The organism is Lentibacillus halophilus (assembly GCF_055395055.1).
Map to the genome: position 1 here is coordinate 288,358 of NZ_AP043750.1, position 115,343 is coordinate 403,700.

Here is a 115,343-nt window from a genome sequence, read left to right on the forward strand (position 1 = left end):
AGAAAATGACTGTCACCCGGAAACCCTGTAAGTGCCTGGCACCGGTACAATTCTGAATTGTTTGGGTGCCTGGCGCTATGTTTGATGTCTTAGACACTGAGGAATAGTATTTATGGATCAATACACAGAAAGGGTGTGGTAAGGATGATCAACGTAACCAGTCAAAAAGGCAGCCCGATTATCGAAATGGTCATGAAGGACAAAATAAGCAAAACCGATATTGAAACATTCGAGGAAACACTCAAACAAAAAATCACTGAACAAGAACCGGTTCATTTGCTGATTACGTTTGAAAACTTGGAAGGTGTTACACTGAAAGGACTTGTGGAAGATCTGAAAATGATCAAGTATTTAAGAAGCATTAAAAATGTTGCAGTGATTACAGACCAAACCTGGATCAAGGCGGACGCTAAGCTGGAAAATCTCATCCCAGGCATTAAAGTAGACTTTTTCACCCCAGACAACACCGAAGCAGCCCGCGAATGGCTGATTGAATAAGTGCCGGGCACCTATACAATTCTGAATTGTGTGGGTGCCTGGCACTTTGTTTTTTCTGAATTTTGTGGGTGCCTGGCACTTTGTTGAGTTGTTGACAATATTTGATTCAATGTTATGATAACGATGATATGAGTTGAAAGTTTAATAGAGTTATATTATCGGCGTCACCGACTCATATCACCGCATGGTCGTCAACATGTGCCCCAAGCCACGTTCAGTATCTCGTTTAAACGAGCCGGCGAACACCTGAAAAGAGAATTTTACGGTCAGCATCTATGAACAACCTACTTGTTAGATTAAAACATTCGCTATAAGGAGTTGAGAAACAATGTATCGAAAAAGAAACATGTCTATCGTATCCTTGGCATTTGTTATATTGTTCAGCCTCGTATTATCTGCCTGTGGTACAAATAGCAACGATAGCAATGCCGAGAACGGTGATGCCGATAGCGGTGAAAACAGTGGAAGCAGTGCAAATCTCGGTGACAAAGACATTACTATCCCTTATGTTGCCTGGGCTGGTTGTGTGGCCGGTACGAATGTGATGAAAGCAACTTTAGAAGATGTAGGCTATAACGTTACGATTAAACAAGTCGGTAAAGGCGCGATGTTTTCGTCAATTGCTGAAAAAGACGCCGATGCGATGATGTGTACATGGCTTCCGAACAACGCTGTCCATCTTTGGGATGAACACAAAGACGATCTGGTAAAACTGAATAAAAACATTGACACAGCCCCAATTGGTCTATATGTTCCTACATATATGGACATAGATTCCATTGGCGATCTCAAAGGCAACGAAGAAGTCGGTAAAGGGACGGATTGGACAATCACAGGTAATGACCCCGGCTCCGGCAATGTTGAACTCACCAAACGAGCGGTGAAAAAATACGGCTTAGACAAATGGGAAGTACAGACAAGTTCGGATTCAGCTATGGTCGCCACTCTGGGCAATAAGGTAGACCAAAAGAAACCCGTGATCACGACCTTATGGAAACCGCATTACGCTTTTGGCAAGTATGATTTGAAAATGTTAAAAGATCCAAAGAATATATACGGGGATCCAGACAGCATCTGGACAACATCACGAAAAGGCTTAAAAGAGGACTCACCGGCGGCCTACAAAATTTTAAAGCAATTTGACTGGACATATGACGAGATGAACGAAGTCATGGTCAATATTAGAAAGGGCACCGACCCGGAAAAAGCAGGAAAAGAATTTGTGAAAGAACATCAGGACCTTGTGAATGAATGGAAAAAAGGCATAAAGTAAACAAAGGTCAAGTAGGAGTGAACCTCTCAGCCTAACGGCTGATTGTGTATCACTCCCCTCTCAGAACCATGCGAGCGGTTTTCCCGCACACGGCTCCACCTATCATCTTCACAGAATGTAACTAATATGATCTCTAAGTTGGTATATATTCACTTTCACAGTTGGTCTTGGAAGTGGAAATTTCTTTAGAAATAAAACGAATTTCTCCCATGTAAAAGACTTCTTCTGGCTTCTTCGATTGAGCCATTTAAAGAGTAACGTTCTTATATTGTCACGAAACAAATCAACCGTTGGCGAATTGTCTGTAATACAATAATAATTATAGTATCCTATAAGTGACTTTCGAATTCTATCCATGATAAATTCGGCACCTTCGGTTCTGTTTTCTTTTAGCCATTTCTTAGTTTGACGCAACTTCGCTCTCATCTTCTTGTTGTCAGTTTTCCGTTTAACTCTGAACTTGCCTTTCTGACTTTGGCTGCAGTAATGCGTGAAACCCAGAAAATTAAACGTCGGGGGTTTCCTATTTCCATTCCGCCTACTGTTCTTTTCCGCAAATCTGCCAAAGGGAATAATGTTCGTCTTGTCCTCTGCAACTTCAAGGTTAAATTTCGCCAATCTCTGTTTGAGGCCTTCAAAGAACTTATACGCGTCCTGCTGATATTGAAAACAGCACACAAAATCGTCCGCATAGCGGACGAGGTACGCTTGTCCTTTACATTCTTTACGTACTTTACGCTCAAACCATAAGTCCAGGACATAATGGAGATAAACATTTGCCAGAATAGGCGAGACAACACCACCCTGTGGTGTGCCAAACTCCTCCTTATATCGCTTGGTTTCCTCCATGTATCCGGCCTTTAAGAATCTGGCTACGAGCCTCAGTATACTGGGATCTTTAATTCGATGTTCCAGAAATGCCAGCATCCAATCATGATCCACATTGTCAAAGAATCCTTTAATATCTACATCTACAATGTAGTTCGTGTACCTCTGTTCAATGTAGACATTAAGAATCTTCAAGGCATCATGACAATTTCTTTTGGGTCTAAAGCCAAAGGAGCAGTCGAGGAAATCATTTTCATAGATTGTGTTAAGAATTTTAGCCAACCCCCGCTGCACGATTTTATCCTCGTGCTCCGGTATCCCCAATGGGCGTTTCTTCCTTGAACCAGCTTTATCAATATAGGTTCGTCTGACCGGTTGGGGGCGATAGCTTTTCTTCTTCATTCTATGAACGAGGTTCTCGACATTATCATTCAATTCTTCACCGTAGTCTTCCTTTGTAACCCCCATAATACCTGCAGCTTTATTGCCGGGTAATTCATAGTGGCATTGCTTTAAAGACTCCTCATCCAACAAATGCGCCAGTGATGTGAATTGCATCCTGGGGTGAGATCTAGCTAATTCCGCTATTCTCGATAGTTTTGTTTCCATTATAATTCCACCTCTGTGTGTAGATAATGTGTCCCTAATAAGAAATGATAGGGGGCTTACCTTTCCTCCACCGGAATTACCCGGCTTCAACGGTACTATGTAGCCCTCCGACTTCCTATCAGACATTTGGTTTCCTCACTTTGTATCGCTTGTACGCCATACTCCCTGCTTCCGCAGGAAGACCCGATAGGACCTCCCGGGTTGCCGTAACATATCCATGTCTAGCGTGCCGTGGTCACCGACCCCGGAAAGGTCTTAATAAGCTCGCCTATTTCACTTATCAAGATGTTGCATTCTGGACTGGCAAAACCATCTGCCCTTTCATTGAGTATTTCGGGGCTCAATCCCTTCAACCGTCGTTTACGGCCCACTAGCTAACAGTTTACGCTTAATGATGGAAGTTACCTTCCATCATCCAAAACTTGCTACGAGCGAGTGGCTAACTCTTACTCGGCGGGCATCCCACCCACTATATGTTACGACCTAAGCCCGGTCGCTCTGCCAGGCACGCACACAATTCTGAATTGTGCATGTGCCTGGCACTTTAATGGATATCTCGTCAATCCAGCCGTTCAAATCATCATTCGTTTAACAATTAGTTTTAAACGGTTCCGGCATCTGTTGGATGAACGCCATGACGGTAATAGTCTTTATACAAAGGCTTCATCGGTCTTTGGCCACGGATAATGTCGGCTGCTTTTTCAGCAAGCATCAATACCGGAGCATGAATGTTTCCATTGGTTGTATAAGGCATTGCCGAAGCATCAACCACACGCACATTTCTAAGCCCATGAACTTTCATCGTTTTCGGGTCAACGACGGCCATCGGATCAGAGGCATCCCCCATTTTAGCTGTGCAGGATGGATGAAGGGCTGTTTCAGCGTCGTTGGCTACCCATTCTAAAATGTCTTCATCGGTTTGAACAGATGGTCCAGGTGATATTTCGCCTGAACTATAGGCTTGTAATGATGGCTGATTCAGAATCTCTCTTGAGACACGTACAGCCTCAACCCATTCACGTCGATCCTTTTCAGTAGATAGATAGTTACAGATAATGCTTGGATGCTCGAAAGGGTTGGTTGAACGGATCTTAACACTTCCCCGTGAATTCGAGTACATCGGGCCGACATGGACTTGAAAGCCATGGTCGGTTTCGGCTTTTTGCCCGTCATACCGAACCGCAAGCGGTAGAAAGTGGAACATGAGATTCGGATAATCCACCTCATCGTTTGAGCGGACAAATCCACCGCCTTCAAAATGATTGGATGACGCAGGACCCGTTCTTCCCAACAGCCATTGCAGACCGATCCAAGGCATCTTGGCTTTATTAAGACTGGGCTGCTCAGAAACAGGCTCCGGGGTCGCATGCTGAATATAGACTTCAAGATGATCCTCAAGATTCTCACCAACCCCCGGCAAATCCACAATCGGATCAATGCCAAGAGACCGTAAATGATCGGCTTCCCCGACGCCCGACAATTGCAGTAATTGTGGCGTGTTAAACGCACCGCCGGCAAGAATCACTTCTCCAGCCTGTACGTTATACGTTTTATTATTTTTTTGATAGGTCACACCTTCTGCCTGTGTTCCGTTAAAATCAATACCGGTTACAAATGCACGTGTTTCAATCTTTAAATTTCTACGATGCTTGATCGGATGCAAATAGGCACGTGACGCGGACATCCGCCGGCCATTATGGACATGACTGTCAAAAGGGCCAAAACCTTCCTGACGAAATCCGTTGACATCAGGTGTTCTCGAATAGCCGGCCTCAACAGCTGCATCAAAAAAGGCTTGAAATAACGGATTCGTCGCCGGACCCCGTTTTAATTTCATTGGGCCATGATGACCACGATATTCATCAGAAGAATCGGCTCCAGTTGTTGTTTCCAGTCGTTTGAAATACGGCAGGCAATGGGCATAATCCCAATCTTCCATCCCTTTATCAGAAGCCCATCGTTCAAAATCCAGAGGGTTGCCACGCTGATAAATCATACCATTAATCGAGCTGGATCCCCCAAGTACTTTTCCGCGGGCATGGTCGACGTGACGTCCATTCATGTACGGCTCGGGATCTGTCTTATATATCCAGTCATAAAACGGATTGCCTGACGGAAACATTAACGCTGCTGGCATTTGAATAAGTAAATCCCACGCATAGTCACTGCGGCCCGCTTCAAGAACAAGCACACGTTTATCTTTATCCATCGTAAGACGGTTAGCAAGGACAGAGCCAGCACTGCCACCGCCAACAATGACATAGTCGTATGTTTCATGATTCATGTAAAAAACCTCCCCCGAAAATGCTTATGGCATTAAAAAACATATCCGATCGTTTTAATAACTTAGTTTAAATTATTAAATATATATTTAATAAGTGAAACAATTTTAATATAACATGGTTCTATTATCCTTGTAAACCGTCAAAAACATTATCTGAAATAGCAACAGTCCGATTTATTTAAGCTTTCACGAGATTGACATTTAAAAGAATCACGCCTGCAATAATGCACACGATACCTAAGATATTGGCTACCGACATCGTTTCATGCCAAACAATTACGCCAATGATCACTGTAAATGCCGTTCCTACCCCGGACCACACGGCATACCCAATACCTAATGGAATGGTTTTTAAAGACAAGCCTAAAAAATAAAACGAAAGGCCATAGCCCAGAACGACCATGAGCGATGGCCACAATTGGCTGAATCCATGGCTTGCTTTCAGGGCAGCTGTCCCTACCACTTCTGTCACAATTCCTAACATAAGATACACAAAACCACCCATTGATTATCACCTCTTTGTAAGCTGCATTAACCGTCCGGACAGCCTTTTATATAAAAATGTAACCGGCGATCGTTTCGTTTACATCACCGGCTTTTTTACAACGTTATTTAAACCAATAAAATGGTTCAGGCTTTTTATTACGGTAAATATGCTTCACTTCCGTATATTCTTCCATACCTTCTCGGCCTAACTCGCGGCCAATCCCGGATTGCTTATAACCGCCCCACGGAGCTTGGGCAAAATACGGATGAAAGTCATTGATCCAAACGGTGCCCAGACGCAGACGTTCGGCGACAAATTCAGCTTTTGCCACATCCTGGGTCCAAACAGCACCGGCTAAGCCATAAATCGTATCATTCGCTAATTTAATAGCGTCTTCTTGTGATTGAAACGTTTCAACCGTTAATACCGGACCAAATACTTCTTCTTGGACAATGCGCATATCGCTTGTACAGTTGGTGAAAATGGTAGGCAGATAGAAAAAGCCATCTTGTAATTCAGGGTCATCCGGACGCTTGCCGCCAGTAACGAGTGTCGCCCCTTCTTGTTTCCCGATGTCAACATATTTTTCCACCTTATCACGGTGTTCGCTTGAAATCAGTGGACCGCTTTGTGTATCGTCATCAAATCCATTGCCTAGTTTGATCCGCTTCGTCCGTTCGGTGAGTGCATTAACGAATTCATCATGAATCGACTCCTCGACTAATAATCGAGCACCCGCTGAACAAACTTGGCCGGCGTGGAAAAACACCGCATTCAATGCCTGATCGACCGCGGTTGTAAAATCCGCATCCGCAAATACGATATTCGGATTCTTCCCACCGAGCTCGAGAGCAATTTTTTTCACATTATGACTCGCTGCTTGCATAATGGTTTTCCCGGTCTCGATGCCTCCGGTGAAAGAAATTAAATCAATATCACGATTCTCAGATAGTTCGGCACCCGCTGTCGCTCCGGCTCCCAGCACCAAATTAGCCACGCCTTCAGGAATACCGGCCTCTTCGATGAGTTCAAACACTTTTACTGTTGTTAATGGGGTGATCTCACTAGGTTTCATAATGATGGTATTGCCCGCAGCTAATGCCGGTGCAATTTTCCAGGACGCTTGTAATAATGGATAATTCCATGGTGTGATTTGTCCACACACACCGACAGGCTCTCGTACCACTTTACTTTCTGAATCAGGCATCGGTGATGGAATCTTATCACCGCCATCTTTATCCGCTAAGCCACCAAAATAGAGAAAAACATTAGCGATATCGTCCATATCTTCCTTGCTTTCCTGAAGTGTTTTGCCAGTGTCCCACGTTTCTAATTCAGCCAATTCTTGTAAATCGCGGCGGATCAATAAACCAATTTGATACACATATTCCCCTCGTTCATTGGCAGGCAATGCAGACCAGATACCGTCGTCAAACGCCTCTCGTGCTGCTTGAATAGCGGCACGCGTATCCTGTTCATTCCCTTCAACCGCCGTTGCAATAACCTCTTGATTATAAGGATTAATAATATCTCGTGTCTCTTCAGATTGAGCATGGACCCACTCGCCATTAATTAGCATCTTTTGTAAATTCAAGCCACCACTCCCTTTAGGCAGATCGTTTTATTTAATTTATTAAATAATTATTTAACTGTATTAATAACTTTACTTTAGCAGCAAAACACAATGAATGTCAAAATTGGTGTCCGAGATAAAAAATTAAGGTTCAAAATTTAGATTTGACAAAAAATATAGTTTATTATTATATTAAGTACAATATCTATTTAAAAAAAATTAAATACATTAATCGTATTTAATAAAATAAAAGGGAGGGATCCATATATGCAAATGAATGATAATACATTATGAAAAGGTCTTGATCGTCTTCAATACAACGTTTATTAAATCTTATAAAGAAAGGTGACGATACACTCATGAGTTTTTTAAAACGAAGTCTATTGATCATAACTACAATGGTACTCCTAGTCCTCGCAGCTTGTAGTGAAAGTGATTCAAGTGGTGAAACGAATGGTTCCAATGAAGCGTCTGCTGAAGATAAAGACACCATTGTTATTGGACAAATTAATTGGCCGGAAAATATTGCAGTTACCAACATGTGGAAAGCCATTTTGGAAGATAAAGGCTATGACGTTAATTTAAAACTGATGGAAATGGGACCGCAAATGGCTTCCATATCGGATGGCGATTTGGATATAGCCCCTGAAGTATGGCTGCCCGTCCAGGATAAGAGTTACTATGAGGAGTATAAAGACGAGGCCAATTTTGAGGATGAACCGTGGTATCGCAAAGGCATCGTAGGATTAGCTGTTCCTGAATATATGGAAGATATTAATAGCATTGAAGATTTAAATGCCAACAAAGGTAAGTTTGATAGTGAAATAACAGGATTTGAGCCTGGAGCAGGCACAATGAAGAAAACGAAAGATGTCATTAACGACTACGATCTTGATTATAATTTAATCGAAAGCAGCGAGGCCGCTATGATTGCCACCATTCAAGAAAAGGTCGAAAATGAAGAGCCTGTCGTGGCGCCATTATGGAAACCTCATGACATTTTTTCCAAAGTTGATTTGAAGTTTCTGGATGATCCTCAAAAAACATACGGCGAAACGGAAAAAATTTATATGGCCAGCCGTGACGGTTTTCAATCCGACTATGAAGACGTCTATCAATGGATGAGCAATTGGGAATTAACCGATGATGAACTTGGCGATTTAATGGTATCCGTCCAAGAACACGAAGATAACCCTGTTAAAGGGGCGAAAAAATGGATCGACAACAACCAGGATGTCGTTGACGAATGGATGGAATAAAAAACAAACATAGTAATGGCCGTCATATGTTTTCATAGACTTATCGCTAGCTGTTTACCCTTGGGTTTGTATCGCTTTTACGACTCAGGGATCCAGCTAGCTTTTTTATGAGAATGTAAAGACCGTCCCACTCTCATCGTTTTTAAGATGGAGGCCTCCATTGACATGTCTGTTACATTTATTATAATGTAAAAGGACATGTTAAACTCATTATAAACGAATTTAATAAATGATATGCCTTTATTTTCCTCGAAAAGAGGTGCCGTGATGGACAGCAATCAAGATCAGTTTAATAATACAGATGGTTTGGAAAAAGTCGACCAGGTTGAAAACATGATGATCAATACCATATCCGAAACCATGGATCTTTATGGCGTCACCCCATCGGTTGGCCGTTTATATGGCATCCTTTATTTTAAACAACGACCAATGACGCTGGATGAAATGAAAGATGAACTGGGGATGAGTAAACCCAGCATGAGTACATCCATTCGAAAACTTCAGGATATCAATATCGTTAAAAAAGTCTGGCAAAAGGGCACAAAAAAAGATTTATTTGTCGCTGAGAAAAATTTCTTTAATTACTTCTCTCGCTTCTTTGGTATGAAATGGGAGCGGGAATCAATTATGTATTTGGAAAGCATCCAAATCGCTCAAAAACAACTGAATGAGGTTATCGACAATAATGACGACGACGAAGCATTGCAAGCAAGAGCCAGACAGGACTACGAACAGCTTGAAAATGCCAAACGCTACTACAAATGGATGGATAAACTCACACGACTGACGAAATCCGGCGAGATATTTAACTATATCCCTATCGATGACATTGACGAAGACGACTCTTAACAGCCCTTCAAGCGGGCGGCTCACATTTTCAGGTTCAAAATAATCACCCTAAATGCCCGCTAGGCTCACAGGGTGGTTATTTTTTTGTGTTTGACCGTATCGACACGACTAATGACGCAAATGTGATCATCAGTAAACGTATTTGAAATACTGTCATAAGGCAACACTCCTTGAAAAGGGAGTGAGCCACCACCCATGAAAGCCTTATGACAACTTCTCTTTCTAGGTGTTTTATTTTTATACGTTGGGGTTTACTCCGGTTGGTTATTTCCCTGTTCTTTTATAGCGTCCACCAGAAATTTCTCTGCTTCTTGAGAACGTCCTGTTTGAAAAGCAATACTGTTCGTATCAAAAAATACAAAATAAGGTTCTGAGTGGATATCCAATTCTTCTCGATTTTCTTCGATTTCATTCAATCCTCTGTAATAACTATGATTTATGACCTGTCCCATATCTTGGTTGTGTTCTTGCAAGAACTCTGGATTCTCGAAACCGCCGCTTGTATTTAATACGATTAAAAGATTATATTTTCCTTCTTCATTAGAAACCAAATCAGCATATCCATTCGGAGTATTTGGGGTATCTTGCCCATTAGAACATGCAACAAGTGCCGAAACCATCAAAATCAATGAACCAATCCTCAATAAATATGTCATGGAACCCCCTCACAAACAATGTTCTCGCTTATTCTATTACCTGACCTCTTATTCGACTATCGGAACGTTTCGAATGGTATAAAAAATAAACGCTGCCGCAAGTGACATTATATAGTGTAATACCCTTAAATTTAAATCCTTCTTGGCTTCAGTGACTGGCACGAACACAATCCTGAATTATTATAAACAAGACTAATCACCAACGGTAAATGTGTCCCCGATCGTAATATCATCGTCCCCGAGCGGAGCAGAAGATAGTTGTTTAATCACTCGATAATGGCCATCAGGCATTGTTAATTCCACCTTTTGGGTATACTTTTTTCCAGATTTTAATGTAATGTCTATATCATTAAAACCTTTTTCGTATGTGAATTCAGTCTGGTACCACTTATCGTTTTTTTGCTTTTCCACATAATAAGGTGTGCCAAAATGCAATGATTGTGAACCGTTATTGTCTAATACGATTGTCATTTTGTCATCATTATAAAGTGCTTTCATTGTCACATTCACACCATTATCCTTTTCCACAACATGATGGTCGATTTGGTTGTTCTGGCTCAATTTATCTGTTCTCTTTATATCATCGCAACTTGTCAGCAACAGCACCATTCCCATCGAGAAAATGACTATCAAAATGAATAACAAATTTTTCATCATTCTCACCCGCCTTTTCCACTTTGAAATGAACCGGAACCACACCCCATTAATTAACAGGACCATCCTTTTCATTGATCGTACCTCCTACACGATCGTAGCCTCTTACAAGGTTAGACGAATTGAAATGACGACAGGTTACGAATACCCCTTGCGATAACGTCTACCTGTATAATTTAAGAGATGCACCAGGCACACGCGTATGTGCTGGGAACTCACTCAATTCGGCTGGTTTACGGAATATTTCAGTCGCACGACGCATGGATTCAGTCGGATTTCGCCCGTATTCGGTCAAACGGCATGGGAATTCAGTTATTCCACAAAAAAACCCCTGCAGAAGTTTCCTCTCCACAAGACCATCTTCGCATCATGAACAATGGTTATTTTTGATTATATGCATCATAATCATTATAATGGATATCATCAAACCCAAGTGCCTGGCACCTGATAGGGCACCACCTTCAAAAGAATGGAGATTCACTATGGATGCTAATACAGCAAGCAATGATACAACCAAACGGTTATATCGTTTTCTACTATATGCAGCTATTATTATTACAGCGTTTAATTTACGTCCAGCCATTACATCGGTCGGTCCGGTCATTGGCCTTATACGTGATGATTTGGACCTTTCCAATAGCGGTGCTGGCATTATTACAAGTTTGCCCCTTCTCGCATTCGCGGCACTTTCGCCTATGGCACCAAAGATCGGAAGTCGTTATTCGAATGAACGGGCTTTGTTAATTGGATTGATCTTATTAGCTTTTGGTATCGGTATGCGCTCCATTTCCTCTATTCCATTATTATATATAGGAACATTTCTTGTCGGCATCGGGATCGCGTTTGGTAATGTCCTTCTTCCTGCTACGATTAAAGACTATTTCCCGGAAAAGTCGGGGTTGATGACCGGTTTCTATTCAATGGCAATGAACGCAATGGCTGCCATTGCTTCCGGTTTAAGCATACCTATAGCTGAAGGAATCGGATTGGGATGGGAAGTGGCATTATTGGTTTGGACCGTACCAGCGTTCATCGGGATTTTTATGTGGATTTATCTCAGCAGTAAAAGCCAACAAACGGACCAACACCATTCAAGCGGGAAAACATCGCCCAATAATCAAATTTGGAAATCGCCCTTAGCCTGGCAGCTATCATTATTTATGGGCTTTCAATCGTTTTTATTTTATATAACCATTTCCTGGCTGCCGGAAATACTGCATGATTATGGCGTCTCAATGGCAACAGGCGGATGGATGCTGTCGTTTATGCAGGTCATCGGCTTACCGTTCAGTTTTCTCATGCCCGTGCTTGCGGGAAAATTTCGATCACAATGGGGATTGGTCTGGGTACTGGTCTTCTGCGATGTCATCGGATACAGTGGGTTGTTATTCGGTCATTCATACGTTGTTATGGTTGCCAGTGTTGTATTGATTGGCGCAGGTCTGGGTGGTATGTTCCCGTTAGCCTTAACATTCTTAGGGATACGCGCACGTAATGGAAAAGACGCTTCTGTGTTATCTGGAATGGCCCAATCGTTCGGGTATTTATTGGCCGCAATCGGACCGGTGTTCATTGGTTATTTATATGATGTTTCAGGCTCCTGGACCATCCCACTTACGACAGTGATTACAGCGGCGATATTAGTCATTATCTTCGGCTCACTCGCCGGACGCGATCGCTATGTTTTTGACTAGAAGGTGCCTGGCACGCACACAATTCTGAATTGTGTATGGTCAAGTAGGAGTGAACCTCTCAGCCTAACGGCTGATTGTGTATCACTCCCCTCTCAGAACCATGCGAGCGGTTTTCCCGCACACGGCTCCACCTATCATCTTCACAGAATGTAACTAATATGATCTCTAAGTTGGTATATATTCACTTTCACAGTTGGTCTTGGAAGTGGAAATTTCTTTAGAAATAAAACGAATTTCTCCCATGTAAAAGACTTCTTCTGGCTTCTTCGATTGAGCCATTTAAAGAGTAACGTTCTTATATTGTCACGAAACAAATCAACCGTTGGCGAATTGTCTGTAATACAATAATAATTATAGTATCCTATAAGTGACTTTCGAATTCTATCCATGATAAATTCGGCACCTTCGGTTCTGTTTTCTTTTAGCCATTTCTTAGTTTGACGCAACTTCGCTCTCATCTTCTTGTTGTCAGTTTTCCGTTTAACTCTGAACTTGCCTTTCTGACTTTGGCTGCAGTAATGCGTGAAACCCAGAAAATTAAACGTCGGGGGTTTCCTATTTCCATTCCGCCTACTGTTCTTTTCCGCAAATCTGCCAAAGGGAATAATGTTCGTCTTGTCCTCTGCAACTTCAAGGTTAAATTTCGCCAATCTCTGTTTGAGGCCTTCAAAGAACTTATACGCGTCCTGCTGATATTGAAAACAGCACACAAAATCGTCCGCATAGCGGACGAGGTACGCTTGTCCTTTACATTCTTTACGTACTTTACGCTCAAACCATAAGTCCAGGACATAATGGAGATAAACATTTGCCAGAATAGGCGAGACAACACCACCCTGTGGTGTGCCAAACTCCTCCTTATATCGCTTGGTTTCCTCCATGTATCCGGCCTTTAAGAATCTGGCTACGAGCCTCAGTATACTGGGATCTTTAATTCGATGTTCCAGAAATGCCAGCATCCAATCATGATCCACATTGTCAAAGAATCCTTTAATATCTACATCTACAATGTAGTTCGTGTACCTCTGTTCAATGTAGACATTAAGAATCTTCAAGGCATCATGACAATTTCTTTTGGGTCTAAAGCCAAAGGAGCAGTCGAGGAAATCATTTTCATAGATTGTGTTAAGAATTTTAGCCAACCCCCGCTGCACGATTTTATCCTCGTGCTCCGGTATCCCCAATGGGCGTTTCTTCCTTGAACCAGCTTTATCAATATAGGTTCGTCTGACCGGTTGGGGGCGATAGCTTTTCTTCTTCATTCTATGAACGAGGTTCTCGACATTATCATTCAATTCTTCACCGTAGTCTTCCTTTGTAACCCCCATAATACCTGCAGCTTTATTGCCGGGTAATTCATAGTGGCATTGCTTTAAAGACTCCTCATCCAACAAATGCGCCAGTGATGTGAATTGCATCCTGGGGTGAGATCTAGCTAATTCCGCTATTCTCGATAGTTTTGTTTCCATTATAATTCCACCTCTGTGTGTAGATAATGTGTCCCTAATAAGAAATGATAGGGGGCTTACCTTTCCTCCACCGGAATTACCCGGCTTCAACGGTACTATGTAGCCCTCCGACTTCCTATCAGACATTTGGTTTCCTCACTTTGTATCGCTTGTACAACCATACTCCCTGCTTCCGCAGGAAGACCCGATAGGACCTCCCGGGTTGCCGTAGCATATCCATGTCTAGCGTGCCGTGGTCACCGACCCCGGAAAGGTCTTAATAAGCTCGCCTATACCGCTTATCAAGATGTTGCATTCTGGACTGACAAAACCATCTGCCCTTTCATTGGGTATTTCGGGGCTCAATCCCTTCAACTGTCGTTTACGGCCCACTAGCTAACTGTTTACGCTTAATGATGAAAGTTGCCTTTCACCACCCAAAACTTGCTACGAGCGAGTGGCTAACTCTTACTCGGCGGGCATCCCACCCGCTATATGCTACGACCTAAGCCCGGTCGCTCTGCCAGGCACCTGATAAATTCTGAATTGTTCAGGTGCCTGGCACTTATCCGCGCGCTACACATATCGCCCTCTTATGCTGGGTGGGTATACATAGGTCGTTTGGGGCGAGGCAACATGAGCCAGCGGGTCGCTTATTTCGGGCGTAACCTCGAGCACGTTGTTCTGTTTGATGTTATACCGGGCTTCAGAAAGACGCCACGGCATGTGGGAAATCGTTGCTTTGACAATATACGTTCCTTTGACCATGTAGACATGGTAGCGTTCCGTAAGCCAGTTCTCCAATGAGTGATTCTCTGGAGAAAACCAGCCGGATAACGGATAAACATCGGCTGAAAATCGTCGGGATGGCTCGCCAACAGTTGATTCCATTCTGAATGATGTCCGTCTCCCGCTCGTGGAAGTATCAAAAGAGGCTTGCTGATAAGGCAAAGACAGCAAACATCGGGCACCCAACACCGACAGCCTGCTGTTTGTGTACACATTAAGAAAATAAACAGCCGGTTCCTCATAAAAACGGATATACGTCCGCACATTCACCTGCCAGAACGGACCAAGAGAGAACAAGCTTGACCCCCATCGCAAACGACTTCGGGGCGAACGAAAGAGTACCACGCTTATCCATGCCTGGCCATGAAACGTATCCAGCTGAAAAGGACCCGGCACGAGCGGTCGTAGCCCATCATACGGTACCGGCCAATGAATGAATATAGGATGTTCCCAATATTGAACCCCCACCCATGGCCTGTTCATAGCGCAGCCCCTCCTTTCTGGTGCCTGGCACGCACACAATTCTGAATATTTCCGGAATTGATCCTAGTTCCTATAATATACCCGATTTTTTAATTGAAAAGAACTGTTCGTGCACTAGAGCGATCTTCCGTTACATTTCTTTGAGCCAATTCTTAGTTTTCCCCATGTCGCCGTTGTAATGAATTTATCTATAACCACCACTCACATGTTTCATTTCATGTATAGAGTGGAATGCTGTATATAAAGATGACCCTTGAACATGAAAGGATGATTGGACAAATGATAGAGATCAAAGGTGAGGAAAAGGGGCAGATTTTGGAAGTGACGACTGAGGGCACAGCAACACAGGATGACTTGGAAACATTTGAAGAAGCGTTAAAGGCTAAGAAACTTCAAGAGGAACCTCTCAACATTTTGTTCATTTTCAAAAACATTGAGGGCAACACTACAAAAGCACTGCCGAAAGCTTGGAAAATCCTTACCCAACTAAGAAGCATCAAAAAAAGCGCCATTGTAGCAGATGAAACATTTAGCCTTAACGAAAAAGTTGAAAAGCTCATACCAGGTGTGGAAGTCACCCAGTACCCACTGCAAGAACTGGATGCAGCACGAGAATGGCTTCGCGGATAGGATGGTGCCTGTCACTTCCCGATTTTTGTCGAAATCATTGGGTGAGGACCCCCCCCTCCCTCCTTCCAAATGCATTCTATTATTTCAGCTTTATTTTATAATCGAACCCGAAATGGAAAAAGTGTCATGCAAAACACTGCACATGACACTTTTTCTTGTAGGGATACGATTATAGACGTGACGTACTTCCTGTTAACCGGACACTGTAATACTTGGTAATGTTAGAATAGCTTTCCATTTGTGTCGGTGCTTGGCGCAAGTTCTCATTTTCATAAAAACTTTAAATAATTTAAATAAAATCATATCTTTTTTATTTAAACTGAATTATAATGATGTCATATTAAAAATAATAGGGGGATGGATATGAGGCAATATGAATTTAACACGAATGAAAGTGAGATTATCGTAAACGCTATCGTTGAAGGTTACCGGGATTATATCGAGCATCGTAAAGACCGCCGTCAGAAAATGAAAATCAGTTCTGCCTTTGCGTGGACAAAAGGAAACTTTATAGAAAATAAAATAGCTGAAATCAGCAGTAACATTAATTTATCGTATAAAATGTCAAAAGCTGGTTTAACCTGGGATTATCTACAATTTATTCACAATGACACAAAAAAGCTTTTCCTTATAAAAAATGCTGCCTATTTTAACCAAAATAATTTCTCACACGCTGTACTGCCTAATAAAAATAAAGGGCAACGCCGCACTTATCTCCATGAACTCTCAAAAATTAATAAGTCACTTAACTTTCCGAACACAACTTCATGGTATGAAAATCCTTTTGAAAGAAATGAACAATTATCCTTATTTATACCTAAAAACCAAATAGAGGATGAACTTGACCAGATTAAATCATCTTATAATGAATTTCACATTCTTACATACAAAATTGATGACGCTTATCAAATATCTGAGATTATGCATTACTTACCCAATCCTGAGGACAATACAGCTTATCCCATAGAAAATCTTTCAAAACACATTACTGGTTCAGAGTTAACAGATGAAGAACGATATATCGTTGCTCCTGAACAGGATAGTGATATAATAGATCCCGCAGCATTTGATATAGGTATCTTTGACGACGAAGAAAGTAATTAAGTATTAATCATTTAGGGGGAGCATAATGTTTATTGGAGAAAACTTGACTAATCTTCGTATCATGCATGGATATTCCCGAAAACAGCTCTCTGAAATGTTAAATGTAACAGAACAAGCCGTTTGGCAATACGAAAATTATTACACATCACCTAAAATACAGAATGTAAATGATTTAAAGTCCATTTTTTATGTGAAAAGTAAATATTTTTATAAAAAGGATATTCTAAGCCGGTACTTTGAACCAGAAAATATACCAGTCATGAATATTGCCTATCGTTCTAACGTGATGAACGTTATTTCCAAAACACAATCCGAGGCAAAGCACGTTGAATTTTTGGATAGCTTTGTTAACTATTTAACAACTTATATTAAATTGCCTACACAGAAAATCATTCAATTAAGGGACGACGTAATCAGCTATTTAAATACAACGAATGATGACAGACATACACAAATAAACAAAGTCGCCAAGACCGCACGTCAAAGATTAGGCTTCCGCAATGACTCAAATGACAATTTATTGTTTCTGATTGAAAAAAGTGGCGTATTTGTTTTTGAAAAAGCTATTGGGGAAGAAATTGATGCTTACAGTTTATGGACAAATCGGGAGCGTCCTTTCATTATATTGGGCAATTTAAAACGTTCAGCTGTACGCAGAAATTTTGACATCGCTCATGAACTTGGCCATTTGCTGCTTCACTATAAACTGGAATTCACCCATTTAGATCGCAAAGGCCATAAAGCTATTGAAAAAGAAGCTAATCAGTTTGCCGGTGCATTTCTTTTGCCTGAGGAGGCATTTTTAGAGGATATGCAGACAGTTGCACGTACAACAAACCCCGATGCATATACCGATTTAAAAACAAAATACAAAACGTCCATGCAAGTTCTGGGATACCGTGCAGCCAGTTTAGACATTCTAGATGCCAAAACACATCGAAATTTTTATGCAGCACTTCATCGAAAAGGTTATTTAAAAAGAGAGCCAATTGATGAGGCACTTCAAATACAGAAACCGCAAAAAGTTAAATCGATCATTGATTTCGTTGCTAAAAATGGGTTGATTGATATACGCAAAATGATTGAAAACGACTGGATGGTGGAAACTCCTTTTTTCCATCATATAACAGGGATCGATTCAAAGTTTTTTAATCACTATATGGTGGATGATAGTCAATTTGACTTAGGATATGTTACTAATATTTCAGAAAGTTAATGTGAGCACTCCCCAGGTCAAGCATCATATAAAAAAGAGCCTAGGGTGGAATAAGTGCCAGGCACGTACACAATTCAGAATTGTTTATGTACTTGGCACTCGGATATTAAAATTGCTTATGTTCCTACTACTCGAATGTTATATACTGGAAAAACAACTGAAGTAGACCGAGGATGGACAGGGCGGTTCGGGAGTGGCAAAATGCCTTCCATTTCCATCCACTTTCCCAGGGAATAGTAGGCGCTCTCGTTCAATACCTACGCTCCACAGCATTTCTTATATTTTTCCCGCTGCTTGGAATAGTGGTCTTGATGGTGGTGCCTGTCACTTCCCAATTATTCTACCCGTTCCCTCCCCACAAACTCTTGATATTTCCGGCGCTTCTCCCAGGCATCCCCTGAAAAGTAATCCAAAATAATAGCCATGGTCAAAAGATGATGTCTGGACGTATGCATGTAATATCGGTAACTGCTCCATGGATAGCTTTGTGGATGCATCACCATGTTGGCGTCTACCGGATTCAAATGGATATAACGGCTCACTTCCAGCATCCCTTGTTTCGATGCAATCAGCTTATCATAATACCGTTTTTCAAAGACATGGCCGGTGATTCGGTTCTTTGTATTGTAATAGTCAGCATACCGCTTGTTGATGAATGACATAACTTTGGAGACAGGCTGATCTTTGGACCGTATTTGCAGGTGAAAATGGTTGGTCATCAAACAGTAGGAAGCGAGTTCAAACGGGGCCTTCTTATTGGTCTGTTGGAGTATACGAAGGAAAATTTTGAAATTACTATCATCCTTAAAAAGCGCATCCCTGCGATTGCCGCGACAGACGACGTGATAGAATGAATCGGGATCCCACATCCGCTTTTTCCGACCCATCGTTAGTGTATCATTCCTTTCTGCACTTTGTTCGCACGGATCACCGTATTGTCACGGCTTCCAAAAACTTTCATTGCTTATACCTTTATCGCCAGTTAAGTTATTGATTACATATAAGATATCCTATAATCTATGAAAAGTCAAGAACATTTGTTCGAAAATATAATCATTAAATCTGTTTTATTGAGACCTTAAAACGCTAAAAATCCAATTTCACCCAAATACTGCTGAAATAAAATACAAAAACAACAAAAAGCAACCTTAGAAAATTCTCTTTATAATGGACCCAAGATTTTAGACACGAAAAAGGGAGATGTTAAGGTACTTTTATGAAACGTAAAAGCTATACACCTGAATTTAAATCACAAATCGTGTTGGAAATCTTGAAGGAAGAAAAATCCATGAGCCAGATCGCATCAGAGAACGAGGTTCACGTGAATCAGCTGCATAAATGGAAAACACATTTTCTGCAGGAGATGCCACAGGTTTTTGAGAAACAAAATAAGGACAAGGAAAAGATGAAAGCCGATTATGAAAAACAATTGGACAATCTGTATTCCGAAGTCGGGAAATTAACCACGCAGCTGTCGTGGCTCAAAAAAAAATCTGGCATCTACGACGACTAGGCAAGAACGTATGGAAATGGTCGATTGGGCTGATTCAGAACTCTCAATTTCCGATCAGGCCAAGTTGCTGGGCATCAATCGCTCCAGTCTTTACTACAAGCCCGTTCAGCCATCACAGGAGGAGGTGAACTTAAAAAACCGGATTGATAAAATCTACACGAAATATCCCTATTTTGGCTCACGCAAGATCACGCAAATGCTGAAGAGCGAAGGGACAAATATTAACCGCAAAAGGGTTCAGCGCCACATGCACGAAATGGGCATTCAGGCAGTCCATCCGGGCCCCAACCTGAGCAAGCGCAATCTGCAGCACCGGATTTATCCCTACTTGTTGAGAGGTCGTTCAATTACCTACCACAATCAGGTTTGGAGCATTGACATTACTTATATCCGCCTGCAGAGCAGCTGGATGTACTTAACGGCCATCATCGACTGGTTCTCCCGGTGTATTATCAGCTGGGAGTTGGATCAGACACTGGAAATGGACTTTGTCCTGGAAGCTGTTCAGCGTGCATTCGCAATCGGAACACCAGATATATTTAATAGCGATCAGGGCAGTCATTTCACCAGTTCCAGCTATATCAATCTACTAAAGGAGCACCCATCTATACAAATCAGTATGGATTCTAAGGGGCGTGCCCTGGACAATATCCGTATCGAACGATTTTGGCGCAACCTCAAATATGAAGAGGTCTATCTGAAAGACTATGCCACACCGAGGGATGCAAGAAACAATATACGAGAGTATATGAAAACCTATAACCATGAGCGCCCTCATCAGTCATTAAACTATAAAACGCCTGAATCCGTCTATTGTCACTAAGAGTTGATCCTTTCCATCTTTGGGCCATTATCTTTCCTATGTCAGGTTCCGTCAAGGGTAAAAGCGCCCCTTGACGGAACCTGACATAGGAAAGACCCCGTTTTCTAAGATGGAAAAGGACGACAAGCATGAACCAACTTTCACCTTATTTTTATAAAATATGTGTCTTGACACTGGGGTCCACCTAACTTTTGGCTTAACGATGAATATTTCTCATCCACAAAAAACCACATCGCACATTAAAAAAGCTACTGGTCTTGCCTAACCAGCAGCTATTTTCGACAAAATTCGGGAAGTGACAGGCACCTTACGAAACTCAAAGTAGAGCAGAGTTTCTGAAAAAATTACTCTTCTAAAACACCTTGTTCTTTATAATACTTTTTTGCACCAGGGTGTAAAGGAATATCTGCTACTCCAGAGGTAGCACCTTCTATTTTCATATTTTTCGCTGCATCAATAGTATCACGCAATACTTTCAGATTTTCCCACATTGTCTTAGTTAATTCATATATTAAATCTTCTGACATATCCTTTGACACAAATAGGACACTTGGTTGAGCTACCGTACTAATATCTCTATCCAGTTGATCATATGTGTCCGATGGAATTGTCTGTTCAATTAACCATGAATTTTCTTCAGTTGCTTTATTAATAGCCTCATCGCTAAGACTAAGAATTTTACTATCAGTTGAAGATAATATTTCAATAGTTGCAGATGTCGGAAGAGCAGACATCACATGTGCGCCATCAATTTTCCCATTTCTTAATAAGTCAGATGCTTGTGAAAAGCCTACAAACTCGGCTTTCATGTCTTCAAATGTCATATCATACGAATTAAAGATTATCTCTGCAAGATCTTTTGTTCCACTTTGGGGTGCACCAGGAACAAAAGATTTACCATCTATCTCTTCCACCGAATCTATACCACTATCTTTTGTCACAATTACTTGTGCGGCATCTGTGAACAGAGTGGACACAGCTCTTATATCTTCAGATTTTCTCCCATCGAATTGTCCCTTTCCATGGTAGGCATTGTATAAAACGCCAAGAGTAGATAACCCCATATTAATATTTCCTTTTTTCATCAGGTTAATATTTTGTACACTTCCATCTGATGATTGAGAAGCAACCCTAACCCCAGAGACATTGTCATTCCATACGTTAGCTAATGCAGATCCAAAAGGATAAAAATTTCCAGTAGTTGTAGCAGTGCTTAATTCAATATCTTGTGTAGATGATGATGAACTTTCCTCATTACAACCAAATAAAAACACTGACATTACAATTAAAATTAACGCTAAAAGTGACATTTTTTTATTCATTTTCACCATCTCCTTGAACTTAGTTTTTAAACAGAAATAGAGGTTTCCTTTTCGTTATTCATTTGACTTCTTTTATTTTTTATTTGCCAAAATATAATAAAAAGCATAACTGCTAAAGACATGAAACTCATTATATAACTTGGTAAAATTAAACCAATGCCAGAAACAGCTAATAGTAATTGCTGAATTAAATTTGGTTTAGTTAAAAACCAATTTGACATGGCACCAGCCAAGGCAATTACACCAATTATTCCAGTAATCATGGCTATAATACTCTTCGAAAAACTTCCTTCTATAAAGAGTAACTCTGGATTGTATAAAAAGAAGAAAGGAATAACAAATCCTATAATCCCAAGGCGTACAGCCGTTAAGCTAACTTTGGCAAATTTAGCTCCCGCAATGCCCGACGTAACTAATGCGGCTAAGGCAACTGGAGGTGTGATTTCAGAAAGAGCAGCAAAGAAAAAGACAAACATATGACTAACTAATAATGGAACCCCCATCTCAGCCAATATTGGAGCCGAAATTGTAGTGGCAATAATATATGAAGCTGTCACGGGGACCCCTGTTCCTAATAAAATTGTTAGTAGCATAGTTAATATTGCCGCTATAAAAACAGAACCTCCAGCCAAACTAAGAATATTGTTACCTACGACAAGTCCTACACTCGTTAATGATATGGTGCCCACTACTACTCCAACAACCATACAAGCAGCACTAACTACTAAAACATTTTTAGCTCCTTCCTCTAATGCATTTAAAATATCTTTTAAGTGCATTCGGGTCTCTTTACGTAGCCAACTTGCAATAACGGTTGTAACTATGGCCCATAATGCTGCAAATATAGGTGTAACACCTGTTACAAGCATATATACAAGAATAGCAACCGGAAGAAGTAAGTGGCTATTTTTGATTACATCCTTAAATTTAGGAATATCTTCCTTAGACAAACCTTCCAAACCTTGTTTTTTGGCTTCAAAATGGACTGACATAAAGCACATTGTAAAATAAAGAACAGCAGGAATTACAGCAGCTAATATTATCAATCTGTAATCCATACCTAGAAAAGTCGCCATTATAAAGCTAGCAGCACCCATAACTGGAGGTGCTAACACACCTCCTGTACCTGATACAGCTTCAACAGCGCCTGCAAAATAGGGCTTATATCCTGTTCTTATCATCATCGGAATGGTGAAAGTACCTACCGTAGAAGCATTAGCAATACCACTACCATTAATTGTACCCATCATACCACTGCCAATTACAGCAACTTTCGCAGGTCCTCCTGCTGATCTTCCGGAAATTGCGAGCGCAAAATCATTAACAAACTTAATAAAACCACTTCTTTTTAGAAATGACCCAAATAAAATAAACATAAAGATATAAGTGGCAGCTACACCGGCAACAACACCAAAAATTCCTTCTGTGCCCCACCACATTACATCAATAATACGTGTATAATCGAACCCTACATGGCCTAAAGTCCCCGGAATATACTGTCCAAAAAAATTATAAAGCAAAAAGATGACAGCTAATAAAGTCATTGGAAGTCCAGCAGCTCTTCTTGAAGCTTCAAAAACCATTAGAATTCCAACGGCTCCAAACCAATAGTCAGCTGAAATATGCAAGCCGCCACGATCCATTACGTAAGCATCATACATCATTAAAAAATATCCAACAGAAGAAATCACAGCAATAATGCAAATAATATCCCATAGAGTGGGCAGTCTTCTTTGTTTTTTATCTTTTTTCTTTGCTGGAAATAGGAGAAAAACCAGTATAGACATGAACCCAAAATACCATGCACGTAGTTTAATAGCTTCAACAACACCAAATCCAGTTATAAAAAGTTGAAACAATGACCAAAAAATAGCAATAACAGTAACTATTTTGGCCATAGGACCTAGATATTGACGAAATTTTTCTATACCGGAATCGTTGTCATCTGTTTTTTCGTTATTTTCCTTATTATTATTTTTCACCCTTTACCCCCCTATTAGAATTATATTAGTGTTGTTTCTACGTTTTTATAATAGAGCGCAGGCGGAAATCGCTTACAAATTAATTAGGTTTAACCTGATTTTTTATAGGTAAGCATTTACTACTTATTGATGTCTTCTAAATTTATAGTAAACGCTTACCTTCACACTAAATATACCAATAAAATATATTCTACTTGTTAACTATCCTTTTCTTCGCGTTCAGCAACTATATGGGATTTACCTGGTGCTTCAGGAGATTCACGGAACCATGTTCCCATTTTAGAGACAACTGGAACATCTTGAATTGTGAAAAAAAGAGCCTGTTCAGTCTCTGATGTATTACAATGCTCATGCTCAGTCCAAGGCGGTGCGATAAAAGCATCTCCAGCTTCCCATTCTATTTTTTCTCCATCAATAATGGAATAACCCTCTCCTTTTACAATAATAGACAAGGCTGTATTGGTATGCCGATGTGGCTTATTGTGTTCACCCGGTTCAAATACCTGAGCAACCATGTTCATAGTGGGTGATACTCCATAAGAATCTCCTGTATCTTGATTCACTAAAGCAATGGTTCCACGACCACCACCTCCACCGCCACTTAAAAAGTTTTCAGACAACGCTTCCTGTAACTCTGACTCAACGTCTCTCCATTTCCAAATCTGAGGACGTACAAAAGGTTGTTTTACTTTTTCCAAAAATTCCTTATAGCTCATCATGTCGCTTCTACTACTCATTATTATTTCCTCCTTTGTTTAATCATCATTAACCGTTAAGTACACTATTATTATACCTAAGTATAATTAAAGTGTATTAATTAGATTATAACTACGCTGATTTTATTTTTCAAGTGTCTATTTAAATTTTCTTAATGCTTTTTATTGTATGGAAAAAGCTATTTACAAAGTTCAATACAAAAATAAGCTAATCAATGTATTTTATTTTAAACACGTTGTTTTTAACAGGATAAATGTAAGCGTAAAAAATCCCCATCTATAAACAAGATGGGGATTCAATGTATGCAGCCAGGCTTTGCTTCCAATCGCATAAGATTTGTGATTGTTCAGCACGGTTATTATTAACCTCCAAACGTAAGCGTCAAAATAAACATCAAAGTAAGCATCAAATAAATTCCATATGCTAATGCAGGTGTAACTTATTTGATACTTACTTTATTTCTATATCTTAACTATATTGTAAATCTTGTGATAGCCCTGATGTAAGTTCCTTTAATTTTTGAACATCTTTTGAATGTGCCTCAGTATTTATACTTTCTGAAAAACCTATAATAGATATTGCGGCTATAATATGCTCTGAATTATCAAAAACAGGACATGTAATAGCTGCACCGCCAGGTATTCCTTCATGAATCGTATCTCTAAAAGAGTAACCATTTTCCCTTATGTCTTCAAGTTCTTTTTTTATCTCTTTCCTATCTAGGTCATAATGTTGTGCTTCACTATCTATTAAATCCTCCACCTCTGAGGAGTCAAGAAAAGCTGCGAAACATTTGCCTGTGGAGCTTTTATATAAAGGAGGTCGATATCCAACCTGAATACCAACGCTTATTGGTCTATCGCTTGGTTCAGATTTAACAACTACTGGACCTGTCTGTGTCCATACATTTAAAGCTGAGGATTGATTTAATTCTCTTTTTATTTCTTTTAAATATGGTTCTGACAGTTCTATTATATCGTATCTTTGTAACGAATGTAATCCGAATTCTATTAGTTTAGGACCAAAACTATATGTATGATCTTTTTCATTTTGAACTAATGCGCCCAATCTTAAAAAACTAATGACATATTTTTGCACTCTGCTTTTAGACATATTTGTCGCATGTGAAATTTCGGACAGCGTTAAAGGTTGAGAGCTCTCTTTAATTGTATCAAGGATAAAAAAAGCATGCTCCACAGACTGAATACCTTGTATGGTACTCTTCGATTCGTCATTTAAGTTCATTTTTTCACTCCTTTGGTGATTTTCGATAATATTTGTTTCGTTTTTTTAAACAATAATTAAAAATCTCAAATGTTTTATTTCTGATGAAAGGTCGCAATTTTCCAATTGATGATAATGTCTAAAAGAATGATGAAATGTTTAAAAGGCGTTTTTGGGTAATGTTTAAATTTGATTGACTACTTGTCGCTTATCATTATTAAGTGATAAAGATTTGTTCCGCGCTCTTTTTATACTCAGAATTCGTACGGATTACTAGATCAATCTTATCAGATTATGCCTAGTTCTGTTGACTGATTTATTTAAATGACAACCTCTAAAAGTCCGGTGAAAAAGTCAAATTGTACTAGGAATTTCATTGCTTTATGTCGAATATAGTCTATAGAACACTTATAAAAGGGTGATTCATTTATGCATTCGCCAAAGCAAAATCACATTCAACCTAACATGTTTCAATATATTGATATGGAGGATCTCGTTCCCGGACACCATATCCTGAGAAGGGTGAAAGATGCTATTGACTTTTCAGCTGTCCACGATCGGGTGAAACCTCTCTACTCCGAAAAGACAGGCCGGCCATCTACGAATGCTGAATTGGTCGTGCGGCTGGTTGTACTTGAGTATCTATTTAATCATTCGGAACGGGAACTGTTTGAAACGCTCCCCATGCATGCAGGCTACCTGTGGTTTTGCGGCCTTGATTTTGAGTCTTCACTTCCTGATCGAACAACACTTGTTAAAACAAGAGCACTTTGGCGTCGCCACGGTATTTTTGATGATATCATGATGCATGTCGTTAATCAGTGCATTGCTTCCGGCCTTGTTCGTCCTAACGTTCATGCCGGTGTGGATGGCACACAAGTGCGTGCAAACGCGTCCATTCATAGTCTGGAAGACATAGAGCTGGCCCCGGTTCAAACCATTGAAGATTATCTGGAAGATAAAAAGCAACGTGATGAAGCATCTTTGAGCCAACCAGGCAATCCGGACAGCAATGATGATCAAACGCCTCAGTCGCCGAAACCAAAGAAACATCACCAATCGGATCACCTTCAGGAAAGTGCCAGCCATGAGGACTTTCATGGTAAAACATTTTCCAATCAAACCCACCGTAGTACAACAGACCCTGATGCCCGTCTGTACAAAAAGAGCAAAGGACAGGAGGCCTGTCCGCGTTACCTTGTGCACAACCTGGCAGATGTTGAGTCAGGCGTTATTTTAAAGACCAATGCAAGCATTGCTTCCGGTAAAGCGGAAAGAGAAATAAGCCAACAACAGCTGGCAGCTGTTCGTTTTCAGCACCCGCAGATCCATATTCGGACGTTATCGGGTGACAAGGCCTATGGCACACCAGCATATTTGGCCTATCTATTTTCTCAAGGCATCATTCCTTTGATTTCTTTGCGAGACCATGAATTGGAAGAGACCCCGACTTGGCAGAGGAAAACCCATAACCCTGAGCACCAAAGAAAACGGCAGGAAAAGGTCAATAACGTCAAGGCCAAAAATCAAGCAAAGCAAATCCAGATTGACGGCAAATACCAGAACATCCAAAACAAGCGTGTCCAGTGTGAACATGGCTTCGCTGAAGCCAAGACAGTGCATGGGCTGGATCGTGCCAGAAGCAGAGAACTCGACTGCATGCAGGAGCAGGCACTCTGTACCGCCATCGTTCAGAATCTAAAGAAGTTAAGCCGGTTCAAAGGAAAAAGACCCGGGACCGGTGTTTCAGCATGCGCTGAAACGAAAAAACGGAATGAAAAAAACCACAACAATCACTTTATTTCCCTTATATTTAAGGGAATCCGAGAAAAATTCGTGTCTTTGATTACATCTTCGATGGATAGAAAATATAGTTTTTCACCGGTCTTCTAAGTCCTGTCAGAACACCCGTTTTCCCTTCAACCATTCATCTTTTTTATGTTTATCATAAAAAAACTGATAAATAGTTATTCGGTTTTATGATAATTTTTGCTGTCAATAAGATGAACCATTTCAAAATCATGAAGCATAAGTGTACTAAAGTCATTGCTCATACGCTGCTCCGAATCTTTAGTCTGCTCTATATTAAGGAATCTGCTGGATTCACGTACAAAATATGCATACCCTCCATTTAGCACTCTCTTGAATCAGTACATCATTGGTCGTGTCGATAGTGTCAAACACAAAAAAATAACCACCCTGTAAGCCTGGTAAGCAACTAGGTGGTTATTCTCCTTGTTGTGAGCCGCCCCCTTGAAGGGCTATTACGCTCGACCGTTTGGAGTTGACGCACCAATCGGTCCTTTTAGTATATGATTTTCCACTGATATTATAACCTATTTTAGGATTATTTTAAACACACATGATGATAAACCAAATCGGCTTTATTCGACAAATTTCGGGAAGTGACAGGCACCCCAAAAAGAATAAAATAAGCAGATGGACGCAAAATATACATAGTCTTCGTTTTGAAGTAACCTTAAAAACTAAAATCAGGAGCATGCAGAAAAAATATTTAGTAACATTACTATTGACGCTTCTTTTCGTTATGGCCGTTCCCCCCAAGGTCATGGCGGCACAACCAGCGGAAGGGTTTCATCCCGCTGACAAAATGTACATAAAAGCGGATACTGAGCACTACTGGAAAGGCCGTTATTCCAACGGGCGGATCTTCTCTGAGTACATTGCGAATAAATTAGCTGGTGATTATGATAATTTGACCAATTATGCTGTTGGCGGAGCCTTTACTGGTGTTATGACAGGCACTAAGGGTGAAGCGGATGAACGTTCCAACTGGTCGTCTTGGTTGAAAGGCTGGGGTGGCGTACAACAAACCAAAAGATTTCTTGAGGATGTGGATGGGCAAGCAGATCCCGAAGCTCTCTATATTATCAGCGTCGGTGGAAATGATACTTATGCCGTCGAGGAACTAGGAGCTGAACGTGCGGCAAAGCTTTCTAGCGACTATGCTCGTGATATGGTTCAGAACCTTGTAGAAGGTGGCGCCAAATATATCTTGCTGCCGAACCGTTTTATGGACGAGCGTACTAATTTGACAAGTTTTGAGGACATGAGAAACAAACAGGTCGTTCAAAAGATTGAAGACTATCTCGCTTCAGAAACCATTCCTGACGATGTAGAGGTTATCTACGGGCATAATCAGCGACTGCGTGCCAATATTGAGAAACAGGGTCATGAAAAATTCGGGTATAAAAGCATGGGCTTCTATATGGTTTCTGACTGGGTTCCAGCCTATGGATACGGCTTAGCCTCTGAAGATAACAGCGACATCTTCCCTACCAACGATGCGGAAGACATCTATGGCGGTTATGACAATTACTCAACCGACAGCAAATATTATAAGCCTGAAACATCTGGTTGGGAACCGAATGATTTCTACACTTATGACGAATACCATCTATCCGGCAGAAGCCAAAAACACATGGCGACGTACCTCTTAAATTCCGACATTGACACAGATGATGGGGTATTCAAAAAGGTCTATAACGGTAAAGTTAGCAATTTTGCTCAAGCGATTGATGATAACACCATTCCGTCTGAATATACCACGGTCTACACTTTCGGCGAGAGTAGTATAGACTCCGGCCGAGCTTTAAAAGTGACTACTGAGCTTGTGGAAAACCGGGGTGAACCAAAACAATCGTCATACAACGTGAAACCAGGTGACAACCTCTGGACCATCGTAAAAAATAATTACGACGGCAACCTAACCAATGCACGGATTATGCAGGGAGTTCAGGCTATTTACCAATCTAACCGAGATAAAATTCAGAACCCAGACCTCATATATCCAAAACAAACATTTACACTGCCAACGATGAGCGATCCTACGAACAAATGAATGAGACGGTGCCTAGTAACTGGTGCCTGGCACGAACACAATTCTGAATTGTTAGTAACTGGTGCCTGGCACGCACACAATTCAGAATTGTTTATGTGCCTGGCACAAAGCTATGGGGACAATCCCCGATATTCCTAAAATTTCGGTTTCACGGACAAATATGTTTTCGGGGAACTGGTTTAGATACTTTAAAGTACGGATAAATTTATGTACAAGAAGAGCGGCTGACCAACAAGTTAAGTAATACTTTAGAAAAAAAGTAACCTATCCTAACCTTTGGTCGAGGTAGAGGACGGTTACTTTTTTCTGTTCATGACAAATATTAAGACTCCTATCAAAACCAAATTTGATGTGAGTGCAATCTAAAAGAAACGGTCATTTGACAAAATTCGGAAAGTTACAGTAGTCCGTACCTCTTATACTAGGACATAGAAAAAAGCAGAAAAAATCGCAAAAGCATCCGGCAAACCAACACTATTTTATGTCATCAATTTTAATAGCCATTATCTGGAATTCATTGTTCCTCTTTACTTTCCTGAAATTGTATTTTTGAAAGAAGCCAATGGAATCTTCAAATGCTTCTAAAACGACAAAACTGGCTCCTATATAATTTGATATGTATACACATGTATCTAAAGCAAGCATTAGCAAAAGTTCACCCAGTCTCTGACTTCTATATTTCTCATCTATACCAAAATAATGCAGTCTAATAGCCGGGAAAGCTTGACTATCCATGGCGGTAGCAACGTCCTTCCAACCTTCTTTATCTCGCTTAGAACTGACAAGGTTAACGTAATCTGTGAATAAACTATAGAATCCAATTAAATCATTATCATAAAAATATAAATGTGTTCTACATGCATTAGATTCTTCTAACCGCAGAGCATCTTCTCTTAAGAACGTTTCCACATTAGGTTGATCAGAACAATAAAAAAGGTCAACATTCTCTATAAATTGATTAGAGAGGCTTGCTGACCTAATCTTATCAGTATTAATATTTAACGTGTTTCCGGCCAATGTTTGTTCATCCTACTTTTAATTTCTCTTGCTTCTTTTATTTTTTTTCTCATTTCAACCATGCTAGGCTGATCAACTGTACTTTTATCATGTGCCCAGTTAATAAATTGCTCTCGCTCTTTTTCATCATCAAATTTAATATCCATGGGAGTAACTTCTGCTACTTTTGGCATTTTTATTCGTCCCCCTTCGCAACATAAACTCACCTCCATTAGAGTCTATGCCGGATTCTAATTTCATTATACCTTTATTCACTCTTTTTTTCAATCATTCATGTTGCATAATCACGGGTCGGTGCCTGACTTTGATATTACTTAGCACCCGGGGCATAGAGCCGTGATATTCCTACTTATTTAACACCTCTTTTAGAGTCTCACCATTAGTAAGCTTCCAAGCAATTAAACCATTTGAACTTCTTTCTATTAATAATGAAGAAGCGGTTGATGGACTTGAAAATGTGATGTTTTCTTGTGAGATATAGTAATTTCCTTGCATTTTTAATATCTCTTTATCAATGGGACATTTGGTGCCTGGCACGCACACAATTCAGAATTGTTTATGTGCCAGGCACCAAGCTAATTCAGGAACGAACTTCCCATCTTAATTCGACAAAATTCGGGAAGTGACAGGCACTAGAAGTATGGACAAGAGTCGTAAACATCTGTTATAACTAGATTTATTGACTATACGATGAGTGAAAGAAGGATGGAAATGAAGGGAGATTTAGGTTTTCGGTGGCTTTTCTTTTTTACAGGTCTCTTGGTCATGGGACTTGGCGTTGCGCTGACTATCAAAGGAAAGTGGTTCGGTGTCGGATCCTGGGACGTGCTGCACGTAGGCTTGTTTAAACAGCTTGGGTTATCGATTGGGCTCTGGTCCATTATTATGGGCATCCTTATTGTTACGAGTGCCTCTATTGGTTTGCGTAAGTGGCCTCAAATCGGCACCTTTGCCAATTTAGCTTTTGTCGGTTTATTTATCGATTTGTTTAATTGGATCATACCAGATCCTCATATGTTGTTACTGAAATTTATCGCCTTTATTCTTGGCGTTATACTTTTGGCAATCGGCTGTGGTATCTATATTTCGGCGGATTTAGGGGCAGGCCCGCGCGATACGTTAATGCTTCTGTTATCGGAAAAGCTGAATTGGAGCATCACATTCTCGCGAACCTTTATGGAGGTTGTTGTGGCTATCATAGGTGTCTTATTAGGCGGGCCAATTGGCATCGGAACCGTAATCATTGCCTTTGCACTTGGGCCAATCATCCAAATTTCTCTCCGATACAGCCAAAAAATCCTTCATAACATAATCAGTAAAAAAGAACCCGCCAAGTACTATGCACACGAACAATTCTGAATTGTTTATGTGCCTGGCACGCACACAATTCAGAATTGTCTAGGTGCCTGGCACTCGCACAATTCTGAATTTTGACACTTGATATCCCTCTCTCCTCAACTGAGCTCTGAGATTGTGAGATGGATTAAATGAATGCTAGAATACTACCGTAATGTATTTTCCATGATAATAGATTGATATGGAACGGCATGTTACCGGAAAGGGGATCCTATTTATGCGAGATAATTTGAAGCAATATATTAATGGTGAATGGATTGAATCGACTGACTCTCAAACGATGGAGGTCATTAACCCTGCGACAGAGGAAGTTATGGGCCATATCAGCGCTGGTACAAAAGAAGACTTGGATAAGGCCGTTAAAGCAGCGCGGAAGGCTTTCCCTTCATTTGCCCAGACATCCCGTCAGTATCGAATTGATTTATTAGAGACGATTGCTGATGAGTATGCCAAACGCAAAGATGAGTTGATCGAAGTCATGACCGAAGAGCTCGGTGCGCCGCTTAAAGTCTCGGAAAATGTCCACTATATGATGGGCTATTCCCATTTTAAACAGGCAGCCGAGGAACTGCGGAATTTCTCCTTCAGTGAAAAACGCGAGAAATCAACCATCATGAAAGAGCCTATTGGCGTCAGCGGACTTATTACACCATGGAATTTCCCAACGAACCAGACGTCAACTAAAATCGCAAGTGCATTTGCAGCTGGCAGCACCGTTGTCTTAAAACCGGCGGAAGTCACGCCTTATGCCGCGATGATTCTTGCTGAGATCTTTGAAGCAGCCGGCCTGCCAAAAGGCGTCTTCAATCTGGTTAATGGCACAGGTGAAGACGTTGGCAATGCCATCAGTTCACATCCGGATATCGATTTTGTCTCGTATACAGGCTCAGGCATCGCCGGTAGCAAAGTGATGGAAAATGCCGCGAAAGATATCAAGAAAGTCGCGCTCGAATTAGGCGGCAAATCACCGCTGATTGTGCTGGATGACGCTGATGTTAAACAAGCAGCCGAGATCGCGGTATCCAATATCACGTTGAATACCGGGCAAGTCTGCACAGCCGCCACCCGCGTGTTTGTTCCGAAAAACATGAAAGCATCATTCGAAGCGGAAATGAAAGAACAGGTTGCCCAATTGGCCGTTGGTGATCCGCAACAGGACAATCAAATGGGTCCGCTTGTCGCGAAAAAACAACAGGATCGCGTCCAAAGCTATATCCAGAAAGGCATCGATGAAGACGCAACGCTTCTAATAGGCGGCGTCGGCAAACCTGAAGGCGTGAACAAGGGCTACTTCGCCAAACCTACCGTCTTCACAGATGTGCGCAATGACATGGCCATTGCTCAGGATGAAATCTTTGGCCCGGTTACAACCATCATCACCTATGATTCGCTTGATGAAGCCATCGAAATGGCAAACGACACCGTTTATGGCCTAGCTGGTTATGTTGTCGGCAAAGATCCGGACGCTTTGAGAAAAGCAGCCACCAGCATCCGCGCCGGACTCATCAAAGTCAATGCCGCACCATCTGACTACTCGGCACCATTCGGCGGCTTCAAGCAATCCGGCATCGGCCGCGAATGGGGCGACTTTGGCATCGAAGAATACCTGGAACCTAAAGCGATCATGGGCATGCCGGATTAAAGAACGTAGAAACCGCAGATGCGGCCGCATCTGCGGTTTTTTAGGTGCCTGGCACGCACACAATTCTGAATTGTTTATGTGCCAGGCACCTAATACAAGAGGGGGGAATAAATCATGGGGACATCGATTCAAGACAATTATGTTTACTGCGTATGGCCAGATTTTGTGCTTCCACTCGGTAAAAGCGGGAAGGACCTGGTCAATTATTTTAAAGGAAACTATGATATAAATATTAACTATCTTGAAGCCGCCAAAACATTGCCTGGAACAGCCTCGAAAAAGGGAAGGATCGATCAGATTTTCAGTGTGCAAAAAGACAGCATCGATACATTCGATCAAATTAAATCCGGGATAGGAGCGCTGTATGCAAAAGAGATCGTACGTAACAAAGCGCACTATATCTATAACGAGCGCGTATTTTTAAGTTACTTTAAACGATTAGAGGATGAGTTGATTAAAGCGGGAGAACTATCGAAAGACGATGCCTATCAAACACTTTTCTAACCCAATTCTGGAAGTGCCTCGGCGGTGTAGGGTGTAAGGTCAAGTAGGAGTGAACCTCTCTGCCTAACGGCTGATTGTGTATCACTCCCCTCTCAGAACCATGCGAGCGGTTTTCCCGCACACGGCTCCACCTATCATTCTTCACAGAATGTAACTAATATGATCTCGAAGTTGGTATATATTAACTTTCACTGTTGGTCTTGGAAGTGGAAATTTCTTTAGAAATAAAACGAATTTCTCCCATGTAAAAGACTTCTTCTGGCTTCTTCGATTGAGCCATTTAAAGAGTAACGTTCTTATATTGTCACGAAACAAATCAACTGTTGGTGAATTGTCTGTAATACAATAATAATTATAGTATCCTATAAGTGACTTTCGAATTCTATCCATGATAAATTCGGCACCTTCGGTTCTGTTTTCTTTTAGCCATTTCTTAGTTTGACGCAACTTCGCTCTCATCTTCTTGTTGTCAGTTTTCCGTTTAACTCTGAACTTGCCTTTCTGACTTTGGCTGCAGTAATGCGTAAAGCCCAGAAAATTAAATGTCGGGGGTTTCCTATTTCCATTCCGCCTACTGTTCTTTTCCGCAAATCTGCCAAAGGGAATAATGTTCGTCTTGTCCTCTGCAACTTCAAGGTTAAACGTCGCCAATCTCTGTTTGAGGCCTTCATAGAACTTATACGCGTCCTGCTGATATTGAAAACAGCACACAAAATCGTCCGCATAGCGGACGAGGTACGCTTGTCCTTTACATTCTTTACGTACTTTACGCTCAAACCATAAGTCCAGGACATAATGGAGATAAACATTTGCCAGAATAGGCGAGACAACACCACCCTGTGGTGTGCCAAACTCCTCCTTATATCGCTTGGTTTCCTCCATGTATCCGGCTTTTAAGAATCTGGCTACGAGCCTCAGTATACTGGGATCTTTAATTCGATGTTCCAGAAATGCCAGCATCCAATCATGATCCACATTGTCAAAGAATCCTTTAATATCTACATCTACAATGTAGTTCGTGTACCTCTGTTCAATGTAGACATTAAGAATCTTCAAGGCATCATGACAATTTCTTTTGGGTCTAAAGCCAAAGGAGCAGTCGAGGAAATCATTTTCATAGATTGTGTTAAGAATTTTAGCCAACCCCCGCTGCACGATTTTATCCTCGTGCTCCGGTATTCCCAATGGGCGTTTCTTCCTTGAACCAGCTTTATCAATATAGGTTCGTCTGACCGGTTGGGGACGATAGCTTTTCTTCTTCATTCTACGAACGAGGTTCTCGACATTGTGATTTAATTCTTCACCGTAGCCTTCCTTTGTAACCCCCATAATACCTGAAGCTTTATTGCCGGGTAATTCATGGTGGCATTGCTTTAAAGACTCATCATCCAACAGATGCGCCAGTGATGTGAATTGCATCCTGGGATGAGATCTAGCTAATTCCGCTATTCTCGATAGTTTTGTTTCCATTATAATTCCCTACCTCCGCGTGTAGATAATGTTTCCCTAGCAAGAAAATGATAGGGGGCTTACCTTTCCTCCACCGGAATTACCCGGCTTCAACGGTACTATGCAGCCCTCCGACTTCCTATCAGGCATTTGGTTTCCTCACTTTGTATCGCTTGTACACCATACTCCCTGCTTCCGCAGGAAGACCCAATAGGACCTCCCGGGTTGCCGTAGCATATCCATGTCTAGCGTGCCGTGGTCACCGACCCCGGAAAGGTCTTAATAAGCTCGCCTATACCGCTTATCAAGATGTTGCATTCTGGACAGGCAAGACCATCTGCCCTTTCATTGGGTATTTCGGGGCTCAATCCCTTCAACTGTCGTTTACGGCCCACCAGCTAACTGTTTACGCTTAATGATGAAAGTTACCTTTCACCATCCAAAACTTGTTACGAGCGAGTGGCTAACTCTTACTCGGCGGGCATCCCACCCGCTATATGCTACGACCTAAGCCCGGTCGCTCTGCCTGGCACCAACACAATTCTGAATTGTTTATGTGCCAGGCACCTAACACAGGACTTTAAAGTGACAACTGAGCTTGTAGAAAACCGGGGTTAAACCGAAACAATCGTCATACAACGTGAAGCCAGGTGACAACCTCTGGACCATCGTAAAAAATAATTACAATGGGGCCTAACCAATGCAAGGAAAATGAAAGTAGTAATTTTCGATACATTGCATACATATGTATTAAGTGATTTGACATACTATTAAAAGTCACGATTGGAGAGATATCAATTGAGTCAATTAAAAACGAAGGAAGCTCTGATTCGACACTACCACGAGCTTAAAAATGCTGAATTACCAAAAATAACGCCCCCTTATATACGCTCGCCTAAAAGGTCGATAAAGAGGAGAAATAAAATACAGATTTTAATCTTTCGAGGATAACTTGAGATTGGATTGTCACGCCAAAAACTAAATTTTTGTCTTACGAGAGCGATACAAACGTGTTCTTCGCGACATCTTAGGAGCCTTAACATGAATCTTTTGTTTACCCTTCTGTTTATAATGATTTCTTAAACGCTGCTGAATATCTGTTGTTGTTTGCTTTGAATTTCTAGTTTCTTGCCTAGCCAGTTCAGACATAGTAAACCCCTCCTTGCCCGCTATTATAGCATGGAATCATTTCCACTCAAAATGGAGCAGCCATCCTCTCTATTTATTCCCTTATAAAATATAAATGCTGTACTATTATATCGCCATATTTCATTAACATTTTAATAGCCTCAGCATCATACTCATCAAATTCATAATCCTTGTCCGACCTAAATATTAGAACTAATTCTTTATCGTTAGTCACCATCTTCTTCGTTATACCAATTAAAAGCGTTCTGTCTCCAACTAAGCGGTTTTGAAAACTAACATCTTGATCATGCCGATTCATATACTTTAAAAGCTGTCGTTCTGAATGGGAGAAACGAATCTCTTTCAGTGAAAATATCTTATATGACAAGTCTCGGTTAAAGCTTTCAGTAAAATATTCCCGATAATGATCACAAAGAACTTCCAATACTTCCATATAGGAGATATTAACTTGCTCAATAAATTGTCCGATAAGTATATCATGACTTCCCAGAATTTCGGATAAGTAGTGAACTTGTCCAACCTTTATTTCTTTATGTTCACGCGCTTCAAACTCGACCTCAAGATTAAATGCCTTCATTCTCCGTGTATGTGTTAATGAAATAGTTGTCACGATTAATAATCCTAAAAAGAATACCAATAAAAAATGGACAATCCCCAAGAAAAAAGGACTAATAACAACATCCATAATCCCATATATATTGTTATCGTGCTGCGATTCATACATTCTATATGACCAAACACCTACCACACCGGCAAAGAAAAGTGTCAATAGCATTCCTGAAAAATAAATCGATTCTTTGTAATGTTCAATCCAATTCATCAGCCGCTGTATCCAAATTAACCTTTCCATCGATTATCACCTCCAATCTCATTTGCACATACGTACTCCAGTTATGTTTACTGGCCCATTGCTGAATCATTTTCTGCTGTTCTTCCATCAATTGACGCTGCTCGGATACGGTTGCTTCCGCTTTTATATGTTCCTCACCATGAGCGAAACAACCGATGCGGAATAGCGCGGATCACGAAATTGCTGAATTTAATAATTTTCATTCATCAGTTATTAATTAATATAATCTACATTTCATTAAAAGTCAAGAACATTTGTTCGTAATTGAAATTACTAACACTGCCTTTTAAGAGCCTAAAACAGTAAAAATTCTATTTTGCCGAAATGCGACTAAGATAAATACAAAAATAACAAATAGGAACTGGGAAAATGTCAATTTGACTAAACGTAACGTTACATTTTTCTTATCCTCAAAAAAAGCCGTACATCATAAAATACCGCCAGTAAAAAAAGTGTCATGCTGAACTTCTACATGACACTTTTTCTTTTCCCTATTCGATTGTTGTCGTGAAGGAACACTTAGATATTGGCGGTGCTTTATTTAAAGCGGATAAACTTCGACAAAACCCGCTCAGGGACAGTGGAGTAACTAGTGCCAGTAACTAGTGCCTGGCAGAGCGACCGGGCTTAGGTCGTAACATATAGTGGGTGGGATGCCCGCCGAGTAAGAGTTAGCCACTCGCTCGTAGCAAGTTTTGGATGATGGAAGGTAACTTCCATCATTAAGCGTAAACTGTTAGCTAGTGGGCCGTAAACGACGGTTGAAGGGATTGAGCCCCGAAATACTCAATGAAAGGGCAGATGGTTTTGCCAGTCCAGAATGCAACATCTTGATAAGTGAAATAGGCGAGCTTATTAAGACCTTTCCGGGGTCGGTGACCACGGCACGCTAGACATGGATATGTTACGGCAACCCGGGAGGTCCTATCGGGTCTTCCTGCGGAAGCAGGGAGTATGGCGTACAAGCGATACAAAGTGAGGAAACCAAATGTCTGATAGGAAGTCGGAGGGCTACATAGTACCGTTGAAGCCGGGTAATTCCGGTGGAGGAAAGGTAAGCCCCCTATCATTTCTTATTAGGGACACATTATCTACACACAGAGGTGGAATTATAATGGAAACAAAACTATCGAGAATAGCGGAATTAGCTAGATCTCACCCCAGGATGCAATTCACATCACTGGCGCATTTGTTGGATGAGGAGTCTTTAAAGCAATGCCACTATGAATTACCCGGCAATAAAGCTGCAGGTATTATGGGGGTTACAAAGGAAGACTACGGTGAAGAATTGAATGATAATGTCGAGAACCTCGTTCATAGAATGAAGAAGAAAAGCTATCGCCCCCAACCGGTCAGACGAACCTATATTGATAAAGCTGGTTCAAGGAAGAAACGCCCATTGGGGATACCGGAGCACGAGGATAAAATCGTGCAGCGGGGGTTGGCTAAAATTCTTAACACAATCTATGAAAATGATTTCCTCGACTGCTCCTTTGGCTTTAGACCCAAAAGAAATTGTCATGATGCCTTGAAGATTCTTAATGTCTACATTGAACAGAGGTACACGAACTACATTGTAGATGTAGATATTAAAGGATTCTTTGACAATGTGGATCATGATTGGATGCTGGCATTTCTGGAACATCGAATTAAAGATCCCAGTATACTGAGGCTCGTAGCCAGATTCTTAAAGGCCGGATACATGGAGGAAACCAAGCGATATAAGGAGGAGTTTGGCACACCACAGGGTGGTGTTGTCTCGCCTATTCTGGCAAATGTTTATCTCCATTATGTCCTGGACTTATGGTTTGAGCGTAAAGTACGTAAAGAATGTAAAGGACAAGCGTACCTCGTCCGCTATGCGGACGATTTTGTGTGCTGTTTTCAATATCAGCAGGACGCGTATAAGTTCTTTGAAGGCCTCAAACAGAGATTGGCGAAATTTAACCTTGAAGTTGCAGAGGACAAGACGAACATTATTCCCTTTGGCAGATTTGCGGAAAAGAACAGTAGGCGGAATGGAAATAGGAAACCCCCGACGTTTAATTTTCTGGGTTTCACGCATTACTGCAGCCAAAGTCAGAAAGGCAAGTTCAGAGTTAAACGGAAAACTGACAACAAGAAGATGAGAGCGAAGTTGCGTCAAACTAAGAAATGGCTAAAAGAAAACAGAACCGAAGGTGCCGAATTTATCATGGATAGAATTCGAAAGTCACTTATAGGATACTATAATTATTATTGTATTACAGACAATTCGCCAACGGTTGATTTGTTTCGTGACAATATAAGAACGTTACTCTTTAAATGGCTCAATCGAAGAAGCCAGAAGAAGTCTTTTACATGGGAGAAATTCGTTTTATTTCTAAAGAAATTTCCACTTCCAAGACCAACTGTGAAAGTGAATATATACCAACTTAGAGATCATATTAGTTACATTCTGTGAAGATGATAGGTGGAGCCGTGTGCGGGAAAACCGCTCGCATGGTTCTGAGAGGGGAGTGATACACAATCAGCCGTTAGGCTGAGAGGTTCACTCCTACTTGACCCAACACAATTCTGAATTGTTTATGTGCCTGGCACCCGATATTCCCGATATCCCCGCACCCTACTAAAGACCCGCTGGCTGATTGGCATCTAAAATGGTAATTGCAAAAACAAGGATTATGGCGAGCAATATAGCTAAAGATAGGTATAGAAAGAGGGATTTAACTTTTGTCCCTACCGACGTTTGGTAGTATGTTTTCATTCGTTCAATCTCTTCCCTGATCTCCAAACGTCTGTTTTCATTTTTGTGGTAAATGGTTTCTGCTACTGACGCAAAATGACCATCAGAATCTGTTTCCAGTGTATCCTCTCTCATGTTCATTTCATTTAAAATACCTCGCAAAATGTCTTTCTCCGCCTTGTTCTTTTCAATTTCTGTACGCTTCTTTTCCTGTATAATCGGAAAAGTGAAACCTGTATTGTTTTGAAGATAACGATTAATTTGGTCTTTTCGCTCTTTTATTTTGACAAATAAGGACGTGAACTGGTTTGCAATGATCGTTTGTTCGGAATGATCTATATCGTTTGATTTGTCCGTATTGTTTTCCATAAAGAATTGAAAGTCTTCATTTATTTGCGTTATAACATTTTCTTCATGCTTCATGACTTCCATGTCTCTACGCTTTTTGAATTGTTTCCACCAGGTGACCGTACCAAAAATAACGATTAAAATGAGTATCGGGTCTGGTGAGATAAATAGAATGGGAAGCAGAACTAGCAGCCCAACTAACCAAATGTTCGGTGATAAAACACTAACAATCCGTCCACCATCGAGCGGGGATACGGGAAATAGGTTAAATAAATTAATAAGAGCACCGAGCTGAATCACAAGAGCCCAATAAGGATTACCTGTTGTCATATAAAGGGCGACTGCTGGAAGTATGGATAGTAATCCAGCTAAAGGACCACCATAAGCCACAAAAAATTCTGTTTTGGCACTCTCGATTTTTTTCGGGTCTATCCCAATGGCAGCTCCAAGAAATGGGATGAAAACCGCGGGACTTGTTGGAATATTTTTCATTTTGGCCGCTACAAGGTGTCCCATCTCGTGAATAAATATTAAGTAAACAAGTGCGGCTGCAAATTTCCATCCATAAAACATAGCATATGCCCAAAGTGATACAAACATCGAAGCTAGCGTAGCAAATTTCCCTACTTTCAATAAGGCTAGTAGCCATTTAGCTTTGGTTAACAAAAAAGCTCCAATGACGCCCAGCCATCCCCAATAACTTTTACTTGTATCTTGTTTAGCAGTTGCCATTATAATCCCCCACTCATTGTTGCTTTCATCTATATTAACCAGTTTAACATATAGCATCGGTATTGGTGCCTGGCACGCGCACAATTCTGAATTGTTTTGGTGCCAAGCACTTGATCTTCTTGATATTGGCACTTGATATTCTACCGGCGTCCATCTTTTAATAAATCCTCATTCGACATAATTTGGCAAAATTCGGGAAGTGACAGGCACGTGAACTACTAGAAGATTTTGAAAAGACTTCAATCGGTTTTGGTTTACAATTGTCAAGAGTATGGTATTATAAAATTAAAGTATGCATAAGATAAGCATAACGGATCGCACCCCATCAAGAGGGTGGCTCCATTAGAAGTGACAGACCTCCCGGGGAGCTGCTAACTCAGGGGAGGTCTATTTATTGTTACGACTGGACAACAGGTAAACAAGTACCCGAAAGAAATCATCAGGGATAACACTTGGTAAACGTCACCACAGGCATCACCCCCTTTCACAGGGGATAGCCACCCTCCCTTGAGTAGTCGATCCGCTATGCTCGTTTATATATAACACAAATAAATGATGCGAACTATTGTTCTTCAAACATTCCTTGCTCAAAAATCACCGGAAGCATAATTCCTGATTTTTTAATTCGAGGTTATCCTTTACTTCTGCCAAATATTTTGCGGTTTGCTGATAAGTGTCAAAAGATCCCTATATGTAACCAGATGAGGTTTTTGACGTTATATTCGCAAGTGCTTGTCAGTTCATTTTTTTGAACGTGATCAGTCTCTCTGGGCTATTTTTGCCGATGCATAATCACTATATCATTCCGACAATGCAATTTTTATATGAGCCAGGTGGTGCTCTTCATGCCAGGCCAGTTTTGCCACTTTTTTTGCCACTGTTATCTCGGTGTTATTCTCCAGGGTAAACCCGATCTACAGGAATTTAGGACACTTTTATTAAAATAACGTTTAACTCGCTATATGTATATCATAAATTTTCTGTTGTTCAAATGTAGTAAGCGTTAAATAATTCTCCCCGCAATTGTCAAAGCTCCAACATGCATAAGACGGCAGGCTCCAGAACTGATATATTATTCATATTTTATGGAAAAATAAAAAACTACCCAGATCATCCAACCCGGGTAGTTTTCATGATAACTTATTTGATTGGTAATTCTTCTATGCTATCAATATCCATGTATTCCGGAACAACAAATCCTTGCTTTGCTCCCTCTAAGTTAGGACCTAAATCTACAATTTCATCTTTATATTCCTCGAAATACTCAGCTGAACCTGAAGGGAGCCAGGCCATTAACATGCCATCAATTTCACCGTCAGCAAGCGACTGCCATGCAACACCCATGTCTACCACCTTTAACTCAACATCATAACCTAATTCTTCCATAGCTATCCTGACTACATTTATTGAAGCGGCTGCGGACGACCAATTAACATAGGCAAGCTCCACACTCTCATCTTCTACTGGTTCGATATCCTCTTTCCAACCGTCTACTTTACCCCGATTATTTTCAACCCACTCCTTAGCCACATCTTTCGCTTCAACGTCATCATTTTTCGTTTCTGATAAAATTTCATTCATATCTTCTGGATTCCATTTAAAGTTGTCCAGGAATTCATAAGCAGAAGCCTTTTCGTCCTCAAGACCCTCTCTCACCAATGTATGGATTTTTTCGGCTTCACCTAAATGGCCTTCAGGGTCATCTAAAAACTTCAAATCATATTCTTCAAATGCCCAGTGTGGCTGCCAGAGTGTTACAACAATCGGTTCTTCATTTTCAATAGCTTCATCTAAAGTCGCCAACATGGGGCCTTCAGAACTGGGTGTTAAATCAAGGTCTAAGTCATAACCTTCAACAGCATTTTCAGCTATATCCATGGTTCCCGAACCTGGATCAATTCCTACAATTTCCTCAAGGTTAGCTGCATCATTTTTTGCATCGTTTGTATCATTACTTTCTGCTTCACCAGACTCCTCTTGACAACCAGCCAGTATAACGATAGCACTGATACTGATAAGAACAAACCATTTTTTTGAAAGTAATTTCATTTTCTTTATTACCATCCTTTCTATAAATTGTATTGTGGTCTATTTACCATTGATTTTTCACACAAGGTTCCGCTTTAATATTCTAAAAATTTGAAGTCTGGCATATACTGATCTAACTAGTGTGTGTTTTCAGGCTAAGGAACGCTGAATTTTTTTCAAAGATAGATTGTCATCTGCTAAATTGTTTGGGTCTACGAGGGTTTGGTTTTTAATCATTCTTCTAACAGGCAAAGCATTTTTGGCCTGATTAGAAATGAAAACTGCCTGAATCATATTTTGATCATCTAAATAAAAATAAGTGAACGTGTTTGATTCCATCGATCCGCGCTGAACAATCTTAGACCATGTCTTGGCATGTCCAAAGTATTGAAAATGACTTCCATATTGATCTGACCAAAAGTATGGTGTATACGTATAAGGCGACGACTGCGAATAAATGATGTTCTTTGTCACTGTCTTAGCATGATTGACGGCATCATCCTAATGTTCGGCATGGATTGGCCCTGAATGGTATCAATCCCCCGCCGAATAAATGTCAGCGATCGATGTTTCACCATATTCGTTAACAGTATAACCATCTTCCATTTCTAATTGCGGGTGAGTCAGCTCCAATAAAACCCGCTCCTATAGTAATGGCTTCTTTCACATGTTGCATATGTCGCTTAATGGCTATGGCATCTGCCATCCTGCATAAATAAAAAATGCCTTTAAGGTGATCACCTTCTATGGATAATGTCCTTAACTTTAATCCTGTCGCGATCATAAGCTTATCCCACTCATAATAAGAGTCATCTTTTTTCGTGATGGTTTTGAACCGGATTTATGTCTGTTACCTCTTCACCGAGCTTTAAGTCTATGTTCATATCTTCATAGAACTCGTGATTGCGTAATAAAACATCCGAATCATCCGTCTCCCCAGTCATTCATTGCTTTGACAAAGGAGGGACGATCATAAGGCAGCTGATTGTCGCGGTCCATCAAGACAATCCGGCCTTCATGGTTTCATTTTATTTGTTACTTATCCTTATCTGCCAAAGACCGATAGTCTATGTTTTTAAAAAATTAAAACCAATCGATAGGAGCAGGACGCAAGTTACGATAAACATGCTTGGTTTCCTGGTATTCCTCAAGTCCTTTTTTGCCAAGCTCACGGCCAATTCCTGACTGTTTATAACCACCCCATGGCGCTTGCGGGAAGTAAAGGTTCACATCATTTATCCAAACAGTCCCCATTCGCATCTTGGCAGCACAGCGTTCAGCTTTGGCAATATCGTTCGTGAAAACACCACCGGCAAGACCGTAAATTGAATCGTTAGCAAGGCGGACCGATTCTTCCTCAGTTGAGAATTTCTCCACCGTAATAACTGGGCCAAATCCTTCGTCCTGCACAACGCTCATATCCGTCGTGCAATCAGTCAGTACTGTCGGTAAATAGAAGAATCCATCTTGCAGCTGCGAGTCATCAGGTTTTTGTCCGCCGACTGCAACCGTGGCGCCTTCCTTCTTGCCGTTTTCGACATAATTGGCTACTTTAGCTAAATGTTCCTTAGAAATAAGCGGACCCATTTGGGTTGATTCCTCAAAACCGCTGCCAAGCTTAATATCCTTAACCCGGTCAATGAGCGCATTAACAAAATCATCATGAATGCTCTCTTCTACGATTAGACGGGTTCCTGCTGAACAGATTTGTCCAGCATGGAAGAATACCGCATTCATCGCTTGATCAACCGCCGTGTCAAAATCAGCATCTGCAAAAATAATATTTGGGTTTTTACCCCCCAGTTCCAATGCCACATTTTTCACATTGGAACTCGCGGCCTGCATAATCCGTTTACCTGTTTCAATACCGCCCGTGAACGAAATAAGATCCACTTTATCATTAACGGAAAGCTCATCACCTACAGAGTCTCCAGGGCCAAGAACCAGATTGACAACGCCCATTGGGATACCGGATTCTTCCATAAGTTCAAATACTTTAATAGAAGTCAGTGGTGTCATTTCGCTTGGCTTCATGACAAGTGTGTTGCCAGCTGCCAGTGCTGGCGCCAATTTCCATGAAGCCTGAAGCAATGGGTAGTTCCATGGCGTTATTTGTCCGCAAACACCAACAGGTTCGTGAACCGCCCTGCTTGTTGAGTCAGGAATAGGTGAATCGATAATGTCGCCGCCATCCTTGTCGGCTATATCAGCAAAGTAACGGAAAACACCAGCGATATCATCCATATCCTCGCGGCTTTCTATTATTGTTTTACCCGTGTCTAATGATTCAAGTTCTGCTAGTTCTTCATGATCACGTTCAATCAATTCCGCAATTTCATGGACTTTCTTGCCACGGTCATGAGCCGGCCAATGGGGCCATTCACCATGGTCAAAGGCCCCTCGAGCAGCATCAATTGCGAATTTTGCCTCTTCCCTGCTGCCTTCCGCTGCTGTTGCAATGGATTCTTGATTGTAAGGATTAATAATGTCCCGCGTCTCACCAGAGTTCGCCTCAATCCACTTACCATTAATGAATATCTTTTTCATATGTCACCTCATAAATCATCAAAAGCTTTATTTATAGACAACGACATTGTCTTCTTCAATTGTTACTTCAAAGCTGCGTAATTTTTGTTCAGGATCAGCAAGCATGCATCCATCATTTTTGACATCATATTCAAGCCCATGCCACGGGCAGCGAAGAACTTCACCATCTTTGATATATTCATATTTACCATGGACACTGGTGCGCTTATTATCACCGGATAAAGCACCCTCCGATAGCGGAGCGCCTTGGTGCAGACAACGATTGGCGAATGCATAAAATTCATCGTCTTTTGTGCGACACACAACGATCGGAATGATACCTAATGAATCACTTTTCATCTCGCCGGGGTGAATAGCTTCTTTTTCACAAACAACTTTCCTCATGTCGTAACACTCCCTTGCATTTGCGGCAATTTAGGGTAAGAGGCTCTCGCATTTTCAGAGAAAATCTTCTCTTCCAATGTCTTATCCAGCTTCGGAAGTGCCTGAAGTGGTGAATCATAATCCCAATGTGGATAATCCGTTGAAAAACAGATCATATTTTCAGACCCCATTTGATCCACATACTGCATAAATTCTTTTTCGCTCATCTCTTCAACAGGTTGTGTTGTAAAACGGATGTGATCCCGCACGATATCACTTGGCATCCGGTTCACCCAAGGCACCTCATGACGAAGTTCCTTGTACTGCTGGTCCATCTTTTTCATCAGATGCGGAACATGCGTGAATCCACCCTCAATCATGATGAGATGTAAATTAGGGAACTTTTCGAATACACCGTTGAACACCATGTTTGAAACCTCAATCATATGCGACGTTGGCACCATCGTATGCCACTCGATAAAGTAACGCGGCCAATCTCCGAAATGCGTTGGCGGTTCATTATGATGCATCCCAATTGATAGATTATGGCGCTCGGCGGCTTCATAAATCGGATGATAGTACGGGTTTCCCCATGATGTTTTATCGATTGGCAGCAATATCTGAACCATTTTTGGATGTGAACCGACTCGTTCAATTTCACGAACGGCTTGTTGTGGGTCTTGAGCCGCTATATGTACAGAGCCATATAGACGATCATCCTTTTCGAGCCAGTTTTCAATTTGCCAATCATTATAAGCACTTGCTAAAGCTGTCGCCATTTCATACCAACCATGCATTGACGATGGCGATGGATCTAAAGCTCCGGTTAAAATACCATATTCGTGCCCATTTTCATCGAGCAGTTGCTGCTGCATAAAACCCAAATCACTTCCCGCAGCCCCTCCATCAGGCGTTACAGCATCTGCACGATCAACGCCGGCCACAGTTGGCTGCGTGTAAGGCATATGTTTTTCCTGCATCCAATGATTATCCTCTATATAGCGCCTCCACGGATTATCCAAATAAGGCAGTAGTTCCGAATAGGTAGCTCGTTCATGGATATCTGTGTCAATAAGACGACGCTGTTTAGATTTTTGCGACATACAAACAACTCCTTTAACTAGTAATTTTCATGTGTATGAACAGTTCATACTTTTTTAACTGTTTGTAGTTTATAATAGAGTATAAACTTCTGGCAACCCCGAAATTATGAATTGAGTGAATTCAGTGCGCTTCAGTGAAGTTCAGTGCGCTTCAGTGAGCTGTTTTCTCCAAAAATCTTAAAATAATAAGAAAAAATATTATGATTATTCAGATTAAAGGACAGAGGTATTGGTGCCTGGCACGCGCACAATTCTGAATTGTTTTGGGTCAAGTAGGAGTGAACCTCTCAGCCTAACGGCTGATTGTGTATCACTCCCCTCTCAGAACCATGCGAGCGGTTTTCCCGCACACGGCTCCACCTATCATCTTCACAGAATGTAATTAATATGATCTCGAAGTTGGTATATATTCACTTTCACAGTTGGTCTTGGAAGTGGAAATTTCTTTAGAAATAAAACAAATTTCTCCCATGTAAAAGACTTCTTCTGGCTTCTTCGATTGAGCCATAAAGAGTAGCGTTCTTATATTGTCACGAAACAAATCAACTGTTGGTGAATTGTCTGTGATACAATAATAATTATAGTATCCTATAAGCGACCTTCGTATTCTATCCATGATAAATTCGGCACTTTCGGTTCTGTTTTCTTTTAGCCATTTCTTAGTTTGACGCAACTTCGCTCTCATCTTCTTGTTGTCAGTTTTCCGTTTAACTCTGAACTTGCCTTTCTGACTTTGGCTGCAGTAATGCGTGAAACCCAGAAAATTAAACGTCAGGGGTTTCCTATTTCCATTCCGCCTACTGTTCTTTTCCGCAAATCTGCCAAAGGGAATAATGTTCGTCTTGTCCTCTGCAACTTCAAGGTTAAATTTCGGCAAACTCTGTTTGAGGCCTTCAAAGAACTTATACGCGTCCTGCTGATATTGAAAACGGCACACAAAATCGTCCGCATAGCGGACGAGGTACGCTTGTCCTTTATATTCTTTACGTACTTTACGCTCAAACCATAAGTCCAGGACATAATGGAGATAAACATTTGCCAGAATAGGCGAGACAAGGAAGCGCGGGGACGGTTCCCGCGCTTCCAAGAGGGCTTTGCAAAGTCAGCTGAGAAATTTGAGCTCAGCCCCCAAGTTCACATAAACAGGCAAATTGTGTTTTGGTAAAAGGGAAGCATGAGAACCGTCCCCATGCTTCACAGAAGTGACAGACCTCCCGGGGAGCTGCTAACTCAGGGGAGATCTATTCATCGTTACGACTGGACAACAGGTAAACAAGTACCCCCTGATCTTTGATAAATTGATAATAAGCAATTCGCTAAATATTATAATATTCAAATATTTACGTTCATAAATATCTCCTAACACATCCGGCATATGCTATGTAAGAAGGCGTGCTCTGGGCGGACAAAAAGGAATCGTCCCTGTCGATTGCCGAATCAAATTAAGACCGGACCTTCCACTTATCAAGCCGGAAACCTATACAAAATACGGGCTATACATATACCCCATGAAAACACGCTGCAGACGTTCGTTAATCTGCTCCATGCTCAGATCTCTTTCTTTTTGTGAATCGGACCACGTCGTCATATGTGTGTGATCTGGGTCGTTTTCATCTGCCATAATTCGAAGGTATGCTTCAAAACCACCTTCTCCGCCGACATCTTCCGGAGGTCTGAAGCCGGCACCTTCCAGATAATAGGGCCGCAATGCCTGTGATGTCACCGTTTTTTCCAATGTAATCACATGTCCCCAACTGTCACCAAGATCATATTCATAATGGATTTGCCCCGTCATCGGAAAAACATCTTCCAATAACGTAAACCGGTCCCGCCCCATTTCATAGCTTTCAAAATCAAATAAATCCAGCGTATCCGCTACGTCCTCCATCACAATTTGCAGAGGTTTGCCGTCGGGACGATCCACAGTGAATACATGCAGATGAGAATTATGCCAATCAAAAACGGCTTGGATCACATTATGAAGCTGCCGGGACGTTTAAAAAGAAGACAGGATTTGATACGATGACATCAAGCACATCAAAAAGAATCAATGAGCGCGTACCGGCACTGACTATACATTTTTTACAATGAAGGAGGATGTTTTTTATGGAACTGCTATCGAATGAAGCCATTCAGGATGCATTAAACCGTTTTCCGGAATGGGAATTAGTGGATGAAAAATGGCTGCAGCGGAAATACAGTTTCCGAAAATATCTACACGGCGTTGCCTTTGTCCACCAGATGGCTGTACATGCACAGGAAAGAAAGCATCACCCGCACATTGTCATCGATCACACAGCTATTACTGTGAGTATTTCAACACTGGATATGGGCGGACTGACAAACGTGGATGTAGAAATGGTGGAACATTTCGATAATCTATTTGAACAAGCAGAAAAATAATCGGATGAAAAGATGGACGATTTACAGGGTCGTCCATCTTTTTTATGCGACAAATGTACTTATTTGACAACGATAAATCATCTTAATCAAACGCGTCCTTTACAAACGCAGAACTGCACAAGCTAAACTCGTTCTTTCAACTTTGATATTTCTCTGTCGTGTTCACCAATCTTTTTGTCAAAATAAGTCAGATCATCTTTGGTCGCAACACGTTCTAAAGCTGCCATTGTCTGTTCGTGATATTCGGTTAATTTCCCAGTTTGTTCATAAACAATCTGAAGTTTGGATTCAATATTACTGAAACGTTCATTAGCAGACTGTTCAAATTCCGTCATTCGGTTCTCTGATGCGGTGAAACGTTCATTTGTATTTTGTTCAAATTCTGTCAGGCGATTATCAAGTGAGGTGAAACGTTCATTTGTGTTTTGTTCGAATGCCGTCAGTCGATCATTTGTGTTTTCTTGTGTTTGTTTGATCTCTTTTAGTTCAGAGAAAATCTGCTCCATTAACTGCTGATCCAACTGCTATCCCTCCCCCTCTTGGCATGACATTTGTTACCAGCGAATTAACCTCCAAGTGTCTAAAACTTCCTGTATGACTTGTGCCTTGATTGTCTATAATATACGTATTTCCCACAAGAATGTCAAGAACGATTGCCATCGGAGACTGAGACCAAAATTGATATCTAACGGCGAGAAAAATAAATGCTATTGTAAAGCGCGGGGACGGTTCCCATGCTTCCAAGAGGGCTTTGCAAAGTCAGCTGAGAAATTTGAGCTCAACCCCCAAGTTCACATAAACAGGCAAATTGTGTTTTGGTAAAAGGGAAACATGAGAACCGTCCCCATACTTTTCTCATCACAGGTAATAAAACCGGAAGACATGACCACTGCCCATGCGTAAGCTGGAAAAATATAAGACGTGTTGTATGGAGAAAGTGCAGGAATTTTGGTTAGCGATCAGAGCAATCGGTTCAGGCCGGAACATATAACAACAGGTGGGGAGCCCGCCGATTAATATTGAGATGGGCGGAATAGAACGGATGCCTCATATATTTTTATAAAGTTTGTACGTTGGGGGGATACGTAAAAGATTGCTGTATTCTTATAAATTAATCAGCGCTTAGGAATTGGTAGGTCTCAGTGGCACCTTAAACGAATGCCATATTCTTATTTCTGCTTGTTGAGGGCATTTAACCTTCAAGCTACTATTGTGCGTTTTTCAGTACTTTTACTTCCGCTTGTGTCTTCAATAAGCTATCAGATAGGACGGAAAGCTTGGAATCCACCATATCAACTTTTTCGGTTAATCGTTGATCCGCATCGGTTACTTTCTCTCCCATTTGAGTGATCTGGTCAGATAACTTCTTATCGGTTTGGTTGATTTGGTCGGTTAGTTTCTTATCGGTTTGATCGATTTGGTCAGATAATCTTTTATCCACTTCATTGATTTGCTCAGTTAACTTCTGATTAGTTTGGTTGATTTGATCGGTTAGTTTCTTATCGGTTTGATCGATTTGGTCAGATAATCTTTTATCCACTTCATTGATTTGCTCAGTTAGTTTCTGATTAGTTTGGTTGATTTGATCGGTTAGTTTCTGATCAACTTGATTGATATGTTCCGATAATTCCTTAACTGCTTGTAAAATTTCGTTATTAGTAATGTCTTTACTCATTTTCATCATCCTTTTTGAGTTTTAGTGATTTTTCGTCCATTCTTTCTGAACAGCAACCAAAACAGTCGGCTTAAACGTTTTAGATCTTACCATTTTCGAATATACGTTTATTCTATCGTCTATTAGTTTATCATAAGTTGCCGTTCTATTATAGTTTTTAGGGCAGTGTATAAGAGTCTGGCTATGGGGACAGTCCCCCGATATTGAGGGGGTACCCCAAATCTCCCATCAATCCCGACTAAACAAATCCCGTGTATACACCTTATCCTCAACGTCCCGCAAATCTTCCGTCATCCGGTTCGCCACAACAACATCCGATATCGCCTTGAACTCGTCAAAGTCATTCACGACGCGGGAGTTGTAGAATCTCTCGTCCGTCAGTGCCGGCTCGTACACAATAACCTCAATGCCCTTAGCTTTAATGCGCTTCATCACGCCCTGAATGGCGGATTGCCTAAAGTTATCGGAGTCTGTCTTCATGGTCAGGCGGTAAATGCCGACAACATCCGGGTTGCGCTCAATGATCATATTCGCAATGTGATCCTTCCTTGTCCGGTTGGCATCCACAATGGCCTGCATAATGTTATTCGGTACATCCTCGTAGTTGGCGAGGAGCTGCTTGGTGTCTTTCGGCAGGCAGTAGCCGCCATAACCAAAGGATGGGTTATTATAATGGCTGCCGATACGCGGATCCAGGGCGACACCGTCGATAATCTGCTTCGTGTTGAGGGCGCGCACTTCTGCGTAGGAATCAAGCTCATTGAAGAACGAGACACGCATGGCTAGATAGGTATTTGCAAATAGCTTAATCGCCTCGGCTTCGGTTGAATTGGTGAACAGGACGTCAATGTCTTCCTTCACCGCTCCCTGCACGAGCATATCAGCAAATGTCTGCGCCCGTTCGGACTGCTCGCCGACGATTACGCGCGACGGATACAGGTTATCGTATAATGCCTGCCCTTCCCTTAAAAACTCGGGGGAAAAGATAACGTTGTCGGTAGCGAATGTGACACTGGTCTCCTTCGTATAGCCAACGGGGACGGTGGATTTAATCACCATGACGGCTTCCGGGTTGATGTCCAGGACATTGCCGATAACCGTCTCCACGGTCGATGTATCAAAATAGTTCTGATCCGGGTCATAATTCGTCGGTGTGGAAATGACGACATAATCAGCGTCCGCAAACGCTTCCTCGCTGTCTGTTGTGGCGGTTAGATTCAAATCCTTATTAGCAAGGAAGTCTTCTATTTCGTTATCTGCAATCGGTGACTGCTTCTGATTGATCATGTCCACTTTTCCTTGAATGATGTCAAGTGCAACGACATGATGGTACTGGGCAAGCAGGACGGCATTGGATAAGCCGACATAGCCTGTCCCTGCAACTGCGATTTTCATACGATTCTCCTCCTGTGTATCCTGGGTGGGGCGGCTGCAGCCGATTCTGACGCGTTTGAACAAAGCGCGGGGACGGTTCCCGTGCTTCCAAGAGGGCTTTGCAAAGTCAGCTGAGAAATTTGAGTTCAACCCCCAAGTTCACATGAACAGGCAAATTGTGTTTTGGTAAAAGGGAAACATGAGAACCGTCCCCATGCTTTATTCAATATTCGACAAAGTTCAGGAAGTGACTGGCACGTAATTCACGCAATTGTTTCCAGTTGAAACAATTCATCTTTACCAATCAATAAAAACTCGGTTGAATCCTCGCCACTGAATAATCCTAACCTATTAAGACGATGCCATATTAAACCTTTGTCATTAAGTGTTATCAGAAATACGCAGTAGCATATATTACTATCATCAAGTTTTTTTGCCAATAATCTTAGGTATCTGATATCTTTAGTATGAAATGCATTTGGTTGTAATTTCACCTCGGCAAACTCCCCTTCCTGCCCATCCCAAGAACCAGCGTCAACAGTTTGACGCCGCTGGTCACTATCCTCTTTTGTTTCGAAGGGGGTTGAAGGCTTGTATATGACAGTTTTATTATTAACCAAGACTTTAGCACCATAGCCGATATTACAATCTTTACCTTCATTCCTCTTTTCAAAAATGATTTCAAACAACTTTTCAGGTACAAGTCCACGCATTTTCCTTATTTCATCATCAGTACTACATATATCAAAAAAATAATAGCATAATTCTTTCAACCGCTTTATGTCAGGTGGTGCCTTTTTTCCGCCTTTTATCAATGGGGCAAACCACTTCTGTATAAAACCTTTATAATTATCAAAGGTTATACCGGAACTAGTTCGCATGAAATCAACAAACCTATCCAATATGTACGGTGAGGCATGATATAAAAAGGATGCAATTTCATTGGCAAGCGACTCTAATTGTGGACTTTCATAATCTGATTTTTCAAAAGTTACTTTATCCAAACTCATCTATACATCCCCGTTATCTACGTGTTGATTATTATAAAGCGATTGGATAACATCCATCGTTGGTAACTGTATCGGTGGTATAGACATAAGCGAGGTTAAATGTGTAATGATACTTCTGGCGTAAGATAAAAGCTGTGGTACTATTTGAGCTTCTACATATTCTTCCATCTCGGCTTGTCCCAATCCCGTTGACTCAAAAACGCCACTATAAACAACTTCAATCTTCATAACAACTTCATTGGTATTATTGTCACGGCATAGAATCGTAGTTTTCAAAAACCCCTTATATTGGTCATCTATTTTATCGTATCTTTTTCCAAAACTAACTTCATTAACACCGCCACCAACTGGTATATCCTGATATTTTTCAACAGTCACATCTTCAAGAAAAGCGTTGGTCATCTTAAAATTCTTTTTCGCCATTTTATAATATTCGAATATTTTTTCTTGATCCATATCTGTTCCTCCTTCTATTACTATACTACAATAAAAGTCCTACTGTTTCCAGCAGGACTTTCGCTTTTATTTACGACCCATTGTTGTTCATTTTGGTGAATATCTACTGGTATAGGATACTGTATCGGTTCCTCATTAAATGGAGATCTGTATCTTTGTTCTTCTATAGTAGCAGTTTCTTCTGATATTGTTTCAATCAATCCATGAATTTCAGTAACGGTATCAGCAATAGAGGTGAACAAGCTATCTGGAATCTGACTTTCTGCATCCAATTTCAAAATCATATCCCGATAATCCAAGAAACCATGCAGCTCTTCAGAATCAGCTAAGTTGTACTGTAATATTTGTTTTATTTTAAACAAGCCATCTTCATTCAGCCAATCCCAAAAGTAAGCTGTCTCGTTATCCTGTCTTCTTTTTTCCTCTATAAGCTGATGAATATCGCGGTAATTCTCCAGCTTAATTACTAATAATAAGTCTAGTGATTTGAATATTTCATTCATTATTAAATCAACTTTTTTATCAGCATCCGTCCTAGTTTTTCGTTGAACTCCTATGAAATGCCATAAGTTATTGTTCATAGAAAGCCCCCTTAGAAAATTAAATCCCTTCATTATGTATACCTGAAATCTAATAATACCAAACATGTCACTAATTCACAATTATTTATTTCAATTTAATTTCAATAGAGATAATCACCCGTCTATACAATTATTAAGTATGCCTCTAAAAATAATTTATCTCAACTTTCGCATCTAAAAAACGCTAATAATTCCTTGATATGACTGAGCTAATCCGGAAAACAATATTAAAAAATCACACAAAAATACATCCCAATTTGGTAAAATATAGTCACCACAACTAAAACCAGAAAGGGATGTATTTATGGCTACTATTTTACCAAATTCTGAACCAAAAAACGAGGCTAATTCTTATATTTCACGCTTTTTCAAGGAAAATAAACTGGGGTCACTGCTTAATCAGGCGAACATTCGAAAAGAAGATGGATTTTCTCCCGTGTTCCTTCTCCAGTTTATTTTTTCGCTTGTCCTGCACGGCAAGAACCTTTTTCGAATTCTTGATTCGGACCGTGTTTCAGATGCTCCAAGAAAAGATGCAGTCCACCGTTTTCTCAACAATCCCAGATACAACTGGCGAAAGTTTCTTGTGTTGTTGAGCAGGAATGTGATTGTAACCAGCCTGTTGTCTCTGGTCTCAAGTGACCGTGAACGCGTCCTTATTTTCGATGATTCTTTATACAGCCGTGCTCGCAGTAAGACCGTCGAACTGCTTGCTCGTGTGCATGACCATACCACAGGGCAGTTTGTCAAAGGGTTTCGAATGCTTACACTTGGCTGGTCAGATGGGAATACGTTCATTCCATTGGCTTTCTCGTTATTAAGCTCCAAACAGCGCAAGAACCGGTTTCAGGAGATAAACTCCAAAATTGACAAGCGCACGGTTGGCTACAAGCGACGTCAGGAAGCCCTGCAAAAATCAACTGAAGCGATGTTTGATCTCTTGGATGACGTTAATCCGTTACAGCTTTGTGCCAGAACCTTGTTGTTTGACAGTTGGTTTGCCTTTCCTAAAGTGATTAAGCGCGTTGTTTCTGACTATCCTCTTCATGTCATCTGTATGCTCAAAAGCATGCATCGGGTTTACTACACCTACGAAGGCGAGAAATATACCTTGAACCAACTCTATAAAAAAGTGCGAAAAAAACGGGGACGTGCTAAGATTCTTGCTTCTGTTGTTGTCAGCCTGGGATTAGATGACAATGGTAAGGATATACAAGCCCGTATTGTTTTTGTACGGGATCGAAACCGCTCTAAACAATGGTTGGCGCTTCTTTCTACAAATCTGGATTTGCCGGAAGAAGAAGTTGTTCGCCTTTATGGGAAGCGTTGGGATATCGAGTGCTTTTTCAAGGTCGCCAAATCCCATCTACGTTTAGCGAAAGAATGCCAGTCACGTCATTATGATGCGCTCGTAGCCCATACGACAATCGTCTTCACACGCTATATCATGCTTGCGATAAGCTCCCGTGAAGAGAAAGATCCAAAAACGATTGGACAGCTCTTCTATTTGTGCTGCGATGAAATGGAAGACATTCGGTTTGCCCAAGCGTTCATGATGATCATAGATGCGTTAAAGTCAACACTTTCAAATGAACCAGTGCTTTCAGAAGAAAAAGTCAAATCCATCATCGATGAGCTATTTGATAACCTCCCGCAATTTTTAAAGAAAACATTTCTTGGCAATGAGGAATTTAACGCACAAGCAGCATAGTCAGTTTGGTTTAGATCAAGGCATATCAAGGGTTACAGGCTCATTCTGCGGTGCGAAAGTTGAGTAATTTATTCATTATTATAACACTTCGTGAACCTGTGCAGCTATGGGAACAGTCCCCGATTTTGATTAAGCTATGAGGACAACCCCCGATTTTCAACATGTTAAGAAAAGCAATTCAATGCGGAATGTATGCTGCTAATCCGTTGGACTTATTTCTAAGAGCGTACAGGGTTCCACAGATATTCGCTAAATACATCTCTTAAAACGAAACCTTTGTATTGCTGTATTGGAAGTCAAAAAATGTTTTCATGCTTTTTAAAGGTTATAATCAATTTCTAATAATTCGTATTCAATTTGTTCTTCATCGTTGAAATCACTTATTTTTGTCGTTACCCGTAATTTCACTTTTGCCCTTTTTGGGAGAAGAAATTCTTCTATATTTACAGCTTTGTCTATTTCTCCGCTAATAGTATCATCATCGTCCGTAATAAATTTAAAATTGTTTCTGGTGATGTCAATTGCAACGATTTTTCCGTAAAACGAGTATTCCTTTGAAGTCTCATTTATTTCTGACTCCAAAACTTTAATACTTTGTGCTATATCCTCAGACGTTAATTTAACGTTATTTAACTTATTACTTGGAAATGCCAAATTTGTATTAATTGCTACATCTTCTTTTTGAAATAAATTCAAAAAGTTTTTATAGTGACTAAGTACTTTTGGGTTCAACTCCTTTGTAATCTCCGAGATTTCTTCTGCATTTGATTTAGCTTTTAAGAGGCTCATAAGAACTGAAAGGTTTCTCTGCAGTTCTGACTCATTAAAAATATCTGCAAGTTTATTCGATTTCAATCTTATACCAAAAGATGCAGCATAATTCCCAGTATAAATTAATTTATTATCATCTTTTATTTTTTTAGGAATGCTGGCATTCATTCCTTGGCGATGAGAGATTACATTAACTATATCTTGTGTTCCTTTCAATACGTTCCCTAAAAAGGCTGCTCCAATCTCGTGTGTATGAGATTGTTCTAATTCAAGTGATATATCTATAATCTCTCTACGTTCTTTAATTGATTGTTCTAAAATTTTCTCCTGCTTGCTACGTTTGATTGAAAAAGTGTCTTCACCATAAACATCAAATAAAATATCTTTATCAGGAAGGTCCACATCTGCTAACTTATCAAAAGATATTTTTTCAGCTTTTCCCTCTTTATTATAATTAGCATGTATTGTTATTTTCCATATAAATCCCATCTCAGACTGTTCGAAAGCCTTGTAAGCTGTTATAGAACCTCTAAGAATTTGGATTAGACGCGCTTCACTAACAGGCAAAAACAACCACTGCTCCATATCATCCAATTCAATACAGATGGCTAAAAATAAGTTTCCTATATCATTTTTACAAGAGAAAGATAGCAATTTATCATAATAAATTATTTCATCAATAACGTAAATGTTACCGATTAAATCAATCGTCATATGACTATTAGGACCTTCCATTGGATCTCACCTCACAATATAAAAAAATCACTTTCTGGCTCTGCATCTTTGCATAACCACCACGTATAGTGATTTTCCTGTTTTGCTGATGGAGTTGATTTCACAACACCTTTGTCTTTATATGTAATTCCATAAGCGATATTTTTAAATTTTTTCCTTAACGCAGGAACGGCACGCCGATAGTTTCTTAATTCCTCATGCTTCAAATTTACCGATAAGCCGTACTCTGTAAAAGAAAATTTAGGATTGCTTCCGTTACGACCTTCTTCAATGAATGACTTGAAATCTTCTTTAGTAATAGTATTGCCTTGCACTAATCTGTATACTCGTATTTCCATTGGTTTTGCGTCACTGGGCGGACATCCAACCGGGAAAAAATCTGGATACTGTCTTTCACACAACTATATTCCCCTCCAAGAAGTTAAATGTAAATAATAATTCATCTATTTTAATACATTCCACGGAGACACAAAGGACGGTTACTGGTATATTGTAAAAGCAACTGTAGATGTGCACCCTTAAAATGCAAGAAGTATAAAACTAGTCTCTATATATACTAGATACTCAAATCAGTTATTAGCTTTCCCAATCAACTTGATTTAGTTCTTTGATAAAGGTTTCACCAACCGATTTTTCGACCATTTTTATAAAGTAGGCGATGCCGTAAAGATATTCACTATAATTTGTCTTTTCTAGTTCCTGTTTACGTAAGCTATTACTAACACCAAACTTTTTTGCAAAATAAATTTGTTGTCTCAAATATTTTTTAGTTTCTCTTGGTACACTTAAAATTTCATTTACGATAAGACCTGTTACCATTTGTCGATGATATTCATGCTGAACACGAATCTTTTTCTTATTTATTTCAAATCCCTCATCTTGAATAATGTTTTTAATTAGCTTTATATATTTGGCAACACTCTTATGTCCGGAAAAAGTAATATCATCTGCATACCTAGTATAGTCAGCGTTAATGTGTAAAGCCAAGTTAGCAAGTCTTTCATCCAATCTATTACACACTATATTCGATAAAATCGGGCTAGTGGGGCCACCTTGCGGTAATACACCACGATAAGTTAAAAAGCCACTAAAAAACATTGAAACGTATTTACTATACCCCATGTTTTGAAATACAGAATATACTTGGCGAAATGTTATGCTAGGAAAAAAATCTTTAATATCAAGATTAACAACACATTCTTTCCCAACGTGTCTCACTGCGTTAGTGACAATTGATCGGGAAGAAACAAAACCCGTAGCATGAGGGTTAATATCTACTTTATGAAGAATATTATTCAAAATCCATCTTTGGATATATTTGAGATTTTCACTTGGTGCAATTATTTTTCTGTACCCACCAGACCGTTTTGGGATTTTAAATTCCTTATAAAGATTTTCTTTCATTGAATAAAAAGCATATAACTCTTTAATACTAATACCCGTTAAAAGTGACAAGTGTTTAATATCAAAAATCACATTGTACCCATTACTTTGAATTGCTTTAGCATATGTGATGACCTCGGCTATATAATCATTATTATATTGTTTTTCTATCATTTCGTTCTCTAATTTAAGTAAATCCACTTAAAATAACCTCACATTAACTACCAGATTATTGAACTTAACTTCACGTTCACACATGGTACCCCTACATCTTTGCTAGTGAACGTGCCAACCAAAGAGCGGTTTTCTCTTTGGTTGAGCAACATGATTTTGCATTTCAAATCATGTTGCTTAGCCATAAAGTAACTTTGTTTCACGAATAACGACTCGTTATTCAATTCTAGAAAAATGCAGATTATTTTTTGAAATTTTGTGGTATATATATATCTTCAAATCCAATTGTATTATTACTAATATTTAAAGTTACCGTACTTTCATACAAATCATCTATAGATATTTCATTCAAATTGTTTTCTTGTAAATATTCCCTACCTTTATCTAATATCTTAAGTGAGAATTTATTATTTTCATATTGGATAAAACCTTTTTCTTCAATACTTTGTAATGCTTCAAACATTTGACTTGTTGTATAATTACATAACTTTTTAATCTCATGTAATTCATACTGGTCCTCATAGTCATTTAAATAAATTAGTATTAATTTAAGGTGAATTTCTTTCATTTTTAGTTTGTTTCCTTCTTACTTAAATTATAAGCAGCAGAGCTGCTCTTATCAGTTCTTTTCTTCATAAAATCTGGACGTCTATTATTACGTGGAAACAATCCTTTCCAATTATCAGAAAGCCACCAAAATGCAGAAAGAGTATTGTTAGGGGTGTTTCGGTAAAAAGCAACAAGAGCTTGAGAGTTTTCATATCCTAAAATGTTATGCATTTTCTTAAATCTTTTATAATCTTTAAATCGTTGTTGCTTAGTATTTGCCTCTCCACCGAATATATAATTTTCTTTAAAAGCTTTAGGCTGAATTGTGTAATACTTAATTTCCGCGTTAATATTTTCCCTTTCAAGAAAACAATTAACCTGTTCTAAAGCACTTTCTAATATCACAAGACAAAACACATATATTTTCACTCCTGTTGTTACTATCTTTTCAGCATGTGAAGTTAAAAATTTTATTAGTGTATTCCCGCTTCCGATAATGTCATCAAAGATAACAATATTATCTATTCGATTTAATGCAGATTTAGTTAATGCAGAAAGACTATGAGTAAAATCGCCTGAAATTTCATTACATATTTTAAACTCTTCTAACATAGTATTTGAACTATCCATTTTAGATTTAGAAGCACCTACACCTTCTATTTTCGAAAAAACTGTCTTATCTACCTTCAACTGAAGTTCGTTATTTATTTGATCGTTAAAATGAATAAGTAACTCATTTACATTTGCTTTTGAAAAATAGCTAAATTCCTCAGTAAGTGTTAATAAAATTTCTCTTATATCATTATCTGCATCATCAATTTGTAATATGAAACTCTTTAATCGATTATGCAAATTTTCCGTTTTATTATCACTACCCCATTTATCACTCATCATATCTGATAATTCTAATATCCTTGTCTCCATCGATTTCTCTGTCTGAGTACTAATTACTCTCCCCCCCTTTGCTACATGATTATCTGTTGCAAACTAGATCATTCGATCACTAATTTATAGAGTGACTTGTGTATATTACTTCGGCAAGCATCATCAAAATCCTGCAAAAGCTGCAATAATTTTATACTAGCGTCCCTATGGGACGCACATACAGTTATTAATCCTGCATCATTACTCCACCCCATAATACTTCACATACCACTCCGCAAACTTCTGCAGCCCGGAAAGCGCGGGGACGGTTCCCGTGCTTCCAAGAGGGTTTGCAAAATCAGCTGAGAAATTTGAGCTCAACCCCCAAGTTCACATAAACAGGCAAATTGTGTTTTGGTAAAAGGAAAACATGAGAACCGTCCCCATACTTCTCTTCCCCGATATTATTTTATGATGGATTATCGGTATGTTTCAGCAAATGCTTATTTCAGCTTGTCAAAAATCGAATTATTCAACGGTTCAAATGCTGAGAAATGCATAGTTACAAAGGAAAGACGGTTTTATGTTGAAACGTATAATGGGGAATTGTCGTCTAATTAAATGAGGAGGTGTTGGTTTTGAAAAAAAGCGTTCTATTTATCCTTTCTTCTTTTCTCTTATTAGGGTTATTCGCTTGCTCTAATCAAAACGGACAAGCAAATAATAATAATAATAATGACCAAAACACGGTTAATACCCAAGAACAAAGCAGTAATCAAAAGGATGTAAGAGAAGTTGTTTGGAGTCAATTATCTGAACAACAAAAGGAAAGCATCAACGGTACTTGGAAAGATGGCAAGGTATCAAAAGTAACTTTAGAAGAGAATATGATGAGTGAAGTTAAGGACAAATCATACGAAGGAAAAGAAGTTTATAGGATTATGTTTCCGAAAGATGGAAAATCCGAACCGAACTTTGTAGTTGTTTTTGCCGACATGAATACTTTTAACTATATTGGTTATCCGCTTGTACTCTGAACGAGTTGGTAAAAAAAGGATTTTAAAAAAATCCTTTTTTTATATATAAAAGCAACAAAGTTTACGAAAACAGCCTTCAACAACAAATGGACATGATTATTCATCAAACACCATGCGTAGACTTTTATGGCCGTTCGGGCTTTATATTTTTTGATGATTTCAAGATATTTCTCACAGTCCTCATCGTCATGGAAGATTTCCTGTCTGTTCACGCCACGAAGCATAACATGGTAGATGCCACTCTTACTTTTCACCCGGGCTTTGCGGGCCATTTTTTCTGCCTCCCTCGAGCTTGATCATGGTTTTTCATGTTTCATCCTAGTGATCTGCTGTCGCTCTTTTCTGCCCTAAGCTCGAGTTGGGGCGGCGCATTGTAACGGCTTCCCAAATCGCTTCATTGGAAATGTCCTCATGACCGCTTAAGTCAGATATTGTTCTCGCTAAGCGGAGGATTTTCATTTGTACCCGCGTACTCCAATTGTATTGACTCGCCCATTGCTGCAGCATTTTCTGCTGATCATCATTCAACCCGCAACAATGAGATAACTGCTCATTGGAAACAACCGCATTCGTAATGTCACTGTCAAAACGTGCAAATTGTATGTCTCGTGCTGCTTGAACACGGGGTCGTATATCTGATGATGACTCATTACTATGTATGGACTCACTCTCCAATGCCACTGTGTTAAGCGTTAACAAAATATCCATCCGATCCTCTATTGGGCCGGAGACTCGATTGGTGTAGGCAAGAATTTTTTTGGGGGAACAGGTACAGTACCGGTGTCGTGACCCTAAATAGCCGCATGGACAAGGGTTCATGGCCCCTATTAATATAAATTGAGCCGGATATGTCACGGTCGATGTTGCCCGGCTAATCGTTACCTCCCCCGTTTCCAGAGGTTGTCTGAGCATATCCAACGTTCGCTTGGGGAATTCCGCCATTTCATCAAGGAAAAGCACACCATTGTGCGCGAGGGTCACTTCACCAGGCTTCGGGTTTGCGCCGCCGCCTATCAGTGAAACAGCTGATGCGGAATGATGTGGGGCTCTATAAGGCGGCAGTTGATACCCTTCGTTGATCATCCCTGCCAATTGATAAATGCTCATGACGTCAAAGCTGCCCTCTTGTTTTAGCGGTGGTAAAATGGATTAAATGTCTCCGCAAGCAAGCTTTTGCCACACCCCGGTGGTCCAACCATCAAAACATTATGTCCGCCTGCCGCAGCAATTCCAGCGTCCTTTTGGGCTGTTTATGTCCAAGAACATGTTTGAAGTCTTTCTCATAGGCGGGGGTATTGCTTTCTGAGAGGTCTGTCATGTGTGAAGTCTTGCCTCGCGCGGAAACGTTCAATTGCAATTGACCAGAAAAAGATTCGACAACATCCTGAAGTGTTTCAGCAAATCGAAGTTCAAGCCCATCAATATGAGATAATGGAAACTCATGCATCGGCGGTATATACAAAACCTTATAACCTGATTTTTTAGCTGCTATAATAGCCGGCAGCATCCCTTCAACCGGTTTAATGGATCCATCCAATGATACAACGCCCAGAAAAGCTGCTGCGTCAGGAATGGGATCTTTTATCTCACCCGTTTCCTTCATAATTCCAATCGCCATCGCCAAATCAAAAATCGGACTGTTTTTCTTTTGTTCAGCAGGGGATAAATTAATAATGATACGTTTATCAGCTATCTCGCAGTCATACGCATACAGAGCCGCCAACACCCTATCCTTTGACTCCTTCACCGAAGCATCCGGTAGACCCACAATACAAATCCCTTCAATTTCCGTCAGCAGCTGCACCTCCACCTGAACACGGTAACCTTCCATGCCTTTGAGACCAATGCTCGAAACAACAGTCGCCATCTCATCACACCTTTCCTGTTGGTTATCAATATCATAAAGTATTCTAATAGGAAATTCAAGAACATTTGTTCTCATTCAAAAAGTGGGAAATCGTATTTTAAGGTAGGGTAAGCGGGAAATTTGAGAGTCTGACGAGGTGTGATAGATAAAAAGTGGATTTCTTGTGTGTGAAATATAGCAAAGGGTGAAATTAATAAAAACGTTCGCTTTTACACTTAACGAAATAAAAGAAAGCATGAGAACCGTCCCCATGCTTTTGCGAACCATACCTACTATAATATCGTTACAATGATTAAGACTCCTTTTGATAATTACGCCGGGTCATGTTCGTATTTCGTTTTGTTTTCTTTTCTTCTTTTATTTAAACGACGTCCCATTGCGCGATAAGAATCAGGATAGTATTCATCTTCTTTAAAACTGGAAATCCACCCCTTAAATCTCAGGATTTTAAGTAGTTGCTCATTATGGTTCGTCTTAACAATCTTTGGATTCTTACCTTCAAATACCAAGGAGAACTCAGACATATCTAAAATGGTAAAAATCTCTTTTGCTTGATCTTTATAAAGATCAGGAAGCTGTAAAATCAACAATTGCCTCTTAGTGTCATCATCGATCTTCTCTGATTTAAAGAGTTTAACTAAAAGTTCATACGAGATGTCATACTCTTTATCTATAATCTCATTTATATTCTTTATACATAAATTATAGATCGATTCTTTTACTCTGGAACTTTTTTGCTCGTATTCATTTATTAAGAAAAGAATATCTTCAGTGTCAAAATTACGTTCGAGAATATGACATATAATATCTTCGGAATACGACTTATCTTCCACAGATATAGATCTTGATGTATTTTCTAATAGTTTAAGTTTAAATGAATCCCCGATATCGCTGTCCAGCAAATTATCAAATTCATTGAATGAAAAGTTTTCGCTATCGATAACCTCAAAAGCATATTGAGAAGCGTTAGCATATATAAAAGACATTAAATGATCAGAGTAAGTCTCTCTCATGATTTGTAGATTATACTCATTCATACAAATGACATTAAGCGTGATTAATATTTGAATTTTATCATCAGGGATGTTTTCAAAAGAGAATTCCCCAATACAGTTATTGTAGCCTTCCATGATCATACTATACTTCGTGTCAAATAATTCATGGCATGAAATGATATCAGAATAGAAGTTTACAGTAGCATTGTCTCCGAAACATTCTTTCACTTCAACAGAATCAAAATCCAAAGACATGTCATTATTATTAATGAAGTCTACAAGCAAAGAATCCAATCCATTTAACAAATAATACTCTAGGATATTGAAAACTGAGTACTCAACAAGGTTATGCTGCAAAAATAACGACCAAAAATCATTATTATCTATATCATTTAGACTCGTTATTTTGGTCTGAAGATAACTTATATAAATCGACTTATGTTCAGAACTAATATCGGTATCATTGACAATATGGAGCGCTTGATTTACATCGTCTGTAATCCATGAATCGCAGTTTTCAAGAACAATGTCAATGTAGTGATCCATGTTCTCTTCAATATAATAAGCCAATTGTTCTTCAGGTTGAGAAACAATTAAAGTATAGTTTCTATGCTTGAACTCCTCATTACGTGATAAATCATAAACTTTTTCCAACATAAGTGAAATGTTTGTCATACTTATTTGATATAAATTGGATTCATAGACCGACATAAAAAGTTCATGATCTGAACGTTCATAATTGATCTGTTTAAATTCCACCTCTAATAAATTAAGTTTGCTAATAATTTTTTCTGAATCTGGGTCACTAATATTTAAAAATTCATCATCATTGGAAATGAATTCAGTTAGACAATTATCCACATTTAGATTCAATATATCCTCGTCTGTAGAGTAGTAAAACGAATCAACAATATACATTCGTTTTTGGATATTGGAAAAATGATTATCAACTAGCATGTCTTTGAAAATATCAGTCCAATAATGATTTATGATTTTAATAAACCTTTCTTTTTCTCTTTCTATACTCCAGAACTGTAAAATGAAATCAAACCTTTTATCATTTTTTATTTGGTTAATGAACAAAGGCAATTTTTCACCATTCGATTTTAATAAATATTCCAAGAGATCGAAATTAAGGATTTCTTCCTGATTAAAATTACCATCCTGTAATTGGGAAATAACGTCCTCGGGTTTCTTCAATTCATAAGAAAATGCTTTAGCAACTTCATCAGTTACGCTACGCAAAAAGATTTTATCTATTCTACTAAGACTATTCTCATAAAAATAAGTCATATAATCTGGATAGGTCTTCTCATCAATATAACCATTTCTTATTAAATATTTAATTAAAGAAAAGTACGAGCTTAGTTTAACACTTTTGAAAGGAATTTCTTTTTCAGTTTCATTTTCAAAGTCTACACCAAAAATCCTTTCAATGTTATCTCTTGTAATAATCTTATTAAATTTCCGTGTTTCAATATGTGTCTTTTTTTGTTGCATTTCATCTATCTGCTTATCTATTTGTTCAATGCTCTTGTTAGACTTATCCTCAATTGCTTGTTTTCGAGCCTGGTAATCATCATCTTCGGTCATTTCTCTGTTCTTATCTTCAAAATCAAAAGAAATATTTGAACGATCATAACGAATCTTGTCTATTTTGTCTGGATTATCCTTCATAGCCTTGATCAAATCTACTATAGAAGAGAATTTATTCTCATGATCCCCATCCACTTTTAATGGATGTTCCCAAGGAAAATAAAGGGCATCTAACTCATCTATACTATTGCATAATTCATTTTTGGCAGCAGAAATTTGATCCTGTTTCTTCTTAATTTCAATGTCTAACTTCGCTTTTTCCTCTTCAATAAATTTATCTTTATTAGAAAAAACCGTATACACAAATCCTCTACCTAGCTGTAACTCACTAAAATCTCTTGGAAAGATATTTTTATACGAAATAATAGCTAATAATTTATTGCAGTCTAATTCAGTGGTCTGGATTTGATCATTATAGATTACGTATTCGTTATAAATGTTCTTAAGTATACGCATATCATCTATATACAGCGATAGACCTCGCAAAAAACCTTTATCAAAATGCTCTGAAATATCCCCCTCTTCAAAAAATCTAATAAACATATCATAAGAATTAGAACCGTCTACAATAGGAACAATTGGAATCATATAATCAAAGAATTTTGTCCTATCTTTAGAAACAAATATGTCGTCTCGAAGAAGGTAGAAGAAGCGAATAGTCCTGGAAGATTTTTTATTAATAAGAGAGTTTATTTCCCTTAACTTTTCAAATATCTTTATATTATTAAACCGGTCCATGTCTTCAAAAACTATCACATCTGTTTTAGCATTTTCAAATAGATATAAGACTTCATTCAAGTATTTATCGAAATAGGATTCCTTGTCATCTGATAAAACTTCTATTTCACTGCCCTTTAATTTGAACTTGCTAAGTATTATTTTATTATACCTGAACATCTTCATTAACCCATAAAGGGCATAAGCTAATAAGGCAACAGATATTAAACCTGCTATTACAACAGAAATATCCTTAGTCGAAAAATCAAAAATCCATGCTAGCCATGAATCAGAACTTTGGACGAATTTACTCCAAGCATTGAAACCAAATATGTAAAATACTAGAATAATGAACAAGGATATTAAGGTAGCGTCTAACCAAATTGATCGTGCTCGCACATTCCTTTTAAGCTTAAAATGTGTTTGTGGGATATTTTTACTGTCAATTTGATGAATCAGCTGATTAAGAATTTTACCTTCTAGAGTTGTATCACTATACTCTTTATTACTGGATTTATCTTCAAGATCTGATCCAAAATGAGCAAGTGAGATATTCAGAAAGCTTGTTTGAGGTCGCTTATCTTTGTATGTTTTTAAGACACTACTCTTCCCTGCACCATATGATCCTGTTATTGCAACGTTTTTTAGATCTTTTTCCTGAAATACAAAATCCAAAGAAGACTCATAAATATTTAAATCTTCATATTCAGTGGGAGTAAGCTTTTGAAAATTATATTTATTAGTCACCATAAACACCAATCCTCATTCTAATGAATAAAACTTTGTTGCGATTAATTCTAAATATAGCCCACCCTCTATCTAAGCCTCTGGCTTAAATCCGATCTCCTGATAAAATCTGTCTATCACGATATAGGTAGCGAACATATCACCTACTAGGCTCATAACCTTTATGAAATTCAGCCTCACATCAAACCATCCAAACGCTTAGTCACTCAAGTTTACAATCCCTGTTTAGTCATTTAGTATTACAGCATCCAAATCTACCCCAAAGCCGATCTAACCTAGCATTTCCATTGATGCGATACGATCTTCGATCTCCACATCTATCATATCATAAATAAAAACGACCATACGGACGTTTTCTCACTCCTTCCCATAATATTGATAGTTTTTCTATCATAGATAAGGCAATGATAGGACTTGTGTTTGTAATGATCGTACTCATTTATTCTGTCCATCCTTATATTTTTGGATAGCTGTTTCGTCATCTTTAATATGTTCTGGGGTATATTCCATCCATGGAATATTTTTATTACGAAGGATATCTATAAAATTTGCCAAAGGCATTCCTTAAAGTTCAGCTGCACGTTCCAGAGTAACCGTTCCATCAACAAACATTCCAATAGCTAGTGATAATCGTACTTTTTCATCAATGTTTTTTCCGTTGACACTCTTTTCAAGTATTCCAATGATTTCATTAGGCAACTGAACATTTGTATCATTCTTATCTAACATATTGCTTCTCCTTTCCTTATTTCTATTTGTTCTTATTATTTTACCATAATTAAAAGCATTACCTGTCATTCTTCTTAGTTGATAATTCAACTTCCACATAGAGCAGTACACGGAAGATGACAAGCACTACCCACCAACTACAAACCTGTTGGCTGACTGGCGTCTAAAATATTAATGGCAAAAACAAGGATTATAGCAAGCAGTATAGAAAAAGAGATTTAACTTTTGTCCCTACTGACGCAAACTGACCATCAGACTCTGTTTCCAGTGTATCCTCTCTCATGTTCATTTCATTTAAAATACCTCGCAAAATGTCTTTCTCTACCTTGGTCTTTTCAATTTCTGTACGCTTCTTTTCCTGTGAAATCGGAAAAGTAAAACCTGTATTGCTTTGAAGATAACGATTAACCTGGTCTTTTCGTTCTTTTGACAAATAAGGACGTGAACTGGTTTGCCATGATCGTTTGTTCGGAAATAAGGATTACCTGTTGTCATATAAAGGGCGACTGCTGGAAGTATGGATAGTAATCCAGCTAAAGGACCACCGTAAGCCACAAAAAATTCTGTTTTAGCACTCTCGATTTTTTTCGGGTCTATCCCAATGGCAGCTCCAAGAAATGGGATGGTAAGGCGTGAAAGGCAGAACTTGTCGAGCGGCGCCCGTTTGTTGAACGAATTATATTTATCTATCTTCACCGCTTTTTAATTGCTTAAATTCAGGAGTTTGTATTATCTTGCTAAAGAAATCATTTTTCGCTTCCCTATAAACATCCATATCTAGGATTTTTTATACCCTGAAACTTACATTTTGATAATTGGGAATATTATTGATTTTTCCTTATTATTTATGCAATGCCAGTGACAGAAATTCTTAGATAATTTATCAACCCTTGAACATCAAGGGTTCCAGCTATACTAATGATGCATCAAATAAATGAAAAAATCTGTTTCTGTTAAGTTTTTTCCGTTTTTTTACACATCCGCACGCGAAATAAATTTGGGCGTTAACAATTCTTGAACTTCTGGCGCAGAACCATGAAACGGTTCGATTTCGACCAAGCAACTATGGGCGGTTGGCCCTTGCGCTAGTAAAGAAGTACCTTTATCCGCTGTCAGGACATTCGGGTTGCCGTGGTACTCCAGGCTATTAGGTCCCTCGGTATCGTCTGGACAATACCATGCGCCTGTAGGCAAACTAACGACACCTTGCATAATGTCGTCTGAAAGTCGCGCTCCTGCCAAGCAAGCACCTCGATCATTAAAAATCCGTACAAGCATTCCGTCCGCTATCCCACGCTTACATGCATCAGCAGGATTTATAGTAACCGTCTCCCTCCCCGCTGTCTTATCCTTATGGCTGAAAGCTCCGAAATCGAATTGACTATGAAGTTTATTACGTGGTTGATGGGAGATCATGTGTAATGGAAAACTACTTGCCCGAGGCGCTCCTAACCATTCATTCTTATCGAACCATTTCGGATGCCCGGTACAGTCAGCATATTTAAAGGATGCGATTCTACTCGAGAAGATCTCGATCTTCCCGGAAGGTGTCGACAGCGGCTGGGCCTTAGGATCGTTGAGAAAGCGTGACATAAAGTTATTTCGTCTCGGCTTCATCTTAGGCTCTGCATATAAAGGCTCGCCCGTCTCCCAAAACTCATCAAAGGGAATCAATTCGGCACCTGCCTGTTTGGCGTTATTCCTACTAACTTTATAAATGTTTTTCAGCCACGCCGTCTCATCGCGACCTTCTGAAAAAGCTTCAAGCACACCCAGTCTTTCAGCCAACCCGCAGAAAATTTCATAATCAGTTCGAGATTGCCCGTAATTCTCCAGCACCTTTTTCGACGGAGTAATATGATAATCATCTTTGCTGCAAATAACATCATTACGCTCAAGAAAGGTGTTTGCTGGGAATACGATATCCGCGTGACGTGCCGTAGCTGTCCAAGTCGAATCATGAACAATCACGGTTTTCGGCTTCCTCCAAGCACGACGGAGTTTGTTCAAATCTTGGTGATGATGAAATGGATTACCGCCAGCCCAATAGATTAGTTGGATATCAGGATAGGTTCTTATTTCTCCATTGTATGAGTAAGGGCTACTTGGATTTAGTAGCATATCAGCAATTCGGGCAACAGGGATCGTCTGCTTGATTGGGTTCCGGCCTTGTGGAAGTCTACCCCATGAAAAAGGGGGTTTATGATAGTAACCTGAACCATTACTACTCCCCCATCTAAGTCCAAAACCGCCACCTTTCTTTCCTATCGATCCCAGCATAGCGGCAAGCACGATGGCGAGCCAGAAGGGTTGTTCGCCATGTTCTGATCTTTGCAGTGACAGGCTAACCGTTATTAACGGACAACGTGCATTGGCAAGTTTATCTGCGAGACGTATAATATCTTGTGAAGGAATATTAGCGATGGAGGATGCCCATTCTGGATCCTTCATAACACCGTCAGACTGCCCCAGCAGATATGCCTTGAACTTGTCATATCCGACTGTGTAACGATCAATGAACGTAACGTCGACCTTGCTGTTCACTTCAAGGTAATGGGCAATTCCAAGCATAATAGCAACGTCTGAGCAAGGTCTTGCAGCAATCCACTCACTCGCAACATCCCTTGGTATATCGGATTGAATGGGGCTGATCGAGATAACTTCGGTGCCCGATGCTGCAAGCTCTTCGATCACATTTCTTTCGTTGTGGTCAGTGACCCCACCAGGTATTACTTGGTTATTATACTGATTCAAACCTCCGAAGGCAATGAGCAAGTCGCAAGCCTCGATGATCTCACCATATTCTACTACATCGTCTGCAGTTCCATAATCCACACCAATTACATGGGGAACAATAACTTGGCACGCGCCCGCAGAGTAATTGTTCACCGATGCGACGTACCCCCCGATAGTGTTCAAAAATCGGTGGATCTGACTTTGGGCATGATGGAATCTCCCGGCACTGCCCCATCCATACGATCCACCATAGATTCCGGCATTTCCTACCTTTTCCTTTATGTCCTTTAATGCAGATGCTGCCAGTTCAAGTGCTTCGTCCCAACTTACCGGTACAAAAGGTTCTTTTCCACGAGATTGACGATGATTTTGATCACCTCGTAAATATCCAGCTCTAACCATAGGTTGAGAAATACGGAAACGGTTATCCATCGCATCATACAATAGTTCTCCAATGGGAGATGGATTAGAGTCCGTCCCCGCAGGCTGTACATCAACAACAGCATCGTCACTAGTCTCAACTTGATAGATTCCCCAATGAGTACCAACCATCGCCTTTTTGTTCTTTTGCATTTAAAGTATCATTCCTTTCGCTGTGCTTAAGGCACAAAAATGTAATGAAAGAAACTCTCCCTCCACGGTAAAAGTTGCTATAATGTAAATGGAAATCAGATACACTATAGAGCACGGGGAGGTGAGTGAAGCAGTTCTATGCTTCCCGCCTTTAAAGATGTGCCGTTTGAAATAAGTGTTCCACCCGAGCACGTAAACTCCATGTATAATTAAAGGTTATTATGTGGCCTATCCACTATAAACTTAGGTGGGGATGTTATGTTACCAGATACCGATAAACGTCTGAACGCTTAGCACCTCCTGGAGGATGGCATAATACTTCTACTTTATGTTATGTTGAACCACTCATGAAACTATAGCGCCTCTACGTACTTCTTTAACCCTAACGCCGCATTAGGCAATCTAATACCATTCGATTAACATGTGGTTTAAACCTCCCTTATTAGAACTTACAACTTATTATATTTGCATGAAAATTAAGCATTGTTTGAAATGATAATAGAAGCCTATCAAAATACAGCTATTGCTATCAAAAAAATATGTTTCAGAATCTAGAAGACTAGTGGAAAACTACTGTTATTCCAACTACGCGCACTGGATGTATGTGACCAGGTTGTTGAAGTTCATGATGGGTGGCTGGAAATATGATGCCTTTGTGGTGACTCAAACAGTACCGAATTTAAATCAGGGAGAAGGCTTATTTTAAGTACTATCGCTCGATATCATAATGCGGAACCATTCCACAATACCCTGTCAAACCAACTCCTGCTAAACAAAATAAATCGACCAGAATACACCGGTAACAACAAATAAATGTACAATAGTGAGACCCCGGTAATCGGCTGCAGACAACTGAAGACTGCGATAGCTGGTACGGTTTTTCCCTTTTCCATATACACGCGAGTCAATCGCTTCCGCAAGTGTTTCCGCTCGTTGAATTAAAGAAAAAAGCAGCGGAATCAGCATGGGTATATACAAGAACATCCTTTGAATCAAGGAGCGCTCTTTGACATCGATCCCTCTTGCTTTTTGCGCAAGTACAATACGATCAAATTCGCTCACAATCGTCGGGATGAAACGAATTGCAATTGTAACCATCAGGGAAAACTGTTCAATAGGAATACCAAAACGGGATAATGGCTTGAGCAGTCGCTCTAAACCGGCAGTTAACGACAGTGGCTTTGTGGTGAATGTAAGTATAGATGCCATTAAAATAAGCAGTACAATTCTCCATGCAAACCGGATTCCCTGATGTATTCCTTCCTGTGTTAAATGGAAGACGGACCATTCCCACAGGACAACTTCTCCTTTAGTAAGAAACGCATTGTACATAGCTGTAAACAAAATAATAAACAGAATTGGACGCAAACTTTTCCAATAGTATCGTATCGAAACATTTGAGATGAACAGAAGGAAAAAAGTAAAGACCGTGGCCAGCACATACTCCATCACTGACTGAATCACGACAAACCATACCATGATACTGATCATCGAAACTAGCTTTGTACGCGGATCAAGCCGATGAAGTATTGATTCCTTTTCAATATACTGCCCCAGAATAATTGCCTCAGACAAATTGTTCACCTCGCTTGGCCACTGCTTTGCGAACCGCTGCTAAAATATCCGCTTCCCTGCAGCTGGTGATATCAACATATTCTTTCGCCAGTTTTTCTACACTATTTTTCAGCTGAACAGATGGCGGAAGAATCATTCCGCTTTCTTCCATAAGATTTCCATAATGCAAAAACAAAGCTGTCGCATCCATATGTGTGACAATTCTGCCACGTTGCATAACGAGGACATTATCTGAATACTCGGCAACATCCTCCATCTGATGGGAGACAAAGATAACAGTATTGCCTTCTTCTTGCCAGTGTTTGATTCCTGCTACTATTTTCTTTCGACTTATGGGATCAAGCGCTGCTGTTGGTTCGTCTAACAGCATAATCTTCGGCTTAGTTGTCATGACGGATGCAATCGCAAGTTTTCTGCGCTGTCCGCCACTTAGTTGAAATGGGGATTTAGCAAGAATTTCCTCGGGCAGATCAAAAAGCTGCAGTATTTCTGAGATGGTATCATTTATCTTTTTTTTCGAGTACTTTTTTTGTTCTAAACCTAGCGCAAGTTCTTTATATACTGTTGTCTGGAAAAATTGATGTTCAGGATATTGAAAAACATATCCCACTTCGGAAATAGCTGTTGTATCAATACTTTTTTTTCGTACAATCTGTCTATCGTCGAAAAAATATTCTCCACTGTCGATAGTAACTAATCCTTTAAGCGTTTTAAGCAATGTTGATTTTCCTGAACCGGATGTTCCAATAACGGAAATCCATCTCCCTCTAGGGATAGAACAGGTTATATTATGTAAAATTTTTTCTTTACCGATACAAACATTTATATCTTTTAATGTGAAAACCATAAAGATTCAGCCAACTTTCTCCAATCCAGAGAGGAATCGACAGGTATATTTAGTGTCTCGGATGCACGGAAGACAAAAGGTTTATCCAGTCCGTAGTCAGTTACGGGAATGGTTGTAAAAAATTGGAATGGAGAACCATCAAATCGCAGTTCACCCTTGTTAACAAAAAGAATACGTTTGGCTTCTAATGCCTCTTCCATATGATGGGTAATATGAATAATCGTTATCCCAAGTTGATTCAACTGGCGCATTATGGCGAGTATATCTTGCCTCCCCTTTGGGTCAAGCATAGATGTCGCCTCATCAAAAAGAATATAGCTCGGTTCCATAGCCAAAATAGCTGCAATGGCAATCTTTTGTTTTTGCCCGCCGGATAAATATTGGGGCATCGCATACTTGTATGACGACATTCCAACCATTGCTAGGGTCTTGTTAATGCGCTCATCCATTTCCTCTTTAGGAACCTGAATATTTTCCAGACCAAACACGATTTCATCTAAAACCGATGTCGTAATAAACTGATTTTCCGGATTTTGAAAAATATATCCAACATGCTTTCGAATGGATTGAATATATGAATTATTAGCTGTTTTCATTCCAAAAACTTCAACAGACCCTTTTTTGGGAGTAAGAAGACCATTCATTAATTTTGCAATGGTTGACTTCCCACAGCCATTTTGACCGACAAGGGCGACATATTCCCGTTCTTTTATGGAAAGATTGAGATTGGAAACAATCGGATTGTTATTTTGATAATAAAAGCTAACCTGATCAAACATAATCACAAAATATCACCTTTCTGCTGGTCGCAAATTCATAACCATGCAACATCTAAAACACCTTTTGCCAATAGTTCGGAATCCTCGCCTGTCACAAAAATCTCAATGCAGTCCTTCTTCTCCACAAAATCAAACCATACATTAGAATCAACATATACCGGGTTATGAAATGTCATAGTGCAAGATTTTGCCCACTGCCCCGCGTGCTTCATGCTGTACAATGACTGTGCGAGTCCCATGATATACGCTCCATGGGCAATAGCTTTTTTAGCGGTGCTTTTATTGTCTTCGATTTCTTGTATATGAATAGAGGCCTTATCTTTTGAAACATTTGCATAATGCTGAACTGCTTCTCTCGTAATCTTTCTTTTTTCCATATTACTCACCTTGTATCATTAATGTTGTCTTAGCGGTCGCTATAACTTCATTTTGATAGAAACACGTTAAAAGATAAACTTTATATTCATCCGAACCAACTTTTCTTTGTTTTTGTAAGGTAAGCGTACAATCCAGTGTCATATCGGTTGTAATTGGACAAACGTAATCATATGTCTGTTTCACATGCAAAAGGACTCTACCTTCCTGCTTCCATGAATCAAACAATTGCCAGAACAGCATAATCATCGTTGGCGGCGCAATATAATTACCATTTACTTGTGTTAATGGTGCATCAATAGATTGTGCATATTGCCTAACCCATTCCGCTGTCATAACAACTTCACGAGATTCATTCACTTATATCGCCTCTACTAGTACTGCCAGCCCCATTCCCCCGCCTATTCCAAGGGTTGCAAGACCTCTTTTATAGTTTCCGTACTTCATCTCTGTCATTAATCGTGTCATCAAAATAGCTCCGGATGCACCATATGGATGTCCTAATGCTATAGCCCCGCCATTCACATTTACTTTTTCTTCAGGTATTTTGAGTGCTTTGAGTGATGCAAGCACTTGTGAAGAAAATGCTTCGTTAAATTCGACGACATCAATATCTTCTACCGTTAATTGTTGGCGTTCTAATAGTTTTTCCACTGCTGGAACAGGACCAATGCCAAGTAAGGCTGGATCTACCCCTGCCACCACAGCATCCACAAAACGCACAGCCGGCACCAGCCCAAGTTCTTTGCATTTTTGGCTCGACATTGCCAGCACTAATGCCGCACCATCATTAACCGAACATGCATTTCCAGCAGTCACACTTCCGTCTTTGTGAAATAATGGAGGCATTCGTCTCAGAATATTCTCCAATTTTGAGTGATCACGTGGACATTCATCTGCACTCACCAGTTGCCCTGTAACTTCCAACGGAACAATTTCATCCGAAAAACGCTTCCTCTTCATAGCACTATTTGCTTTTCTATGACTTTTTCCTGCATATTCATCTTGTGCTTCTCTTGTTATCTGATATTTTTTCGCAACATTCTCCGCCGCAATCCCCATATCAGGATCACCATAAGAAGGTGGTGTGAAAGGGGCACGCTCATATAATGTGGGTGTGCCTGACATATGCTTTGGTCTTGCCAGTTTCCACGGTGCCCGACTCGTGCTTTCTGTACCGCCCGCCAGATAAATTTCACCCGCACCGCTTTGAATATGACGTGCTGCAAGTTGAATTGCCTCAAGTCCGGACCCGCATTGCCTATCAATTGTTACACCCGGTACAGTAACAGGCAGCCCAGCATTAAGTAATGAAACGCGGGAAATGTTTCCCCCTGGACCTACCACATTCCCAGCAATGACATCAGCTACTGATTCAGCAGCTAGTCCACTTTCAGTCATGATTCTCTCAATGAGTGGCGATAGAAGGTTTTCCGGGTCAAGTGACTTCAGTACTCCTCCTTTTTTGCCGATCGGGGTTCGTTTAGCTGTAACAAAAACACATTCTGTCATGTCAGCACATCCTTTATTCGGTCTTCCATCACCTTACGCGCTACCTTCCCACCGCCTGTATAGACAAATGAATCAACCGTCACTACTTTTTTCGGAATTTTATACGTTGCCAAAAACTCAGAACAATATTTTCTCAAACTAACGGATGAAAGTTTCCTTTCACCTTTCCAGGAAACAACAGCAACAACTCTCTCACCCCAGTGCATATCGGCAATGCCAAACACCATAGATTCCTTAATTTCCGAGAGTTGCTTAAGAACAGTTTCCACTTCTTCAGGGAAAACATTTAACCCGCCCGTAATAATCATGTTCTTCTTTCGTCCGCTTAAATATAATTGATTATTCTCATCCAGATAGCCATAATCTTCTAATAAAAGCCAGTCATCATGAAAAGCTGCTTTTGTCTCTTTTGGCATATGATCATAGCCAGTGAAAACCATCTCACTTTTTATCTTTAGTTGTCCGACTTCCCCTCTGTCGCGTTCCCATCCATTTTCATCACATACAGAGATTTCAACACCAGGAAAAGGTTTCCCTGCAGAATGTAAGTCGGTTTTTTCTGAGACAGTAAGATAGCTAATATAACTTGCCTCCGAAGTACCATAGAACTCAAATATCTTTGTTCTGCCAAATCGTTTAATAGCCTGTTTCTTCATAGCTGCAGTCCACGTCGAACCCGAACTGATCAATCCCTTAATGTCCGATTCATTTATTGTACTCGCGATCAATGATTGAATCATCGTAGGCACAACAAACAAAATAATATCTTTGTACTGACTGCATATAGCAGCCACTTTTTCCGCATTGAATTTTGAAACCACATGAAACGTGCCACCTAGATATAAACTCTGTATGAGCACAAACAATGACAAGGAATGAGCAAAGGAACCCGGCGCAATAAAGTGGTCGGTTTCTTTCAACCCGAATACGTGGATACCTGATTCAAAACTCTTGATCCACGATACGTGACTGCGCATAAACCCTTTTGGTTTCCCGGTTGTTCCAGATGTATATCCTATAAATAACACTTCATTCGCTTCCATGGTGGTATCTTCTTCTTGTGAAGCTAACCATGTACTATAGGAAGTGATTTCCTCGTCCTCTTGAAAGGATACCTTTGTTTGCATGGTACTATCCGGGATTTTCATGAGCTTGAATTTATCTCCAAAAATAAGTGATGGATTGTTATTCTCTAATACTTGAATCATTTCTTTTTGACTCCATTTAGGATCAAGCACCACCGGGATGCAGCCCGCATAGATTGCACCGAGAAATACTTCAGCATACTCCATGCAATTATTGGAGATAATGACAACCCTTGCATTCGCTGTTCTATTTTTCTTTAAACCGCAGGAAACTTTTCTCACTTGATGAAGAAGATCGGCATATGTACAATTCTTCTCACTATCACAAATCGCAATTTTGTCAGGTGTTTTTTTTGCGTGTTGGATAACAACATCCATTACATTCCATGGTTTTATTTGCATACTTATGCACCCTTGGTTTTCTCTTCAATTGGACTGACCGGATTTAATTGTACTGCAATGACTGCAGCAATAACTGCTTTCAAGCAATCCCCTGGCAGAAATACCGTTGACCCAACAAGCCCTGCCCATACAGAGGTATTTGTAATAATTGCCATAACAGGCGCACCAATTAAACTAACAAATATAACGCCAAACAAAATGTTAATAGCAATTACCTTCCACAAAGCTAATTTGCTCCAGATCTTTTCAACAAAGTAACCAATTAAATAGGCTGCAATTGGCCAACTGAGAATATACCCAGCAGAAGGACCAACAAGTACAGAAAATCCTCCGCGTCCACCTGTTAACAGCGGTAAGCCAATCGCAATTAAAACAATAAATAACACTAAACTTAGCGCTCCCATTTTCCTTCCTAAAAAGCAGCCTGCCAGCATGACACCCAAAGTTTGTGCAGTAATTGGCACAGGAATAAATCCGAGCGGAATCGGTGGAATTATACCCAGCACACCAATCAACGCGGCAAATAACGCTATGTAAACCATTTCTTTTGTAGTCATATCTTCTCCCCCCCATTTAGAATATAAAAAGATACTATCTATTGTATTTAGTAATCACTCATTTGTAAACCCATTATATAATATGGTTTACAAATGTAGATATATGTTCACATATTAAACAGGAAATGCATTTATGAAATTGATTCATTTATGTAAAAGAATACGTAAAAAGAAACTGGGTATAAATAAGAAAGGAAATAAAAATTTACTTAACGAGGTGATTACGATGAATTTTTAAAAAATAACATTAGCTACAATTACAGCAATTTTCTCTGCTGGATTATTAGTCGGGTGTGGTACACCTAATGATGAACAGGAGCCAGATCCAACTGAAGAGCCTTCTGAACAACATGATCAAGGAGAAAATGAATTAGAAGAAGAGCAAAATCAATAATAATTTTTTGAAGCGCGAGTGAAGCGCGGGGACGGTTCCCCTGCTTCCAAGAGGGCTTTCACAATGAAGCGCGGGGACGGTTCCCCTGCTTCCAAGAGGGCTTTCAAAGTCAGCTGAGAAATTTGCGCTCAACCCCCAAGTTCACATAAACAGGCAAATTGTGTTTTGGTAAAAGGGAAACATGAGAACCGTCCCCATGCTTGTTCCTTTGGCGGTATTTTTGCCACCTCCAAATTGACCGATCATCCTTGATTCCTTTTTGAGAAATACGTTCAGACGCTCTTTCCATTGATCCATTAAATGCTTCCGATGAACGATCACCAACGTATTAACTTTTCGTTGTGCAATCATGGATGCCGCAATAACGGTCTTTCCAAATCCAGTAGTGGCTGACAAAACACCCGTACGATGTCTTAATAACTTTTGCAGTGCTTCATCCTGCTGAATGGATAATGTCCCGTGAAACTCAACATCTAATGGTGTACCTAAATTCCTTTTATCTCTTACGTTCATTCCAAGTGACTTTTGTTCCAGGAATTGGTTTAAATATTCCATACATCCTCTCGGCAAAATCAGGTTGGCTTCGGTTTCTTCTGAACAATTGATTATTCGTGGAATTTCTTTCGTGGATAACCTCTTTTTCTCCGCTTTGTAAAATGCAGGATTACTGAATGTTGCAAGCTGTGCCAGTTCTTGTACAAAATGTTGAGGTAGCCCCGGCTTTGATATATAGTATATTATTTAAACCAATACTGCCAATTTCATTTAAGGCAAGGTGCTTCCGTTCCACTTGGTAACGAGTGCCTGGCACCAACGCAATTCTGAATTGTTTACGTGCCTGGCACTGGGTAGCAGTAAAGTATCCCACAATGTCCCCAGTTTCATCATCAAATATAATAGTTGTTCTAGCATTATCCTCTTTTTCTTGATTTATTGCATTGTTATGTAAAAAAATTTTGAATACTCTCATTAACTACACAAGAAAAAGAGCGGAGAATCTCATTCAGTTCATCTCCGCCTTGTTCGATTAAATCCATTAATGAGACTGCAGTTAATGACGTTTCCATTTATTTAAAATACCTTCCGCTTTCTTTTGACGTTCTTCAGGGGACAAGTGAAAACTACCTTCATAAGAGGGTTTTTCTACATTCACTTTTGACGCGTTAGCAATTATCTTTGCTTGGTTTCTGTCAAGCGTATAAGTCTTTTTCGCGCTAGTTGCAGCCATTTTGTTCCCCTCCTCACTTTTTTTATCTTTATCGCACATACATATCACATCCTATATACATAGTATATGTGCTTGAGCTTTGGGGACTGACCCCCGATACATTCGACAAAATTCGGGAAGTGCACTAAAAACAATTAATTAGCTGATGTCTAACTCGGTGATTCTGTTTCTGAACTCCTTCAAAATGTCATACTCAGTATATCCCTCGGAAATAATGTCTTTCAGGATTCCTTCAGCAGTTAAAAAGGATTTATTTGAGTTCGTTTTTCGTTGTCGCTTGGAGCGATTGACATGCAACCTTCGAATAATTGCCGCGTTTTCCTTTTGTAGCTTTTGTTGATTGTTCGATGGCCCGACGTTTGCCAGGGGCAAATTAAGACGCCTTCGTTTCGGTTCATTCACCTTTTAACCACCACCTAATTTTTATGCTTATATTAGGTTTATGTGACAGTTGTAATTCTATGCGACAAAGGGAACTTTAGTAAAAAAAGCGCCCATTAATGGACACTTTCTTCTTCACGCCATCCGTAAGTTCTTCTTCTTTTACCCAGGATTCGTCTATTTTCTTCCCGCAGTCTTCTTTGGCTATGGTTCTCTCCTACATAAGCAATTGGGATATTCAAACTTCTTCTTGGTGGTTCACCTTTTGTAATAACAGACTGTTTATTATTCTTCTTCATATTCAGCACCCACCTTTGTCAGAATAAGACTCCTCAACAGCTAAAACATGAGTCATCAGAAGCATATTAATAATATTTCCATCAATATCTTGAATTTCCACATCTTCTATTGTGGTTGTTACTTTCGCTATATAGTTTTGACCCAATACAAATAAGGGGAGCAACATCAGTTTGTCTTTTGTCGAAAAATAGGTTTGACCTATGTCAAGCACTCTTGCAACTTTTGACTTGGGTCGTTGGATGCTATCCAGCAATTCATCTTTATGCTCTTCCGTGTAATATGGTAAAACATCTACTGACAACCATTCTTTTTTTCCATAGTTATTGAGGAAGTTATCTAATTCACTAATATACTCTTCCTCATTTCTAGTATACCTCAGATATTCATACGAATTCAATACATGCTCCATGTTTTCGACTTTTCGGCTTGCTGAGATCCAATAATTCTCTGTTCTTTCGATTTGCTCCTCTGGCACTTGTAATTCATTTCCGCCTAGTTTTGAAACGTAAAGACTCAAAAAAATCAGTGAATCAACAACAATAAAGCCAATTAAAACCACTAAATAATTTTGCCAGCTCGCAAAAAGACTGCTTGGATGTGCAGTTAAGTATACCAGTACTCCAAAAAAATACAGCAAATACCATGTCTTGCGGATTGTATCTTTATCTTTTACCGCTTCCCTATTTATCCAATAAATGAAAATATAACACGTTAAAAGAAAAAAGATAATCCACATCCCCACAATAAAGAAATTCTCCACATATCCCTCCTCCCTCTAGTAATTTAAGTCGATAAACGTCCGCCTACCTTAATTTGATCGTATTTTGCCATTGATCCTCACACCTTTTTATCAATAGTTGGTTAGTATAGGATAAGCTATATTCTATCAAAAGTCAAGAACATTTGTTCGGTACCAGGATCATTAAAACTGCCTTATAAGGACCTAAAACGATGTAAAAACTCTATTTTGCCGAAATGCCACTAAGATAAGATACAAAACTACAAAAAAGAACTGGAGAAAATACCATTTTGACTAAACATTAATTTTTTCCAAATTTCCAGCTCTGCCAGTAATATGCATTGAAACTCCAAGAAGTAGATTCCTTATTCTAAGTAAAAATACCTCGAAAAACGATCGTACTCAAGGTCAAGTAGGAGTGAACCTCTCAGCCTAACGGCTGATTGTGTATCACTCCCCTCTCAGAACCATGCGAGCGGTTTTCCCGCACACGGCTCCACCTATCATCTTCACAGAATGTAACTAATATGATCTCTAAGTTGGTATATATTCACTTTCACAGTTGGTCTTGGAAGTGGAAATTTCTTTAGAAATAAAACGAATTTCTCCCATGTAAAAGACTTCTTCTGGCTTCTTCGATTGAGCCATTTAAAGAGTAACGTTCTTATATTGTCACGAAACAAATCAACCGTTGGCGAATTGTCTGTAATACAATAATAATTATAGTATCCTATAAGTGACTTTCGAATTCTATCCATGATAAATTCGGCACCTTCGGTTCTGTTTTCTTTTAGCCATTTCTTAGTTTGACGCAACTTCGCTCTCATCTTCTTGTTGTCAGTTTTCCGTTTAACTCTGAACTTGCCTTTCTGACTTTGGCTGCAGTAATGCGTGAAACCCAGAAAATTAAACGTCGGGGGTTTCCTATTTCCATTCCGCCTACTGTTCTTTTCCGCAAATCTGCCAAAGGGAATAATGTTCGTCTTGTCCTCTGCAACTTCAAGGTTAAATTTCGCCAATCTCTGTTTGAGGCCTTCAAAGAACTTATACGCGTCCTGCTGATATTGAAAACAGCACACAAAATCGTCCGCATAGCGGACGAGGTACGCTTGTCCTTTACATTCTTTACGTACTTTACGCTCAAACCATAAGTCCAGGACATAATGGAGATAAACATTTGCCAGAATAGGCGAGACAACACCACCCTGTGGTGTGCCAAACTCCTCCTTATATCGCTTGGTTTCCTCCATGTATCCGGCCTTTAAGAATCTGGCTACGAGCCTCAGTATACTGGGATCTTTAATTCGATGTTCCAGAAATGCCAGCATCCAATCATGATCCACATTGTCAAAGAATCCTTTAATATCTACATCTACAATGTAGTTCGTGTACCTCTGTTCAATGTAGACATTAAGAATCTTCAAGGCATCATGACAATTTCTTTTGGGTCTAAAGCCAAAGGAGCAGTCGAGGAAATCATTTTCATAGATTGTGTTAAGAATTTTAGCCAACCCCCGCTGCACGATTTTATCCTCGTGCTCCGGTATCCCCAATGGGCGTTTCTTCCTTGAACCAGCTTTATCAATATAGGTTCGTCTGACCGGTTGGGGGCGATAGCTTTTCTTCTTCATTCTATGAACGAGGTTCTCGACATTATCATTCAATTCTTCACCGTAGTCTTCCTTTGTAACCCCCATAATACCTGCAGCTTTATTGCCGGGTAATTCATAGTGGCATTGCTTTAAAGACTCCTCATCCAACAAATGCGCCAGTGATGTGAATTGCATCCTGGGGTGAGATCTAGCTAATTCCGCTATTCTCGATAGTTTTGTTTCCATTATAATTCCACCTCTGTGTGTAGATAATGTGTCCCTAATAAGAAATGATAGGGGGCTTACCTTTCCTCCACCGGAATTACCCGGCTTCAACGGTACTATGTAGCCCTCCGACTTCCTATCAGACATTTGGTTTCCTCACTTTGTATCGCTTGTACGCCATACTCCCTGCTTCCGCAGGAAGACCCGATAGGACCTCCCGGGTTGCCGTAACATATCCATGTCTAGCGTGCCGTGGTCACCGACCCCGGAAAGGTCTTAATAAGCTCGCCTATTTCACTTATCAAGATGTTGCATTCTGGACTGGCAAAACCATCTGCCCTTTCATTGAGTATTTCGGGGCTCAATCCCTTCAACCGTCGTTTACGGCCCACTAGCTAACAGTTTACGCTTAATGATGGAAGTTACCTTCCATCATCCAAAACTTGCTACGAGCGAGTGGCTAACTCTTACTCGGCGGGCATCCCACCCACTATATGTTACGACCTAAGCCCGGTCGCTCTGACAGGCACTAAAGACCGAAAACCCGTCCCATGTGTTGTCCTGATTGAACCATTTGACGAACGGTATCCAGACGCTTCGATTCATATTCATTTAGCGCATCGATGGCGGCTCGTCCCTGTATGCCCTTTGCGGCACATTTGCCCAATTCCACTGCATCTTGCAGTGACGCATTAAATCCGCTGGCGGTAATCGGCGCTGGTGCATGCGCTGCATCTCCAACCAGTGCCATGCGGCCGCTCACAAGATTATCAGGCACATATTCTTTGATCGGTACGCCGACTATGGTACGTGTGTTGATTCCGTGAAGGGCCGCAGTCAGCCATGGATCGGACCATCGTTCTGACGCTTCTTTCGACAGATCATGAAGCAGCTCTTCCGGAAGTTCAGACCCTTTTAGCGAATGATGGACGACAGAGCCTTCTACAGCCCCAAGGCGTCGGAGCCAATCATTACGCACGTGGTCATACCAAGCTATTCCAATCTGCCGGTTCCCGGAATCCGAGGAATCATCTTCAATCTCAGTGATGGAACCAAATACAAACCCACTAAAGCTGTTTAACATTGTATACCCGTTGGATTTGCGGGGCCGTTTTGCTTTAGGCAAGTCCGTTTCCTTGATGGATGCCTGCCACACGGTGTATCCGGCAAACGACGCATGAGGCTTATGCGGATTTACGTAGCCTCGCACCATACTGCGGTGGCCATCAGCGCCAATTAAAATATCCCCATAAATGGTCTCACCGTCACCGGTTATCACCCACGCAGATGCATCATCCTGATCAGCCGACTGGACACGCGTATTATAGCGTATGTCCATTCCGGCATACGATTCAGCTTCTGTGCGCAAACGGTACTCAATGGATGACCAGAGCTGCAAGGAACGTTTACTGCCACCTGAAGCCAGTTTCTTCAGCAGCCGCTCTGTTTTATTAAAATCGAACAAACTCCCGTCAACCTGCAGACCACCCCCGCTCGGCCGATCCTTGCCTGCCTTTTCCAGAATGATGGTCTCCAAACCTTCCCGGGCAAGGGCAATACCGGTCATAAGCCCGGCAAGCGAGCCACCGACCACAATAGCCGTTTGTCCTGTTTGATGATTTATCGTTGAATGGTCCATAATGTCATCCCCCATTATTGAAATGTTTGCCCTTTCATTCGCTGCTTGAGCTTATCGTTCACCACTCAATGTGTGTAAATTCCATTTTAATGCATTCGAGTAACTCTAAGTCAAACGAGTTGTGTCCTTTTTGAATGTGGTCGCGTTAGGATGATCTTTTTTGTCGGGTCCATTATACTCAAGGTGAAAATCAATGCATGGCGCATGTGCCATATTTTAAGGAGATGTCTGCTTCTGGTTAGACTGGGTGTTCTTCTTGGAAAATGAGGTTGCTTGTGACTATAACAACAGGTGGGGAGTCGCTGATTAATATTGATATGGACAGATTGAAACGGATGCCCCATATATCTTTATAACGTTTGTACTTTGGGGGTACGTAAAAGATGGCTGTATTCTTATAAATTAATCAGCGTTTAGGAATTGGTAGGTCTTCGTGGCACCCTTAAAAGAATGCCATATTTTTTTCTGCTTATTGATGGCATTTAACCTTCAAGCTACTATTCTGCGTTTTTCAGTACTTTTACTTCTGCTTGTGTCTTCAATAAGCTATCAGATAGGACGGAAAGCTTGGAATCCACCATATCAACTTTTTCGGTTAATCGTTGATCCGCATCGGTTAATTTCTCTCCCATTTTAGTGATCTGGTCAGATAATCGTTTATCCACTTCATTGATTTGGTCCGTTAATTTCTGTTCGGTTTGGTCGATACGCTCAGTTAGTTTCTGATCAGTCTGGTTGATTTGATCGGTTAGGTTCTGATCAACTTGATTAATATGTTCCGATAATTCCTTAATGGCTTGTAAAATGTCGTTGTTAGTAATATCTTTACTCATTTTCATCATCCTCTTTGGATTTTAGTGATTTTCGTCCATTCTTTCTGAACAGCAACCAAAACAGTCGGCGTAAATGTTTAAGATCTTACCATTTTCGAATACACGTTTATTCTATCTTCTATTAGTTTATCATACGTTGCCGTTCTATTATAGTTTTTAGGGCATTGTATGAGAATCAGTTAATCACATTCGACAAAAATCGGGAAGTGACAGGCACTAAAGGCCATGATTTTCACCGAACCAATGATTTTGATATATATGCTTCTGAGAATAAGCAAGCTTTCTATGTAGATTTAGTAAAACAATGGCTTGTTTTTATGGAAGATAAAATGATATTTTACGGTGATCCTATTCAACTCGAGGTTATGGGTATCGGCATTGAGCAAGCAAAGGATAATTTAATTAAGGTAAATGGTGATAGTGAAGTCATTGATTCAGATAATTTTTTTAGAGCGATTGCAAATAACAACGCTGATAAAGTTAATAGATTGATAGAAAAAGGTGCCGATCCCAATATGGTGACTGATCAAGGAACATCAGCATTGATAACAGCTTTACAACATGAGAATCCAACAATAGTAAAGAAACTGCTGGATGCAGGTGCTGACCCGAATCTGCAAGGTTATCACATGGATTATCCTGATACAAACCCGTTGGATATTGCAATAGAGAAAAATAATGTAAGCTTAATAAAAATGTTATTAGAAAATGGAGCTAATCCAAATCAAACACATGTGCAAAATTTGGGAAACAAAGATATGGAAACCAATTCTTTAATAAACGCGATTGAACTTGAGAATGTTAAAGCTGTAGAAATGTTACTAAAACATGGCGCAAACGCTCAAGAGAATTTGAAAGACGGTGGTGAAGGCATCACTCCAATTGATTATGCTGAGGAGAAAGCACAGTGGGGTGTATCATCCGAATTAGAAAAAATAATTAACTTGTTAACGGGGAAACATACTCGGAAGGATACTTCGGAAAACTCGCAAAAGCAGGATGGCCCAGGAGATGGTTCAAGTAACATAGGGAATAATAAAAAAGAAACAGCTGAACAAGATCAATCTAAATCTTTTTCCTATGAAAGCTATACAAATTCCAGGTTTGGTTTTTCTGTAGACTATCCTACAACTTTTTCTAAAGAAGATGCTCCTACTAACAATGATGGAAGGGAGTTTACCAATAATGAAGCTTCTATTTTAGCATATGGTAGCCACATCAATGTGCTTGAAGGAAATGAAACAATTGAAACTTACTATAACAGGGCGATTGAATCTAATCCTGGTTCTATCGCTTATCAGCAAGTGGGAAGTGATTGGTATGTCATTTCGTTTAAAGAAGGAAATGATACTATCTATGAGAAAGCTATTATAGAAAAGGATATTATATCTACCTTGAAAATTACGTACCCTACTAGTCGACAAAGTTATTATAAGCCTATGGTGACACATATTTCTGAAGGCTTTGAAGGCGCTGAGTAGTACGAGGCCTGGCACCAACACAATATCTTAACGGGGTGCTGGTGCCTGACCCATGACTTCGACACTGTTCGACAAAACCCGGGAAGTGACAGGCACCCGAGCCATTCTGAGCCATTCTGCTTTTTCATTGCTTCCAATACAGGCTTTGAAGTGAAGAACATTCCCTTCAAGTTGATGTTTTGAATTTTATCCCAGTCGCTCTCCTCCATTTCCGCAATAGATTGATCAGGATAAATGCCTGCATTGGCTGCCAAAATATCAATTCTTTTATGTTTCTTTAGAATATCCTGAACCACTTGCCCCGCATTGTCTTTATTTGTAACATCCAGGTGATAAAACTCACCATTTATCTCTTCAGCTGCTTTTTGACCTGCTTCTTCATTTATATCTCCAATCATCACTGTCGCGCCTGCTTGGGCTAATGTTTCAGCAATACCCTTTCCAATTCCATTAGCTCCCCCGGTTACCATTGCAATTCTGCTCGTTAAATCAAACATAATATCCCCTTTCTGACACGATAGGTCTCAAAAATTTTTAAATACTCCTACAATATTTATTCCCTATGGAATCAAAGAGAAAACATTTGAATATTACGTGTGAACTTGAACGAGTCTTCCACATAAACGATTTTCGGCAACTGCCGAAAATCAACCTTTGGAATCTTGTCCCTATATTTTAAAACGAGGTGCTGGTGCCTGACACCATGACTTCGACACCATTCGACAAAACCTGGGAAGTGACAGGCACTATCCAAAGTTCACAGGAACAACCAAGTCGTGTTTTGTAAAAAAGGAAGCATCAGAACCGTCCCCATGCTTTCTTTCTAATCATAAATTATTGACATAAAAGAACTTAATAGTGTAATCTAATTTATATGTAAACCTAAAATTTAATGGGTTAACATGAATTTTAAATAGAGGAGGTGGACTATGTGAGAGAACAAAGTAAAATATTCAAATTATGCTTTGGTGCAATGTTTGTCGCACTTACTGCCATCGGTGCAAACATAACTTCAATTTTTCCTTTTCTTGTAATCGGTGGTGTACCAATTACATTGCAGGGTTTTTTTGCTGTAATGTCCGGATTGGTTTTGGGAAGTAGAGTTGGCCCTTTTTCCATGTTTGTCTATATGATGTTAGGTCTTGTAGGAGCACCGGTTTTTGCTCAATTCAAAGGTGGTGTGGGGATGATTCTTTCCCCAACATTTGGTTTCATATTAGGGTTTATCCTGATTGCTTATGTAACTGGTAAAATACGAGAAGCGAATTCCAGTTTACCTTCTTATATTATAGCCGCACTAACTGCAATGACCATTAACTATGTGTTTGGAACGAATTGGATGTACGCAGCGTATCAATTATGGTTCGAGGCTCCGGCTGAATTCTCTTATAAACTTGTATGGCTATGGATGATGGTTCCTTTACCGAAAGATATATTATTAGATACTGCAGCAGGAATATTAGCATATCGTCTGAGTAAACAAGGAATTACTATTCGTCATAGAATTGATGAAGAGAGCGCATAATATAGGATGTTTTAAATCTATCGATGTACATATTTAAATAAGAAGGAGGAATTTTGTGTATAAATGGAAAGAATTAGCCGGCAAAGTCATTTATGGGTATGAAATCAACAAGGAAGAAGCAATCGCTATACTACAATCTCCCAATGATGAGGTTTTAAGTTTAATGGATGGTGCGTTTCAAATCAGAAAACATTATTACGGTAAAAAGGTGAAATTAAATATGATGATCAGTACGAAGACTGGTTTGTGTTCTGAAAACTGTGGCTACTGTGCCCAGTCGATTGATTCAACGGCTCCAATTAATAAGCATAAGATGATTACAAACTCAACTTTCGCACCGCAGAATGAGCCTGTAACCCTTGATATGCCTTGATCTAAACCAAACTGACTATGCTGCTTGTGCGTTAAATTCCTCATTGCCAAGAAATGTTTTCTTTAAAAATTGCGGGAGGTTATCAAATAGCTCATCGATGATGGATTTGACTTTTTCTTCTGAAAGCACTGGTTCATTTGAAAGTGTTGACTTTAACGCATCTATGATCATCATGAACGCTTGGGCAAACCGAATGTCTTCCATTTCATCGCAGCACAAATAGAAGAGCTGTCCAATCGTTTTTGGATCTTTCTCTTCACGGGAGCTTATCGCAAGCATGATATAGCGTGTGAAGACGATTGTCGTATGGGCTACGAGCGCATCATAATGACGTGACTGGCATTCTTTCGCTAAACGTAGATGGGATTTGGCGACCTTGAAAAAGCACTCGATATCCCAACGCTTCCCATAAAGGCGAACAACTTCTTCTTCCGGCAAATCCAGATTTGTAGAAAGAAGCGCCAACCATTGTTTAGAGCGGTTTCGATCCCGTACAAAAACAATACGGGCTTGTATATCCTTACCATTGTCATCTAATCCCAGGCTGACAACAACAGAAGCAAGAATCTTAGCACGTCCCCGTTTTTTTCGCACTTTTTTATAGAGTTGGTTCAAGGTATATTTCTCGCCTTCGTAGGTGTAGTAAACCCGATGCATGCTTTTGAGCATACAGATGACATGAAGAGGATAGTCAGAAACAACGCGCTTAATCACTTTAGGAAAGGCAAACCAACTGTCAAACAACAAGGTTCTGGCACAAAGCTGTAACGGATTAACGTCATCCAAGAGATCAAACATCGCTTCAGTTGATTTTTGCAGGGCTTCCTGACGTCGCTTGTAGCCAACCGTGCGCTTGTCAATTTTGGAGTTTATCTCCTGAAACCGGTTCTTGCGCTGTTTGGAGCTTAATAACGAGAAAGCCAATGGAATGAACGTATTCCCATCTGACCAGCCAAGTGTAAGCATTCGAAACCCTTTGACAAACTGCCCTGTGGTATGGTCATGCACACGAGCAAGCAGTTCGACGGTCTTACTGCGAGCACGGCTGTATAAAGAATCATCGAAAATAAGGACGCGTTCACGGTCACTTGAGACCAGAGACAACAGGCTGGTTACAATCACATTCCTGCTCAACAACACAAGAAACTTTCGCCAGTTGTATCTGGGATTGTTGAGAAAACGGTGGACTGCATCTTTTCTTGGAGCATCTGAAACACGGTCCGAATCAAGAATTCGAAAAAGGTTCTTGCCGTGCAGGACAAGCGAAAAAATAAACTGGAGAAGGAACACGGGAGAAAATCCATCTTCTTTTCGAATGTTCGCCTGATTAAGCAGTGACCCCAGTTTATTTTCCTTGAAAAAGCGTGAAATATAAGAATTAGCCTCGTTTTTTGGTTCAGAATTTGGTAAAATAGTAGCCATAAATACATCCCTTTCTGGTTTTAGTTGTGGTGACTATATTTTACCAAATTGGGATGTATTTTTGTGTGATTTTTTAATATTGTTTTCCGGATTAGCTCAGTCATATCAAGGAATTATTAGCGTTTTTTAGATGCGAAAGTTGAGTTACAAAAGAACAAATCGTTGCTGGGGCAAAACGAGCATACGATTTAAAATCAAGGACATATTGTATTGCTGCCAGTGGAAGGGGCCCTACGAATCGTGTAATTGATGCGGTTGCAGAGGCTACTAAAGCGATTAAAGAAACGTATCCAGATATGCGTATTTGCGCTTGTTTAGGTATTTTGAGGGATGGGCAAGCAGAAAAATTACAGGATGCAGGGGTTGATCGTTATAATCATAACATCAACACCTCAAAAGAACATCATCCAAATATTACGACCAGTCATACTTATGATGACAGAATAAATACAGTTGGCAAAGTAAAAGATGCAGGTATTTCACCGTGTTCTGGGGTTATTGTTGGCATGAAAGAATCTTTGGAAGATGTGTTTGAGATGGGAAGGGCGTTAAAAGAACTAGATGCGGATTCAATTCCTGTCAATTTTCTAAATGCCATGGATGGAACAGCACTTGAAGGGACAGATGAATTAAATCCATTATATTGTTTAAAAGTGCTCGCATTTTTCCGGTATATGAATCCAACGAAAGAAGTTCGTATTTCTGCGGGAAGGGAAGAAAATTTGAGAAGCTTACAACCACTAGGTCTTTATGCAGCAAACTCTATTTTTGTTGGCGACTATTTAACGGCGAAAGGTCAGGAAGAAGCGCGTGATCATAAAATGTTAAGTGACTTTGGTTTTGAAATTGATTATGTCAACGAAGATGTTTTTGTATAGGGATAGTTTTTATCGGTATTTGAATGGTCGCCTATAACACTTTACTTATCATTAATTTGAATATACGAGTATTTGATCACGGCCAACAAAATGTACCACTAGTGACATGTTATTTACCACCGAATGACAAGAAATCGAAAAGCGCAGGGACGGTTCCCGTGCTTCCAAAAGGGCTTTGCAAAGTCAGCTGAGAAGTTTGAGCTCAATCCCCAAGTTCACATAAACAGGCAAATTGTGTTTTGGTAAAAGAGAAACATGAGAACCGTCCCCATGCTTTTCCCCATGCTTTTCAGCATTGCTTTCCTGCTAATCGACCTGAACAAGTTAAGCTGCTACACTTATGCTCTCTCAAGCCAATCCCCATGTTCATCGGAATTAATTATATTGGCCAAGCGTTGTATTTCCCCAGATTGAATGCCACGATTGTATAGCGTATCCGGGTCAATATGGATATCATCTGGCCAAGCCACCGTACCTGCATCATCATCTACATAAACCTGTCTAAATAGTTGTGGGTCTTTTAATTTATTAAGTGTCCCGATCATGGAGGGTCTAATATCAATAAAACGCTTCTCACCATTCTCAAATTCACATAACAGCCAACCATGCAAATTGGGAATAGGTTTGGCCTTGATTATCTCACGCATAAGATTTTCCTCCTTATAGTGGCGGAATCTTTTGTGGCATGTTATCGTCCTTACAATCATTCCATGCCTTCATAATAGCACGTTTATTTCTATTAAGCCATACGATGACATCCCGCTGCTTTTTGATTGGTAAACTTCCATTTTTATACCGACCACTTCCAATATATATTTCTGCTTTATTCTGCCCCCTGACATGAAAATGAGGGGGATCATGATCATCAAAATACATATATATATCTTCATACCAGAGAATTCACTTATTTTAGGCATAGTCACCTCTTATTATATGCATTCACAACACTAACTGATTCATGGATGTGACAGGATTTGGAATCAACAAGCAGCGTAAATACAGATCCAGTCATTCTGCCCTTTCCCATCCCACAAACTCCCGATATTTCCGGCGCTTCTCCCATTCATCCCCCGAAAAGTAATCCAAAATAATAGCCATGTTCAAGAGGGGGTGACGAGATGTATGCATATAATACCGGTAACTGCTCCATGGATAGCTTTGTGGCTGTCGTACCATGTTGGCGTCGACCGGATTCAAATGGATATACCGGCTCACTTCCAGCATTCCTTGTTTCGATGCAATCACTTTATCATAATACCGTTTTTCAAACACATGGCCGGTGATTCTGTTCTTCGTGTTGTAATAGTCAGCATACCGCTTGTTGATGAGGGACATCACTTTGGAAATAGGCTGTTCTTTGGAACGTATTTGCAAGTGAAAATGGTTGGTCATCAGACAGTAGGAAGCGAGTTCAAAGGGGACTTTTTTATTAATCTGGAGAAGCATATGGAGAAAGATTTTAAAGTCATCGTCATCCTTAAAAAGGGCATCACGACGATTGCCGCGACAGACAACGTGATAGAATGAATTGGGTACCCATACCCGTTTTTTACGGCCCATGGTTACTGGATCATCCCTTTCTGCACGTTATTCCCACGAGATCGCCGCATTGTCACAGCTTCCCAGATACTTTCGTTGGTTATGGTTTCATCACCGCTCAAATCCGAAATCGTCCGTGCCAAGCGCAGAATCTTCATTTGCACACGTGTGCTCCAATGATGTTTACTGGACCATTGCTGCATCATTTTCTGCTGATCTTCCGTTAATTGACGCTGTTCAGGCAACGTTTCATTCGGTGCGTCCGCATTGAGAATCCCTTCACCATAACGCTCATATTGCCTCCCGCGGGCAGCGTCAACACGAGCACGAATGGCTTCTGAGGTTTCGTTATGATCGGTGGTCTCCCTGTCCAACGCCACGGTATCAAGCTTAAGTAAAATATCCATACGATCTTGAATGGGTCCGGATACGCGATTATTATAAGCGGTTATCTGTTTGGGTGTACACGTACAGTAATAGTGTCTCGAACCTAAAAAACCACACGGGCACGGATTCATGGCTCCCAATAACAGAAATTTCGCCGGGTAAGTAACCGTTGAGGCTGCCCGGCTAATGGTCACTTTCCCTGTTTCAACCGGTTGCCGAAGCATGTCCAGTGTACGCTTGGGAAACTCGGCCATTTCATCAAGAAACAACACCCCACAATGTGCCAAAGATACTTCCCCAGGCTTTGGGTTTGCTCCTCCGCCAATAAGCGAAACAGCTGACGCAGAATGGTGCGGGTCACGAAATGGCGGGAGTTGATAATTGTCATGCGTCATACCCGCCAGCTGATAAATGCTTAAGACATCAAATTGTTGATTGTCACTCAAGAGGGGTAGAATGGATGGAAACGTTTCCGCCAGGAGGCTCTTCCCACATCCGGGAGGACCTGTCATTAATACATTGTGATCCCCCGCAGCAGCAATCTCCAGCGCTCGTTTCGCTTGATTGTGACCAAGTATATGCTGAAAGTCTTTATCATACGTTACCGGCTCAGGATTCTTTGTTTCAGAGGAAGGCATCGAGGTTATCGCATATGATGAAAGCTGTCCGGAAAAAGAGGCAACGACGTCATGTAGTGTTTCAACAAAACAACATTCCATCCCGTCTATTTGAGGGAATGGCATATCCTTCATGGGTGGCAAATACAGTTGCTTAAAACCTTCCTTCTTGGCAGCAACAATCGCAGGAAGCATCCCATCAACCGGCTTAATCGTGCCATCCAGCGATAAGACACCCAGAAAAGCAGCAGCATCAGGAATGGCATCCTTAATCTCCCCCGCTTCCTTCATAATTCCAATCGCCATCGCCAAATCAAAAATAGGACTATTTTTCTTCTGTTCCGCAGGGGATAAATTGATGACGATTTTCTTATCAGGAACATCACAATCATTCGCATACAAGGCCGCCATCACCCGATCTTTTGACTCCTTCACCGAAGCATCCGGCAACCCAACAATATGAACCCCTTCTATCCCCGGCAAAAGCTGTACCTCCACATCAACCCGATACCCTTCCATTCCTTTCAAACCAATACTTGACACAGTTGTAGCCATCATCTCACACCTTTTCGGCATTTATTAATTAGATATAAGATAAGCTATATTCTGAAAAAAGTCAAGAACATTTGTTCGGAATTCATTAGGTTGAAATGGAATTATGAAACCCAAAAAACAATCAAAGTTCCTTTTTAGCCTAAAATGACGAGGTGAAAAAGCAAAAATGACGGAAAATATAAAAGAAAAATACCAATTTAACTAACCTGAAAATTTTTCAAATCAACAAAACTAACCCTCGACACTATTTGACAAAATTCGGGTGGGTCAAGTAGGAGTGAACCTCTCTGCCTGACGGCAAATTGTGTATCACTCCCCTCTCAGAACCATGCGAGCGGTTTTCCCGCACACGGCTCCACCTATCATTCTTCACAGAATGTAACTAATATGATCTCTAAGTTGGTATATATTCACTTTCACGGTTGGCCTTGGAAGTGGAAATTTCTTCAGAAATAAAACGAATTTCTCCCATGTGAAGGACTTCTTCTGGCTTCTTCGATTCAGCCATTTAAAGAGTAACGCTCTTATATTGTCACGAAACAAATCAACCGTTGGCGAATTGTCTGTAATACAATAATAATTATAGTATCCTATAAGCGACCTTCGAATTCTATCCATGATAAATTCAGCACCTTCGGTTCTGTTTTCTTTTAGCCATTTCTTGGTTTGACGCAACTTCGCTCTCATCTTCTTGTTGTCAGTTTTCCGTTTAACTCTGAACTTGCCTTTCTGACTTTGGCTGCAGTAATGCGTAAAGCCCAGAAAATTAAATGTCGGAGGTTTACCATTCCCGTTCCGCCTACTGTTCTTTTCCGCAAACCTGCCAAAGGGAATAATGTTCGTTTTGTCCTCCGCAACTTCAAGGTTAAACGTCGCCAATCTCTGCTTGAGGCCTTCAAAGAACTTGTATGCGTCCTGCTGATACTGAAAACAGCACACAAAATCGTCCGCATAGCGAACAAGGTACGCTTGTCCTTTACATTCTTTACGTACTTTACGCTCAAACCATAAGTCCAGTACATAATGGAGATAAACATTTGCCAGAATAGGCGATATAACACCACCCTGTGGTGTGCCAAACTCTTCCTTGTATCGTTCGGTTTCCTCCATGTAACCGGCCTTTAAGAACCTGGCTATGAGCCTCAGTATACTGGGATCTTTAATTCGATGTTCAAGAAATGCCATCATCCATTCATGATCCACATTGTCAAAGAATCCCTTAATATCTACATCTACGATGTAGTTCGTGTATCTCTGTTCAATGTAGACATTAAGAATCTTCAAGGCATCATGACAGTTTCTTTTGGGTCTAAAGCCAAAGGAGCAGCCGAGGAAATCATTTTCATAGATTGTCGTAAGAATTTTAGCTAATCCCCGCTGCACGATTTTATCCTCGTGCTCCGGTATCCCCAATGGTCGTTTCTTCCTTGAACCAGCTTTATCAATATAGGTTCGTCTGACCGGTTGGGGGCGATAGCTTTTCTTCTTCATTCTATGAACGAGGTTCTCGACATTATCATTTAATTCTTCACCGTAGTCTTCCTTTGTAACCCCCATAATACCTGAAGCCTTACTGCCGGGTAATTCATGATGGCATTGCTTTAAAGACTCCTCATCCAACAAATGCGCCAGCGATGTGAATTGCATCCTGGGGTGAGATCTAGCTAATTCCGCTATTCTCGATAGTTTTGTTTCCATTATAATTCCCTACCTCTGTGTGTAGATAATGTGTCCCTAACAAGAAAATGATAGGGGGCTTACCTTTCCTCCACCGGAATTACCCGGCTTCACCGGTACTATGCAGCCCTCCGACTTCCTATCAGGCATTTGGTTTCCTCACTTTGTATCGCTTGTACGCCATACTCCCTGCTTCCGCAGGAAGACCCGATAGGACCTCCCGAGTTGCCATAACATATCCATGTCTAGCGTGCCGAGGTCACCGACCCCGGAAAGGTCTTAATAAGCTCGCCCTTTTCGCTTATTAAGATGTTGCATTCTGGACTGTCAAATCCATCTGCCCTTTCATTTGGGTATTTCGGGGCTCAATCCCTTCAACCGTAGTTTACGGCCCACTAGCTAACTGTTTACGCTTAATGATGGAAGTTGCCTTCCATCATCCAAAACTAGCTACGAGCGAGTGGCTAACTCTTACTCGGCGGGCATCCCACCCGCTATATGTTACGACCTACGCTCGGTCGCTCTGACAGGCACCCAAACTTAAGTTCAGTGTTGCAATTTTAGACAGAAATATTATATCGTGTTTTGAATTTGATAAAATGGGAATAACAGGTTAATAATTCTGGATATAAATATTGAAACAAACAATGGTCAAGTCGTCCGTTCTCATTTTAAAGTATAGGAAAGTCACCCTAAAGAAGAATGACTTTTCCATAAAATTACACCTTTTTAAATTCAGTTGCGTCACAATTAGGGCAAGGTGGAAGAGTATCTGTCTTATCATCCAGCACTACAGTTTCTCCACAACGTTTACATTTGTAAGTACCTTTTCCCGGCTTTTCACCTGTACTCGGCATATGAACACCTCCACTTTGAATTATACTAACATTAATTTGATGCGAGAATAAGTGCCAGCCACGCAGACAATTCTGAATTGTTTATGTGCCTGGCACTTGATGATCCTTGAAAGAATGAAATACTTTACTGTTAACATAGAATCATATGATAATAATCGGGAAGGCCTTTAATTCCTACTACAACCATTTCTTTGACAGGTAACAGTACTATTAGAGCTGACCCTTTCCCAATGGTCGGGATGGTCCGTAGTATCAAAACCACAAGAAGTGTACCTATCATCAGGCTTAAGAAAATGAACTTCATTCTTATCGGTTCCATTCGTATCCTTAATATGCTTAATTTTACTCAAAATTCTCACCTCCTTACTTTTGGTAACCTATATTTTATCAAATTATCTAAATAGGGGTTGCTGAATGATTTATATCTTACCTAAGAATAATAGGGGCTTTCGATCTCGGACCGAAAAAAGGTTCTCGACCATTAAATATAAAACGTATAAAAAAGTATCCCGGAGGATCTTTTCAAGATTCATAACCAGGAACTGGATGGAAATGACCGTTTCACTGGTCACCCGAAGACATGCTGAAATAAGGCCAAGTCCATACGAACGCTTGCCCTCGCCAAACTTGCCTTCTATCGCATTTCGTTCTGCGGCATCCTGATATTCAATTTGTTTTTGAAGCCGGTTCTCCTGAGCATTTTTGGAAGGGCGGCCGAGTTTTGGTCCGCTCAGCCGGATGCCGCGCTCCTTGCAGTAGCGTCGGTTTCCCCTTGTCCGGTAAATCTGGTCAGCCAGGACCGCCTCCGGATAAGTACCATGGCGCCTACAATAGGCCTCAATGGAGTCCTGAAGATAGACTCCTTCATGATAGGCGTCCCATGACAGTTTATCCAGCGTGGTATAACCATTGATCATGCTTACGGAGATTTTGGCCCCGAACTCAACATTGGCATCTGTTTTACCACGTACAATCGGACGTACATGAGGCTGGTGGATACTGACGATGCGATGGTCGATTTGATGCTTTTTATGGTCATACATGTGCTGCTGTTGACGGGTTAGTTCCTGTATGACCAATAATTCCCCATACTGACGCTTGTCCAAAGGTGACAGTCCTACCTGTTGCACGAGGAACGAGATGTGTTTTAAGTTTCTCTGAACGTAGTTTAGCTGCTTGCCAACGGCTTGTCGAACGTTTTTGCGTCCCGGTTGCTTTTGCTTGGAAATTGCCAGATAAGCCTTGCGGGCTTTCTTTCGATAGGTACGTGGTTTCCGTCGCTCACCTTTCAAAGGTTCATGCAGCGTATCGATCATGGCTTCAAGCTTTTCCCGTGCCTGATTTAACAAATTCAAATCCGTTGGATAGGCGATATCGGCTGGGGCACAAGTGGCATCCATCATCAGCTTTCCCTGATTAGGTAAGCTATCAGCCGTTCCCTGATTGGACTTGTCACCATGTGAACCGCCGGTTCCTTTATGGTCATTATCTGAATCATCATCATCGTCCTGGTCACGCTTTGTTTGTTCTTCCACTATCCATTCATTGACTTGGTTGACGATGGAAGCATCCAGGCGTTTACGGAAATACGTCATGGTCGAGGCATGAAAAGGCGCTTCTTCCTGAAAAGATGAAAGCCCGATAAAATACTGAAGATACGGATTCTCCGTAATCTGTTCCACAGTTTCCCGGTCACTCAGTCCAAGACGCTCTTTTATGATTAATGCGCCAAGCGCCGTCCGGACCGAATAGGCTTTGTTTCCTCTTGTTGAATCATTCAGGAGTTGAACGTACTCATCTTCAAGTTTTGACCATGGAATCAGATTGGCCATAACAGCCCAGCGGTTATTAGGGTTCAAACGACCCCCAAAAGGGAGGAAAAATTCATCCGGCATGATCATTTGACGTTCATTATGTTCGTACATTGTCAGGCCTCCAGGTGCAAGGTTTTTTCGTTGAATTTGTCTCTATCCCTTGCAACTTATTTCGACAAAAAGACGCAAAGTTCCTGTCCAATCAGTCATTTTTATTTATTCAGCAGCCCCTAAATATATTCCAATTTCCGATATTTCTACTCAGAAGAAACAATGAAATTATGTCGACCTATTTGGACATTTAAAAATCCAATGTCGAATAATGGAGGACGTATGTCCAAAATAAGGATGATTTTCGGCAGCTGCCGAAAATCATCCTTTGGAAACGAGGTGAAGGAATTGTGGTGATAAGTGCCTGACACTTGATGATTTCCTACTCCGCTAAACTTCGCCAACAGCCGTTCGGTTTCTTCCCATTCGGCGGTCTTATCACGGGATTCGTCTGCTGTCTGCTCCCGCTCTTGCTTTAGCTTCTCCCGACGCTTTTGCTCCCGGAACCAATCCGGAATAACTTCCTCGATTCGGGCGGCATTCGTACGCTGCCCATGCTGCCTGCTCCGACGAAAGGCCGCTTCTTCGGCTTTGTCATCTTCAACTGTCGCGATGCCCTTTTTCGCCAGGCTTGCAAAATAGCCTTGACATAGCTCCAGTTGCTCTTTCCGCATTCCACCGCCCGTTTCATCGGTTCCATGACGAGCCCTTCCCTAACATCATCCATCCAATTCATCAGGGAATCAGACACAAATGGGCTAATGGGCTCGAAGTTATTCTGGTAAAACACGAACGTGTAACAGTGAGAACTGTCCTTAATATACCAACATAACTTGACAAAATCCTATAAGTGCCAGGCACTCGAGTACGAGTGCCTGGCACCAACACAATTACTGTATCTTTATTTTCATTAATCTAATAAAGGATAAGTACCGTCTTTATCATGTGTCTCATTCCCAGTTAGTGCAGGATTGAAAACGCATATAAGACGCATATCTTCAGACGTAGCTCGTAAATAATGTTTTTCATTCCCATTTAGTGCGTACATTGTTTCCGGTCTAATTTTATAAATTTCACCTGTTTTCTTTCCATTCTCATCTGCCAATTCAAGTTCTCCTTCCCCTTCAATACAATAACAGGTTTCGTAATGATTTTTATACCAAATAAAAGTTTCAGTACCTTTCTTAACAACAGTATCCGCCATCGAATATCCCATTCCATCTTTTTTCAGTAGTATCCTTCTACTATTCCAATTATATCCATATATATCATTTTTTGTATCTAATATGTCTTTCAACTTTTTTACAATCATGGTATTTCCCCCTTCTATTTATAATACACGTGTAAATTTTTAAATTTATCCTTTCTCACTTTCATCTCATCAATTTTGTAAGGCTTGCTCAAAAGCATAACCAAATCGATATAAATTGGCTTCGTCATATTTTTTTCCAATCAATTGCATTCCAATAGGTAATCCGGAAGCAGAGAAACCACAGGGTAAAGACAGACTAGGAAAACCGAGTAAATTTGTTGGAGATGTAAAGCGTTGAAGCGACTCTCTTACGTCTTCACGTTTGTTTTCCACTAATGACTCTTTTTCCCCTAAGTTCGGTGGTAACATAGGTAGTGTTGGCGTAATCATAACATCAACATCCTTGAAATGATTATTATAATCCAATATGTTTTCAAATTTTATTTGTTGGGCTTCAAGATAGTCACTCGCTTTATAATTAGCACCTTGTAAAATTCTCTGCCTTGTTTCATCTCCTAATAAATTGTTAAATGACGAAACTAAATTTTTATTAACGAGATATGCCTCGCTTTCTGAAATAATCTTGCATGCATATAAAACATCATTTGTATTAGATACATGAATTGGTTTAACTTGTGCCCCTAAATTTTCAAATACTTTTATTGCATTTTGTATAGCATGTTTTATTTCATTTTGTATATTTTCAAAACAGAGATATAAAGGTATACCTATAACACTTCCTTTTAATCCTTCTCCAACTTTTGAATAACAGTTTTCCCATTCCTTTTCGAGCGATAAAGGATCTTTATCGTCTTTCCCGGATAAATAAGAAAGCAAGACGGCATTATCTGCAACTTTTTTTGTTATTGGCCCTACATGGTCCATGGTCCAAGTCAAGGGGTGAACTCCGTATTTACTAATTCGTCCAAATGTTGGTTTCATCCCAACAACTCCAGAACAAGATGAAGGTATTCGAACGGAACCACCAGAATCAGTTCCTAAAGTACCGTAACAAAGGGAAGTTGCAACAGCTGCGGCCGAACCGCCACTGGAACCGCCAGCAATCTTAGAAGAATCATATGGATTTTTTACTGAACCAAAATAAGAATTATCAGCAGTAGGTCCATAAGCCAATTCATGAGTATTTGTCTTACCTATTATAATAGCTCCTGCCCCTTTTAACTTTTCCACAACAGTTGCATCATAATCAGGAATAAAATCTTTAAAAACACCCGATCCCATAGTTGTTTTAACATCTTTTGTATAAATTAAATCTTTAATAGAAATCGGAACTCCATGAAGAGCACCTTTAACACCTTCTAATAACATTTCCTTTTCCGCTTTTTTAGCTTCCTTTAAAGAACTCTCAACACAGACATCAATATATGCATTAGTTTTATCGTTTTTAATATCTATTTGATTTAATAGTAAATCAACAACCTCAACTGGTGATATTTCTTTTTTCTTATATAAACTTGATAGCTCCAGCAATCCAATATTTAAAATATGTGAGGATATTTCGGACAACATATACCCCCTCTCTCTATATAAAATGTTTAGGATTACTTTCTTTCATTTATAAGCTTTTCATCTTGCTTTTCAGGAAATATTAAACTGAAAACGATTCCAAAAAACAGTGCTATAAAAAACGTTACAAACCGAGCACTTAGTAATTCATCAAGGGGTGAATTTATCCAGATCAATGTCCCTATTAAACCTGAAGATATTGTAGCAATGACACCGATACCAGAATAGCGTTTCCAAAAGAAAGTGAGTAAAACGGCTACTGATAGTGTAGATCCTACTCCAGCCCATGCCCAACCAACAATTGTAAGGACAAGAGATTTGGAGATAAGTGCCATCAATAATGCTATCAATGCTGTTATTGCTATAACCAGACGAGAAACGAAAACCCAATTCTTTTCGCTTAATTCTATTTTAAAGTTTTTGTGCACAAGATCTTCACTTATAGAACTTGTCACAACCATAATTTGTGAAGTAGCAGTTGAAATCATTGCAGCGAGAATTCCTGACAATAAGATACCTGAAATCCATGACGGCGTTAAATCCAAAATCATTGTGGGTAATATCGTTTCTTCATCTGGGAAATTACCTATATTGTATAGAGCAATAGCTGTTATACCTATAAAAAAGGCACCTGCAAAAGCCATAACCGTCCATATGATTCCTGTAATACCTGCTATCTTCGCATCTTTTGCATTCTTTAAAGCCATAAAACGGGCACTAAGTTGAGGTTGACCACCTAGATAACCAAAGAAATATGAAAAGTTATTGAAAAACAATGCACCAAAAGCAAAACCCGTAACTCCTCCATTCCAAGAACTGACATTATTACCCGCTGCATTCAGTTCATTCATTATGGATATGTCATTATTACCTATCTGAATAAATGCCAATATCGGAATGACTATTAAGACCAGAAGCATCATAGCACCCTGTATCATATCAGTCCATACGACAGACACAAATCCACCTGCAAGGGCAATAATTGCTACCCCTAACGCACTTAAAAGAATACCTACTATTGGATTTATATTAAGCGTTGTTAACAATGTCTTTCCTACTCCAGATAACTGGGCACCGACATAGAAAATAAAGAAAACGAGAATTAGTACTGTTGCAAGAAGGCGAATGTATTTGCCATGTGCCGGAAAACGTACAGCTAGATAATCAGATAGTGTAAGAACTTCATATTTGTTCCTTTCATTCATAAATCTTTTTGCTAAAAATAACCATGAAAAACTTATACCAAGTACCATACCCACTATCGTCCAAATAGCTGATAATCCTGTTAAAAACGTAAAACCAGTAAAACCAAGCAACAACCAAGAAGATTCTCCAGTTGCACGTTCAGAAAAAGCGAGTACCCATCCCGGTAACTTTTTTCCGCCTAATAAAAAATCCGAACGATCCATATCCTTACGACTAAAATAAGCACCTATCCCAATTAATAAACAGAAGTAAAGAATTAACTCAACGACAAGAACGATATTCATTTAATCCCTCCTTTTGGTCTTGTAACTTTAATTATATTCAGCATATTACAAGCCTTATGATAAAATTATTGATTATTCATTCACACAGCTTAAGTTGCTCTTAATGTTCTAGCTACCGTTTCATCGCGTCCAAAACGAGGTCTTCCCCGGCGTCATACACCCAATTCATCAGGAAATCAGACACAAACGGGCTAATGGGTCCGAAATTATTCTAGCAAAACACGAACACGTCAGCTGCAGCAGCAGTATTATTTTGTTTTGTCTGGTTTGGTTTCGTTTTGTATTGTTTAATTAATGGGGCCGTACGGTGGTCCGTAGGGTGGTTCGTTTCGTGGGCCGGCTGGTGGTTCATCAGGTAGGTCACGTTCCGGTTCATGGTAAGGCTCTCCTTTGCCAGTCCACTAGGTGATCTGTTTCCTGGTTTGTATCGTGTGAACTTGAACGAGCCTCCCCCGGTAGACGATTTTCGGCAGCTGCCGAAAATCAACCTTTGGTTCGGGTGCCTGGCACAGACACAATTCTGAATTGTTTATGTGCCAGGCACCATCCAGAAACTGGTACTATCCGAACTTTGCCAATAGCCGTTCGGTTTCTTCCCATTCGGCGGTTTTGTCACGGGATTCGTCTGCTGCCTGCTCCTGCTTTAGCTTCTCCTGGCGCTTTTGTTCCCGGAACCAATCTGGTATAACTTCTTCCGTCCGGGCGGCATACGACGGCCCGCCTCGCCCCTGCTGCCGACTCCGACGAAAGGCCGCTTCTTCGGCTTTGGCATCTTCAACCGTCGTGATGCCCTTTTTCGCCCAGGCTTGCAGGATCGCCTTGACATAACTCCAGTTGCTCTTGCCGCGTTCCACCGCGCGTTGCATGGCGTCCATGACGAGCGCTTCCCCAACGTATCCACCCAATTCATCAGGGAATCAGACACAAATGGGCTAATGGGCCCGAAGTTGTTCTGGTAAAATACGAACGTATCTGCGTCAGCTGCAGTTGTATGGTTTTGTTTGGTCTGGCTTTGTTTCGTTTCGTATTGTTTAACTAATGGGGCCGTGTGGTAGTCCGTAGGGTGGTTCGTTTCGTGGTCCGGCTGGTGGTTCATCAGGTGGGTCACATTCCGGTTCACGTCGTGGTTCACTTGCTCGTTCGCCAGGTGATCTGCCTCCTGGTTTGGTTCATGTCGTGTGGCAAAGCCATCGTTCGCTTGGAGCGTGTTGTCTATTATGTATGAATCATCGTCGGTCGAGTGCATCGCCGCGTCGCCTGAGTACACGGCGCTCTCGCTCGACCCGACTGCCCTGTCGTTCGAGTTGACTGCCCTCTCGCTCGACCCAACCGCTCCCTCGCTCGAGCACAACCCCGCGTCGCTCGAGCCACACCCATCCCCCGACCAACTCAACCCAATCATCCGATACTCAGGCGCCTGATTCCGGCCGCGCGATTCATACACCACATACCCCTTCTCGTGCAACTCAGCGCGCGCCCGTTTGAATGAGCTGTCCGTCAACTCTGCTTTCAGCCGCAAGACCGGCGCGGCGACCGTAAACGTTTTCCGCCACATGGCTTTGTTATTAATGTGCATGAGCGCGTGCCACAGCGTCACGGCCGATCCTGATAAAGGAAATCTAGAAGGAAATGTAAAAAAAGAGCACCAGCCACCGCCAGGCCAGGACACTCTTCTATGTCGAAAAAATTACCATTCCTTTTCCATTTAATACCAAATTAGAGCGTTTATGTTGTGTCGTTTCCTCCAAGCTAATAGATAATAGTTCGAAAAAGGGAGTTTCACCGTGGAAAAAAAGACACTTATACAAAACTACTGGGAAAGCATTTACGAATCATTCGGTTAAGACACGACTTCTCGTTGTTGTTTAGAGCAAAGTGTGGTACGAGTGCTTGGCACCAACACAATTCTGAATTGTTTATGGTCAAGTAGGAGTGAACCTCTCAGCCTAACGGCTGATTGTGTATCACTCCCCTCTCAGAACCATGCGAGCGGTTTTCCCGCACACGGCTCCACCTATCATCTTCACAGAATGTAACTAATATGATCTCTAAGTTGGTATATATTCACTTTCACAGTTGGTCTTGGAAGTGGAAATTTCTTTAGAAATAAAACGAATTTCTCCCATGTAAAAGACTTCTTCTGGCTTCTTCGATTGAGCCATTTAAAGAGTAACGTTCTTATATTGTCACGAAACAAATCAACCGTTGGCGAATTGTCTGTAATACAATAATAATTATAGTATCCTATAAGTGACTTTCGAATTCTATCCATGATAAATTCGGCACCTTCGGTTCTGTTTTCTTTTAGCCATTTCTTAGTTTGACGCAACTTCGCTCTCATCTTCTTGTTGTCAGTTTTCCGTTTAACTCTGAACTTGCCTTTCTGACTTTGGCTGCAGTAATGCGTGAAACCCAGAAAATTAAACGTCGGGGGTTTCCTATTTCCATTCCGCCTACTGTTCTTTTCCGCAAATCTGCCAAAGGGAATAATGTTCGTCTTGTCCTCTGCAACTTCAAGGTTAAATTTCGCCAATCTCTGTTTGAGGCCTTCAAAGAACTTATACGCGTCCTGCTGATATTGAAAACAGCACACAAAATCGTCCGCATAGCGGACGAGGTACGCTTGTCCTTTACATTCTTTACGTACTTTACGCTCAAACCATAAGTCCAGGACATAATGGAGATAAACATTTGCCAGAATAGGCGAGACAACACCACCCTGTGGTGTGCCAAACTCCTCCTTATATCGCTTGGTTTCCTCCATGTATCCGGCCTTTAAGAATCTGGCTACGAGCCTCAGTATACTGGGATCTTTAATTCGATGTTCCAGAAATGCCAGCATCCAATCATGATCCACATTGTCAAAGAATCCTTTAATATCTACATCTACAATGTAGTTCGTGTACCTCTGTTCAATGTAGACATTAAGAATCTTCAAGGCATCATGACAATTTCTTTTGGGTCTAAAGCCAAAGGAGCAGTCGAGGAAATCATTTTCATAGATTGTGTTAAGAATTTTAGCCAACCCCCGCTGCACGATTTTATCCTCGTGCTCCGGTATCCCCAATGGGCGTTTCTTCCTTGAACCAGCTTTATCAATATAGGTTCGTCTGACCGGTTGGGGGCGATAGCTTTTCTTCTTCATTCTATGAACGAGGTTCTCGACATTATCATTCAATTCTTCACCGTAGTCTTCCTTTGTAACCCCCATAATACCTGCAGCTTTATTGCCGGGTAATTCATAGTGGCATTGCTTTAAAGACTCCTCATCCAACAAATGCGCCAGTGATGTGAATTGCATCCTGGGGTGAGATCTAGCTAATTCCGCTATTCTCGATAGTTTTGTTTCCATTATAATTCCACCTCTGTGTGTAGATAATGTGTCCCTAATAAGAAATGATAGGGGGCTTACCTTTCCTCCACCGGAATTACCCGGCTTCAACGGTACTATGTAGCCCTCCGACTTCCTATCAGACATTTGGTTTCCTCACTTTGTATCGCTTGTACGCCATACTCCCTGCTTCCGCAGGAAGACCCGATAGGACCTCCCGGGTTGCCGTAACATATCCATGTCTAGCGTGCCGTGGTCACCGACCCCGGAAAGGTCTTAATAAGCTCGCCTATTTCACTTATCAAGATGTTGCATTCTGGACTGGCAAAACCATCTGCCCTTTCATTGAGTATTTCGGGGCTCAATCCCTTCAACCGTCGTTTACGGCCCACTAGCTAACAGTTTACGCTTAATGATGGAAGTTACCTTCCATCATCCAAAACTTGCTACGAGCGAGTGGCTAACTCTTACTCGGCGGGCATCCCACCCACTATATGTTACGACCTAAGCCCGGTCGCTCGTCAAGTAGGAGTGAACCTCTCAGCCTAACGGCTGATTGTGTATCACTCCCCTCTCAGAACCATGCGAGCGGTTTTCCCGCACACGGCTCCACCTATCATCTTCACAGAATGTAACTAATATGATCTCTAAGTTGGTATATATTCACTTTCACAGTTGGTCTTGGAAGTGGAAATTTCTTTAGAAATAAAACGAATTTCTCCCATGTAAAAGACTTCTTCTGGCTTCTTCGATTGAGCCATTTAAAGAGTAACGTTCTTATATTGTCACGAAACAAATCAACCGTTGGCGAATTGTCTGTAATACAATAATAATTATAGTATCCTATAAGTGACTTTCGAATTCTATCCATGATAAATTCGGCACCTTCGGTTCTGTTTTCTTTTAGCCATTTCTTAGTTTGACGCAACTTCGCTCTCATCTTCTTGTTGTCAGTTTTCCGTTTAACTCTGAACTTGCCTTTCTGACTTTGGCTGCAGTAATGCGTGAAACCCAGAAAATTAAACGTCGGGGGTTTCCTATTTCCATTCCGCCTACTGTTCTTTTCCGCAAATCTGTCAAAGGGAATAATGTTCGTCTTGTCCTCTGCAACTTCAAGGTTAAATTTCGCCAATCTCTGTTTGAGGCCTTCAAAGAACTTATACGCGTCCTGCTGATATTGAAAACAGCACACAAAATCGTCCGCATAGCGGACGAGGTACGCTTGTCCTTTACATTCTTTACGTACTTTACGCTCAAACCATAAGTCCAGGACATAATGGAGATAAACATTTGCCAGAATAGGCGAGACAACACCACCCTGTGGTGTGCCAAACTCCTCCTTATATCGCTTGGTTTCCTCCATGTATCCGGCCTTTAAGAATCTGGCTACGAGCCTCAGTATACTGGGATCTTTAATTCGATGTTCCAGAAATGCCAGCATCCAATCATGATCCACATTGTCAAAGAATCCTTTAATATCTACATCTACAATGTAGTTCGTGTACCTCTGTTCAATGTAGACATTAAGAATCTTCAAGGCATCATGACAATTTCTTTTGGGTCTAAAGCCAAAGGAGCAGTCGAGGAAATCATTTTCATAGATTGTGTTAAGAATTTTAGCCAACCCCCGCTGCACGATTTTATCCTCGTGCTCCGGTATCCCCAATGGGCGTTTCTTCCTTGAACCAGCTTTATCAATATAGGTTCGTCTGACCGGTTGGGGGCGATAGCTTTTCTTCTTCATTCTATGAACGAGGTTCTCGACATTATCATTCAATTCTTCACCGTAGTCTTCCTTTGTAACCCCCATAATACCTGCAGCTTTATTGCCGGGTAATTCATAGTGGCATTGCTTTAAAGACTCCTCATCCAACAAATGCGCCAGTGATGTGAATTGCATCCTGGGGTGAGATCTAGCTAATTCCGCTATTCTCGATAGTTTTGTTTCCATTATAATTCCACCTCTGTGTGTAGATAATGTGTCCCTAATAAGAAATGATAGGGGGCTTACCTTTCCTCCACCGGAATTACCCGGCTTCAACGGTACTATGTAGCCCTCCGACTTCCTATCAGACATTTGGTTTCCTCACTTTGTATCGCTTGTACGCCATACTCCCTGCTTCCGCAGGAAGACCCGATAGGACCTCCCGGGTTGCCGTAACATATCCATGTCTAGCGTGCCGTGGTCACCGACCCCGGAAAGGTCTTAATAAGCTCGCCTATTTCACTTATCAAGATGTTGCATTCTGGACTGGCAAAACCATCTGCCCTTTCATTGAGTATTTCGGGGCTCAATCCCTTCAACCGTCGTTTACGGCCCACTAGCTAACAGTTTACGCTTAATGATGGAAGTTACCTTCCATCATCCAAAACTTGCTACGAGCGAGTGGCTAACTCTTACTCGGCGGGCATCCCACCCACTATATGTTACGACCTAAGCCCGGTCGCTCTGCCAGGCACTTCTTCACGAATCCATCAAAAAAAGCCGGCAGAACAAGCAGCATGACATGACATACAGGTTCAGGCAGCTATATAAATTGCTTTATCCATTCATCGAGTACTTGTTCTTCTAACTTCACTTCTGGATTTTCTTTTAAATATGATATATCTAACTCTTGATAATTCCTAGAAAAATTATTAAATACCCACAGTAAGTCATCCTCCGACTTCCAGTGTATGCCTGCTCGCAGTCGATCTAAAATAATATCCTCAACTGAAATAAGGTAGATATAAGAATCATCATTAAACATACCGTACCAGCCTATCCATGCTGCCAGCTAAATAATTATCAGGAATTTCTACGGCTATCTCTATAGCATCATGATAAAAAATTCGCCCTTTTTTACTAAAGCCCAGTTCTTGTATAATATCGTAGCCATCCGATACAAAATCTATATCCCTAGTTGCATATTCTTGTTGAGTGTATATTTCAACAGATAATCCTCCAACTACAATTGGTCTAATATTTTCCTTTTCCAAAAGCTTCGTAATAATAGCAGCTGCCCCAAGCATTTTCTCATGTTTTGGCTCGTTGTTTAGAGAATATAGTTTAGATTTTGCTTCTTCAATATTCATAATTGCTCTTTCGTTCAAAGCGGGACAATACTTCTGCTTCATCAGGGTCTCTTGGACGCATACGACCACGATTTAGATTTTTGCTCCGTATATTTGACCGAACGCGCCTAATGCTTTCATTATATTGGGCAGTATTTTTGAAAATCCTCTTATTCAAATCATTCTTTATGAGCGTTGGCATTTTTTTATTCCCCTCACTCCGTTTAATCATAGCATATACCTCTTTTTCAAAAGTATATGCATATCTAACTTTCATTATACCATAAAAAAATGCGATTAGTGCCGGATATCCAGTGAAAAAAGCTACTTAGCCACTTCTTTACTCAACCCCATAATATCTCACATACCACTCCGTTGAAGCGCGGGGACGGTTCCCATGCTTCCAAGAGAGCTTTGCAAAGTCAGCTGAGAAATTTAAGCTCAACCCCAAGCTCACATAAACAGGCAAATTGTGTTTTGGTAAAAGAGAAACATGAGAACCGTCCCCATGCTTTCACTTTCCACCCCATGCTTTCCCTTTTCTGCTTCACGCTTTAAAAATCAAATTAGCTGATACCCCTGAAATTCTTGCAGCCTGCCGTTGGGATAAGCCTTTGATATGCTTTACTCTTCTTAAGATCGCGTTTCTTTGAGATCTAGGTAAACTCTTCACATGAGCAATTTCAAGTTCTCCCAAGAGCTGCTTAATTTCCACCCTGGCTTCGTCATCCGCCTTTCTAATTGTGTAAAAACGGTCTTCCAAACATTGCTCATGATTGAGCTCTTCATTAAATGCTTTAAATCGTCCTTGTGCCGTTGCCTCATCGACAGAAAACATGCCTAACACCAGATCCCTGTCCAGCAGGCCCCTGGAAAACAGGGCTGACCATAATAGCCGAGGCAACTGCTCCACTTCCATTTATCAACCTTGGTTCTGATCGCTGCTTTAACCGGGTTCTGATGGATGTACCGAGTCACCGTCAATAAATACGTGCTCGTTTCTACATTTTCACTTCTAAATCGACCTTGAAACAGGTGACCGGTTGTTCTGTACGTCCAATTATAATACCGGACATAGCTGACCCCTATCCGTTTCATGGTCGTTGCAAGCGGTTCGTTCCCTTCTTTCAACAACAAATGGACATGATTATTCATCAAACACCATGCGTAGACTTTTATGGCCGTTCGGGCTTTATATTTTTTGATGATTTCAAGATATTTCTCACAGTCCTCATCCTCATGGAAGATTTCCTGTCTGTTCACGCCACGAAGCATAACATGGTAGATGCCACTCTTGCTTTTCACGCGGGCTTTGCGGGCCATTTTTTCTACCTCCCTCGAGCTTGATCATGGTTCTTCATGTTTCATCCTAGTGATCTGCTGTCGCTCTTTTCTGCCCTAAGCTCGAGTTGGAGCGGCGCATTGTAACGACTTCCCAAATCGCTTTATTGAAAATGTCCTCATGACCGCTTAAGTCAGATATTGTTCTCGCTAAGCGGATCGTGAAGAAACGTTCAATTGCAATTGACCAGAAAAAGATTCGACAACATCCAACCGTAAATTTTTCTCATCCATGAAAAAAGCTACTGGTCTCACCATACCAGCAGCCACTTTTACAAAAGTTATGTTCGACATATTTTTACAAAATTCGGGCGGCGACAAGCATCCAAATTAAGAGGCACCAAAACCCAGTCACGCATAAAGAAAAAGTCCCGCAGAGATTTTCTTTCCACAGGACTTCCTTCTTGTCAAAAACAGTCGTTCTACAAATTACAGGATTTGACAGGCATTGAATCCAAATAACTAGATTTTTAAAAATCTAATATTTAATCCATTTTCATTTCGTTGTAACTGTTTAAAACCATTTTTTTTATAAAATTCTTCTAACTTAGGTTCATCTTTGTACTCTACACACACCAATTTAATAGCCGTCATATCTTTTATTAAAGAGCATTTATAAATTGCTGCCTTTAAAATTTCCGATCCTTCTACCTTATATTTATACTTGTCACTTCTACCAATTTTTGCAATCAGAATACAATTAAAGTCCGTGGCAACTTTACTTCCTGCTAGTTCTTTTCTATTGTTATTACTAGCATCTGTAAACGAAAAATTTTCTATTAATAAAGTAAAATACCCTACAATATCTCCTGTATGATCATCAATAATAAGAGTTGTTCTAGCATTATCCTCGTTCTCCTGTTTAATTGCTTTACAATGCAAAAAACTTTCTATGCTTTTATTCATTTCACATGAAAAAGAATGAAGCATTGTATTCAACTCTTCTCCATCGCTCTCTATTAAATCAATTAATGGAACAGGATTTAAAGATATTTCCATTTATTTAATACTTCTGAAGCCCTTTTTTCTCGTTCTCTCGAGGATAGCTGGAATTTTTTTGCGTAAGATGGTATTTTAACTTTTGTTTTTGGTGCGTTTGCAATACATTTTGCTTCACGTTCATTAATTGTGTATTTTTCTTCTAATGATACCGTAGCCATATCTTCATCCTCCTTATTATTGTTTTTAATGCATTTTTCTTTTTTGTAATTCTCATTTTTGTTGTTATTTTCGCCACACACTGCATATCACTTCCCTTTAAAGGATATGTATGCAGTTTTTCCTTTATCTAAAACAATCATAACATAAAAGTACACTTTTGGGTCATCAAATGTACATATTTCAAGAAGTGACGGGCACTTTCAAAGCGGGGGACGGGTGCCTGGCACCGACACAATTCTGAATTGTTTATGTGCCAGGCACCTAAGCTAGGTGCCTGGCTCCGAATATACGAATAATTCGAAATTTTCTCGGTGCCTGGCACTTGTGTTTGTGTAAAAATAATCCCCACCTATAAAAGGATGGGGATTATTTTACACTTACAAAGAAGGCACGCTATCAGAAGAGACCTTCTTTTTTGATACCTGATACCGATATTAATTGATAAAATCGATGAATTTCAAGTAGTTATTTAAGACCACTGCTGTTTGAGCACGTGTTGTTGTGCCGTTTGGGTCAAAGATAGTTCCATTATCTCTACCATTGAAAATACCGGCTTCAATCATTAATTCAACGTCATTTTTACTCCAGTCGCCAATTTTTTCACGGTCAGAAAATTTATCAATCGTTTTGGATTTATCTAGTTTTTCTTCATCGAACCCAGTAAATTCAATTGCTCGTGCAAGCATTACGGAAGCTTGAGATCGTGTTACTTTCGCGTATGGATCAAATGTCCCATCTTCTTTTCCACTAACAATACCAGCCTCAAGTGCCGCTTCTAATGATTCGATGTACCATGCGTCATCTTCAACATCCGAAAATCTACCATCGTACTTACCACTAGCCGTTAATCCCAGACTCTTCACAAGCAGAAGTGTCATTTGGATACGATTTGTTGCTTCATCCGGTGCGTATGATCCATCTTCTTTTCCATGAATAATTAATTTATTTCCTAATTTGTTAATAGAGTCAGCTGCCCAATAGTCAGCACTAACATCACTGAATGATACATTGTTTTTTACAACAGTGTACTTACTATTTGTTTTACTCAGGAACGTCGCTGTTCCGTCTTCGAATACTGTTGGTACAGGTGTTAGCGAACCATCTGCATTAATACGAACGGCTGTTAATTTATTGGTGTCTGTTGACTCAGTTGCAGACATTTGAGCAAGTGGAATCGAACGTGAAACATAGCCAGAGAAGTTGTTCACTTCTGCTTGCTTGTCCCCTGCTACTGCTACAACTTTAAAATCCACCACTTGTGCAGCAGATTCCAATCCATTTTCTACAACAGCATTGTCAGTATCCTCAGATTGCGTAATCTCAATGTTAATGTTTACATTATCAGAATTGCTTGATCCTAATGATGCGGCAATTTCATCCATGTTTACCTCATTTACACCTAAACGATAAGTGCCTATTTTAGTACTAACGTTTACTGTAGCATTCGGATTCTTACTTTCCAATTCCATAAATGCTTGTGCTGGAAGACTAACCATTGTTGACTCACTGTCGATATCATCAGGCACAGTAACAGTAATCTCCTTCACTTCTTCTTGGCTGTTTACAATGTCTGTTATTTGATCAACATCGATGTTAACCTTCGTTTGCTTACTACCATCTGGAGTTGTTTCTGTAACAACATCATCGGCATCTACAATGATATTTGTAGCGTCTTCAGGGGTCGTTGGTGTGTCAGATTCATCTTTGTCAGTTGGCGTGCTACTACCACCACCATTTGAGTGATCACCGGAAGAATCATTAGAATCATCGCTATCATCTAATTTTGCATCAATAGCACCATTAAGTAAAGCATCCCTTGCCTGTGTAGCTACATTACCTAGTTTATCCTCAAATTGTTCCTTAACAGTAAATATGCCACTAATTCCAATTCCTAAATTTTGATATAGTACTCCATTTAATTCCTCAAACTCGGCATCTTCTTCAGTAAGTTCATTGATTGTTTCTTTAATCTTCTCTTCAAAACTGGTGCTTCCAAGAAATATTTTCATGATATCTTTGTTAACCTTAGATTCTAGTTTTTCTTCAAATGCTGAGAAAAATGCTAGCATCTCATCTACTGTTAGGTCACCCTGAAAGATATCGTAAAATGTTTCACCATGCTCGGTACGAACACGATCGATTTCATCCTCTAATTCATTACCAGGTGTGTATACTAGTTCTGCGGAGTCTCTAATAAGATCGATAAAATCATCATTATCTAGAACATCCTCGTTGATTCCAACTCCACTTAGAATATTTTTCACGTCTTTATCTG

At 40.3% G+C, this 115,343-nt stretch carries 106 protein-coding genes and 4 pseudogenes (2 of these 110 only partly in view); 23 read left to right on the plus strand and 87 right to left on the minus strand.

The features are described from left to right. The 3 genes from ACZ5Q7_RS01300 to ACZ5Q7_RS01310 all read left to right on the plus strand — a co-directional run. Nucleotides 1–31 carry the 3' end of an amidase gene (locus ACZ5Q7_RS01300; protein ID WP_343752575.1) on the plus strand. 1,304 nt of this gene lie to the left of the window's left edge, so only the last 31 of its 1,335 coding nucleotides appear in the window; its start codon lies beyond the left edge, outside the window; its stop codon occupies nucleotides 29–31. A gap of 113 nt (nucleotides 32–144) precedes the next feature. Then, the gene (locus ACZ5Q7_RS01305) at nucleotides 145–498 is read left to right on the plus strand and encodes a SpoIIAA family protein (protein ID WP_343752576.1); all 354 of its coding nucleotides are present in this window, start codon (nucleotides 145–147) and stop codon (nucleotides 496–498) included. A 328-nt stretch (nucleotides 499–826) separates the two neighbouring features. Continuing rightward, nucleotides 827–1,771: a glycine betaine ABC transporter substrate-binding protein gene (locus tag ACZ5Q7_RS01310; RefSeq protein WP_343752577.1), complete on the plus strand. Its 945-nt coding sequence runs from the start codon at nucleotides 827–829 to the stop codon at nucleotides 1,769–1,771. Nucleotides 1,772–1,879: 108 nt separating this feature from the next. Here ACZ5Q7_RS01310 and ltrA (ACZ5Q7_RS01315) read toward each other — a convergent pair whose 3' ends face one another. The 4 genes from ltrA (ACZ5Q7_RS01315) to betB (ACZ5Q7_RS01330) all read right to left on the minus strand — a co-directional run bounded on the left by ltrA (ACZ5Q7_RS01315) (nucleotide 1,880) and on the right by betB (ACZ5Q7_RS01330) (nucleotide 7,558). After that, nucleotides 1,880–3,334, minus strand: a complete 1,455-nt coding sequence (gene ltrA / locus ACZ5Q7_RS01315; RefSeq protein ID WP_464432767.1) for a group II intron reverse transcriptase/maturase — start codon at nucleotides 3,332–3,334, stop codon at nucleotides 1,880–1,882. Nucleotides 3,335–3,809: 475 nt separating this feature from the next. After that, nucleotides 3,810–5,492: a choline dehydrogenase gene (gene betA, locus ACZ5Q7_RS01320; RefSeq protein WP_343751993.1), complete on the minus strand. Its 1,683-nt coding sequence runs from the start codon at nucleotides 5,490–5,492 to the stop codon at nucleotides 3,810–3,812. Nucleotides 5,493–5,670: 178 nt separating this feature from the next. Next, nucleotides 5,671–5,997 (minus strand): DMT family transporter, encoded by a 327-nt coding sequence (locus ACZ5Q7_RS01325; protein ID WP_343751992.1) that lies wholly within the window; start codon nucleotides 5,995–5,997, stop codon nucleotides 5,671–5,673. A gap of 103 nt (nucleotides 5,998–6,100) precedes the next feature. Next, nucleotides 6,101–7,558 (minus strand): betaine-aldehyde dehydrogenase, encoded by a 1,458-nt coding sequence (gene betB, locus ACZ5Q7_RS01330; RefSeq protein ID WP_343751994.1) that lies wholly within the window; start codon nucleotides 7,556–7,558, stop codon nucleotides 6,101–6,103. Between the two features lie 353 nt (nucleotides 7,559–7,911). On the opposite strand from betB (ACZ5Q7_RS01330), the gene ACZ5Q7_RS01335 reads away from it, so the two are divergent. Continuing rightward, nucleotides 7,912–8,811: a glycine betaine ABC transporter substrate-binding protein gene (locus ACZ5Q7_RS01335; protein WP_343751991.1), complete on the plus strand. Its 900-nt coding sequence runs from the start codon at nucleotides 7,912–7,914 to the stop codon at nucleotides 8,809–8,811. A 267-nt stretch (nucleotides 8,812–9,078) separates the two neighbouring features. Further along, nucleotides 9,079–9,660 (plus strand): choline uptake/conversion transcriptional regulator CudC, encoded by a 582-nt coding sequence (gene cudC, locus ACZ5Q7_RS01340; protein ID WP_343751990.1) that lies wholly within the window; start codon nucleotides 9,079–9,081, stop codon nucleotides 9,658–9,660. Between the two features lie 251 nt (nucleotides 9,661–9,911). On the opposite strand, the gene ACZ5Q7_RS01345 is transcribed toward cudC, so the two are convergent. Beyond that, nucleotides 9,912–10,316 carry a hypothetical protein gene (locus ACZ5Q7_RS01345; RefSeq protein ID WP_343751988.1) on the minus strand — a complete coding sequence of 135 codons (405 nt, stop codon included), beginning with the start codon at nucleotides 10,314–10,316 and terminating at the stop codon, nucleotides 9,912–9,914. A 192-nt stretch (nucleotides 10,317–10,508) separates the two neighbouring features. Beyond that, a complete protein-coding gene (locus tag ACZ5Q7_RS01350) occupies nucleotides 10,509–11,045 on the minus strand; it encodes an immunoglobulin-like domain-containing protein (RefSeq protein ID WP_343751987.1) in 537 nt (178 codons plus the stop codon). A gap of 407 nt (nucleotides 11,046–11,452) precedes the next feature. Here ACZ5Q7_RS01350 and ACZ5Q7_RS01355 point away from each other — a divergent pair, with 407 nt between their 5' ends. Further along, nucleotides 11,453–12,664 carry a CynX/NimT family MFS transporter gene (locus ACZ5Q7_RS01355; RefSeq protein ID WP_343751986.1) on the plus strand — a complete coding sequence of 404 codons (1,212 nt, stop codon included), beginning with the start codon at nucleotides 11,453–11,455 and terminating at the stop codon, nucleotides 12,662–12,664. A 140-nt stretch (nucleotides 12,665–12,804) separates the two neighbouring features. On the opposite strand, the gene ltrA (ACZ5Q7_RS01360) is transcribed toward ACZ5Q7_RS01355, so the two are convergent. Together ltrA (ACZ5Q7_RS01360) and ACZ5Q7_RS01365 are read right to left on the minus strand one after the other, a co-directional pair. Next, nucleotides 12,805–14,259 (minus strand): group II intron reverse transcriptase/maturase, encoded by a 1,455-nt coding sequence (gene ltrA / locus ACZ5Q7_RS01360; protein ID WP_464432767.1) that lies wholly within the window; start codon nucleotides 14,257–14,259, stop codon nucleotides 12,805–12,807. Between the two features lie 429 nt (nucleotides 14,260–14,688). Further along, complete coding sequence (locus tag ACZ5Q7_RS01365; RefSeq protein WP_343751647.1) at nucleotides 14,689–15,384, minus strand: DUF2071 domain-containing protein; 696 nt, start codon at nucleotides 15,382–15,384, stop codon at nucleotides 14,689–14,691. Nucleotides 15,385–15,663: 279 nt separating this feature from the next. On the opposite strand from ACZ5Q7_RS01365, the gene ACZ5Q7_RS01370 reads away from it, so the two are divergent. The 3 genes from ACZ5Q7_RS01370 (at nucleotide 15,664) to ACZ5Q7_RS01380 (ending at nucleotide 18,334) form a co-directional block, all read left to right on the plus strand. Then, nucleotides 15,664–16,014: a SpoIIAA family protein gene (locus ACZ5Q7_RS01370; protein ID WP_343751646.1), complete on the plus strand. Its 351-nt coding sequence runs from the start codon at nucleotides 15,664–15,666 to the stop codon at nucleotides 16,012–16,014. Between the two features lie 363 nt (nucleotides 16,015–16,377). Next, a complete protein-coding gene (locus ACZ5Q7_RS01375) occupies nucleotides 16,378–17,118 on the plus strand; it encodes a spr1630 family ClpXP-sensitive toxin (RefSeq protein ID WP_343751645.1) in 741 nt (246 codons plus the stop codon). A 25-nt stretch (nucleotides 17,119–17,143) separates the two neighbouring features. Then, nucleotides 17,144–18,334: a spr1629 family repressor/antitoxin gene (locus ACZ5Q7_RS01380; RefSeq protein WP_343751643.1), complete on the plus strand. Its 1,191-nt coding sequence runs from the start codon at nucleotides 17,144–17,146 to the stop codon at nucleotides 18,332–18,334. A 335-nt stretch (nucleotides 18,335–18,669) separates the two neighbouring features. Here ACZ5Q7_RS01380 and ACZ5Q7_RS01385 read toward each other — a convergent pair whose 3' ends face one another. Beyond that, the gene (locus ACZ5Q7_RS01385; protein ID WP_343751641.1) at nucleotides 18,670–19,221 is read right to left on the minus strand and encodes an REP-associated tyrosine transposase; all 552 of its coding nucleotides are present in this window, start codon (nucleotides 19,219–19,221) and stop codon (nucleotides 18,670–18,672) included. A 329-nt stretch (nucleotides 19,222–19,550) separates the two neighbouring features. On the opposite strand from ACZ5Q7_RS01385, the gene ACZ5Q7_RS01390 reads away from it, so the two are divergent. Next, nucleotides 19,551–20,670, plus strand: a protein-coding gene (locus ACZ5Q7_RS01390; protein ID WP_464433006.1) for an IS3 family transposase whose coding sequence is annotated in 2 segments (ribosomal slippage) — nucleotides 19,551–19,817 and nucleotides 19,819–20,670 — 1,119 coding nt in all. Because the reading frame shifts where the segments join, the coding sequence is not laid out codon by codon here. Nucleotides 20,671–21,014: 344 nt separating this feature from the next. On the opposite strand, the gene ACZ5Q7_RS01395 is transcribed toward ACZ5Q7_RS01390, so the two are convergent. The 4 genes from ACZ5Q7_RS01395 to ACZ5Q7_RS01410 form a co-directional block, all read right to left on the minus strand. After that, on the minus strand, nucleotides 21,015–21,992 hold the full coding sequence (locus ACZ5Q7_RS01395) for a TAXI family TRAP transporter solute-binding subunit (RefSeq protein ID WP_343754320.1): 978 nt from the start codon (nucleotides 21,990–21,992) through the stop codon (nucleotides 21,015–21,017). A 26-nt stretch (nucleotides 21,993–22,018) separates the two neighbouring features. After that, the gene (locus ACZ5Q7_RS01400) at nucleotides 22,019–23,974 is read right to left on the minus strand and encodes a TRAP transporter permease (RefSeq protein WP_343754322.1); all 1,956 of its coding nucleotides are present in this window, start codon (nucleotides 23,972–23,974) and stop codon (nucleotides 22,019–22,021) included. Nucleotides 23,975–24,171: 197 nt separating this feature from the next. Further along, on the minus strand, nucleotides 24,172–24,711 hold the full coding sequence (locus ACZ5Q7_RS01405) for a cupin domain-containing protein (RefSeq protein WP_343754324.1): 540 nt from the start codon (nucleotides 24,709–24,711) through the stop codon (nucleotides 24,172–24,174). Between the two features lie 448 nt (nucleotides 24,712–25,159). Next, on the minus strand, nucleotides 25,160–25,936 hold the full coding sequence (locus ACZ5Q7_RS01410; protein ID WP_343754326.1) for an IclR family transcriptional regulator: 777 nt from the start codon (nucleotides 25,934–25,936) through the stop codon (nucleotides 25,160–25,162). 408 nt (nucleotides 25,937–26,344) lie between these two features. Between ACZ5Q7_RS01410 and ACZ5Q7_RS01415 the strand changes: the two genes are divergently transcribed. Beyond that, nucleotides 26,345–27,808, plus strand: a complete 1,464-nt coding sequence (locus tag ACZ5Q7_RS01415) for a transposase (protein ID WP_464433010.1) — start codon at nucleotides 26,345–26,347, stop codon at nucleotides 27,806–27,808. A 607-nt stretch (nucleotides 27,809–28,415) separates the two neighbouring features. Beyond that, the gene (locus ACZ5Q7_RS01420; RefSeq protein WP_343752475.1) at nucleotides 28,416–29,777 is read left to right on the plus strand and encodes an SGNH/GDSL hydrolase family protein; all 1,362 of its coding nucleotides are present in this window, start codon (nucleotides 28,416–28,418) and stop codon (nucleotides 29,775–29,777) included. Between the two features lie 474 nt (nucleotides 29,778–30,251). On the opposite strand, the gene ACZ5Q7_RS01425 is transcribed toward ACZ5Q7_RS01420, so the two are convergent. From ACZ5Q7_RS01425 to ACZ5Q7_RS01435, 3 genes are all read right to left on the minus strand, one after another. Continuing rightward, complete coding sequence (locus tag ACZ5Q7_RS01425; RefSeq protein ID WP_343752476.1) at nucleotides 30,252–30,794, minus strand: GNAT family N-acetyltransferase; 543 nt, start codon at nucleotides 30,792–30,794, stop codon at nucleotides 30,252–30,254. After that, on the minus strand, nucleotides 30,776–30,967 hold the full coding sequence (locus tag ACZ5Q7_RS01430; protein WP_343752477.1) for a hypothetical protein: 192 nt from the start codon (nucleotides 30,965–30,967) through the stop codon (nucleotides 30,776–30,778). Before ACZ5Q7_RS01430 ends, ACZ5Q7_RS01425 begins: the two co-directional genes overlap by 19 nt. A gap of 172 nt (nucleotides 30,968–31,139) precedes the next feature. After that, nucleotides 31,140–31,289: a DUF4357 domain-containing protein gene (locus tag ACZ5Q7_RS01435; protein WP_464433013.1), complete on the minus strand. Its 150-nt coding sequence runs from the start codon at nucleotides 31,287–31,289 to the stop codon at nucleotides 31,140–31,142. Between the two features lie 216 nt (nucleotides 31,290–31,505). Between ACZ5Q7_RS01435 and ACZ5Q7_RS01440 the strand changes: the two genes are divergently transcribed. The 3 genes from ACZ5Q7_RS01440 to ACZ5Q7_RS01450 all read left to right on the plus strand — a co-directional run bounded on the left by ACZ5Q7_RS01440 (nucleotide 31,506) and on the right by ACZ5Q7_RS01450 (nucleotide 34,296). After that, nucleotides 31,506–32,153 carry a YczE/YyaS/YitT family protein gene (locus ACZ5Q7_RS01440; protein WP_343752478.1) on the plus strand — a complete coding sequence of 216 codons (648 nt, stop codon included), beginning with the start codon at nucleotides 31,506–31,508 and terminating at the stop codon, nucleotides 32,151–32,153. A 214-nt stretch (nucleotides 32,154–32,367) separates the two neighbouring features. Next, nucleotides 32,368–33,792, plus strand: coding sequence for an aldehyde dehydrogenase family protein (locus ACZ5Q7_RS01445; RefSeq protein ID WP_343752479.1), 1,425 nt, complete (start codon nucleotides 32,368–32,370; stop codon nucleotides 33,790–33,792). Nucleotides 33,793–33,906: 114 nt separating this feature from the next. Continuing rightward, nucleotides 33,907–34,296: a hypothetical protein gene (locus ACZ5Q7_RS01450; RefSeq protein WP_343752480.1), complete on the plus strand. Its 390-nt coding sequence runs from the start codon at nucleotides 33,907–33,909 to the stop codon at nucleotides 34,294–34,296. Nucleotides 34,297–34,437: 141 nt separating this feature from the next. Here the strand turns inward: ACZ5Q7_RS01450 and ltrA (ACZ5Q7_RS01455) are convergent, their stop codons facing one another. The 4 genes from ltrA (ACZ5Q7_RS01455) to ACZ5Q7_RS01470 all read right to left on the minus strand — a co-directional run bounded on the left by ltrA (ACZ5Q7_RS01455) (nucleotide 34,438) and on the right by ACZ5Q7_RS01470 (nucleotide 37,832). Continuing rightward, nucleotides 34,438–35,766, minus strand: a complete 1,329-nt coding sequence (ltrA, locus tag ACZ5Q7_RS01455) for a group II intron reverse transcriptase/maturase (RefSeq protein WP_464433016.1) — start codon at nucleotides 35,764–35,766, stop codon at nucleotides 34,438–34,440. Between the two features lie 957 nt (nucleotides 35,767–36,723). After that, entirely contained in the window at nucleotides 36,724–36,894 is a 171-nt protein-coding gene (locus ACZ5Q7_RS01460) for a hypothetical protein (RefSeq protein WP_343751076.1), read from the minus strand. 73 nt (nucleotides 36,895–36,967) lie between these two features. After that, nucleotides 36,968–37,714: a hypothetical protein gene (locus ACZ5Q7_RS01465; protein ID WP_343751075.1), complete on the minus strand. Its 747-nt coding sequence runs from the start codon at nucleotides 37,712–37,714 to the stop codon at nucleotides 36,968–36,970. After that, on the minus strand, nucleotides 37,701–37,832 hold the full coding sequence (locus ACZ5Q7_RS01470) for a hypothetical protein (protein WP_343751074.1): 132 nt from the start codon (nucleotides 37,830–37,832) through the stop codon (nucleotides 37,701–37,703). The genes ACZ5Q7_RS01465 and ACZ5Q7_RS01470 overlap by 14 nt, the downstream gene beginning before the upstream one ends. A 900-nt stretch (nucleotides 37,833–38,732) precedes the next feature. Here ACZ5Q7_RS01470 and ltrA (ACZ5Q7_RS01475) point away from each other — a divergent pair. Then, complete coding sequence (gene ltrA, locus ACZ5Q7_RS01475; protein WP_464432767.1) at nucleotides 38,733–40,187, plus strand: group II intron reverse transcriptase/maturase; 1,455 nt, start codon at nucleotides 38,733–38,735, stop codon at nucleotides 40,185–40,187. Nucleotides 40,188–40,352: 165 nt separating this feature from the next. Here the strand turns inward: ltrA (ACZ5Q7_RS01475) and ACZ5Q7_RS01480 are convergent, their stop codons facing one another. The 10 genes and pseudogenes from ACZ5Q7_RS01480 to ACZ5Q7_RS01525 all read right to left on the minus strand — a co-directional run bounded on the left by ACZ5Q7_RS01480 (nucleotide 40,353) and on the right by ACZ5Q7_RS01525 (nucleotide 49,565). Beyond that, nucleotides 40,353–41,549: a site-2 protease family protein gene (locus ACZ5Q7_RS01480; RefSeq protein WP_343751021.1), complete on the minus strand. Its 1,197-nt coding sequence runs from the start codon at nucleotides 41,547–41,549 to the stop codon at nucleotides 40,353–40,355. Between the two features lie 800 nt (nucleotides 41,550–42,349). Then, nucleotides 42,350–42,442 (minus strand): annotated as a pseudogene (locus ACZ5Q7_RS01485) (YfiT family bacillithiol transferase); the annotation flags it as partial. Between the two features lie 247 nt (nucleotides 42,443–42,689). Beyond that, on the minus strand, nucleotides 42,690–43,598 hold the full coding sequence (locus ACZ5Q7_RS01490; protein ID WP_343751022.1) for a glycine betaine ABC transporter substrate-binding protein: 909 nt from the start codon (nucleotides 43,596–43,598) through the stop codon (nucleotides 42,690–42,692). Between the two features lie 129 nt (nucleotides 43,599–43,727). Then, complete coding sequence (locus tag ACZ5Q7_RS01495) at nucleotides 43,728–44,051, minus strand: oxidoreductase C-terminal domain-containing protein (protein ID WP_425542336.1); 324 nt, start codon at nucleotides 44,049–44,051, stop codon at nucleotides 43,728–43,730. A 109-nt stretch (nucleotides 44,052–44,160) separates the two neighbouring features. After that, entirely contained in the window at nucleotides 44,161–44,361 is a 201-nt protein-coding gene (locus tag ACZ5Q7_RS01500; RefSeq protein WP_425542337.1) for a hypothetical protein, read from the minus strand. 299 nt (nucleotides 44,362–44,660) lie between these two features. Next, nucleotides 44,661–46,124 (minus strand): betaine-aldehyde dehydrogenase, encoded by a 1,464-nt coding sequence (gene betB / locus ACZ5Q7_RS01505; protein ID WP_343751023.1) that lies wholly within the window; start codon nucleotides 46,122–46,124, stop codon nucleotides 44,661–44,663. A gap of 27 nt (nucleotides 46,125–46,151) precedes the next feature. Further along, the gene (locus ACZ5Q7_RS01510; protein ID WP_343751024.1) at nucleotides 46,152–46,508 is read right to left on the minus strand and encodes a Rieske (2Fe-2S) protein; all 357 of its coding nucleotides are present in this window, start codon (nucleotides 46,506–46,508) and stop codon (nucleotides 46,152–46,154) included. Further along, entirely contained in the window at nucleotides 46,505–47,590 is a 1,086-nt protein-coding gene (locus ACZ5Q7_RS01515) for an amidohydrolase family protein (protein WP_343751025.1), read from the minus strand. The genes ACZ5Q7_RS01510 and ACZ5Q7_RS01515 overlap by 4 nt, the downstream gene beginning before the upstream one ends. A gap of 382 nt (nucleotides 47,591–47,972) precedes the next feature. After that, nucleotides 47,973–48,677, minus strand: a complete 705-nt coding sequence (locus ACZ5Q7_RS01520; RefSeq protein ID WP_343751026.1) for a reverse transcriptase domain-containing protein — start codon at nucleotides 48,675–48,677, stop codon at nucleotides 47,973–47,975. A 390-nt stretch (nucleotides 48,678–49,067) separates the two neighbouring features. Next, nucleotides 49,068–49,565: a plasmid pRiA4b ORF-3 family protein gene (locus ACZ5Q7_RS01525; RefSeq protein WP_464433021.1), complete on the minus strand. Its 498-nt coding sequence runs from the start codon at nucleotides 49,563–49,565 to the stop codon at nucleotides 49,068–49,070. A 131-nt stretch (nucleotides 49,566–49,696) separates the two neighbouring features. Here ACZ5Q7_RS01525 and ACZ5Q7_RS01530 point away from each other — a divergent pair, with 131 nt between their 5' ends. Beyond that, nucleotides 49,697–49,993 (plus strand): 4a-hydroxytetrahydrobiopterin dehydratase, encoded by a 297-nt coding sequence (locus tag ACZ5Q7_RS01530; protein WP_343751027.1) that lies wholly within the window; start codon nucleotides 49,697–49,699, stop codon nucleotides 49,991–49,993. A gap of 122 nt (nucleotides 49,994–50,115) precedes the next feature. On the opposite strand, the gene ACZ5Q7_RS01535 is transcribed toward ACZ5Q7_RS01530, so the two are convergent. The 6 genes from ACZ5Q7_RS01535 to ACZ5Q7_RS01560 form a co-directional block, all read right to left on the minus strand. Further along, the gene (locus ACZ5Q7_RS01535; RefSeq protein WP_343751028.1) at nucleotides 50,116–50,514 is read right to left on the minus strand and encodes a hypothetical protein; all 399 of its coding nucleotides are present in this window, start codon (nucleotides 50,512–50,514) and stop codon (nucleotides 50,116–50,118) included. A 686-nt stretch (nucleotides 50,515–51,200) separates the two neighbouring features. Next, nucleotides 51,201–51,668: a hypothetical protein gene (locus ACZ5Q7_RS01540; RefSeq protein ID WP_343751029.1), complete on the minus strand. Its 468-nt coding sequence runs from the start codon at nucleotides 51,666–51,668 to the stop codon at nucleotides 51,201–51,203. Nucleotides 51,669–51,896: 228 nt separating this feature from the next. Further along, the gene (locus tag ACZ5Q7_RS01545; protein ID WP_343751031.1) at nucleotides 51,897–53,063 is read right to left on the minus strand and encodes a nucleotide sugar dehydrogenase; all 1,167 of its coding nucleotides are present in this window, start codon (nucleotides 53,061–53,063) and stop codon (nucleotides 51,897–51,899) included. 242 nt (nucleotides 53,064–53,305) lie between these two features. Then, nucleotides 53,306–54,052: a hypothetical protein gene (locus ACZ5Q7_RS01550; protein WP_343751032.1), complete on the minus strand. Its 747-nt coding sequence runs from the start codon at nucleotides 54,050–54,052 to the stop codon at nucleotides 53,306–53,308. Then, nucleotides 54,053–54,508, minus strand: a complete 456-nt coding sequence (locus tag ACZ5Q7_RS01555; RefSeq protein WP_343751033.1) for a protein-export chaperone SecB — start codon at nucleotides 54,506–54,508, stop codon at nucleotides 54,053–54,055. It abuts the gene before it with no gap. A gap of 20 nt (nucleotides 54,509–54,528) precedes the next feature. Beyond that, on the minus strand, nucleotides 54,529–55,089 hold the full coding sequence (locus ACZ5Q7_RS01560; RefSeq protein ID WP_343751034.1) for a hypothetical protein: 561 nt from the start codon (nucleotides 55,087–55,089) through the stop codon (nucleotides 54,529–54,531). A 304-nt stretch (nucleotides 55,090–55,393) separates the two neighbouring features. Between ACZ5Q7_RS01560 and ACZ5Q7_RS01565 the strand changes: the two genes are divergently transcribed. Beyond that, a complete protein-coding gene (locus tag ACZ5Q7_RS01565; RefSeq protein ID WP_464432720.1) occupies nucleotides 55,394–56,800 on the plus strand; it encodes an IS4 family transposase in 1,407 nt (468 codons plus the stop codon). Between the two features lie 318 nt (nucleotides 56,801–57,118). Here ACZ5Q7_RS01565 and ACZ5Q7_RS01570 read toward each other — a convergent pair whose 3' ends face one another. The 5 genes from ACZ5Q7_RS01570 to ACZ5Q7_RS01590 form a co-directional block, all read right to left on the minus strand. Next, complete coding sequence (locus ACZ5Q7_RS01570; RefSeq protein ID WP_343751564.1) at nucleotides 57,119–58,306, minus strand: DUF6575 domain-containing protein; 1,188 nt, start codon at nucleotides 58,304–58,306, stop codon at nucleotides 57,119–57,121. Nucleotides 58,307–58,317: 11 nt separating this feature from the next. Further along, entirely contained in the window at nucleotides 58,318–58,707 is a 390-nt protein-coding gene (locus ACZ5Q7_RS01575) for a hypothetical protein (protein ID WP_343751565.1), read from the minus strand. 175 nt (nucleotides 58,708–58,882) lie between these two features. Continuing rightward, on the minus strand, nucleotides 58,883–59,890 hold the full coding sequence (locus ACZ5Q7_RS01580; protein ID WP_343751567.1) for a retron St85 family RNA-directed DNA polymerase: 1,008 nt from the start codon (nucleotides 59,888–59,890) through the stop codon (nucleotides 58,883–58,885). Between the two features lie 214 nt (nucleotides 59,891–60,104). Beyond that, nucleotides 60,105–60,431 (minus strand): hypothetical protein, encoded by a 327-nt coding sequence (locus ACZ5Q7_RS01585; protein WP_343751568.1) that lies wholly within the window; start codon nucleotides 60,429–60,431, stop codon nucleotides 60,105–60,107. A 2-nt stretch (nucleotides 60,432–60,433) separates the two neighbouring features. After that, nucleotides 60,434–61,336: a phosphoribosyltransferase-like protein gene (locus tag ACZ5Q7_RS01590; protein WP_343751588.1), complete on the minus strand. Its 903-nt coding sequence runs from the start codon at nucleotides 61,334–61,336 to the stop codon at nucleotides 60,434–60,436. A 578-nt stretch (nucleotides 61,337–61,914) separates the two neighbouring features. Here ACZ5Q7_RS01590 and ACZ5Q7_RS01595 point away from each other — a divergent pair. Continuing rightward, the gene (locus tag ACZ5Q7_RS01595; RefSeq protein WP_343751569.1) at nucleotides 61,915–62,313 is read left to right on the plus strand and encodes a hypothetical protein; all 399 of its coding nucleotides are present in this window, start codon (nucleotides 61,915–61,917) and stop codon (nucleotides 62,311–62,313) included. Here the strand turns inward: ACZ5Q7_RS01595 and ACZ5Q7_RS01600 are convergent. The 21 genes and pseudogenes from ACZ5Q7_RS01600 to ACZ5Q7_RS01700 all read right to left on the minus strand — a co-directional run bounded on the left by ACZ5Q7_RS01600 (nucleotide 62,295) and on the right by ACZ5Q7_RS01700 (nucleotide 86,736). Beyond that, nucleotides 62,295–62,585 (minus strand): transposase, encoded by a 291-nt coding sequence (locus ACZ5Q7_RS01600; RefSeq protein WP_343751570.1) that lies wholly within the window; start codon nucleotides 62,583–62,585, stop codon nucleotides 62,295–62,297. The two genes, ACZ5Q7_RS01595 and ACZ5Q7_RS01600, sit on opposite strands and share 19 nt — an antisense overlap. A 46-nt stretch (nucleotides 62,586–62,631) precedes the next feature. Then, nucleotides 62,632–64,180 (minus strand): annotated as a pseudogene (locus tag ACZ5Q7_RS01605) (YifB family Mg chelatase-like AAA ATPase). A 311-nt stretch (nucleotides 64,181–64,491) separates the two neighbouring features. Next, the gene (locus tag ACZ5Q7_RS01610; protein ID WP_343751571.1) at nucleotides 64,492–68,238 is read right to left on the minus strand and encodes a YobI family P-loop NTPase; all 3,747 of its coding nucleotides are present in this window, start codon (nucleotides 68,236–68,238) and stop codon (nucleotides 64,492–64,494) included. 561 nt (nucleotides 68,239–68,799) lie between these two features. Next, entirely contained in the window at nucleotides 68,800–68,964 is a 165-nt protein-coding gene (locus tag ACZ5Q7_RS01615) for a hypothetical protein (RefSeq protein WP_343751572.1), read from the minus strand. Between the two features lie 972 nt (nucleotides 68,965–69,936). Further along, nucleotides 69,937–72,273, minus strand: a complete 2,337-nt coding sequence (locus tag ACZ5Q7_RS01620; protein ID WP_343751573.1) for a molybdopterin-dependent oxidoreductase — start codon at nucleotides 72,271–72,273, stop codon at nucleotides 69,937–69,939. Nucleotides 72,274–73,041: 768 nt separating this feature from the next. Then, entirely contained in the window at nucleotides 73,042–73,848 is an 807-nt protein-coding gene (locus tag ACZ5Q7_RS01625; protein WP_343751574.1) for an energy-coupling factor transporter transmembrane component T family protein, read from the minus strand. Continuing rightward, the gene (locus ACZ5Q7_RS01630) at nucleotides 73,841–74,695 is read right to left on the minus strand and encodes an ATP-binding cassette domain-containing protein (protein WP_343751575.1); all 855 of its coding nucleotides are present in this window, start codon (nucleotides 74,693–74,695) and stop codon (nucleotides 73,841–73,843) included. The genes ACZ5Q7_RS01625 and ACZ5Q7_RS01630 overlap by 8 nt, the downstream gene beginning before the upstream one ends. Continuing rightward, entirely contained in the window at nucleotides 74,680–75,474 is a 795-nt protein-coding gene (locus ACZ5Q7_RS01635; protein WP_343751587.1) for an ATP-binding cassette domain-containing protein, read from the minus strand. Before ACZ5Q7_RS01635 ends, ACZ5Q7_RS01630 begins: the two co-directional genes overlap by 16 nt. Nucleotides 75,475–75,509: 35 nt before the next feature. After that, on the minus strand, nucleotides 75,510–75,851 hold the full coding sequence (locus ACZ5Q7_RS01640) for a MaoC/PaaZ C-terminal domain-containing protein (protein WP_343751576.1): 342 nt from the start codon (nucleotides 75,849–75,851) through the stop codon (nucleotides 75,510–75,512). Nucleotide 75,852: 1 nt separating this feature from the next. Then, the gene (locus ACZ5Q7_RS01645) at nucleotides 75,853–76,209 is read right to left on the minus strand and encodes a hypothetical protein (protein WP_343751577.1); all 357 of its coding nucleotides are present in this window, start codon (nucleotides 76,207–76,209) and stop codon (nucleotides 75,853–75,855) included. Next, the gene (locus ACZ5Q7_RS01650) at nucleotides 76,210–77,361 is read right to left on the minus strand and encodes a thiolase family protein (protein ID WP_343751578.1); all 1,152 of its coding nucleotides are present in this window, start codon (nucleotides 77,359–77,361) and stop codon (nucleotides 76,210–76,212) included. Continuing rightward, complete coding sequence (locus ACZ5Q7_RS01655) at nucleotides 77,358–78,848, minus strand: AMP-binding protein (protein WP_343751579.1); 1,491 nt, start codon at nucleotides 78,846–78,848, stop codon at nucleotides 77,358–77,360. Before ACZ5Q7_RS01655 ends, ACZ5Q7_RS01650 begins: the two co-directional genes overlap by 4 nt. A gap of 2 nt (nucleotides 78,849–78,850) precedes the next feature. After that, nucleotides 78,851–79,405: a biotin transporter BioY gene (locus ACZ5Q7_RS01660; protein ID WP_343751580.1), complete on the minus strand. Its 555-nt coding sequence runs from the start codon at nucleotides 79,403–79,405 to the stop codon at nucleotides 78,851–78,853. A gap of 535 nt (nucleotides 79,406–79,940) precedes the next feature. After that, entirely contained in the window at nucleotides 79,941–80,354 is a 414-nt protein-coding gene (locus ACZ5Q7_RS01665) for a DEAD/DEAH box helicase family protein (protein ID WP_343751581.1), read from the minus strand. 109 nt (nucleotides 80,355–80,463) lie between these two features. Continuing rightward, nucleotides 80,464–80,769 (minus strand): hypothetical protein, encoded by a 306-nt coding sequence (locus ACZ5Q7_RS01670; protein WP_343751583.1) that lies wholly within the window; start codon nucleotides 80,767–80,769, stop codon nucleotides 80,464–80,466. Nucleotides 80,770–80,850: 81 nt separating this feature from the next. Next, nucleotides 80,851–81,027 (minus strand): hypothetical protein, encoded by a 177-nt coding sequence (locus ACZ5Q7_RS01675; RefSeq protein WP_343751584.1) that lies wholly within the window; start codon nucleotides 81,025–81,027, stop codon nucleotides 80,851–80,853. 497 nt (nucleotides 81,028–81,524) lie between these two features. Then, a complete protein-coding gene (locus ACZ5Q7_RS01680; RefSeq protein WP_343751585.1) occupies nucleotides 81,525–81,707 on the minus strand; it encodes a hypothetical protein in 183 nt (60 codons plus the stop codon). 2 nt (nucleotides 81,708–81,709) lie between these two features. Next, nucleotides 81,710–82,468, minus strand: a complete 759-nt coding sequence (locus ACZ5Q7_RS01685) for a type II toxin-antitoxin system SpoIISA family toxin (protein ID WP_343751586.1) — start codon at nucleotides 82,466–82,468, stop codon at nucleotides 81,710–81,712. A gap of 488 nt (nucleotides 82,469–82,956) precedes the next feature. Continuing rightward, nucleotides 82,957–84,411, minus strand: a complete 1,455-nt coding sequence (ltrA, locus tag ACZ5Q7_RS01690; protein WP_464432767.1) for a group II intron reverse transcriptase/maturase — start codon at nucleotides 84,409–84,411, stop codon at nucleotides 82,957–82,959. A gap of 382 nt (nucleotides 84,412–84,793) precedes the next feature. After that, nucleotides 84,794–85,903 (minus strand): FAD-dependent oxidoreductase, encoded by a 1,110-nt coding sequence (locus ACZ5Q7_RS01695; protein ID WP_343751308.1) that lies wholly within the window; start codon nucleotides 85,901–85,903, stop codon nucleotides 84,794–84,796. Between the two features lie 497 nt (nucleotides 85,904–86,400). Continuing rightward, nucleotides 86,401–86,736 carry a hypothetical protein gene (locus ACZ5Q7_RS01700; RefSeq protein WP_343751306.1) on the minus strand — a complete coding sequence of 112 codons (336 nt, stop codon included), beginning with the start codon at nucleotides 86,734–86,736 and terminating at the stop codon, nucleotides 86,401–86,403. Nucleotides 86,737–86,900: 164 nt separating this feature from the next. Between ACZ5Q7_RS01700 and ACZ5Q7_RS01705 the strand changes: the two genes are divergently transcribed. Next, the gene (locus ACZ5Q7_RS01705) at nucleotides 86,901–88,217 is read left to right on the plus strand and encodes an ankyrin repeat domain-containing protein (RefSeq protein ID WP_343751305.1); all 1,317 of its coding nucleotides are present in this window, start codon (nucleotides 86,901–86,903) and stop codon (nucleotides 88,215–88,217) included. On the opposite strand, the gene ACZ5Q7_RS01710 is transcribed toward ACZ5Q7_RS01705, so the two are convergent. Beyond that, nucleotides 88,166–88,714 (minus strand): SDR family NAD(P)-dependent oxidoreductase, encoded by a 549-nt coding sequence (locus tag ACZ5Q7_RS01710; protein ID WP_343751304.1) that lies wholly within the window; start codon nucleotides 88,712–88,714, stop codon nucleotides 88,166–88,168. The two genes, ACZ5Q7_RS01705 and ACZ5Q7_RS01710, sit on opposite strands and share 52 nt — an antisense overlap. Before the next feature lie 476 nt (nucleotides 88,715–89,190). Here ACZ5Q7_RS01710 and ACZ5Q7_RS01715 point away from each other — a divergent pair, with 476 nt between their 5' ends. Both ACZ5Q7_RS01715 and ACZ5Q7_RS01720 read left to right on the plus strand, forming a co-directional pair. Further along, nucleotides 89,191–89,742 (plus strand): biotin transporter BioY, encoded by a 552-nt coding sequence (locus tag ACZ5Q7_RS01715; protein WP_343751310.1) that lies wholly within the window; start codon nucleotides 89,191–89,193, stop codon nucleotides 89,740–89,742. A 55-nt stretch (nucleotides 89,743–89,797) separates the two neighbouring features. Continuing rightward, nucleotides 89,798–90,115 (plus strand): biotin synthase BioB, encoded by a 318-nt coding sequence (locus tag ACZ5Q7_RS01720; protein ID WP_343751303.1) that lies wholly within the window; start codon nucleotides 89,798–89,800, stop codon nucleotides 90,113–90,115. A 15-nt stretch (nucleotides 90,116–90,130) separates the two neighbouring features. Here the strand turns inward: ACZ5Q7_RS01720 and ACZ5Q7_RS01725 are convergent, their stop codons facing one another. Continuing rightward, nucleotides 90,131–91,537, minus strand: a complete 1,407-nt coding sequence (locus tag ACZ5Q7_RS01725) for an IS4 family transposase (protein ID WP_464432720.1) — start codon at nucleotides 91,535–91,537, stop codon at nucleotides 90,131–90,133. A 164-nt stretch (nucleotides 91,538–91,701) separates the two neighbouring features. Here ACZ5Q7_RS01725 and bioB point away from each other — a divergent pair. After that, nucleotides 91,702–92,415: pseudogene (bioB, locus tag ACZ5Q7_RS01730) on the plus strand (biotin synthase BioB); the annotation flags it as partial. 338 nt (nucleotides 92,416–92,753) lie between these two features. Here bioB and ACZ5Q7_RS01735 read toward each other — a convergent pair. The 23 genes and pseudogenes from ACZ5Q7_RS01735 to ACZ5Q7_RS01845 form a co-directional block, all read right to left on the minus strand. Beyond that, complete coding sequence (locus tag ACZ5Q7_RS01735; RefSeq protein WP_343751067.1) at nucleotides 92,754–93,062, minus strand: DUF2442 domain-containing protein; 309 nt, start codon at nucleotides 93,060–93,062, stop codon at nucleotides 92,754–92,756. 13 nt (nucleotides 93,063–93,075) lie between these two features. Then, nucleotides 93,076–93,291 (minus strand): DUF4160 domain-containing protein, encoded by a 216-nt coding sequence (locus ACZ5Q7_RS01740; protein WP_425542338.1) that lies wholly within the window; start codon nucleotides 93,289–93,291, stop codon nucleotides 93,076–93,078. Between the two features lie 132 nt (nucleotides 93,292–93,423). Then, nucleotides 93,424–93,975: an REP-associated tyrosine transposase gene (locus tag ACZ5Q7_RS01745; RefSeq protein WP_343751068.1), complete on the minus strand. Its 552-nt coding sequence runs from the start codon at nucleotides 93,973–93,975 to the stop codon at nucleotides 93,424–93,426. Nucleotides 93,976–93,977: 2 nt separating this feature from the next. Continuing rightward, nucleotides 93,978–95,513 carry a YifB family Mg chelatase-like AAA ATPase gene (locus ACZ5Q7_RS01750; RefSeq protein ID WP_343751069.1) on the minus strand — a complete coding sequence of 512 codons (1,536 nt, stop codon included), beginning with the start codon at nucleotides 95,511–95,513 and terminating at the stop codon, nucleotides 93,978–93,980. Between the two features lie 369 nt (nucleotides 95,514–95,882). After that, nucleotides 95,883–97,211: a group II intron reverse transcriptase/maturase gene (gene ltrA / locus ACZ5Q7_RS01755; RefSeq protein WP_343751070.1), complete on the minus strand. Its 1,329-nt coding sequence runs from the start codon at nucleotides 97,209–97,211 to the stop codon at nucleotides 95,883–95,885. Between the two features lie 698 nt (nucleotides 97,212–97,909). Beyond that, a complete protein-coding gene (locus tag ACZ5Q7_RS01760; RefSeq protein WP_425542339.1) occupies nucleotides 97,910–98,047 on the minus strand; it encodes a zinc ribbon-containing protein in 138 nt (45 codons plus the stop codon). 419 nt (nucleotides 98,048–98,466) lie between these two features. Further along, entirely contained in the window at nucleotides 98,467–99,972 is a 1,506-nt protein-coding gene (locus ACZ5Q7_RS01765) for an IS5 family transposase (protein WP_464432985.1), read from the minus strand. A gap of 146 nt (nucleotides 99,973–100,118) precedes the next feature. Next, on the minus strand, nucleotides 100,119–100,586 hold the full coding sequence (locus tag ACZ5Q7_RS01770) for a hypothetical protein (RefSeq protein ID WP_343752605.1): 468 nt from the start codon (nucleotides 100,584–100,586) through the stop codon (nucleotides 100,119–100,121). Nucleotides 100,587–100,588: 2 nt separating this feature from the next. Next, nucleotides 100,589–100,648 (minus strand): annotated as a pseudogene (locus ACZ5Q7_RS01775) (hypothetical protein); the annotation flags it as partial. Nucleotides 100,649–100,822: 174 nt separating this feature from the next. Further along, nucleotides 100,823–101,224, minus strand: a complete 402-nt coding sequence (locus ACZ5Q7_RS01780; RefSeq protein ID WP_343752604.1) for an ectoine synthase — start codon at nucleotides 101,222–101,224, stop codon at nucleotides 100,823–100,825. A gap of 69 nt (nucleotides 101,225–101,293) precedes the next feature. Further along, entirely contained in the window at nucleotides 101,294–102,694 is a 1,401-nt protein-coding gene (locus tag ACZ5Q7_RS01785) for an amidase (RefSeq protein WP_464433032.1), read from the minus strand. A gap of 32 nt (nucleotides 102,695–102,726) precedes the next feature. Beyond that, nucleotides 102,727–104,181, minus strand: coding sequence for a sodium/proline symporter (locus tag ACZ5Q7_RS01790; RefSeq protein WP_343752602.1), 1,455 nt, complete (start codon nucleotides 104,179–104,181; stop codon nucleotides 102,727–102,729). A gap of 211 nt (nucleotides 104,182–104,392) precedes the next feature. After that, nucleotides 104,393–104,557 carry a hypothetical protein gene (locus ACZ5Q7_RS01795; RefSeq protein WP_343752601.1) on the minus strand — a complete coding sequence of 55 codons (165 nt, stop codon included), beginning with the start codon at nucleotides 104,555–104,557 and terminating at the stop codon, nucleotides 104,393–104,395. A 184-nt stretch (nucleotides 104,558–104,741) separates the two neighbouring features. After that, nucleotides 104,742–105,056: a DnaD domain-containing protein gene (locus tag ACZ5Q7_RS01800; RefSeq protein WP_343752600.1), complete on the minus strand. Its 315-nt coding sequence runs from the start codon at nucleotides 105,054–105,056 to the stop codon at nucleotides 104,742–104,744. A gap of 1,148 nt (nucleotides 105,057–106,204) precedes the next feature. Beyond that, nucleotides 106,205–107,659, minus strand: a complete 1,455-nt coding sequence (gene ltrA / locus ACZ5Q7_RS01805; RefSeq protein ID WP_464432767.1) for a group II intron reverse transcriptase/maturase — start codon at nucleotides 107,657–107,659, stop codon at nucleotides 106,205–106,207. A 475-nt stretch (nucleotides 107,660–108,134) separates the two neighbouring features. Further along, nucleotides 108,135–109,589, minus strand: coding sequence for a group II intron reverse transcriptase/maturase (ltrA, locus tag ACZ5Q7_RS01810; protein ID WP_464433033.1), 1,455 nt, complete (start codon nucleotides 109,587–109,589; stop codon nucleotides 108,135–108,137). A gap of 451 nt (nucleotides 109,590–110,040) precedes the next feature. After that, nucleotides 110,041–110,262, minus strand: a complete 222-nt coding sequence (locus ACZ5Q7_RS01815) for a hypothetical protein (RefSeq protein WP_343752613.1) — start codon at nucleotides 110,260–110,262, stop codon at nucleotides 110,041–110,043. Then, nucleotides 110,255–110,629, minus strand: coding sequence for a hypothetical protein (locus ACZ5Q7_RS01820; protein WP_343752612.1), 375 nt, complete (start codon nucleotides 110,627–110,629; stop codon nucleotides 110,255–110,257). The genes ACZ5Q7_RS01815 and ACZ5Q7_RS01820 overlap by 8 nt, the downstream gene beginning before the upstream one ends. A gap of 484 nt (nucleotides 110,630–111,113) precedes the next feature. Continuing rightward, nucleotides 111,114–111,404 carry a hypothetical protein gene (locus ACZ5Q7_RS01825; protein WP_343752611.1) on the minus strand — a complete coding sequence of 97 codons (291 nt, stop codon included), beginning with the start codon at nucleotides 111,402–111,404 and terminating at the stop codon, nucleotides 111,114–111,116. 2 nt (nucleotides 111,405–111,406) lie between these two features. Then, on the minus strand, nucleotides 111,407–111,889 hold the full coding sequence (locus ACZ5Q7_RS01830; RefSeq protein ID WP_343752610.1) for a transposase: 483 nt from the start codon (nucleotides 111,887–111,889) through the stop codon (nucleotides 111,407–111,409). A 480-nt stretch (nucleotides 111,890–112,369) separates the two neighbouring features. Next, the gene (locus ACZ5Q7_RS01835; protein ID WP_343752609.1) at nucleotides 112,370–112,906 is read right to left on the minus strand and encodes a hypothetical protein; all 537 of its coding nucleotides are present in this window, start codon (nucleotides 112,904–112,906) and stop codon (nucleotides 112,370–112,372) included. Continuing rightward, complete coding sequence (locus ACZ5Q7_RS01840) at nucleotides 112,891–113,148, minus strand: hypothetical protein (protein ID WP_343752608.1); 258 nt, start codon at nucleotides 113,146–113,148, stop codon at nucleotides 112,891–112,893. Before ACZ5Q7_RS01840 ends, ACZ5Q7_RS01835 begins: the two co-directional genes overlap by 16 nt. A gap of 354 nt (nucleotides 113,149–113,502) precedes the next feature. After that, nucleotides 113,503–115,343: the 3' portion of an S-layer homology domain-containing protein gene (locus tag ACZ5Q7_RS01845; protein WP_343752607.1), read on the minus strand. 211 nt of this gene lie beyond the right edge of the window; the window shows 1,841 of its 2,052 coding nt (coding positions 212–2,052); its start codon lies off the right edge, out of view; it ends in the stop codon at nucleotides 113,503–113,505.

What these genes read in the sequence shown, in the direction of transcription:
- ACZ5Q7_RS01305 (WP_343752576.1), top strand. Translation starts at nt 145, where the DNA reads ATGATCAACGTAACCAGTCAAAAAGGCAGCCCGATTATCGAAATGGTC.
- ACZ5Q7_RS01310 (WP_343752577.1), top strand. Translation starts at nt 827, where the DNA reads ATGTATCGAAAAAGAAACATGTCTATCGTATCCTTGGCATTTGTTATA.
- ltrA (WP_464432767.1), bottom strand. Translation starts at nt 3,334, where the DNA reads ATGTCTGATAGGAAGTCGGAGGGCTACATAGTACCGTTGAAGCCGGGT.
- betA (WP_343751993.1), bottom strand. Translation starts at nt 5,492, where the DNA reads ATGAATCATGAAACATACGACTATGTCATTGTTGGCGGTGGCAGTGCT.
- ACZ5Q7_RS01325 (WP_343751992.1), bottom strand. Translation starts at nt 5,997, where the DNA reads ATGGGTGGTTTTGTGTATCTTATGTTAGGAATTGTGACAGAAGTGGTA.
- betB (WP_343751994.1), bottom strand. Translation starts at nt 7,558, where the DNA reads ATGCTAATTAATGGCGAGTGGGTCCATGCTCAATCTGAAGAGACACGA.
- ACZ5Q7_RS01335 (WP_343751991.1), top strand. Translation starts at nt 7,912, where the DNA reads ATGAGTTTTTTAAAACGAAGTCTATTGATCATAACTACAATGGTACTC.
- cudC (WP_343751990.1), top strand. Translation starts at nt 9,079, where the DNA reads ATGGACAGCAATCAAGATCAGTTTAATAATACAGATGGTTTGGAAAAA.
- ACZ5Q7_RS01345 (WP_343751988.1), bottom strand. Translation starts at nt 10,316, where the DNA reads ATGACATATTTATTGAGGATTGGTTCATTGATTTTGATGGTTTCGGCA.
- ACZ5Q7_RS01350 (WP_343751987.1), bottom strand. Translation starts at nt 11,045, where the DNA reads ATGAAAAGGATGGTCCTGTTAATTAATGGGGTGTGGTTCCGGTTCATT.
- ACZ5Q7_RS01355 (WP_343751986.1), top strand. Translation starts at nt 11,453, where the DNA reads ATGGATGCTAATACAGCAAGCAATGATACAACCAAACGGTTATATCGT.
- ltrA (WP_464432767.1), bottom strand. Translation starts at nt 14,259, where the DNA reads ATGTCTGATAGGAAGTCGGAGGGCTACATAGTACCGTTGAAGCCGGGT.
- ACZ5Q7_RS01365 (WP_343751647.1), bottom strand. Translation starts at nt 15,384, where the DNA reads ATGAACAGGCCATGGGTGGGGGTTCAATATTGGGAACATCCTATATTC.
- ACZ5Q7_RS01370 (WP_343751646.1), top strand. Translation starts at nt 15,664, where the DNA reads ATGATAGAGATCAAAGGTGAGGAAAAGGGGCAGATTTTGGAAGTGACG.
- ACZ5Q7_RS01375 (WP_343751645.1), top strand. Translation starts at nt 16,378, where the DNA reads ATGAGGCAATATGAATTTAACACGAATGAAAGTGAGATTATCGTAAAC.
- ACZ5Q7_RS01380 (WP_343751643.1), top strand. Translation starts at nt 17,144, where the DNA reads ATGTTTATTGGAGAAAACTTGACTAATCTTCGTATCATGCATGGATAT.
- ACZ5Q7_RS01385 (WP_343751641.1), bottom strand. Translation starts at nt 19,221, where the DNA reads ATGGGTCGGAAAAAGCGGATGTGGGATCCCGATTCATTCTATCACGTC.
- ACZ5Q7_RS01395 (WP_343754320.1), bottom strand. Translation starts at nt 21,992, where the DNA reads ATGAATAAAAAAATGTCACTTTTAGCGTTAATTTTAATTGTAATGTCA.
- ACZ5Q7_RS01405 (WP_343754324.1), bottom strand. Translation starts at nt 24,711, where the DNA reads ATGAGTAGTAGAAGCGACATGATGAGCTATAAGGAATTTTTGGAAAAA.
- ACZ5Q7_RS01410 (WP_343754326.1), bottom strand. Translation starts at nt 25,936, where the DNA reads ATGAACTTAAATGACGAATCGAAGAGTACCATACAAGGTATTCAGTCT.
- ACZ5Q7_RS01415 (WP_464433010.1), top strand. Translation starts at nt 26,345, where the DNA reads ATGCATTCGCCAAAGCAAAATCACATTCAACCTAACATGTTTCAATAT.
- ACZ5Q7_RS01420 (WP_343752475.1), top strand. Translation starts at nt 28,416, where the DNA reads ATGCAGAAAAAATATTTAGTAACATTACTATTGACGCTTCTTTTCGTT.
- ACZ5Q7_RS01430 (WP_343752477.1), bottom strand. Translation starts at nt 30,967, where the DNA reads ATGCCAAAAGTAGCAGAAGTTACTCCCATGGATATTAAATTTGATGAT.
- ACZ5Q7_RS01435 (WP_464433013.1), bottom strand. Translation starts at nt 31,289, where the DNA reads ATGCAAGGAAATTACTATATCTCACAAGAAAACATCACATTTTCAAGT.
- ACZ5Q7_RS01440 (WP_343752478.1), top strand. Translation starts at nt 31,506, where the DNA reads ATGAAGGGAGATTTAGGTTTTCGGTGGCTTTTCTTTTTTACAGGTCTC.
- ACZ5Q7_RS01445 (WP_343752479.1), top strand. Translation starts at nt 32,368, where the DNA reads ATGCGAGATAATTTGAAGCAATATATTAATGGTGAATGGATTGAATCG.
- ACZ5Q7_RS01450 (WP_343752480.1), top strand. Translation starts at nt 33,907, where the DNA reads ATGGGGACATCGATTCAAGACAATTATGTTTACTGCGTATGGCCAGAT.
- ltrA (WP_464433016.1), bottom strand. Translation starts at nt 35,766, where the DNA reads ATGGAAACAAAACTATCGAGAATAGCGGAATTAGCTAGATCTCATCCC.
- ACZ5Q7_RS01460 (WP_343751076.1), bottom strand. Translation starts at nt 36,894, where the DNA reads ATGTCTGAACTGGCTAGGCAAGAAACTAGAAATTCAAAGCAAACAACA.
- ACZ5Q7_RS01465 (WP_343751075.1), bottom strand. Translation starts at nt 37,714, where the DNA reads ATGAATTGGATTGAACATTACAAAGAATCGATTTATTTTTCAGGAATG.
- ACZ5Q7_RS01470 (WP_343751074.1), bottom strand. Translation starts at nt 37,832, where the DNA reads ATGGAAGAACAGCAGAAAATGATTCAGCAATGGGCCAGTAAACATAAC.
- ltrA (WP_464432767.1), top strand. Translation starts at nt 38,733, where the DNA reads ATGTCTGATAGGAAGTCGGAGGGCTACATAGTACCGTTGAAGCCGGGT.
- ACZ5Q7_RS01480 (WP_343751021.1), bottom strand. Translation starts at nt 41,549, where the DNA reads ATGGCAACTGCTAAACAAGATACAAGTAAAAGTTATTGGGGATGGCTG.
- ACZ5Q7_RS01490 (WP_343751022.1), bottom strand. Translation starts at nt 43,598, where the DNA reads ATGAAATTACTTTCAAAAAAATGGTTTGTTCTTATCAGTATCAGTGCT.
- ACZ5Q7_RS01500 (WP_425542337.1), bottom strand. Translation starts at nt 44,361, where the DNA reads ATGATCGCGACAGGATTAAAGTTAAGGACATTATCCATAGAAGGTGAT.
- betB (WP_343751023.1), bottom strand. Translation starts at nt 46,124, where the DNA reads ATGAAAAAGATATTCATTAATGGTAAGTGGATTGAGGCGAACTCTGGT.
- ACZ5Q7_RS01510 (WP_343751024.1), bottom strand. Translation starts at nt 46,508, where the DNA reads ATGAGGAAAGTTGTTTGTGAAAAAGAAGCTATTCACCCCGGCGAGATG.
- ACZ5Q7_RS01515 (WP_343751025.1), bottom strand. Translation starts at nt 47,590, where the DNA reads ATGTCGCAAAAATCTAAACAGCGTCGTCTTATTGACACAGATATCCAT.
- ACZ5Q7_RS01530 (WP_343751027.1), top strand. Translation starts at nt 49,697, where the DNA reads ATGGAACTGCTATCGAATGAAGCCATTCAGGATGCATTAAACCGTTTT.
- ACZ5Q7_RS01540 (WP_343751029.1), bottom strand. Translation starts at nt 51,668, where the DNA reads ATGAGTAAAGACATTACTAATAACGAAATTTTACAAGCAGTTAAGGAA.
- ACZ5Q7_RS01545 (WP_343751031.1), bottom strand. Translation starts at nt 53,063, where the DNA reads ATGAAAATCGCAGTTGCAGGGACAGGCTATGTCGGCTTATCCAATGCC.
- ACZ5Q7_RS01550 (WP_343751032.1), bottom strand. Translation starts at nt 54,052, where the DNA reads ATGAGTTTGGATAAAGTAACTTTTGAAAAATCAGATTATGAAAGTCCA.
- ACZ5Q7_RS01555 (WP_343751033.1), bottom strand. Translation starts at nt 54,508, where the DNA reads ATGGATCAAGAAAAAATATTCGAATATTATAAAATGGCGAAAAAGAAT.
- ACZ5Q7_RS01560 (WP_343751034.1), bottom strand. Translation starts at nt 55,089, where the DNA reads ATGAACAATAACTTATGGCATTTCATAGGAGTTCAACGAAAAACTAGG.
- ACZ5Q7_RS01565 (WP_464432720.1), top strand. Translation starts at nt 55,394, where the DNA reads ATGGCTACTATTTTACCAAATTCTGAACCAAAAAACGAGGCTAATTCT.
- ACZ5Q7_RS01570 (WP_343751564.1), bottom strand. Translation starts at nt 58,306, where the DNA reads ATGGAAGGTCCTAATAGTCATATGACGATTGATTTAATCGGTAACATT.
- ACZ5Q7_RS01585 (WP_343751568.1), bottom strand. Translation starts at nt 60,431, where the DNA reads ATGAAAGAAATTCACCTTAAATTAATACTAATTTATTTAAATGACTAT.
- ACZ5Q7_RS01590 (WP_343751588.1), bottom strand. Translation starts at nt 61,336, where the DNA reads ATGGAGACAAGGATATTAGAATTATCAGATATGATGAGTGATAAATGG.
- ACZ5Q7_RS01600 (WP_343751570.1), bottom strand. Translation starts at nt 62,585, where the DNA reads ATGGCCCGCAAAGCCCGGGTGAAAAGTAAGAGTGGCATCTACCATGTT.
- ACZ5Q7_RS01610 (WP_343751571.1), bottom strand. Translation starts at nt 68,238, where the DNA reads ATGGTGACTAATAAATATAATTTTCAAAAGCTTACTCCCACTGAATAT.
- ACZ5Q7_RS01615 (WP_343751572.1), bottom strand. Translation starts at nt 68,964, where the DNA reads ATGTTAGATAAGAATGATACAAATGTTCAGTTGCCTAATGAAATCATT.
- ACZ5Q7_RS01620 (WP_343751573.1), bottom strand. Translation starts at nt 72,273, where the DNA reads ATGCAAAAGAACAAAAAGGCGATGGTTGGTACTCATTGGGGAATCTAT.
- ACZ5Q7_RS01630 (WP_343751575.1), bottom strand. Translation starts at nt 74,695, where the DNA reads ATGGTTTTCACATTAAAAGATATAAATGTTTGTATCGGTAAAGAAAAA.
- ACZ5Q7_RS01635 (WP_343751587.1), bottom strand. Translation starts at nt 75,474, where the DNA reads ATGTTTGATCAGGTTAGCTTTTATTATCAAAATAACAATCCGATTGTT.
- ACZ5Q7_RS01640 (WP_343751576.1), bottom strand. Translation starts at nt 75,851, where the DNA reads ATGGAAAAAAGAAAGATTACGAGAGAAGCAGTTCAGCATTATGCAAAT.
- ACZ5Q7_RS01650 (WP_343751578.1), bottom strand. Translation starts at nt 77,361, where the DNA reads ATGACAGAATGTGTTTTTGTTACAGCTAAACGAACCCCGATCGGCAAA.
- ACZ5Q7_RS01655 (WP_343751579.1), bottom strand. Translation starts at nt 78,848, where the DNA reads ATGCAAATAAAACCATGGAATGTAATGGATGTTGTTATCCAACACGCA.
- ACZ5Q7_RS01660 (WP_343751580.1), bottom strand. Translation starts at nt 79,405, where the DNA reads ATGACTACAAAAGAAATGGTTTACATAGCGTTATTTGCCGCGTTGATT.
- ACZ5Q7_RS01665 (WP_343751581.1), bottom strand. Translation starts at nt 80,354, where the DNA reads ATGGAATATTTAAACCAATTCCTGGAACAAAAGTCACTTGGAATGAAC.
- ACZ5Q7_RS01670 (WP_343751583.1), bottom strand. Translation starts at nt 80,769, where the DNA reads ATGAGAGTATTCAAAATTTTTTTACATAACAATGCAATAAATCAAGAA.
- ACZ5Q7_RS01675 (WP_343751584.1), bottom strand. Translation starts at nt 81,027, where the DNA reads ATGGCTGCAACTAGCGCGAAAAAGACTTATACGCTTGACAGAAACCAA.
- ACZ5Q7_RS01680 (WP_343751585.1), bottom strand. Translation starts at nt 81,707, where the DNA reads ATGAAGAAGAATAATAAACAGTCTGTTATTACAAAAGGTGAACCACCA.
- ltrA (WP_464432767.1), bottom strand. Translation starts at nt 84,411, where the DNA reads ATGTCTGATAGGAAGTCGGAGGGCTACATAGTACCGTTGAAGCCGGGT.
- ACZ5Q7_RS01695 (WP_343751308.1), bottom strand. Translation starts at nt 85,903, where the DNA reads ATGGACCATTCAACGATAAATCATCAAACAGGACAAACGGCTATTGTG.
- ACZ5Q7_RS01700 (WP_343751306.1), bottom strand. Translation starts at nt 86,736, where the DNA reads ATGAGTAAAGATATTACTAACAACGACATTTTACAAGCCATTAAGGAA.
- ACZ5Q7_RS01710 (WP_343751304.1), bottom strand. Translation starts at nt 88,714, where the DNA reads ATGTTTGATTTAACGAGCAGAATTGCAATGGTAACCGGGGGAGCTAAT.
- ACZ5Q7_RS01715 (WP_343751310.1), top strand. Translation starts at nt 89,191, where the DNA reads ATGTTTGTCGCACTTACTGCCATCGGTGCAAACATAACTTCAATTTTT.
- ACZ5Q7_RS01725 (WP_464432720.1), bottom strand. Translation starts at nt 91,537, where the DNA reads ATGGCTACTATTTTACCAAATTCTGAACCAAAAAACGAGGCTAATTCT.
- ACZ5Q7_RS01735 (WP_343751067.1), bottom strand. Translation starts at nt 93,062, where the DNA reads ATGCGTGAGATAATCAAGGCCAAACCTATTCCCAATTTGCATGGTTGG.
- ACZ5Q7_RS01740 (WP_425542338.1), bottom strand. Translation starts at nt 93,291, where the DNA reads ATGTATTTTGATGATCATGATCCCCCTCATTTTCATGTCAGGGGGCAG.
- ACZ5Q7_RS01745 (WP_343751068.1), bottom strand. Translation starts at nt 93,975, where the DNA reads ATGGGCCGTAAAAAACGGGTATGGGTACCCAATTCATTCTATCACGTT.
- ACZ5Q7_RS01750 (WP_343751069.1), bottom strand. Translation starts at nt 95,513, where the DNA reads ATGGCTACAACTGTGTCAAGTATTGGTTTGAAAGGAATGGAAGGGTAT.
- ltrA (WP_343751070.1), bottom strand. Translation starts at nt 97,211, where the DNA reads ATGGAAACAAAACTATCGAGAATAGCGGAATTAGCTAGATCTCACCCC.
- ACZ5Q7_RS01760 (WP_425542339.1), bottom strand. Translation starts at nt 98,047, where the DNA reads ATGCCGAGTACAGGTGAAAAGCCGGGAAAAGGTACTTACAAATGTAAA.
- ACZ5Q7_RS01765 (WP_464432985.1), bottom strand. Translation starts at nt 99,972, where the DNA reads ATGTACGAACATAATGAACGTCAAATGATCATGCCGGATGAATTTTTC.
- ACZ5Q7_RS01770 (WP_343752605.1), bottom strand. Translation starts at nt 100,586, where the DNA reads ATGCGGAAAGAGCAACTGGAGCTATGTCAAGGCTATTTTGCAAGCCTG.
- ACZ5Q7_RS01780 (WP_343752604.1), bottom strand. Translation starts at nt 101,224, where the DNA reads ATGATTGTAAAAAAGTTGAAAGACATATTAGATACAAAAAATGATATA.
- ACZ5Q7_RS01785 (WP_464433032.1), bottom strand. Translation starts at nt 102,694, where the DNA reads ATGTTGTCCGAAATATCCTCACATATTTTAAATATTGGATTGCTGGAG.
- ACZ5Q7_RS01790 (WP_343752602.1), bottom strand. Translation starts at nt 104,181, where the DNA reads ATGAATATCGTTCTTGTCGTTGAGTTAATTCTTTACTTCTGTTTATTA.
- ACZ5Q7_RS01795 (WP_343752601.1), bottom strand. Translation starts at nt 104,557, where the DNA reads ATGAACCGGAACGTGACCTACCTGATGAACCACCAGCCGGCCCACGAA.
- ACZ5Q7_RS01800 (WP_343752600.1), bottom strand. Translation starts at nt 105,056, where the DNA reads ATGGACGCCATGCAACGCGCGGTGGAACGCGGCAAGAGCAACTGGAGT.
- ltrA (WP_464432767.1), bottom strand. Translation starts at nt 107,659, where the DNA reads ATGTCTGATAGGAAGTCGGAGGGCTACATAGTACCGTTGAAGCCGGGT.
- ltrA (WP_464433033.1), bottom strand. Translation starts at nt 109,589, where the DNA reads ATGTCTGATAGGAAGTCGGAGGGCTACATAGTACCGTTGAAGCCGGGT.
- ACZ5Q7_RS01815 (WP_343752613.1), bottom strand. Translation starts at nt 110,262, where the DNA reads ATGTTTAATGATGATTCTTATATCTACCTTATTTCAGTTGAGGATATT.
- ACZ5Q7_RS01820 (WP_343752612.1), bottom strand. Translation starts at nt 110,629, where the DNA reads ATGAAGCAGAAGTATTGTCCCGCTTTGAACGAAAGAGCAATTATGAAT.
- ACZ5Q7_RS01825 (WP_343752611.1), bottom strand. Translation starts at nt 111,404, where the DNA reads ATGTTTTCTGTCGATGAGGCAACGGCACAAGGACGATTTAAAGCATTT.
- ACZ5Q7_RS01830 (WP_343752610.1), bottom strand. Translation starts at nt 111,889, where the DNA reads ATGGCCCGCAAAGCCCGCGTGAAAAGCAAGAGTGGCATCTACCATGTT.
- ACZ5Q7_RS01835 (WP_343752609.1), bottom strand. Translation starts at nt 112,906, where the DNA reads ATGGAAATATCTTTAAATCCTGTTCCATTAATTGATTTAATAGAGAGC.